Origin of the sequence: Amycolatopsis minnesotensis (genome assembly GCF_039529815.1) — a bacterium.
Classification (GTDB): domain Bacteria; phylum Actinomycetota; class Actinomycetes; order Mycobacteriales; family Pseudonocardiaceae; genus Amycolatopsis; species Amycolatopsis minnesotensis.
Genome location: NZ_BAAANN010000022.1, coordinates 1 through 114,192 on the forward strand (window position 1 = coordinate 1; position 114,192 = coordinate 114,192).

A 114,192-nucleotide genomic window follows, 5' to 3' on the forward strand; every position below is an offset into this window, starting at 1 on the left:
GCCCCCGCAAAACCCTCAACTGGCTCACCCCCAAAGAAAAACTCACCATGCTACTGTCCTAAATAGAGCATGTTGCGACCACCGCATGAATCCGCCGTGCCTTGGGGGAATCTGACGCCGCGAACTCGCCCTTTGCAGCGGGGAGCTGGCCGGGGCTGATGCCCTGAAGGTGCCCTTCGCGGCATCAGATTCCCCCAGGGGTGCCTTCGGGGTATGAGCGCGGGGGCGTAGCGGAGGTGCGGGAGTGGAAGCAGGTGCGCGGGAGCGGAGAAGGTTGGTGAGGGGCGCATTCGCGGCGTTGAGGTCCCTGAAAGGCGACCATTCAGGGACCTGTGCGCCTCGAACTTCGTCTTCGCGTGAATTCGCGCTGTCCCGGTGGGGTTCTGCCGTGCGTTGAAGGGCGTCTTGGGGGAATCTGACGCCGCGAACTCGCCCTTTGCAGCGGGGAGTTGGCCGGGGCTGATGCCCTGAAGGTGCCCTTCGCGGCGTCAGATTCCCCCAGGGGTGCCTTCGGGGTATGAGCGCGGGGGTGTAGCGGAGGTGCGGGAGTGGAAGCAGGTGCGCGGGAGCGGAGAAGGTTGGTGAGGGGCGCATTCGCGGCGTTGAGGTCCCTGAAAGGCGACCATTCAGGGACCTGTGCGCCGCGATCTCCGTCTTCGCGTGAATTCGCGCTGTCCCGGTGGGGTTCTGCCGTGCGTTGAAGGGCGTCTTGGGGGAATCTGACGCCGCGAACTCGCCCTTTGCAGCGGGGAGTTGGCCGGGGCTGATGCCCTGAAGGTGCCCTTCGCGGCATCAGATTCCTCCAAGGGCACCTTCAGGGCATGGCAGAACCCCGCGAGCCTTCAGGTGCCCGCCGCGAAAGCGCCGGGAACCTACTTCTTGAGTTCGCGGGCGATGACCATGCGCTGCACCTGGTTGGTGCCTTCGAAGATCTGCGGCACCTTCGCCTCTCGCATGTACCGCTCGACCGGGAAGTCCCGCGTGTAGCCGGCGCCGCCGAGCACCTGCACGGCGTCGGTGGTCACCTTCATCGCGGCATCCGTGGCCACGAGCTTCGCGATCGACGCCTGCCGCTGGAACGGCATGCCGCGGTCACGGCGGCGCGCCGCATCCAGGTAGGTGGCGCGCGACGATTCGACGGCGGCGGCCATGTCGGCGAGCAGGAACTCCAGGCCCTGGAACTCGATGATCGGTTTCCCGAACTGGCTGCGGGTCTTCGCGTAGGCCACCGCTTCGTCGAGCGCGGCCTGCGCGAGGCCGACGGCGCACGCGGCGATGCCGAGCCGCCCCGACGCGAGCGACGAGAGCGCGATCCGCATGCCCGCGCCGTCCTCGCCGATGAGCCGGTCCGCGTCGACCCGGGCGTCGTCGAAGATCATCTGCGCGGTGGTGGAGCCGGTCAGGCCCATTTTCCGCTCGGGTGCCGCGGCGGACAGGCCCGGCGTGGCACCGTCGACGAGCAGGCACGAAACGCGCTCCTCGCCGGTGCGGACCATGGTCGTGTAGAAATCGGCTTCGCCGCCGTGGGTGATCCACGCCTTCGTGCCGTTGACGACGTACTGGCCGCCGTCGAGGCGGGCGCGGGTGGACAGCGCCGCCGCGTCGGAACCGGCGTGCGTCTCCGAAAGCGCGTAGGCGCCGAGCAGGTTGCCTTCGAGCATTTCGGGGAGCCAGCGGTCGCGCTGCTCGTCGGTGCCGTAGTGGGCGAGCGCGTAGCAGGACATGGTGTGCACGGACAGGCCGACGCCGACCGACATCCACGCGCCCGCGATTTCTTCGAGCACTTGCAGATACACCTCGTACGGCACTTCGCCACCGCCCCAGCGTTCCGAATAGGGCAGCCCCAGCAGGCCCGTCTTGCCGAGCAGCCGGAACTTCTCGCGCGGGAACCGGCTCGCTTCTTCGAACTCGGCCGCGTGCGGCGCCAGTTCCTCGCGTGCCAGGTCGGTGGCGAGGCCGACGAGGTCCTTGGCTTCCGTGCTGGGCAACAAGCGTTCCGCTGGCATGGGGTCCCCTTCCCGATGCGGAGCAGTACCAAAAACAGTACTGTAGGTCCGCATAGAGTACCGTAATGGGCAGACTCGCAGAAGTGCGCCGCGTCACGCGCACCCGAGTGCGCATACGGTGGTCCGATGGCCGATCTCGCTCCCCGCGCCCCGCGCTCCCCCGAAGGGCGGCGGCAGACCGCGAGGCAGCGCGCCCTGTTGACGCAGCTCGAGGACCTTTTCCTGGCCGAAGGCTTCGCCGGGTTCACGCTCGAAGACCTCGCCACCCGCCTGCGCTGCTCGAAGTCGACGCTCTACGCGCTGGCGCCGAGCAAGGAGCAGCTCGCGGTGAAGGTGGTCGGGCACTTCTTCAAGGGCGCCGCCGACGAGATCGAGCAGCGGATCGCGGGGATCGACGACGCGCGCAAGCTGATCGGGGAGTACCTCGCCGGCGTTTCCGAGTACCTGAGCAGGGCCTCGGCCGTGTTCATGGCCGACATCGCCGAGTTCACCCCCGCCCGCGCGACCTACGAGCTGAACAGCAGGGCGGCCGCGGCGCGAATCAGGACTTTCATCGCCAAAGGGGTGCGCGACGGCGTGTTCCGCGAGGTGAAGGCCAAGCTGATCGCGGAAATGGCCGGAATGCTGATCGAAGGCATTCAAACCGGGGTGCTCGGCGCGCGGGCGGGCGTTTCCGACGCGGATGCCTTCACCGCGCTGTCGGACCTGTTGCTCGGCGGCCTCGCCGCGGAGGGCCCGCTCAGCTGAGCGGGCCGGGAACCGGTTTCTGACACCGCGGCGTTCTGCGGTTAGCATCACCGCCGTGATCGTGGTGGGTGGAGAGGCGCTCGTCGACCTCGTACCGGTGCAGGCCCCTTCGGGCGAGTCCACTGTGGACGGCGGGGTCGGCCCGCTGCTGCCGACGCTCGGCGGTGGTCCATACAACGTGGCGCTCGCCGCCGGACGGCTCGGCGCGGCCACCTCGTTCCTGTGCCGGATCTCCCGCGACCGGTTCGGCGAGGGACTGCTGGACCGGCTCCACGCGTCCGGAGTGGACACCGCGCTGGTCCAGCGCGGCGACGAGCCGACCACGCTCGCGGTGGTGGCGCTCGACGAGACCGGCTCCGCGCACTACACCTTCTACACCGAGGGCACGGCCGACCGGCTCGTCACCGATCCGGGGCCACTGCCGGACGAGGTCACCGCGCTGTCGCTCGGCACGCTCGGCATGGTCCTGGAACCCGGTGCGAGCGCGTACGAAGCGATGCTGCGCAGGGAATCCGCGCGTGGCGTGCTGACCGCGCTCGATCCCAACATCAGGGCGATGCTGATCGACGACCCGGCTGCCTACCGCGCGCGGTTCGCGTCGTGGCTGCCGGACGTCCGGCTGCTCAAGCTCTCCGACGACGACGCCGGATGGCTCGCCGACGGTGCCGACGCGGACACCGCGGCGCGTACCTGGCTCGAGTCCGGGGTGGACGCCGTGGTGCTCACTCGTGGCGCGGAGGGCGTCTCGGTGCGGACCTCCACGCTCTCGGTCAGCGTGCCGCCGGGGCGCGCCGAGGTCGCCGACACGATCGGAGCGGGCGACACCGTGCAGGGCGCGCTGCTCGCCTGGCTCGACAAGCGCGAGGTGCGGGAGCTCGGCTCGTTGGGCGAGTCCGACTGGCGCGAGGCGCTCGGGTACGCGGCGAAGGCCGCCGGGATCACCGTGTCGAGGGTCGGTGCCGAGCCGCCCACGGCAGCCGAGCTCGACACCTACTGGACGTGATCTGGCCCTCACTGGAGTCCCTTTCCGGAAATACCGGACGCCCTGGCGTGTGAACCTGGTCCCAAAGGGTCCGTTATGGGCAACCCAGCCGCTGCGCGAGGCACGGGTAATCGACTAGCGTGGGCGCCAGAATTCATACCCCAACGGGGCGGTGTGCCGCGCGAGAAGAATCCTGTAAGGGCCTTGCGTGAACTCCCAGGGCTGACCTGTGCGACCTGCAGGCGCCACCGGCCCCGTGCGATGAGTGAGAGGGACTTGCATGTCCGACGCGAATGCGGCGCCCGGTGGCGAGACCGTCGCGCTGCGCCTTCCCAACGGCGAGCACGAGCTGAAGGTCGTCCATGCGGTCGAGGGCGCACCGGGTATCGAACTGGGGAAGCTGCTGGCGTCGACGGGGTACATCACCCACGATCCGGGTTTCGTCAACACCGGTGCCGCCTCCTCGGCCATCACCTACATCGACGGTGACGCGGGCATCCTGCGCTACCGCGGTTATCCGATCGAGCAGCTCGCCCAGAAGTCCACCTTCATCGAGGTGTCCTACCTGCTGATCTACGGCGAGCTGCCGACGAAGACCCAGCTGGACGACTTCACCGAGAAGATCCAGCGGCACACGCTCCTGCACGAGGACCTGAAGGCGTTCTTCAGCGGGTTCCCGCGCGACGCGCACCCGATGCCGGTGCTCTCCAGCGCGGTTTCCGCGCTGTCCACCTTCTACCAGGACTCGCTCAACCCGTTCGACGAACCGAACGTCGAGCTGTCCACCATCCGGTTGCTGGCGAAGGTGCCGACGCTCGCCGCCTACGCCTACAAGAAGTCGGTCGGGCAGCCGCTGCTGTACCCGGACAACTCGCTCGGGCTGGTGGAGAACTTCCTGCGGATGACCTTCGGGTTCCCCGCCGAGCCGTACGAGGTCGACCCCGAGGTCGCGAAGGCGCTCGACCTGCTGTTCATCCTGCACGCCGATCACGAGCAGAACTGCTCGACCTCGACGGTGCGGCTGGTCGGCTCGTCCGAGGCGAACCTGTTCGCGAGCATTTCGGCCGGGATCAACGCGCTGTTCGGCCCGCTGCACGGCGGCGCGAACGCGGCGGTGCTCGACATGCTCGAGGGCATCAAGAACGACGGCGGTGACGTGGCGAACTTCGTCAGCCGCGTGAAGAACAAGGAAAAAGGCGTGAAGCTGATGGGCTTCGGGCACCGGGTCTACAAGAACTACGACCCGCGCGCGAAGATCATCAAGAACACCGCGGACGAGATCCTCGGCAAGATCGCCGGTGGCGACGAACTGCTCGACATCGCGAAGAAGCTCGAGGAAACCGCGCTTTCCGACGACTACTTCGTCGAGCGCAAGCTCTACCCGAACGTCGACTTCTACACCGGCCTGATCTACCGGGCGCTCGGGTTCCCGACGAAGTACTTCACCGTGCTGTTCGCGCTCGGCAGGCTGCCCGGCTGGATCGCGCACTGGCGCGAGATGATCCAGGACCCGGCCACCAAGATCGGCCGCCCGCGCCAGATCTACACCGGCGAGACGGAGCGGGACTACACCCCGCTCGAACAGCGCTGACACCTTTCGGTGTGCACGGCCCGTCGCTCACGCGGCGGGCCGTTTCTCTTGCGCATAGGCTGTTCCACCGTGGCAGACGAAACCGCGATTCTCTGGTTCCGGCGTGATCTCCGGCTCGGTGACCACGCGGCGCTGCTGGCCGCGTCGAAACGGGCGAAGGCGGTGCTCGCGCTGTACGTGCTCGACGACCGCCTGCTCCGGCCTTCCGGTGCGCCGAGGGTGGCATTCCTGCTGGGGTGCCTGCGCGCACTGGACGAGCAACTGGGCGGCCGGTTGAGGATCGTCACCGGCGATCCCGTCGAGCAGGTGCCGAAGGCGGCCGAGGAGATCGGCGCGCGCAGCGTGCACGTCAGCACCGATACCGGGCCCTACGGCAGGGAACGGGACGAGGCAGTGGCCGCCGCGCTGAAGGAGCGCGACATCGATTGGGTGGAAACCGGCTCGTCGTACGCGATCACGCCGGGCAGGGTGACGAAGCCCGACGGCGACCCGTATCGCGTGTTCACCCCGTTCTACCGGGCGTGGGCGCGGCACGGCTGGCCGAGTCCCGCCGACACCGGCGCGTCCATCGTGGACTGGATCGAACCGTCCACTTCGGAGCGCCTGCCGGAGGTGCCCGAGGTCGACATGCGACTCCCGGAGCCGGGAGAGGAAGCGGCGCTTCAGGTGTGGCAACGCTTTCTTTCCGATGGCCTCGACGACTACCACGAAGGCCGGGACCGGCCCGATCTTCCCGCCACCACCAAGATCTCGCCGTACCTGCGCTGGGGCTGCGTGCACCCGCGCACCCTGCTGGCCGATCTTCGCGGTGACGACGGTCCCGGCGCGAAGGCGCTGCGCGGTGAGCTGGCCTGGCGGGAGTTCCACGCGGACGTGCTCTTCCACCGGCCGGAGACCGCGCGCACCGAGTACGACGAACGGTTCTCGCGGATGGAAACCGAACGCGGTGCCGCCGCGCGAGTCGCGTTCGGACAGTGGTGCGAAGGCAAGACCGGGTACCCGATCGTCGACGCCGGGATGCGCCAGCTCGCCGCCGAGGGCTGGATGCACAACCGGGTGCGGATGATCGTGGCGAGCTTCCTGGTCAAGGACCTGCACCTGCCGTGGCAGTGGGGCGCGCGGCACTTCATGCGGCTGCTCGTCGACGGCGATCTCGCGTCGAACCAGCTCAACTGGCAGTGGGTCGCCGGGTCCGGCACGGACGCGGCGCCGTACTTCCGGATCTTCAACCCCACCACACAGGGGGAGAAGTTCGATCCGACCGGCGCCTATGTCCGCGAGTACGTGCCGGAACTCCGCGCGCTGCAAGGGAAATCGGTGCACCAGCCGTGGAAGTCCCCGCAACCGGACTACCCGGCGCCGGTGGTCGAGCACGCACACGAACGCCAGGTGGCCCTTCAGCGCTACGGCGACATCACCGGCCGGTGAGTGCCGCCCGCAAGCTCACGCGGCTGCCGGTGCGCAGCACGGCGTTCTGGTAGATCCTGCCCGCGAGCCAGGTGAGCAGGCCGATGCACAGCACGGTCAGCAGCAGCGCGGCCGTGATCTCCAGCCCCGACGCCGCGCCCGTCGCGATCCTGCCCGGCATCAGCATCGGTGAGAACACCGGAACCAGTGACAGCACGGTCGAAGTCGTGCTGCCGGGGTCCTTCGCCAGCGCGTTGAGGCCGATGAGGAACACCACCACCAGCGTGATCGACACCGGTGCGACCACGCTCTGCGCGTCTTCCTGACGTGACACGAGTGAGCCCGCGGCGGCGAACACGGTGGCGTACAACAGGAATCCGAGCAGGTACCAGACCACCGCCCATACCAGCGCGCCCGCCGCGACACCGGGGATCGTGAGCACCCCGGTGGCCTTCGCCAGCGCCAGCCCGACCGCGCCGATGATCACGAGCTGGGTCAGCCCGACGAGGGCGAGTCCCAGCACCTTGCCCAGCATGAGCTGCCACGGGCGCAACGTGGAGAGCAGGATTTCGACCACCCTGCTCGACTTCTCCTCGACCACGCCCTGCGTGACGAGCGCGCCGTATCCGACGATGCCCATGTAGAGCAGCACGACGACGGCGAACCCGAGCACCGACCGCTGTTCCTTGTCCGGATCGGGTGGTTCCACTGTGGACACGGTGAGGTTGGCGCCGCTGACCTTGCCCATCACCTGTGCCGGATTGAGCCCGGCCGCGGACAGCTCCCCGTCGAGCACCTGCTGCTGGGTGATCCTGGCCAGCGCGGAGCGCAACTTTCCGTTCAAATCGGACTTCACGAGCACGGTGAGGTCCGAGGGGGTGCCGGACACCGCGGCGTCCAGATCGCCCGAGGTCACCTGCCGCCGCGCCTCCTCCGCCGACGGCACCGTGGTCGGCTCGACCCGCAGCCCGTAGTCGGCCGCGATCGCGCGCAACGGGCCGCTGATCCCGATGGCCTGTCCGGACAACCCGATCCTGCTGGTGCCCGTGCCGCCCGTGGTCGAGGACTGCAACAGGATGAACCCGATCATCAGCACCAGCACCAGCCCGGTGCCGACGAGGAACGACCGGGTCCGCAGCCGGGTGTTCAGCTCCCGCTTGACCACGAGGCGCACCGCGCGCGCCGGTGAGATCGTGCTCATTTCCTTTCCCCCTTCTCGGAAACCGCGTCACGGAACAGTTCGGTGAGGCGGCGGCGCCGCCTGCTGAACTCGGTCACCGGCCCGGTGGCGAGCGCGGCGGCCAGCACCGCCTGGTCGTCGGCACCCGGTTCGAGATCGAGCACCAGCGTGCCGCCGCGCCGCTCGGCGACCCGGGTGCCCGCCACCGCGGGCGTCCAGTCCGTGGCCGCCCCCGGCGCGGTCACGACGAGCTGGGCGCCTGCCGACGTGGTCAGCTCGCCGACCGTGCCGTTCGCGACCATCCGTCCACTTCGGATGATCCCGACCCGGTCGCACAGACGTTCCACCAGATCGAGCTGGTGGCTGGAGAAGATGACCGGCACTCCCGCGGCCGCCTTCTCCCGCAGTACCTCGCTCATCACGTCGACCGCGATCGGGTCGAGGCCGGAGAACGGTTCGTCGAGCACCAGCACCGCGGGATCGTGCACGAGCGCGGCCGCGAGCTGGACGCGCTGCTGGTTGCCGAGGCTGAGCTTCTGCACCTCGTCCTTGCGCCGCGCGGACAGCCCGAGCCGGCCGATCCAGCTCTCCGCGGCCTGGTGCGCCTGGGTGTTCGTGAGCCCGTGCAGCTCGGCGAGGTAGACGAGCTGGTCGAGCACCTTCATCTTCGGGTAGAGGCCGCGCTCCTCCGGCATGTACCCGATGCGCGTCCTGGTCTCGTGCGTCACCGGTGCGCCGCCGAACCGCACCTCGCCGGAGTCCGCGGCCAGCACGCCGAGCGCGATCCGCATGGTGGTGGTCTTGCCCGCGCCGTTGCTGCCGACGAACCCGAACAGCTCGCCGGGCCGCACCTCGAACGACACGGCGTCGAGTGCGGCCAGCCTGCCGTAGCGCTTGCTGATCCGGTCGATTTCCAGGCTGTCAGGCATCGGGGTCCCCTTCGTCGGAACGGGCGAAGTCCTCGGGGTCGTCATCGGGTAGCTGCCAGCCGAGCACGAGCGTCGGCACCGAGCCGCCGAAGATGAGCAGTGCGGACATCATCATCGCGCCCCGGTACCCCGCGCCGGGCTGCCGCGCGATGAGCAGCAGGTAAATCATCGCGACGAGCATCAGCGCGGCGAGCGTCTGGAAGCCGGTGTAGTGGATCCGGTTCCGCCATTCGCGCTCGCGCTCGTCGAGCAGCGCGCCGAATCCGCTCGCCATCTTGCCGGTCAGCAGCCGCAGCGCGGTGACCGTTACCGCACCGATCGCCGCACCGCCGAGCCACCGGCCCGTCACGGCCCAGTCGCGGTCGGGGCGGAGGGACAGGCTGGCCGCGATCATCATGGCGGCGCCGAAGAGGTGGAGCGCGACGAGTGCGCGCCTGCGCCGCCGGGTGCGCCAGAGCGGGAACCGCCGTACGGTGATCCCGTTCCACCGGTCGAGCCGCGCCACGTGCGCCGCCTTCGCCGAGTCCCATTTGGACTGGTAGTCAGTTCCCGGCATCGAGGGCACCTTCCCCGACGCGGCCCGTGCTCGATTTCATCTCTCCCCCACGCGGTACACCTGTGTGGACAGTGGTGTGAACGGCTCCCGGTTGAACACGGCCTCGACCGGCAGCCCGAACACGGCGCACAGCCGCATCGCCAGATCGAGGCTCGGGTAGTGATCGCCTCGTTCGAGCGCGCCGATGGTCTGCGGATTGACCTCGACGGCCTCGGCGAGCGCGGCACGGCTCATGCCGCGCTCGGCCCTGAGCACCTGGAGCCGGTTGTAGATCGGCAGCTCTTTGCCGCGCCTGACCGGGCTCATGCGACGTACTGTTGCAAAAACCCAACAAGACGTCAAGTAGATGCCATCAAATTGCCGGTGAGGGGTTCCCTGGGGCTCGCTCGCGTGGTCCCGGGGACCACGCACGAGGGAGAAAGGGTCAGGCGATGCCGACCAGTGCGCGTTCCACGAGTTCGGCGACCCTGGGCCCGGCCGCGTCCGCGTCGGCCGGCACGAGCCCGAGCCGGGTGCGGCGGTGCAGGATGTCGGCGGCGTCGAGCGCGCCTTCGTGGCGCACGCCCCAGAGCACTTCGGCCGCGGTCACCTCGCCGCCGTCGTAGAGCGGTGCCGCCATCGCCGGGTCCACCTCGCCCGCGGCGGCGACCCGCGGCGCCTCCGTGCCGTACTTGGCGACCAGCCTCGGCGAGGCGTCCACAGTGGACAGTTGACTTCGGCGCGCGGCGCCGAGCAGCGGCAGCCGGTGCGTCCGCGACGGGCCGCAGTGCAGCCCGGCCTCGGTGATCGCGGTGTCCACCGCGTCCGCGGCCATCCGCCGGTAGGTGGTGAGCTTGCCGCCGACGATCGTGATCACGCCGTCGCCGGAGGTCAGCACGGCGTGCTTGCGCGAGAGGTCCGCGGTGCGCGCGCCGTCGGTCTCGATCAGCGGCCGCAGGCCCGCGTAGGCGCCGATCACATCGGATTCGGTCAGCCGCACCGAAAGCGCGGTCGAGGCCACCGACAGCAGGAAGTCCACATCGGACTGCGGGACCTCGGGGGTGTCGGGGATCTCGCCGTCGGTCGGCTCGTCGGTGATGCCGAGGTGGACCCGCCCGTCCGGCTGCGGCAGCAGCAGGATGAACCGGCTGTGCTCGCCCGGCACGCCGACCATCACCGACGACCTGCCGATCGGCGCGCTGCCGGGGGCGAGCACGAGATGCGAGCCGCGCGAGGGGCGCAGCCGCACCGACGGGGCGAGCTGCCCCGCCCAGACGCCGGTCGCGTTGACCACCTTGCGGGCGTGGATGTCCAGTTCGCCGCCGGTCAGCTCGTCGCGGGCGCGGACGCGATCGCCGGTGACCTCCAGCGCGGAGAGCCTGGTCAGGATCCGCGCGCCGAACGACGCCGCGGTCCTCGCCAGCGTGACGACGAGCCGGGCGTCGTCGACGAGCGCGCCGTCGAACGAGAGCAGCGCGCCGCGAAGACCGCTGCGCCGCAGCCCCGGCGCGAGTGCCATCGCCTCGGCCGCCGGAATGCTCCTCGGCCGCGGCAGCACCCTCGACGGCGTACCGGCCGCGCGCCGGAGCAGATCGCCGGCCTGCAGGCCCGCGGTGATCAGCGCCTGCTGCGGCCGGGAAGTCTCGGCGTGCAGCGGGAAGAGCTGGGGTGCGGTCCTGGTGAGGTGCGGGGCGGTCCTGGTCATCAGGATGTTCCGCTCGACCGCGCTCTCGTGCGCGAGCGCAACGTCTCCCTTGGCGAGGTAGCGGAGGCCGCCGTGCACGAGCTTGCTCGACCAGCGCGAGGTCCCGAACGCGAGGTCGTGCGCCTCGACGAGCGCGACCGAAAGCCCGCGTGACGCCGCGTCGAGCGCGATACCGGCACCGGTGACGCCGCCGCCGACGACCACCACGTCCACCCGCGCGCCCGCCGCCAGTTCTTCGAGTTCCCGCTCGCGGCGCCCCTTGTTGAGGGAGCCGCTGATCATGGGCGCAACGCCGCGCCGAGGAGGTGGGACAGCTCGTCGAGCAGCTTGTCCTCGGCGACGCCCGCGGCGGCGGGACGGAGGGAGAAGGCGAACGACTGGATGACGAGCAGCAGCGTGCGGGCCTGCGCGGCCTCGTCGGCGACCCGGATCGACCCGTCGTCGAGCCCTTCCTTCAGCAACGAGCTGATCACCCCCTCGGCGAACCGCTGGGTGGTGCCGAGCCGCTCGACGATGTAGGGCAGCACCATCTCGGCGTCCTTGTCGAGGACGGTGCGCATGAGCGCGTTCGAAGCGAGCGCGCGCACGGCCGCGACCGAGCTGAGGACGAGGCGCTCGCGCGCGGTCGCCGCGCTGCCGCCTTCCTCGCTCGCCTGCCACAGCAGCGTGCCGAACTCCCTCGTCATCAGGGCGGCGAGCACGCTGCGCACGTCGGGGAAGCGCCGGTACAGCGTCATCCTGCTGACCTTCGCGGTCCTCGCGATCTCGGCGAGCGTGGTTCGCCGCACCCCGCGGTCGAGCACGCACGAGCGAGCCGCGTCGAGCAGCACGTCGTCGGAGACCCTGGTGGACGCTTGGCGGCTGCGCGTGTCGGCGAGCGCGCTCGCGGCCCGTGACTCGCTGTGACGTTCATCGTCCATATGTCACACTGTAATCGTGAGCGACATCGTTGACCACTCCGTTCTTCCGGCTACCCAGTGTGCACTCCGCGACGTGGGGAGCCGGTCATGGTGATGGATCACCGAATCCGTCACGGGTGGACCCCGGACGGGGGAGCCGCCGCGTCCGTGCCCCCCAGCGCGGTGAACTGGCTTCGCGAGCGTATCGGCACCTTGACCCCCAGCGCGGCGGTACCACCCGGCTCCGCGATCGCGGTGCCCCCGAGCGCGCTCGGCGAAGCGGCCTCGGGCGATCTCGCCGGTGCCGTCGGCGCTGCTCACGTGCTCGAAGACCCGCGCGAGCGGCTGGGACGGGCTGGCGGCCTGTCCTATCTCGACCTCCTGCGGCGGCGGTCCGGCAAGGCCACCGTGCCCGACGCCGTGGTGCTGCCCGCGGACTCCGGCGAGGTGCAGCGCGTGCTGGAGGTGTGCGTCGCGCACGACATCGCGGTGGTGCCCTTCGGCGGCGGTACCTCCGTGGTCGGCGGCGTCGCCGCGCTCCGCGGGCCCAAGCACGCCGTGATCGCGCTCGACCTGGCCAGGCTCGACCGGCTCGTGTCGATCGACCCGGTGTCGCGGATCGCCGTGCTCGGTGCCGGTGTGCGCGGGCCGGACGCCGAGCGGCTCCTCGGCGAGCACGGCTTCACCCTCGGGCACGTGCCGCAGTCGTTCGAGCGCGCCACCATCGGCGGGTTCGCGGCGACCCGCTCGGCGGGGCAGGCGTCGTCGGGGTACGGGCGGTTCGAGGACATGGTCACCGGCGTCCGCCTCGCCACCCCGCGCGGGCAGTGGCGGCTCGGGGTGGCGCCCGCGTCCGCGGCGGGTCCGGACCTGCGCGCGCTCGCCGTCGGCAGCGAGGGCACTCTCGGCGTGCTCACCGAAGTCGCCCTGCGGGTGCGTCCGGTGCCCGAGTCGCGCCGTTACGAGGGGTTCTTCGTGGACGGGTGGGACCGGGGGACCGAACTGGTGCGCACGCTCGCGCAGTCGGGCCTGCTCGCCGATGTCACGCGGCTGTCCGACCCCGGCGAAACCGAGGTGTCACTCGCCCTGAACGGCGGGCTGAAGACCCGCCTGCTTCGCCGCTACCTGTCCGCGCGCCACCTTTCCGAGCCGTGCATGCTCATCCTCGGCTGGGAAGGACTTTCCCGGCACCGCAAGGAGACGCTCGCCGTGCTGCGGAAGTCCGGCGCGGTCCGGATCGGACGGTCACTCGGGGAATCGTGGCGGCACGGCCGGTTTGCCGGGCCGCGCCAGCGGGACACCCTGATGGACCTCGGTGTCTGCGTCGAGACCTTGGAGACGGCCGCGCGCTGGTCCGGCCTCACCCGGCTGCGGGAGGCGATCCGCGCGGCACTGACCGGCGCGCTGGGCACCCCGGTGATCATGTGCCACATTTCCCACGCCTACGAGACCGGCGCCTCGCTGTACTTCACCGTGCTCGCCGCGCGGGACGGCGCCGACCCGGTTCGGCAGTGGCAGCGGGCGAAACATGCCGCCAGTGCGGCGATCGCGGGCGCCGACCGTCCACTCGGGACGATCTCGCACCACCACGCCGTCGGTGTCGACCACGCGCCCTACCTGGAGGGCGAGATCGGCCGCGTCGGCGTCGAGGTGCTGCGCGCCGCCAAGGCGGCCGTCGATCCCACCGGCATCATGAACCCCGGCAAGCTCCTCGGCTGATCCCGCGCGATGCCCTGAAGGTGACCTTCGGGCATCCGCGTCCCCGAAGGTCACGGTGATGATGCGCGCGCGTCGATTCCGGTGAGATGGGTGGCGGAAACGCGGAGCCGCCGGGGGAGCAGTCCCGGGGCTGGATCCCTGAAGGTCACCCTCGGGGAATCTGACGCCGCGATCTCGCCCTTCGTGGCGGGTGGCGTGGTGATGCTGATGTCGTGAAGGTGCCTTTCGCGGCGTCAGATTCCCTCAAGGGCACCTTCGGGACGTTGAACCCGCCGCCGCCGTCATCCCCGGCCAGGGAAGTCCCGGCCGGGGATGACGGCTTCAGGGGCAACGGCACACCCGGGAGCGGGTCAGGAGTGCTTGCCCCGGCGCGTGTCGTCGTCGACCTCGATCTGCTCCTTGCGGATCTCGCCGGAGACGGTCTGCTCTTCGGTGACCTTCTCGGTGCCGAGGCGCACCCGCTCGACCGGCACGGCCTCCTTCTGCACCACCGGCTTTTCGGCGTGCAGCACGACATCCTGCTCTGCCTCGCCGATTTCGGCCTTGCGGCCCGCCTTCGCGTCGGTGATCGGTTCGCGCTCGATGCGCACTTCCTCGTGGCTGACCGGCACGGTCACCTGCTGCTCCTCGGTCACCACGTACTTGCGCAGCCGGACGTGCCCGGTTTCGACCTCTTCGGTGCCGACCTTCAGCCGCTCCTCGGAGCGGATCATGTCGTCCGAAGTGGACGCGTCGTGGCGCCCGCCCTTGGCCGCCGCGGCGTCCCTGCCGGACCTCTGCTTGTCAGTCATCTGCTTGTCGGTCATGTGCTTACCGCCCGCGGCGCCACCCGCCGCGCCCATCGCGGCGTCGCGCGTGCCGTCTCCGCGACCGGAGTGCTTGGCGTCCTCACGGTCCCCGGAGCGCGGGCCCGGCAGGCCGTAGTGCTTGTAGAGCTGGACGCTCTCCTCCTGGGAAAGGTGGCCTTCGGCGTCGATCCGCGGCGCGTCGGACACCTGGTCCTTGTCGACCGTCACGTGCAGGCCGTCATTTCCCATATCGGCCCCGGAAAGCGGCACGAAGCTTTCCTTCTGCCCGAACAATCCGGTCTTGACCGTCACCCACTCCGGCTGATGCGTGTCGTCGGCGAGGTAAACCGTGCCCACCTTGCCGATCTTGCTGCCCGAGTTGTCCATCACGGTGCTGTCGATGAGATCCTGCGGCTGGATCGTGCGTGCCATGGTTTCCCGCTCCTTTTCCGAGTTCGGATTCGCACTTCGGCTTCCCTCACCATCGGACCGTCCAAAGTGGGACGCAAGCGCTGGACCCTCGCCTGGGTGACCCCGTTTCGTGTCAGTTTGGGACCGAGGGTGACGGGGTAAGAAAGAAGGGGTGACCTGATCAGGTCGGGAAGAACATCGGTGTCATTCAAGAATGCGGGACGAATCGGCGAACAGGGCTATCCGGGCAGGTATCCGGGCAGGACTGTCCGATCGAGACCGTCCGATTCCGCCGGCTCGCCCACGAGCGCGACGGCGGCGTGCTGCTCGACGTCCGCGGTGCGGACGGGGCGGCCGTCGACGAGCAGCGGCATCCGCCGCGCGCTCGCGCCGACGTAGGCGAGCGCCTCGACGGCGGACCCGTCGTCGAGCCGGATTCGTCCACTGTGGAGCTTCGCGAGGTGGTACCGGTCGCCGCGGCCCTCGCAGACGTCGAGCACGGCGAGCTGCTCCGGCGTGGCGAGCCAGATCGCGTGGACCTCGGTGACGCCCGGCATCGCGGCGAGCGTCGCGGGGCGCTGCCCGTCCCGCTTGCGCAGGCCGGCGGCCCACACCGCGGCGAAGTCGTGGCAGGTCGCGCGCAGCACGGTCACCGCGCCGGTCAGCCCCAGCTCCTCGCGCAGCCAGGTGATCTTCGACGGGCACGCGTTCGACCCGTAGGCGAGCACGGGCGTCCGCCCGGCCAGGTCGGCCGCGCCGTCGATCTTCCGGAGCGCGCCCGCCTCGTGTACGAAGGAGAAGGCGGGACGCGCGCCGGGGTAGGGATCGGCGGGGTAGTCGGCGTCGGCGAAACTCAGAAGACCACCACGCTGCGGAGCACGTCGCCGTGGTGCATCCGCTCGAATGCCTGCTCGACCCCGTCCAGCGCGATCCGCTCGGTGACGAACTTGTCCAGCGGCAGCCTGCCCTGCAGGTACAGGTCCACCAGCATCGGGAAGTCCCGCGAGGGCAGGCAGTCGCCGTACCACGACGACTTCAGCGAGCCGCCGCGCGCGAAGAAGTCGATCAGCGGCATGTCCAGCCGCATGTCCGGGGTCGGCACGCCGACCAGCACCACGGTGCCGGCGAGATCGCGGCCGTAGAACGCCTGCCGCCAGGTCTCCGGCCTGCCGACCGCGTCGATCACCACGTCGGCGCCGAAGGAGTTCGTGAGGTCCTGAATGGCCTCGACGACCTCCTCTTCGGACTTGCCCTTGGTGTTCAGCGTCGCGGTCGCGCCGAACTCCTTTGCCCAGGTGAGCTTGCGGTCGTCGGTGTCCACCGCGATGATCGTGCCCGCACCGGCCAGTGCCGCGCCCGCGATCGCCGCGTCGCCGACACCGCCGCAGCCGATCACGGCCACCGAGTCGCCCCTGGTGACGGCACCGGTGTTGATCGCGGCGCCGAGCCCTGCCATCACCCCGCAGCCGAGCAGGCCCGCGACCGCGGGCTCGGCCTCCTTGTTCACCTTGGTGCACTGTCCACTGTGGACCAGTGTGCGCTCGAGGAACGCGCCGATGCCGAGCGCGGCGCTCAGCTCGGTGCCGTCGGTGAGCGTCATCGGCTTGGCCGCGTTGAACGTCGAGAAGCAGTACCACGGCTTCCCGCGCTTGCACGCCCGGCAGGTGCCGCACACCGCGCGCCAGTTGAGGATCACGTAGTCGCCCGGTTCGAGATCGGTGACGCCTTCGCCGACCTGCTCGACGTATCCGGCGGCCTCGTGCCCCAGCAGGAACGGGAACTCGTCGTTGATGCCGCCCTCGCGGTAGTGCAGGTCGGTGTGGCACACCCCGCACGCCCTGACCGAGACCACCGCCTCGCCGGGACCGGGGTCCGGCACGATCACCGTCTCGAGCGAGACCGGCTCGCCCTTCGCGCGCGCGATGACTCCCTGCACTTCCGCGGGCATGCCGTACCACCTTCCAGCAGCGTTGCTTCCGCTCGCAGCTTGCCACGGATCATGCCGGTATGGCGATAGCTACATTCGGGTGGTCGTCACGGCGTGATGACGTAGGCGATCCCGCCGGGCCCGCTCGCCACGCCGCCGCTGTCGGTGTGCCGCTTCGTGCGCTGCCAAATCGTCTCGAACTGGGCTCGCTTGTACACATTGCGCACGCGGTCGTTGCTGCTCGACGCCGGGTCGTTGACGATCACGTCGCCGTCCTCCGTGAACCCGGTGACGACCATGATGTGCCCCGCCGTGCCGTAGCCCGCCCCGTCCAGTTCGCTGGCGAGGAACGACTGCGACGTGATCACCGGGATGCCGCGCGCGATGTAGTCCTCGATGCCGGACAGCGAGTGCAGGCGCGTGATGTGCCCCTTGAGGCCGTAGTGCGCCGCGTAGGCGGTGTTGAACGGCCAGTTTCCCGTGCCGTCGTAGGCGTAGTCGAAGGTGTATCGCGCGGCGTAGGCGACGCTCGGATCGACGTAGCCGTCCGGGATCCAGCTCAGGTCCTTTTCGCCCGGACCGTGGCCCCAGTACTCCACCACCATCTCCGTCGACGCGGGGCTGCACCAGTTCTCACCGCCGCCGCCGTATTCGGGGAACTGTCCCTTGTGGAGGTTCTGGGCGTGCGCGGGCACCGGCAGCTCGATCCCGGATGCCTTGCCGGGCTTGGAGATCGGCACCTCGAACCGGTCGGGCACCGCCGAGGTCATCGCGCCGAGGCCGCTGACCGAAGGCGTTTCCTTCGACCCGGCTTCGCGGTACAGGGTGACCCGTAGCTGGTACGAGCGCAGTGCCACGCCCGGCTTCATCTCCAGGGTGTCCGTGCTGACGTCGGCGTTGGCATCGTCCTGGCCGTTCACGCTGGTGCGCTTGATGTCCCCGTCGCCGTGCGCCCACTGGCCCAGCACGTACCAGGCCGTCGTCGCGCCGCTCGCGGTCTTGCCCTGCGCCTCGACCTGCAGCCAGGTCTTCGCCGGGGTCGTCGCGTTCCAGGACGCGATGAGCTGGGTGGCGTCGAAGCCCTGCCCGTACTCCGGAGAGGTCCACTGGCCGAAGTCGTAGGACTTCCCGTCGTGCTGGGTGGTGCCCGCCGGCTTCGCGAGTTCGAGCCCCTTGGCGCCCGGCTTGGTGCCGTTCGCCGTGCCGTGCGCGAAATCCGTCCACTCGTGGTAGTCGATGGCCTCGTCCTGACGCGGCTGGGCCGCGACCGCCTGTCCCGTCATGGCCGCGATCATCGCGGCGGTCAGCAGGGTGATGATCTTTCGCGCGCGCACAGCGACTCCGTCCCTCGGCTGTCGAGGATTTTCACCCGTGGCCACCACAAAGTAAATGGTTCAGAGGACTGCTTGGCTCTGCGTGACCTTCGCGACGAGCTTGCCCGCGTCGTCGTGGATCTCGGTTTCGATCACGACGACCTTCCGCCCGGCGTGCAGCGGCGTCGACGTCGCGGTCACGTGCCCTCCGCGAACTCCGCGCAGGAAGTTCGTCTTCGACTCGATCGTGGTGGTCCCGGCGGCGCCTTCGGGAAGGTTGAGGAAGGCGCACACGGCACCGGCGCTGTCCGCGAGCGCCATCAGGACGCCGCCGTGCAGCGCGTCACCGAGCGTGCACAAGTCCTTGTCCCAGGCGAGCTTGGCGCTGACCCGCTCGGGCCCCGTCTCGACGGCTTCGATGCCGAGACGGGCCGCGAACGGCATGGTGGCGAACAGTGCGTCGGGGGTCATGCCGGGCAGCCTGCCCGATCATGCGCCGCCGGTCGACTACTTCGGGGTAATCAGCCGAGGGGATTGGCCAGGATCAGTTCGGTGTTCCGGTCGCCCGGCACGCCGACCTGGCCGAGATCGGCGTGGATGTCGTTGTACGAGAACTCCCGGTACAGCGACGCAAGCGCTTGCGGCGAGGAATCCGCGTAGTCGGCGGCGTACGGCGCCTGCGCCTCGACCAGCGTCGTGAAGACCGACAACGTGCCGTCGGCGTTGTCGGCGACCTCGATGACCCGCGCGTGCTGCGGGAAGTCGATGTGGGACGCGGTGTTGATCTCCCAGAAGCTCTGCTTCGGCGTCTTGCCCGCGTGCGGGATGATCTGGTCGCGGTGGGTGTGCCCGTTGACCCAGGCGAGCACGTTCGGGAAGCGCTGGAGCAGGCCGACGAACGCGTCCCCGTTCAGGCGCGGCTCCAGCAGGTGCCGCGCGTCCGGGAGGATGTTGCCCATCGTGCCGGACGTGTGGTGGCTGAACAGGATGAACAGCTCGTCGGTGACCTGGTGGGTGACCTTGTTGCCGAAGAAGTCGTAGTACGTGGAGCTGCCGCGCTGCAAGGTCTTCTCGACCCAGGTGAACTGCCCGAGCCCGATGGACCCGTCCGCGAACCCGGCCAGCGTCGTGGTGTCGAGGCTGATCCCGGTGATGCCGGGCGCGATCCGGAACGTGTAGTAGACGTTGATCCCGTCGGCGTTGTTACCGGTGAACCCGTGGCCTTCCGGGCCGGGGCCGGTGTGCGCGGTGTCGAGATGGGACTGCACGAACTCCGCGGTGGTGAACGGCCGCCGCCGCTCGTCCGGGGTCACCTTCCGGACCGTGCCGCCCCCGCCGAACAGTTCGGTGACCGGAACCGGCGCGCCCGGTTTCCTGATGGCCGAGGCGAGCCTGCGCATCGTCGACTCGTCCTTGCCGATGACCTTGAGATCGCCGGTGTACCAGTGCTCGATACCGGGGATGCCCTCGGGCAGGGTGCCGACCACGCTGTCGTCGTGGTTGCCGAACGTGCAGTACCACGGGATGTCGAGGCCGGGGGAGGTGAACTCGCCGATGGCCGCCGTCAGCAGGTCGGGCACCTGCGGGAAGCCCTTCTTCGTGTACGCGTCGTCGAGCTTCTTGGCCGGGTTCCAGAACGTCGGCGAGCCCGAGTCCTGCACACCTTCGTAGCGGGACGGGTCGCCGGAGTTCGGCACGACCTTGCCGCCGTTGAGGATGCCGAGGAACCAGTCCAGTTCGAGGTGCTCGTGGTTGTCGGTGTTGTCGCCGGTGGTCACCATGAAGTCGAACGGCCGCCCGGTGAACGGGCCGGCGCGCAGGCTGTTCACCCGCTCGACCAGCGCCGCCGTCGCCACCGGTCCCAGTGTCTCTTGTGGACGGTGGGCCGAGCCGATCAGCGGGTGCAGGTACTCGAACCGCGCCGGGCTCTCGGCGTCGGTGATGTGCAGGTCGGTGAACTGCACGAAGGACGCCTTCGCGGTGCGCCGGTCATCGCGGCCGTCCTTGCCTGCGGCCAGCTCCTGGCGCACCACGAGCGGCCAGCCGGGGCCGCCGGTCAACCGCGTGTAGGCCGGGCCTTCGGTGACCGGTGCGGCCGCGGTTTCCAGCGTCGTCCCCGCGGTGCTGACGCCGCGGCTCGCCGTCCGGCGGAGCGCGTGGTCCACGGCGCTCGCGGTCGGCGTGCACAGCAGCAGCCCCACTCCGGAAAGCCCCGCCGCGGTGACGAACCCCCGTCTGCTCAACTCCGCCATCAACCGCTCCCGTCCCTCGTCAGCTCAGCCGTCAGGTCAGCCCGGATGCACGATGCCGCATGACATTAGCCGGAGTGTGAACAGCGGCAAAGCAAAACGCGAAAATTAGTCACGTTAGCGGAGTCGACCCTGTGCTCCGGAGGATGCTCCGGACGGCCGAGAACGCGGCGTTGAATGCTCTGAAGGTGCCCTGGGGGTCAGCCCTTCAGGCCGGTTTCCGCGACGCCGCGGACCAGGTAGCGCTGGAGGAAGGCGAACACCAGCACGATCGGCAGGATCGAGACGACCCCGGCGAGGAAGAGCAGGTTGATCCTCGGGTTCTGGGAGGTCAGCAGCCCGGACAAGGCCACCTGCACGGTCCACGAGGACGGGTCCTGCGCGATCACCAGCGGCCAGAGGAACGCGTTCCAGCTTCCGATGAAGTTGATCACCGCGAGCGCCGAGACGAACGCCAGCGAGTTCGGCAGCACGATCCGCCGGAACACGCCCCAGTAACCGAGCCCGTCGAGCCGTCCCGCCTCTTCCAGTTCCTTCGGGAAGTCGATGAAGTACTGGCGGAACAGGAAGACGGTGAACGCGCTGAACAGCCCGGGGATGATGAGGCCGCGCAGGTCCGAGATCCAGCCGAGGCTGGACACCACGACGAAGCTCGGCACGAAGGTGACCGAGGTCGGGATCATCAGGGTGGCGATGATCGCGTAGAGCACCTTCTTCGAGTGCCGGTACGGGATCCGTGCCAGCCCGTAGCCAGCCATCGAGCACAGTACGAGCTGCCCCGCCGTCTGCAGCGTCGCCACCACGGTCGAATTCAGGATGCTGCGCAGGAACGGCACGTTCTCGTCGGAGAACAGCTCGGTGAAGTTCTCCCAGTGCAGCGCGCGCGGGAACAGCGTCCACCCCGGCGCGGTGATTTCCTCCCGTGTGGACAGTCCATTGCGGAGCAGCAGGTAGAACGGCAGCAGGAACAGCACGGCCGCGATCACGAGCGCGACCCACCTGAAGACGGCACCGATCCTCATCGCGCCGCCTCCCCGAACCGGAACACCTTGCCCTGCAGCAAGGTCACCAGCGCGATCAGCAACGCCAGAATCACCGCGCCCGCGCTGCCGCGGCCGAGGTCCTGCCCGCCCGAACCGAGCGAGGTGTAGTAGAGGTAGACCAGGGGCGGTCTGGCGAACGGTGGATATCCCCTCGAATCGCCCATGATGTTGTAGAACTCGTCGAAGGCCTGGTAGGCGTTGATCAGGTTCAGCAGCAGCACCGCGACCGAGGTCGCCCGAAGCTGCGGCAGCGTGATGTGGCGGAACGTCTGCCAGCCCGGTTTCGCGCCGTCCACCCAGGCCGCTTCGTAGAGGTGCTGCGGGATCCGTTGCAGCGCCGCGATGAACAGGATCATGTAGAACCCGAGCTGCAGCCACAGCCTCGCGGTAACGAGCACGACCCAGTACAGCGGCGGGTGCACGGTCCCGGTCCAGGCCACCGGGTCGACGCCGAAAAGTTCGAGCACGGTGTTCGCCAGTCCATATCGGACACCGGAGAACAACGACGTCTTCCACACCAGCGAAGCGACCACGTAGGAGCAGGCGAACGGCAGGAAGAACACCGAGCGGAAGAACGCGCGCGCGAACCGGAGCTGGTTGACCCCGATCGCGAGCGCCAGCGACAGCACGAACGTCAGCGGGACGATGAAGAGCGCGAACACGCTGAACGTGCCGAGGCTGGCGAGGAACGGCCCGTCGGTCAGCATCGCGACGTAGTTGGCCAGCCCGACGAACTCCGTCGGCGTGACGGTGTTGCGCGCGTCGAAGAGGCTCAGGTACGCGCTCCACCCGATCGGCAGGTAGGCGAAGACGGCCAGCCCGAGCACGAAGGGGCCGACGAAGAGCCAGAACGCGCGGGTGTCCCGGCGGTGCACGACGGACATCAGCCGAAGAGGCGCTTCAGCTCGTGCTGGGCCACGGACACCGCCTGCTTGGTCTGCTGCACCGGGTCGGCGCCCTCCTTGGCGATCTTCGCGAGCGCGTCACCGAGCGCGGTGTTCGACTGGGACGTCCACACCGGACCGCCGATGAGATGGCTGTGCTCCTTGACGAACCGCACCGCGTCGGCGGCAGGCCCTGCCTTCAGGCTGTCCGCCCTGTCGATCAGGGAGTTCCTGGCCGGGATGTGGAAGCCGAACTTCGTGGCGAACTTGAGCTGGTCGTCGGTCTGGTCGACCCACAGCCACTTGACGAATTCCCTTGCCGCGTCGACGTTCTTGCTCTTCGCGTTGACGCAGGCGCCGTACGCGCCGACCGGAACGGACGGTTTGCCGGCCCCGTCGAGGCGCGGGAAGGCGAGCACGCCGAAATCGTCCTTGAGCGCGGCGGCGATCTTCGGCACGTTCCACAGCCCGGTCCACTGCATCGCGGTGAGGCCGTCGATGAACGCGGCCGGATCGGACCAGTCGCTCGGCGCGCCGAGCAGCAGCGAGCCGTCCGCGTTCAGCGTGCGGAGCTTGCCGAACGCGACCGCCGCGCGCGGGTCGTCGAAGCCGACCTTGCGGTTGCCGTCGGTGAGGTAGTCGAGCCCCGCGGACCACAGCAGCGGCCCGCCGAGCACGGAGACCCCGCCGTCGTTGCCCACGAACAGGCCCTTGACCTTGTCCTTCGTCAGCCGCTTCGCCGCGTCGATCAGTTCGTCGACGGTCTGCGGCGGCTGCACGCCCGCGGCCTGCAGCATGCTCTTGCGGTAGAAGAGAACCTGCGTGTCGGCCGACTGCGGCACGCCGTAGATCCGGCCGTCGACGGTCTGCGCTTCGAGCACCCGCTGGCTGAAGTCGTCCCGCACGCCCGCGATCAGGTCGTCGAGCGCGACCACCTGGTTCTGCCGCACCCAGTCGATCTTCACCTGCGCTTCGAAGACGTCCGGCACCGGGCTGTTCTGCAGCGCGGTGACGATCTTCGAGTCGTAGTCGCCCGGGTTCCACTGAACGTCCACTTTGGCCTTCGAGTAGGCCGCGGCGTACTTGCGGACGGCTTCCTGCACGCCGTCTTCGCCGTAGGCGTGGTACCACTGCTGCAGGGTCGCGCCGCCGTTGCCGGGTCCATCACCTCGCCCGGTGTTGGAGCCGCACGCCGCGGCGAAGGCCACCACGGCCGCGGATCCGGTCAGCGAAATGAACGAACGCCTGCTGTGCGCCATGCCCTACCTCCCAGAAAGAGTGCCGTGGCGCGCTCACGCGGGAGCACGCCACGGCACAGTACGCTGGCGGTGATTTTCCGCTCTACAGCTGGCTGATGTCGAGTTTTCCCTCGGAGTGGAACGCGCGGAGCCGCTTCTTGTCGAACTTGCCGACACTGGTCTTCGGCACTTCCTGGACGAAGGTCCAGTTCTCCGGGAGCTGCCACTTGGCGACCTTGTCCGAGAGGAATTCGCGCAGTTCCCCGGCGGTGACGCTCTGGCCCTCCCGCAGCACCACGGCGACCAGCGGGCGCTCGTCCCACTTCTCGTCGGGGATGCCGACCACGGCCGCCTCCGCGACCGCCGGGTGCCCCATCACCTGGTTCTCCAGGTCCACCGACGAGATCCACTCGCCGCCGGACTTGATCACGTCCTTCGCCCGGTCGGTGAGCGTCAGGAACCCGTCGGGGGTGACCTTGCCGACGTCACCGGTGCGCAGCCAGCCGTCGTGGAACTTCTCCGGGTCGGGCTCGACGCCCTCTTCCCCGGAGTAGTAGGCGCCCGCGATCCACGGCCCCCGCACCTCGAGCTCGCCGACGCTTTCGCCGTCCCACGGCGCTTCCGACCCGTCGTCGGTGATCAGGCGCGCGTGCACCGACGCCGGGAACCTGCCCTGCGTGTACCGGTAGCTCCAGGCCTCGTCGCCGGTGGCCGACGCGGGCGGGCGGGCGACGCTGCCCAGCGGCGAGGTCTCGGTCATGCCCCACGCGTGCAGCACCGGTACGTCGTACTTCTCCTGGAAGGCGTGCATCATCGACGGCGGCGCGGCCGACCCGCCGACCACGACCTCGCGCAGGTGCGAGATGTCCTGCGGGTTCGCGTCGAGGTGCTGCAGCAGGCCCTGCCAGATCGTCGGCACGGCGGCGGCGAAGGTCGGCTTCTCGGCGGCGAGGATCTGCGCGATCGGGCCGGGCTGCAGGAACCGGTCCGGCATCACCAGCGAGGCGCCGACCATCAGCGCCGCGTACGGCAGGCCCCACGACATCGCGTGGAACATCGGCACGATCGCGAGCGCCGAGTCGTGCTGCGCGAGCTGCATGCTGTCGCTCATGCACACCTGCATCGAGTGCAGCCAGATCGAGCGGTGCGAGTACGCGACCCCCTTGGGGTCACCCGTGGTGCCCGAGGTGTAACACATCGCGGCCGCCGAGCGCTCGTCGACCTCGGGCCAGTCGAAGGTGCCGGGCTGGGCGTCCAGGAGTTCCCCGTAAGAGTGAACCTCAACTCCAGCTGGAGCCTCCAGCTTGCTGGCGTCACCGTTCGCGACAATGACGTGACGGACCGTCGTCATCTCGGGAAGTTGCTTCGCCAGGAGCGGGATCAAGGTTCCGTCCACGATGACGACGTGGTCCGCAGCGTGGTTCGCGACGAAGGTGAGCTGTTCCGGGAACAGCCGGATGTTGAGCGTGTGGAGCACCGCGCCCATCGCGGGGATGGCCGCGTAGGCGGCGAGGTGCTCGGCGTTGTTCCACATGAAGGTGCCGACGCGCTGATCACCGGTGACCCCGAGCCCGCGCAGCGCATTCGCCAGCTTGGCGGCGTGTTTTCCCAGGTCGCCGTACGTTTCCCGGCGCGCCCCATCGCCGGTCCAGGTCACGACCTCGCTCTTCGAGTGCACCGTGGTCCCGTGTTGGAGCAGCCTCGCGAGCGAAAGCTGTCCGTCCTGCATCGTGCTCAACATCGTGACTCCCGATCTACGTCGTTCGGTGGGGCCGGTACGCGATACGGCGACTCTAATGCCGCCTGCCGGAACCGGGCAGGTTCGGAACTGGCAACGTTCGAGCACGAAATCGTTTGGCCGGAAATCGTTATTCACCCCCCTTGTCCGGGTGATAAGTACGCTCGACCAGGTTGCCCGCACCGACGCTACCGGGTAGTAAGTGCGTGTCGGTTTCCCAGCCGAGTATGTCGTGGCGTTTACTGGGGCCCGTGGTAAGAGACGGCCTGACCAGCACTTGCGCCAAAGTCGGCGCCTGGGAACGGGCGGTCGCCGCGAAAGCGGTCAGTTGAGATGAAAGGACTAATACGTTGGCTCTGCCTACGTTGACTCCGGAGCAGCGCGCGGACGCCCTGGCCAAAGCGGCCGAGGCGCGGAAGGCCCGCTCGGAGCTGCTTGCGTCGATCAAGTCCGGCAAGGAGAGCATTGAAAAGGTGCTCAAGAAGGCCAAGGAAGACAAGACCATCGGTAAGACGAAGGTCACCCAGCTGCTCAAGGCCGTGCCCGGCCTCGGCGCGGTGAAGGTCGCCGCGCTGCTCGAGCAGGCGGGGATCGACCCGGACCGGCGCGCCGCCGGCCTCGGCGAGCGCCAGCGCGAAGCGCTCATCGACGCGCTCAAGTAGTCATCCGCGCTCGTGGGTGGTTGTGTTCGCCGCCGCCCACGAGCGTGGTGACCCGCGCTTCCGATGTGAGTGATCGAGGCCGCATCGTCGCTCAGCCCGGTCTCAGCCCCGATGGGCGGAGAATGGGCCGCGAGGGCGACGGCGGAGACCCCGCACGCCGGAAGTGAGGCGAGTGGTGACTGCGATCGGTGCGCGGGTGACCGCGGACGAACTGCTCGGCCAGTACGCGCCGGGCGACTTCTTCCTCGCCACCGCGCGCGAAACCCTGCTCGCGCGGGGCGTTGCCCGGTCCTTCACCGATGGTGACGCGGTCCGCCTCAGCGAGCGGGTCGCCGACGCGCTCGCCGAATCCTCCGCCGCGCTCGCGGTCGGCGCACTGCCGTTCGACACCGCGGGCGCACCGGGTCACGCGGTGCTGCCGTCCACTGTGGCCAGTGCACCGCCCGCACATCCCGCGGCGGCGGCTTTCGACCGCGGCGCGGTCGGCGTGCCCGTCGCGGTGCGCCCGGTGCCCACCCCCGAACTGCACGCCGAAGCCGTCGCGAAGGCGATCGCCGCGCTCAACGACCGCGACCTCCGCAAGGTCGTGCTCGCGCGGGCGCTCGACGTCGACTTCGACGAGGACGTGCGCGCCGCGGCGATCCTGCGCAACCTCGTCAAGGACAACGCGAGCGGCTACACGTTCGCCGCCGGCCTGCCGGGCGGGTACTCGCTGCTGGGCTCCAGCCCCGAACTGCTCCTTTCCCGCCGCGGCGATCGCGTCGTGTCGCACCCGCTCGCCGGTACCGCGCCGCGGTCCGCGGACCCCGTTGAGGACGCCGAAAACGCGGCCGCCCTGCTCGCGTCGCGCAAGAACCAGGTCGAGCACGCGGTGACCGTCGAGGCGGTGGTGGAAACCCTGCGCCCGTTCTGCCGCGGGCTGACCGTCCCGGATGGACCCCGGCTCGTCGCGACACCTGCCGTGTGGCACCTCGGCACCGGTATCTCGGGGGAGCTGGCAGACCGGGACGTGACCGCGTTCCGGCTCGCCGCCGCGCTGCACCCGACCCCCGCGATCTGCGGCTCCCCGACGGCCGCCGCGCGCGAACTCGTCGGCGACCTCGAACCGTTCGACCGCGGGTACTACGCGGGCACCGTCGGCTGGGTCGACGCGGCGGGCGACGGGGAATGGGCCGTGGCGATCCGGTGCGCGCAGGTGCGGGGGCGATCGATGCGGCTGTACGCCGGTGGCGGCATCGTCCCCGAGTCGGAGCCGGTGTCCGAACTGGACGAGACCTCCGTCAAGTTCCGGATCCTGTTGCGCGCCATGGGTTTGCCGCCGGAGCTGTGACCGCGCGCCGGGGTGCGGGGTTCCTTCGGGGTGGCTCCCGTAAGTCCGAAGTGGACGGTCAGGCCGGCCACGGGTGTTCGGTGACCTTGACCTCGTCCTCGGTGATCAGTGCGACGGCGGCGCGGTAGCCCTCGCCCGCGTCCAGGTCGACGAGCCGGAGGCGGGCGGGGTCGAGCGCGGCGTCCGTGGAGTGCACGAGCCGGGCGGGTTCGCCGGGGCCGGAGAGGGTGATGGCCGACGGCGGGATGCGCAGGCCCTTGCCGGTGGCCTTCATCAGCGCCTCCTTGCGCGTCCAGTACTGGAAGAAGACCGATTCCTTCGCCGAGGCGGGGACCTTCCGGATCGCTTCGACCTCCGCGGGGGTCAGGGTGTATTCGATCAGCGAGTCGTCGGCCTTGCGGCGGGCTTCCACGTCGAGGCCGACGGGTGTGGCCTCGGTGACGGCGAGGCCGACGCGGTCACCCGAGTGGGAGATGGACAGCTTCAGCTCGCTGCCGGGCACCGACGGCGGGCCGTGCTGCTTGCCGCAGTCCGTGCAGGTGGCGTCGAACGAGATCGACTTCGGGTCGCGGCCGAGGCGCTCACCCGCGACCGTCTTGCTCAGCACCCGCCCGGTCAGGAAGCGGCGCTTGTCCAGCTCCATCCGGTAGGCGGTGTGACGGCCGCGCTCGGCCTCGTCGAGGAACTCCAGGTACTCCGGGGCGTTCGGCAGCGGCTCGGCCCACCAGATGGCGCATTCGATCACGTCTGATCCCCCTTCGCGCCCTCCTCGGGCGCACCCTTGTCCGCCGGCTCTTCGAGCAGCGTCGCCTCGTCGAACGGCAGGCGGCCCGAGAGCACCTCCTCAACCCTGTCACGGTCGATTTCCTTGGTCCAGGTGCCGACGAGCACAGTCGCGACCGAGTTGCCCGCGAAGTTCGTCAGCGCGCGCGCCTCCGACATGAACCGGTCGATGCCCACGATGAACCCGACCCCGCTGACCAGCTCGGGCCGGTGCGAGGACAGCCCGCCTGCCAGCGTGGCCAGCCCGGCGCCGGTGACCCCCGCGGCGCCCTTCGAGGCGATGATCATGAACACCAGCAGCGCGATCTGCTCGCCGAGCGAGAGCGGCTTGTCGAGCGCCTCGGCGATGAAGATCGACGACATGGTTAGGTAGATCGCCGTGCCGTCCAGGTTGAACGAGTACCCGGTGGGGATCGTGATGCCGACCACCGGCTTGCTGACGCCGAGGTGCTCCATCTTCGCGATCACCCTCGGCAGCGCGGACTCCGACGACGAGGTCGACAGGATCAGCAGGAACTCGCGCCCGAGGTAGCGGAACAGCCGGAAGACGTTCACCTTCCCGACGAACCAGCACAGCGAGCCCAGCACCCCGAACACGAAGATCAGGCAGGTCAGGTAGAAGCCGACCATGATGATCGCGAGGCTCTTCAGCGCCGCGCCGCCGGTCGCGCCGACGACCGCCGCGATCGCGCCGAACGCGCCGACCGGGGCCGCCCACATGATCATCTGCAGGATCCGGAAGACCAGCCGCTGGATGTGCTCGATGCCGTTGCGGATCGGCACCCCGCGCGGGCCGAGCTTCTGCACCGCGAACCCGGCCAGCAGCGCCACCAGCAGCGTCTGGAGCACCTCGCCCTCGGTGAACGCCGACACGAGCGTCTTCGGGATGATGCCGAGCAGGAACTCGACGGTGCTCTCGGCGCCCTTGACCTGGTCCTGGCCCGCCTTCGCGATCTTGTCGGTCAGGTTCAGTCCCTCGCCGGGGTGCAGCAGGTTGCCGACGATCAGGCCGATCACCAGCGCCACCGTCGACATCACGAGGAAGTAGCCGACCGCGAGGCCGCCCACCTTGCCGACCTTCGCCGCCTTCGCGACCGAGCCGACGCCGATGACGATCGTGCAGAAGATGATCGGGGAGATCATCATCTTGATCAGGTTGACGAAACCGTCCCCGAGCGGTTTGAGGCCCTTCGCGAAGTCGGGGAACGCGAACCCGACCACGATCCCCAGCGCCACCGCGACGATCACCGCGATGTACAGGTAGTGCGTCCGGTCCCGGCGCTTCGGGGCCGCCTGCGTCGTCGTCATTTTCGTGAGGCTCCTCACCGTGTGATCTGGCTGGGGAAACCTACGACACCATCGCTGTCCGAGCCAACCAGGTGTTAGCCTCGAACTAAGCAAGCGCTTAATTACCGCGAGGAGCCGCCGACGATGGACTTCACCCTCAGCGTCGAAGAACGGGAAGTGCGCGACTGGGTCCGCACCTTCGTGCAGAAGGAGCTCGTGCCCCGTGAGCAGGAGGTGCTCACGCGCGAGCGCGCGGGCCGGCCTGGCGTCACCGCCGACGAGATGGCGGAGCTGCGCCAGAAGGCGAAGGACTCCGGGTTCTGGGGCGTGCAGACGCCGGAGTCCTACGGCGGCATGGGGCTGTCCGCGGTGATGACCGCGTTGCTCGAAGCCGAGCTCGGCCGCACGTTCGTGCCGTTCAGCTTCGGCGGGTCCGCCGACAACATCCTCTTCCACGCCAACGACGAGCAGAAGGAGCGCTACCTCCTGCCGACGATTTCCGGCGAGCGCAAGTCCTGCTTCGCGATCACCGAGCCCGGCGCGGGCTCCGACGCCAAGGCGATCAGGACCTCGGCGCGCAAGGACGGCTCGGACTGGATCATCAACGGCGAGAAGACCTTCATCACCGGGGGCAACGAAGCCGACTTCGCGATGGTGTTCGCCATCACCGACCCCGAGAAGGGCGCCGACGGCGGCGTCACCTGCTTCCTCGTCGACCGCGACATGGGCTGGCGCTCCGAGTACATCGACACGATGGGCGAATGGGGCCCGGCGTCGCTGATCTTCCAGGACGTGCGGGTGCCCGAATCGCAGATCCTCGGCGAGCCCGGCAACGGCTTCGGGCTCGCGATGCAGTGGATCGGCCGCGGCCGCTACCTGCTGCCCGCGAAGGCCATCGGATCGTGCGAGCGGTTGCTGTCGATGGCGATCGAGCACGCGAACACCCGGCAGACCTTCGGCGCGCCGATCGCGGAGCGGCAGGCGATCCAGTGGATGATCGCCGACTCCGGCGTCGAACTGGAGGCGTTGCGCTGGCTCGTGCTGCACGCCGCGTGGCAGGTGGACGCCGGCCTCGATTCACGGCACGCGCAGTCGATCGCGAAGCTCTACGGCGGGACGAAGGCGAACGAGATCGTCGACCGGGTCCTGCAGATCCACGGCGGTATGGGCTACACGCGGGAACTCCCGGTCGAGCGGTGGTACCGCGAGCTGCGGCTGCTGCGGATCTACGAAGGGACCGACGAGATCCAGCGGCGCACCATCGCGCGGAACCTGTTGAAGGGGCACGTGAAGGTCGGCGGAATCCTCGGCTGAGCGCCGTGCGATCTCGCTCCTGATGGCCAAATGAGCGCGATACGAGTACGGAGTGTGGGCGGCTCGCCCACACTCCGTACTCGAGAAATCCGGCGAGGGGTCAGTCGTGGGAGGCCTGCTTGCGCACCGCGATCGGCACGCCTGCCAGGTCCTCCTCGTTGCACAGGAGTTTCACGTCGTAGTACGGCGAACCCTCACGGTCGTCGTAGTCGAGGTGCAAGGCTAGAACGTCGACCGGCTCTCCGAGCCACTCTTGAGCCTGACGGAGCCATCCCGCGCACCGTTCCAGCGCGGTGGGCAGATCATCGTCGCGAAACTCCACCGGGCGGTAGGGCACATCCTGTACCTGATCCCGAGGGTGTGTCGGCACCGGCAAGCCCGGTGCGAGACCCGAGTCGTCCAGTTCTAGTTGGATCGTTTGCTCAGTCACCCTTCCAGGCTCCCCCAGCAACGCGAGTTGGGCAAGGTGTAGGGGGAGGTCAGGACGGTAAACCCCACACACGAGCGACGATTTCCCCCGCTGTTGCCAGATCCGCACCACTGGCCCGATCGACGCAGCCGAGCGCGCGCAAGGCCAGTGCGGCGTACTGCGCGGCCAGGTCGTCGAGCGAAAGCGCGCCGTGCGGCGAATACCACCGCGCCACCCCGCTGCACATTTCCAGCAGCGCGCGGCGGGTGACGCCGGGGTCACCCGCGACGAACCGCCCCGCCGCCATGCCATCGGAAATCGCCAGCGCCCACTGTTCTTCGTAGGCGTCGCGAAGGCGGACCACCTCGTGCCGCGCCGGCTCGGACAGCGACCTGACCTCGTTGTCCACCACCTGTGTTTCCGCCGGGCGCAACGCGTGCGTGCACACGTGCAGCGCGACCAGTTTCGCCAGCCGCGCCCGCGGATCGGCGGTGGAACCGGCGATTTCGCCCGCCGCGTCGAGCAGGCGCGTGAGCGCGTCGCGCATGATGCCGGCGAGCAGGTCCTCCTTGGTGCCCATGTAGTGGTACAGGCTCGCCGAGGAGAGGTTCGCCGCCTGCGCCAGTTCCCGGATGCCGGTACCGTGGAAACCCTTGTCCGCGAACAGGTTCACCGCCGCGCGGCGAACCCTCGGCTCGGTGCCGCCGGTCAGCGCCATGCTCTGGCCGTCCGGTCGTAGCTGCCTTCGAGCGGGTTCGCCGCCTTCCGCAGCTCGCCCTTCGCCACGCGTTCCGACGGGGTGAGCGGCAACGAATCGCGGTAGGCCCAGTAGCGGGGAACCTTGAAGTAGGCCAGTTTCGCGGCGCAGAACTCGGCCAGCTCATCCGGTGGCAGCCGTTCGCCGTCGCGAACCACCACGTAGGCCTGGATTTCTTCCCCGCGCAGCTCGTCGGGCACCGCGAGCACCGCGGCGAGCCGGACGTCCGGGTGCAGCAGCAGTGCGCGCTCCACCTCGTCCGCGGAGATGTTCTCGCCGCTGCGCCGGATCATGTCCTTCGTGCGGCCCACGTAGTAGACGCGGCCTTCGCCGTCCATGTGCGCCAGGTCGCCGGTGCGGAACCAGCCGCCGCGGAACGCGCGCGCGGTCGCCTCGGGATCGTCGTGGTAGCCGTGCATCAGGCCGATCCCGCGGATCAGCAGTTCCCCGGTTTCCCCGCGCGGGACGGGAGCGCCCGACCCGTCGGCGATCATCACCTCGCGGTCGCGCGTCGGCCGCCCGATGCAGCCGGTGCCGACCGCTTCGTCGTGGTCGCTGGGCCCGACGCGGAGGTCGCCGCCGGTTTCGGTCATGCCGAACGCCTCGTACCACGGGACGCCCCAGCGCCGCTCCAGTTCGGCGTGCAGGTCGCGCGGGATCGCCGACGCGCTGATCGCCCGCACCCGGTGCGCGCGGTCCTCCGGTGCTTCGTCCGCCCGCAGCAGGAGCGTCGGCATGAGGCCGAGGCAGTAGAACCAGGTGACACCGTGTTCGCGGACCTTTGCCCAGAACGTCGAGGGGTGGAACCGGTCGAGCACCACCAGCGTCGCGCCCGCGGCGAGTCCCAACGCGACATTCCACTGTGGATCGATGTAGTGGAAGGGCTGCGCGGTCAGCAGGACGTCCGAATCGGACACGCCGGGCTGGTCGGTGACGAGCCCGCGCGCGAGCGTCGTCCAGTACCGGTGCGGGAGCACGCAGCCCTTCGGCGCGCCGGTGGTGCCGGAGGTGTACTGGATGTTCGCCGGCTGCTCGCCGACCGCGGTGAACTCCTCGCCGGTGCTGCCGGGTTCCAGTTCGTCCGGGGTCAGCACGCGTTCCACGGCGGTGCCCGGCGCGATCTTTTCCAGCAGCCCGGTGAACTCCGGCGCGGCGATCGCGAACCGCGCACCGGAGTGCTTCAGCACGTGCGCGCCGTCCAGCTCCCGGTAGTTGGTGTTGACCGGGACCAGCATCGCGCCAGCCTTCGCGAGCGCGAGCCACAGCAACGGGAACGCGGGTTCGTTGCGCAGCATCACCGCGACCCGGTCGCCCGCGCGCACGCCGAGGCCGCGCAGCGCCGCGGCCAGCTCGCCGGTGCGCTCGTGCACCTGGCCGAAGGTGAGCCGTTCACCGGTCGCGTCGAAGATCCAGGCGATCTCGTCGTGCCAGCGGGCGGCGGCCCTGGCGACCAGCGTGACCAGGTCGTCGACGTCTTCGAGATCCGTCATCCCCGGCTCCGGAACGCTTCGGAGGAGGCGGCGACCTCGGGGGAGTGCTCGGTGATCAACGCGTGGCTGATCTCCAGTTCGAGCGCGGCGTCGAGCGCGCTTTCCGTGCCGGAGTCCAGCGCCCGCTTCGCCATCGCGACCGCGGCGGGCGGGTGCCCCGCGATCCGGCCGGCCCACCCCATCGCGTGCTCCAGCAGGCCGTCCTCGCTCGTCACGGCGTTGACCAAGCCCAGCTCGCGCGCCTTCGCCGCGTCGAACCGCTCGTTGAGCAACAGCAGCTCCTTCGCCTTGAGCGGGCCCATCAGCAGCGGCAGCAGGCGGGAAGCCGCGCCGGTGACGCTCAGGCCGAGCGAAACCTCCGGGAAGGCGAACACCGCGCTCTCGGCGGCCACCACGAGGTCGCAGCCCAGCGCGAACTCGGCACCGGCGCCGATGGCGTACCCGTGCACGGCCGCGATCACCGGCGCGGGCAATGCGCGGAGCTTTCGCGTGACGTCCTGCAAGCGCTCCAGCCTTGCCCTCGAATCGCCCTCGGCCGGCGGCTCCTTGAGGTCGTGGCCGGCGCAGAACGCCCTGCCCCGCCCGGCGAGCACCACCGCCCGCGCGTCCCTGACCGCGTCCAGCGCGGTGAGCAGGTCGTCCACCAGCGCGGGGACCACCGCGTTCAGCCGCTCGGGCCGGTTGAGCCAGATCAGGGCCACACCGTCGTCGACCGCGTATTCGACGGTCCGCAAGGTCGTCTGCATACCCGTGAGCCTAGACGAGCCGATCGATCGATCGATAGGCTCGAAGGTATGCGGGTCGACGTGGTCTACGAAAACGCCAAGGTGAACACCGGTATCTCGCGGACGAACGCGATCGCCGTGCTGCACGGCCGCATCGTCGCGACCGGGGAGGACGCGCTCTCGCTCGGCGCGAAACGGCGCGTCGACCTCGGCGGCGCCCCGGTGGTGCCCGGGTTCCACGACGCGCACAACCACATGGCGCACTTCGGCATCGGGCTCGACGAGGTCCAGCTCGGCTCGGAGCAATGCCGGAGCACTCAGGACGTGTACGACGCGATTGCCCGCCGGGCCGCGAGTACCCCGCCCGGCACCTGGATCGTCGGCCGCGGCTACGACCAGAACCGCCTCGACGGCGGCCACCCGACGAGGCACGGGCTCGACCGCGCCGCACCGGGCCACTTCGTGCGGGTGAAGCACACTTCGGAGCACATGACGGTGGTCAGCAGCAGCGTGCTCGACCGGCTCGACCTGGCGAACGTGCCCGAGGGCGGCGATGTCGTGCTGGACGAGCACGGCTCACCGACCGGTCTGCTGCGGGAGCAGGCGCAGCTCATGCTGCGGCCGATGATCTTCCCGGTGCCGATGGAATCGGTCATCCGCGGCTTGGCCAGGGCGGGCAGGCAGTACCTGTCCGAGGGCATCACGAGCGTGCAGGAGGCCGGGATCGGCGGCGGGCTCGTCGGCCAGACACCGCGTGAGCTCGCCGCGTACCAGACCGCTCGCGACCGCGGGCTGCTGCGCGTGCGGAGCACCGTGATGGTCGCCTCCAGCATGTTCCACGAGATCGGGGAGGACACCCTCGGCCTCGATCTCGGCCTGCGCACCGGGCTCGGGGACGACTGGCTGCGGATCGGCGCGATGAAGATCTTCGCCGACGGCTCGCTGATCGGCCGGACCTGCGCGATGCACGAGGACTTCGCTGGTGAACCGGGCAACCGCGGCTACTTCCAGGTGCCCGAGGACGAGCTGGCCCGCACGATCTCGCGCGCGCACGCCGCGGGCTGGCAGGTAGCGACGCACGCGATCGGCGACAGGGCCGTTTCGACGGTCCTCGACGCCTACGAAGCCGCGCTCGCGGAGAACCCGCGTGACGACCACCGGCACCGCATCGAACACTGCGCCGTGATCCCGCCTGCCGAGGTGCCGAGGCTCGCCGCGCTGGGACTCATCCCGTCACCGCAGGGCCGGTTCATCAACGAAATCGGCGACGGCATGCGTGCCGCGCTCGGGCCGGGCCGCGAAGACTGGTGCTACCGGCTCCGCAGCTTCCTCGACGCCGGATGCGTGCTCCCCGGCAGCTCGGACCGGCCCGTCGTGCAGGGCGCGCCGCTGCTCGGGATGGCGGACATGGTCCGCAGGAGGACGTCGAGCGGGTACCTGCTCGGTGCCGGCGAACGGCTCACCCCGGAGCAGGCGCTGCACGCGTACACGCAGGGCTCGGCGTTCGCGGCTTTCCGCGAACACGATCTCGGCACGCTGGAACCCGGAAAGCTCGCCGATTTCGCCGCCCTTTCCGGCGACCCGCTGACCGAGCTGGACGGCGTTTCGGTGGTGGCCACCGTGGTGGGCGGTGAACTCGCCTACGAGGCGTAGAAGCCGTTGCCGGGCAACGGATCCCGGTGCCGTGGCAGGTATGGGCTCATGCGTGAGGTCGCACTCCGCGATGGCGTGCCGTCATCGGCCCGCCCGCGTCTCGGTTGGGGCACGTGGCCATTTCCTGGGCCTCACCCTGGTCGGCCTTTCGGGGCGGGCTGTTCCGTTGGGCGCCATGGCCCCGGCACCGCCTGGGCCGGAGCCCGGCCACGTGCTGCAGGGGGCGGGCCCGCCTGCCGGTTCCGGCACCAGACCGGTCTCACGCCAAGGCCCGCGGCGACGCTGGTGCGCTTCACCCGTGCCGTCGGCTCGCGCGGCACGGGTTTCCGAGCCGCGCATCGGTGACGCAAGCGTGCCGTTCAGTGCGTGAGGAGGTCGCCGATCTCCCTGGCGCCTGCCGGGGTCACGGTGACGGCCTCGTCGCCGTGGTAGGGCTCGGTGCGGACGGCCCACCGGCCCGATTCCGTGTCGAAGACGCGCAGCGGGCGAGCGTCCTCAGCGGCGTAGAGTTCGGCAGCCGCAAGGGTTTCCTGCGCCGCGAGGCGCTGGAACTGGCGGACCTCCTTGCTGACCGCGACATCCAGCACGTCATCACCGTCGTCGCCGTTGATTTCGCTACGCAGCGCGGTGACCCCCGTGCCCGCCGCCCTGGGAACCCCGGCGGGCAGCATCTCCGCCAGCACGTCGCCGAGCCGCCGGTCCCGGAACGTGCGGACGTGGATCACGTCACCGGTCGCGGTCGCCGCGACGCCGAACCACGACCCGGCGGCGAGCATCCCCGTCCGGATCCCGGTCCGGTTGTCGGTGCACCAGCCGAACCGCGCCTTCGCCGGTTTGCTCAGCAGGTCCGCGATTTCGCGGAAGTCCGGCTCGCCGCCGTCGAACTGGGCCAGATCGGCGGCGGTGATCTTCGCCAGCCTCGCGCGTGCGCTTTCGCCGAGCCACACCGGGTCCGGGGCTAGCGCGACGTGCAGGCCGTGGCCGGTCGCCTCGGTGACCAAGGCCGCGAGCCGTCTCGCGGAGAACGTTTCCCCGCCTGCGAACCTCATTTCCGGTTGTCCCCCTACCGCTTTCCCCGGTTCCTACTGCCCGATCACCGGCTGGGTCGGCGCCCATCCGGTGCGCGGGTCGACTTCCTTCTCGTCCCCGTCGTCGAAGATGCTGTCTTCCTCGATGCCGTACTTGCGCTTGTGCTCTTCGTCCTCGGACTTGCCCTTGCCCCCACCGGCGCCCATCATCCCTTGCCCGCCACCGGCCGCGCCCTTCGCGCCGGGGGCCGCCGCACCGCCCGCCCGCGCGCCCTGCGCGCCACCGACGGCGCCGCCGGTCGCCTTGCCGCCCGCGAGCGCGCCCGCGTCGGGCCCGCCGGGTCCGCCGGGTTCGGCGGTGACGAACACGCTGCCGGTGCTCGCGCTGTCGCCGCCACCGCTGCCGGGGCCAAGGCCGCCCAGTGCGCCCACCGCGCCGGGACGCCAGCCGCCGACGGACGGATCGGAGGTGCCGGGTCTGAACGAGGCCGGGTCGTAGGAACCGGGCGTGGTGCTGTCGTCGGGGAGGTGGTTCCCGGTGTCCCCGCTGTCGCCGATGCCCTTGCCTGAAGGCCCGCGGTTCCCGCCTTCGGTGCCGGGTTGGCCCCAGCCAGGAGGCTCGGCGATCCCGCGACCGGGGCCACCGCCCGCGGTACCGCCACCGCCTTCCGCGCCCGGTCCGTGGCGGGGCGGCAGGACTGGCGAGCCGCCGCCCGGTTTCTTCGCGCCGCCACCACCACCCGGTTCGCCCGGCTTCTTTCCGCCGCCGCCACCCGTGGCGGGCCCGGTGCTGACGTCGAGCGCGTGCGGGTCGATGCTGCCGTAGGACCCCGGCATCATCCCGGCGTTGTGGTTGGACGACGTCGTCCAGTCGTCCATCGCTTTCACGTTTCCACCGAGTGCGCTGTGGTACGAGGTGATCTTGGCCAGCGCGGTGTCCTGGTCGCCGGAGAGCATGTCCCGGAACGTCTGGTCCTGGTCCGGGTAGGGCGGGATCTGCACCACTCTGCTCTTGGTGTCGTGGAAGGTGTCGCTCTGGTTCTGCAGCAGGTCCTTCGCCGTGGCCAGCGCCTGCGCGGCGTGCCCGTGCTCGACCGCCATCGGCCCCGCGCCCCGCTGCGCCGCACCCGAGGCCGCACCCGCCCAGCCCTCTTCCATCGAAGCCGCGAGCTTGGTGATGTCGTGCTCGCGGATCGTGTACTGCTCCTCGACCTTCTGCAGGGTGTTCCGGGCGTCCTGGAGCGAGCCGGTGCCACGGGCCTTGTCGAAGTTGTCGTAGATCTGCTGGGCCGTCATGAACTGGTCGGCCTCGGCCTTGATCTTGTCGAACTCCTCCTTGAAGAGCTCGTCGAAGGCGCCCACGTCACTGACCAGCCTTGATCGTCTCGACCACCGCGTTGGCAAGGTTCTTCGCCGCCTTGCAGGCATCCTGATTGTGTGCCTCGATGGCGAATACGGTGAACATCAGTTCATCGGTTACGCCGACGGAGATGCCGCAGTTTTTGGGCCGCTCATTCTTTGGTGAGTTGAACGCGGCCGGGTAGTCGGCTATTTCGGTTGGCTCGAAGTAGCCGTCCGGCCACATGTTCGCCTGGTGTTGATCGTATATTCTGCTGAGTCCATCATTTCTGATGGTCGCGTACGTAAGCCCCGCGTAGGTTTCACCGTTGGCTCCAAAGCTCCAGCTGCACGAGGCGCCATCGCCATCCGTGCGTGGCCCGTTGCGTTTTGTGACAGAAAATTTCTGGAGTTGCGACTCGCTCAGGCTGTCGCATGGTTTGTCTGTGAATTTGCCGGTGTTGAGCGGTGTCGTCACTCGTGGGGCCGAGGATCCCGGGGTGCGGCCACCGGCGGGCGCACTTCCCGTGCTCGTTGACGAAGGTGAGGATTTCGGCACGCCGCTGTCGAAAGGGTTTGTCGCGCTACCGTTCGAGCAACTGCACAGGACTGATACGGTCAGTGTGCCAAGCAGGCCGACAAGGGCCGCTTTTCTGGTCATCCGCTCTTTCCTATTCATGCAGGGCATCGCTGTTGCCGACGGTCTTGTGCAGATCGCTGATCGTGGTCTCTTCATGGGCGATGTATGTGCCGTTCGACTTGCGCAGCGCGTCTATGTACGCCTGCGCGTATTCGACCATCTTCCCGTTATGGTCGACTGCGGCAAGAATCGACTGTTTCGCCGCGCGAACTTGGTCGGCGGCAGGCTGGTCCGAGCTGGGTGGCAGGAGCGATTCCGCGTTGTTCTGGAGCTTCCAGCGATCTTCGTTGATGGCGTCGCGGATTTGTTCCCATTCGATGATCTTCTTCGCCGTGACCTCGGGGGCGAAGTGGTAGCCGCCGCCCTGGGCGCCGCTGGGGCCACCGGTGCCGAAGACGCTCTGGAGGCTCACCGTGCCGCCGTCGGCGACTCGGCTCATCTCTTCGTTCCGCGCTTCTTCGACGGCCTTTTCGACTTCCGTCTCCGCTTCGCTGTGACGTTGCTCGCCCGGCACTTGCGATGACCGTGCTCCGGGTGCTGCGGTGTTCGTGCCGACCGCGCGTTCCGCCGGGCCGAGTATGCCGCGCAGGAAGTCCTCCCCAGCGGTAGCCATCAGAGTGTCCCCTCACCCCTTGTAGTCAACCGGTTCGCCAGCGTACCCGAGCCCGGTGCGGAATGGCGAGGATTCGGGAACTTCTCCGTCGCGAAGGCCCCCGGTTAGGGTGATCGGGCAGTGAGGCACCGATAAACGTGGAGGGCGGCTATGCACGACGACGGCGGGCGTTCGACCGGGGCGGGGGCCCTCTGATGCCGGTGCGGGACGCCGAGGTCGGCGATATCGGGGAAATCTGCTCGCTGATCGAAGAACACGCGCGGTACGAGGGAAACGACGCGCTCGTCCTGGATCGCGTGGAGATGACGAAGCACCTGTTCGGGCCGGAGCCGAAAGCGTGGGTGCTGATAGTGGAGTCACCGGAGCATCCCGGCGAAGTCGCGGGGTTCGCGTTCTGCTCGTGGAACTTTTCGACCTGGGAGGCGCGGCCGGGCATCTGGCTCGACGACCTCTTCGTGCGCCCCGGCTACCGCCGGTTCGGGCTCGGCCGCGAACTGCTCGACGCCTTGCGCGCCCGCACCGAGGGCAGGGTCGAATGGGACATGCAGGAAGGCAACGAGAAAGCGACCGCGTTCTACGCCAAGCTCGGCGCCGAACCGGTACCGGGCTGGATCCGGTACCGGTGGCGACCGGGGGCCGTATCGTAGGCGCCATGTCAGACAGCTCCCAGCGCCGGTCCTCCTCCATCGAGGACTACATCCGGGCCATCTACGGCCTGGTGGAGCGGGGTGAGGCGGTCACGAACACCACGCTGGCCACCCGGCTCGAAGTCAGCCCGTCCTCGGCATCGGGCATGGTGACGAAGCTGGCCCAGCAGGGGCTCGTGGAGCACGTGCCGTACCGCGGGATCGAGCTGACCGCGGACGGCATGCTCCTCGCGCGCGGGGTCCTGCGGCGGCACCGGCTGATCGAGACCTACCTGGTCCGCGAGCTGGCCTACACCTGGGACGAGGTGCACGCCGAGGCGGACGCGCTGGAGCACGCGGTTTCGGATCGGCTGGTCGAGCGGATCGCGGCGAAACTGGGGAACCCGGTCCGAGACCCGCACGGCGACCCGATCCCGGCCGAGGACGGCAGCATCGAAGACGTGCCGACGTGCATCCTCGACGAGCTGCCACCGGGATCGGTCGGCGAGATCGTGCGCGTCTGGGACACCGATCCCGATCTGCTGCGCTACCTCACCGAGCACGCGATCGGGCTCGGCAAGCGGATCGAGGTGGTCGAGCGCCAGCCGTTCGGCGGCCCGATGGTGGTGAAGGTCGGCTCGCCGCCCGACGACGCGACGCACGCGCTCGGCAAGGAGATCGCGCAGGCGCTGAGCGTCGCGGTCCGCTGACCGGCACCGGCATGACTCCGGGTAATCGTTTTCAGGGGTTTCGGCTCCCCCGTTGAACACCGGAAACCCTGCCCTTGGACTCTGGCGATCAAGGTGGTGGCGGGCCTACTCTCGTCCGGCTGTCCTCCCACTGCTTTGGAGACGTCATGACGGGTCAGCGGACGCACGCCGGGCCTGCGACCGGAAAAGAGGTGGCGCAGCTCCTTTCCACCGGTCCTTTCGCCGATGCCCTGCGCGCCGCGATCGAAGCGCGCGGGCTCGGTCTCGAGCGAATCCGGTACCGGCTCCGGACCCAGGGGGTCTCGATCAGCTTAGCCACGCTCAGTCACTGGCAGTCGGGTCGGTGCCAGCCCGATCGGCGCACCGGATCGATGATCGCGCTGAGCCATCTCGAAGCCGTGCTCCGGGTGCCGCCGGGCTCGCTGGCACGGCTGCTGACGCCCGCGCGGGGTGCTTTCCCCCGCCCCGTGCTGCAGCGGTCCACGCCGCGCTGACGGGATAAGGGCCCGCTCGTGAGAGCGGTGGTCTTCGACGAATTCGGTGTCCTGCCCGAGGTCCGCGTGGTGCCGGACCCGGTGCCGTCCCCGGCCGGTGCCGTCATCGAGGTCGAGGCGACCGGGGTGTGCCGCAGCGACTGGCATTCGGGGCAAGGGCACGATTCCGCGGTGACGCTGCCGCACGTCGCGGGGCACGAGCCGGCGGGGCGGGTCGTCGAGGTCGGTGACCGGGTGTCCGCCAGGCGGGTCGGCGATCGGGTGACGGTCCCGTTCGTCTGCGCGTGCGGGACGTGAGCGCAGCAGATCTGCGATCGCGAGTTCCAGCCAGGCGCCTCCCCTTGGGGCTCCTTCGCCGAGCTGGTCGCGATCGGCCACGCCGAGGTCGACCTCGCTGGGAAGCGCCCGCCGCCGAGGTGCGCGCTGACCGGTGGCGGCGCGCACGTGTCCCTGGACCGCGCGGGCAGCCCGGCGACGTGTGCCGCCTCGGTCGCGAGCCTGCGCAAACGGGGACGCCACGGGCAAGTGGGCTGATGCCCCCGGCGCAGGGCGTGGCGCCGATCCCGATGCACCGGGTGATCGGCCACGAACTGGCGCTGCCCGGCAGCCACGAGTACCCGGAGATCCTCGAACCGGCGCGGAGGCTGGACCTCGGACGGCTGATCGGGCGACGGATCACCCTCGGCGAAGTACCGGGCGCGCTGGCGGCGATGAACGAGCCGGTGCCCGCCACCGCGGGCGTCACCGTGGTCGGGTCCTGGCGCAGTCAGTCCTTTTCGGACAGTCGGCGCGCGACCGCCGCCGTGGATTCCTCCTCCCGCCATGCGCAGTCCCGGCCGCGCGCCCGCGGATCAGCCGAAGAGGCCGTTCAGCGCGCCGAAATCGTCACCGGCGAGAGCGTCGTAGGTGCCGAGGCGGAGCATTTCCTCGGCACCGCGGCGAGCGGTCGTGTACGCGGCCTGCGCGAGGCCGGAGCCGGCGCTCACCCTCGCCACCCCGGCCGCCGCGAGCGCGGAAACCGAAGGCGCGCCTGGCCACACCATGATGTTCACCGGCGCGTCCAGCCGCGCGGTCAGCGTGGAGATCGCGTCGGTGTCGGCGAGACCCGGCACGAAGATCCCGTGCGCACCCGCCGCGAGGTACGCCTCGGCCCGCTTCACCGTCTCGTCGAACGGTGAAGCGAGCCCGCGCAGGTAGGTGTCGATGCGGGCGTTGACGAACAGGTCGGCGACCGAGGCGGCGGCCGCGATCCGATCGGCCTGCGCGCCGATTTCCAGCAGTGGCGCGCCGCCGTCGTGGTCGGCGTCCTCGATGTTCACGCCGACGGCTCCCGCCTCGGCCACCAGCGAGGCGGTTTCCCGCACCCCTTCGGGTTTCGTGGCGTAGCCGCCTTCGATGTCCGCCGTCACCGGAACCCGCACCGCGGCGGCGATCCTGGCCACGAGGTCGACCGCGCGGTCCCTCGACAGCCGGTCACCGTCGGGGGAGCCGAGGCTCCAGGCGACACCGGCGCTGGTGGTCGCGACCGCGCGGGCACCGGCCGCCTCGACGATCAGCGCGCTCGCCGCGTCCCACGCGTTGGGCAGCACGAGCGGCTCGCCCTTCCGGTGCAGTGCGGCGAATTCCCCGTGTTTTGCGTTCATACCGCCGATTCGAGCACGTTCGGGGTGTCCGCGCTGGCGGTTTTACGACATCACCGGTGCTCACCCTTCGCGGTGCACCTGGAACCCGGCGAAGCTCTGCGCCACCGGCATCAGTTCGATCGTGTTGATGTTGACGTGCGGTGGCTGCGCGCTCGCCCAGTGCACGCTTTCGGCGACGTCCTCCGGGGCGAGCGGGGTCATGCCCTGGTACACCGCGTCGGCCTTCTCCTGGTCACCGTCGAACCGGACGGTGGAGAACTCGGTCTCGCTCATGCCCGGCTCCACACAGGTCACGCGGACACCGGTGCCGTGCAGGTCGCTGCGCAGGTTGAGGCTGAACTGGTGCACGAACGCCTTGGTGGCGCCGTAGACGCTGGCGCCGGCGTACGGGTAGCTGCCCGCGATCGAGCCGAGGTTGATGACGTGCCCGCGCCGGCGCGCGACCATGCCGGGCAGCACCGCGCGCGTGCAGTAGGTGAGGCCCTTCACGTTGGTGTCGACCATCTGGTCCCAGTCGTCGACGCCGGCTTCTTGCGCGCCCGCGAGGCCCTTCGCCAGTCCGGCGTTGTTCACCAGCACGTCGATCTCGGCGAATTCGGCAGGCAACGCGGCGATCGCGCGCTCGACCGCGTCACGGTCGCGCACGTCGAGCGCGAGCGCGCGCACGGCTTCACCGAACTCGTTCGCGAGCGGCTCCAGCCTCTCGGTGCGGCGCGCGGCCGCGACCACGCGTGCGCCGCCCGCCGCGAAGCGCCGGGCGATGGCGGCGCCGAATCCGGCGCTGGCGCCGGTCACGAACACAGTCTGCTGCTTGTCGGCCATGATCGGAGTTCACCGTTCTCTCGGTACCGTGTGCGGTATCGACTCTAGGAAGTCGCTGAGCACGGCCGAAAACTCGGTCGGCCGTTCGAGGGTCGGCAGGTGCCCGGCGCCGTCGATCACCGCGAGCGTGGCCCCGGGGACGATCCGGTGCAGCAGCCGTGCCCCGGATACCGGGGTGAACTCGTCCTCACTGCCGACGACCACGAGGGCGGGCACGGCGGCACGGCTCAGCGAATCCTCGTACCCCGGCCGCTCCGCCCGGCCGCGCAGCGCGGCCGCGGCCCCTTCCGGCGCGGTGTTCCGCATCATGGTGAGCACGTGCGCGGCGACCTCGGGCTGTCCGGTGATCGTCGCGGGCGCCACCATCTTCGGCAGCACCTCCTCGGCGTACCCGCCGATTCCTTCGCCGAGCAGCCGGTCGGCCAGCCGGTTGCGGCCGATCCTGCCCTCCGGCGTCTCGGCGACCGGCGAGGTGTCCGCGAGGACGAGCCCCCGGATCCGCTCGGGGAAGAGCCGGTGGCACTCCATCACGATCTGGCCGCCCATGGACAGTCCCCCGAGCACTACTCGGTGCAATTCGAGGCAATCGAGAAGTGCTTCGACATCGCGTGCGAACACGTCGAGCGTCGTCTTGGCGGGCTGTTCGGCGGGCTGTTCGGCGGGCTGTTCGGCGGGCTGTTCGGCGGGCTGTTCGGCGGGCTGTTCGGCGGGCGCCGTCGTGCTGCGCCCGTACCCGCGCAGATCGGGAGCGATCACGCGGTACCCGGCCTGGCTGAAGTGGTCGATCTGCGGCTGCCACATCGTGCGGTCGAACGGGTGGCCGTGCACGAGGACGAGCGCGTCCCCGGCGCCGACGTCGTCGTAACCGAGCTCGATGCCGTTCACCTGTGCGGTGCTCATGGGTCTTACCTCCTTGAGCACGGACGCTATTCGGTGCACTATGAGAGTGCAATGAAAACAATGCTCTCGGTGCAATCGCTGCCCTAGGAGGCCGGTTCGTGGACGACGCCCGTGACTACCGGCTGGTCGCCGACCGGATCGCGGCGGACATCGCGTCCGGCCGCCTCCGGCCGGGTGACCGGCTGCCGCCGCAGCGCCGGTTCGCGCGCCAGCACGGCATCGCGAACTCGACGGCGGCGCGCGTGTACGCCGATCTCGTGCGCCGCGGCCTGGTGACGGGGGAGGTGGGCCGCGGCACCTTCGTCAGGGCGGGTTCGGCGGCGGAGCACGCGCTCGCCGAGCCGGCGGATGCCAGGGTCGATCTCGAACTCAACTTCGGGGTGCTGCCGGAACAACCGGCCCTGCTTTCGGCGAGCCTGGCCGAGCTCGTCCGCCCGGACCGGTTGCGGCACAGCCTGCGGCCGTCGGTGGTGCGGGCCGACGGCCGCACCCGCGAGGCGGTCGCGTCGGCAGTCTCGGTGCCGGAGTGGCGGGCGGACCCGGAACGGCTGGTGTTCGCGGGCAACGGCAGGCAGGCGATCGCGGCGGCGGTGGCCGCGCTGGTGCCCTCCGGCGGGCGGCTCGGCGTCGAGGCGATCACCTATCCGGTGGTCAAGGGCATCGCGGCACGGCTGGGTGTGCGGCTGGTGCCGATCGAGATGGACGAGGAGGGCGTCACGCCGGACGCGGTGCGGCGGGCGCAGGGGCTGCACGCGGTGTACCTGCAGCCCGCGTTGCACAACCCGCTGGGGGTGACGATGTCGGCGCATCGGCGCGAGGAGATCGCGCTGGTGCTGCGGCAACGGGATCTCGCGTGCGTGGAGGACCGCATCTACGCGTTCCTGCGGCCGGACCTGCCGCCGCTGGCCGCGCTCGCGCCGGAACGCGTGGTGGTGGTCGACGGTTTTTCCAAACGGGTGTCGCCCGGTCTGACGCTGGGGGTCGCGGTGGTGCCGGACGGGCTCGGCGGGAAGGTCTCGGGCGCGGTGCGGTCCGGTGTCTGGGCTCCCGCGTCGTTCGCGCTCGACGCGGTGACCCAGTGGATCTCCGACGGCACGGTCACCACCCTGGCACAGGGGAAGCGCCGTGATGCCGCCGCACGGCAGGAGCTGGTGCGCGCGCGGCTGGCCGGGTTCGCGGTGCGCGCCGATTCCGCCGCCTACCACGCCTGGTGGGAGTTGCCGGAGCCGTGGCGCGCGGAGACCTTCGTCGCCGCCGCGGCACGGGCCGGGATCGCCGTGACCCCGGCCGCCGCGTTCACCGTCGGCTCCGGTCTCGCACCGGCCGCGGTGCGGCTCGCGCTGTCCGCGCCAGCCGTGTCCACAGTGGACAAGGCGCTGGGCGTGCTCGCCGCTCTCGCCGCGGAGGGGTCCGACTTCGAGTGACCGGATCGGTCCGCTTCCGGACCCGATGATGCCTTATCCGGCACGGGGCCCGCGGCCAGACTGGGGGCATGAAGAGAGCACTCGTCGTGATCGACGCCCAGGAGTCCTTCCGCCGGCGCTCCGACTGGGAGGTCGCGTCCGATCCGGAGATCGCGGACAAGATCGCCGTGCTGGTGGCCGCGGCGCGGGCGCGGGACGAGCCGGTGATCTGGGTGCTGCACACCGAGCCGGGCTCGGGGACGGTGTTCGATCCGGAGTCGGGGCACGTGCGGCTGATGGCGGGGCTCGTACCGGCCGACGGCGAGCCGGTACTGCGCAAGACCGCGCACAACGCTTTCACCACAACGAACCTTCAGCAGCTCCTGACCGTCGCCGGGATCGGCTCGCTGGCGATCTGCGGTATCCGCACCGAGCAGTGCTGCGAAACGACCGCCCGGATCGCGTCCGATCTCGGGTACGCGGTCGAGTTCGTCATCGACGGCACCGCGACCACGCCGACCCCGCACCGCGATGCGCCCGCGGACCGTTCCGCGGCGGAACTGGTGGCCGATCCGCGCACGCTCCGCGTCGAGGACATCATCGCCCGCACCGAGTACGCGCTGGCAGGCCGGTTCGCCACGATCACCACCGTCGCCGAGTTCGCCGGTGCGGCGGTGGCTGGCGTACGCTGACCGGATCGTGACCAAGGTTGCCTTCCTCCTCGCCCCGGCCGTGCACCTGCTGGACCTCGCCGGTCCCGCGCAGGTGTTCTCGACGGCCGCCGACATCGGGCTCGGCTACGAGCTGGCCTATGTGGCCGAAACCGGGGAAGTGCCGACGGCGCAAGGCATTCCGCTGAAGGCGGGCACCGCCTGGCCCGGCCTGACCGCGGCGGACCTGATCCTGGTGCCGGGCTGGCGCGCACCGCGCCTGCCCGGCACCCCCTTCACCGAGGCGGTGTTGCGGAGGCTGCGGGAGCATCACGCGAACGGTGGCCTGGTCGCCAGCGTGTGCGCGGGCGCGGACGCGCTCGGCAGGGCGGGCCTGCTGGACGGCCGCCGGTGTACGACGCACCACGAGGTCCAGGACGAGCTGGCCGCCCGGTACCCGCTGGCGAGGGTGGTGCGCGACGTGTTGTACGTAGAGGACGGCGGCATCGTCACGTCGGCCGGTATCGCGAGCGGTATCGATCTCGCGCTGCACCTCGTCGCGACCAGGCACGGTCCCGGCGCGGCGGCCCGGATCGCGAGGTCGATGGTCGTCTACGCCCGCCGCAACGGCGATGCCCGGCAGACCAGCGCGATGCTGCGGCACCGCGCGCACCTCAGCGATATCGTGCACCGCGCGCAGGACCTGATCGACGCCCGGTTCACCGATCGCCTGCCGCTCGGCGATCTCGCGAAGGCGTCTGGCTGCAGCGAACGCACGCTCACCAGGCTGTTCGTCACCACGACCGGCCTGACCCCGTTGCGCTACCAGCAGACGCTCCGCCTGGAGCGCGCCGAACACCTGATCAACGGCGGCTCGGCCGTGGAGTCCGCGGCCCGCGCGGTCGGCTTCGAAGACGCCAGGATGCTCCGGCGGCTTCGCTCGCGGGCGGCCGCGGAACCGCCCACTAGCGCTTGAGAACATCAGGAAAGGAAAGCCGGAACCCGAGACGTCCAGCTTCCGCGGACGAGGACACGGGCAACACGGCCCCGGGAATCAACGACCGCAACCGCTCCGCTGTGGACACCGGATGCACCGGATCGGTCTCCCGGCAAGGGAAGCAGCTCATCGGCCACGGCCGGAGTGAACGAAAACGCCGGGTAATCCGCGAAGATCGGCAACGGGTCGGCAAAGCCAGTCGCCGAAAGCGGTGCGGAGCCATGATCGCCGCGCGCAAGGCCGTGTCGCAGCCGGGTGAGGAGCCCGCGAAGTCGATGGGCTGGTCGATCCCCGCCGCCGCATTGTCCGAAGTGGACCGGTGCCGGTGCTGGACAAACTGCGAACACGTCAACGCCGATCCCGTACCGGCGTTCGATCTGGTCGCCGCGCTGTCCTGGTGCGCATGGTGCCGCGGTCGAAGGTGTGGATCGGGCCACGCCTGCCGGGGACGAACTTCGCGCTGACGAAGGTGGCCGAGCAGATCAGCTCGACCGCGAACGCGATCGAGCTGCCCGACTACCGCGCGGTTACGCGAACAGCTTCTGCACGAAGGAAATGATGCTTTCCGCGGCGGAGCGCAACCAGTCGATGATGTTGTTGACGAGACCGGCCGACTGGCCGGGGTGGACGATGACGAAGAACAAGATCAAGACCACGGCCAGGATCCCGATGACCTTCCCCATGACCCCTCCCTTCCCAGTCGCCCCAACCTTACCGTGATTTGGGTGACTGAACACAGACCGCGAGCAATCTTGCCGGTATTGCCTGGTTCTGATCGCTGTGCGTGTTCTGGGGATTGCGCTGGGCTAACCGGCGTGCTGGAAACCGACCCGTTCGGCGAGGCAGGCCAGGTACACGGCCGATGCCCTCGCTGGATCGCGAATGTCCTGACCGGACAGCCTGGTCAGCTTGTCCAATCGGTACACCAGCGTGTTCCGGTGCACGTGCAGGGCCTTGGCCGCGCGCACCAGGTTGAAACCCGACTCGCACCACGCGATCACCGTCGCGACGAGCGCGGGGCGGTTCGGATCGTCGCCGAGGCCGCCGAGCTGCCCGGCGACGAACCGCGCCCGCGCTTCGTGCGCGGTGGTTTCGAGTAGCTGCGGCACGCGGAGGCCGTCGATCGGGAACACGGCCGCGTCGCCGCCGAGCTTCGAGCCGAGGCGCAGCGCGGCCGCGGCGTCGGTGTACGACCGGTGCAGCCCGGCGACGTCGGTGGCCGGTTCGCCGGTCCCGGCGAGCGCTTCCGTGCCGTGCCGTTCGCGCAGCAACGCGATCGTCAGCCCGGCGCGCCTGCCGAGCTCGGCTCGGCTCGCGGCGTGGTGCAGTACCGCGTACCGGCCGGCGCTGATCTCGCCGACGACGTCCTGCGGATCGCCGAACACCTCGCGGATCGTCCGCGGTGCCTCCGCCTCGCGCGCTTCGATGACGATCGCGGTCCTGGTCAGAGTCGGGTCCAGGCCGAGTTCTCGCGCGCGGGCCGCGAGCGCGCCCGGTTCGACCACGTCGGCGTCGTACAACGCGATGTCGCGGAGCAGGTCTTCCAGCGCCTGCTCCCGCAGCAGCCGTGATCTGACCAAAGTGGACTCGCGGAGCAGGATCTCGGTCTGCCGCTGCACCACGAGCCCGAACTGGCGGACTCGCCGCGGCGAGCCGGTGAGGCCGACCGTGCCGACCGCGACGCCGTCGATCACGATCGGCAGCGTGATCCCCGGCCGCACGCCGTGCAGGGCGCGCGCCTGCTCGGCCGAATGCGTCGCGGGTTCACCGGTGCGCAGCACCTCGACCGAGGCCTCGTGCACGGTGCCCACCCGCGCCGCGTCGCCGCTGCCGATGACCACCGCGTCCCGGCCGGTGATGAGCACGTTCAGGCCGATGATCGTGCTCGTCTCGCGCGCGATCTCCTGCGCCAGTTCGGAGGTCAGCAGCGGCGCGCTCATCGTACGAATCGTACAGCTCAAGCTGCTTCAAAGTGTGAATGTTCGTGCGGATCGTCCGCTGACTCCGCGGTCCGCTGTGGCTAGCGTCACTTGTCATCGCTGACGAAACACGGCATCCCCTGGCGTGCCGCGCCCGGGAAACGGTGGGAGTCCGGCATGGCGAACCAGTCCTTGGAACACGGCAAACCGTCGAAGACGCATTGGCTCATCACCATGTACGCCGGTGGTGGCGAGTTCTGCGACGGCTACATCCTCAGCATCATCGGCGTGGCGCTACCGCTGGTCACGGGTACCTTTTCGATGAGCGGCACGGCCGCGGGCGTGCTCGGCTCGGCTTCGCTCGTCGGCATGTTCTTCGGCGGGCTGATCTTCGGCTACGTCACCGACCGGATCGGCAGGCAGAAGGTCTACCTCGCCGATATCGCCGCGTTCATCCTCCTGTCGGCGCTGCAGTTCTTCGCCGCCGACCCGTGGCAGCTCACCGTGCTGCGGTTCCTGATGGGCATCGCGATCGGCGCCGATTTCGCGATCGCGGCCACGATCGCCTCGGAGTTCGCGCCGCGGAAGTCGCGCGGGCCGCTGCTCGTGGTGATGGTGACGATGTGGTCGCTCGGCGCCGCGACCGCCTACGTCGCGGGCTGGGCGATGCTCTCGATCGGTGACGACGCGTGGCGCTGGATGCTCGCGAGCAGCGCGGTACCGGCGGCGTTGATCCTGCTGCTGCGGATCGGCACGCCGGAATCGCCGCGATGGCTCCTGAGCAAGGGGCGCACCGAGGAAGCCCGCGAAGTGCTCCGCAAAATGCTCGGACCCGGCGCGGATTTGTCCGACGTGGCCGCCGACTGCGACTCGCGCACCCGGTACGGCGACATCTTCCGCGGCCCGTACCTCCGGCGGACCGTGTTCGTCTGCGTCTTCTGGGCCTGCCAGCTCCTGCCGATCTACGCGATCACGACGTACCAGCCGACGATCCTGCATTCGCTCGGCCTCGCCGAGGGCAATGCGTCCTATCTCGGCTCGGTGATCATCCAGGTCTTCTTCGTGCTCGGCTCGTTGTCCGGCGCGCTCGTGGTGAACAAGGGCCGCCGCAGGCTGCTGCTGTGGAGCTTCGGGATCGCGGCGGTGCCGTTGTTCCTGCTCGGCATCCTCGGGAATCCGGCGACCTGGCTGGTGGTCGTGCTGTTCGCGGTGTTCGGCATCGCGTCGTTTTCGAGCCAGTGCCTGCAGGCGATCTACCCGTCGGAGCTGTTCCCGACCGGGGTCCGCGCCACCGCGAACGGGTTCGCCACCGGGATCAGCAGGATCGGCGCCGCGATCGGCACCTACGGCGCTCCGCTGCTGCTCGCGCACAGCACGCGGGTGACCATGATCGTCGGCGGGGTGATCGCGGTGCTCGGCCTCGTCGCGTCGTTCGCGCTGGCACCGGAAACCACCGGCATGACGCTGGCGGAGTCGAGTTCGGCGACCGGGCAGGCGGCACGCCGCGCGCGCGTCGCGCAGGAGGTGAAATGACGGTCACCGTCGTCGGCGGCGGAATCGTCGGGCTGTGCTGCGCGCACTACCTGAGCGAAGCCGGGCACGAAGTCACCGTGCTGGAACGAGCGCGAGTCGGCAGCGGGGCGTCGCGGGGGAACGCGGGCGAGATCTGCCCCGACCTGGTTGTCCCGCTGCCCGCGCCCGGCACGATCGTCCCGGCGCTGCGCGGGTTGCCGAGGCCGGAAAGCGCGTTGTACATCCGCCCGCGCCCCGACCCGGCCCTTCTCCGGTTCCTGGTCCGGTTCGCGGTCAACACGACCGAACGCCGGTACGCGCGGGGCGTGCGCACGCTCGCCAAGCTGGCCGACGGCACCTTCGACCTGTTCGCCGGGCTGGCGAAGTCCGGTGTGGACGGTGACACGGTCAAACACGGCTTCGTCTTCGCGTTTTCGTCCCGTGCGGCCGCGATGACCGAGTGGGAAGCGCAACGGAAGATCGGCGCACCCCTCGCCACGGACGTACTCGGCGCGCGCGGCCTTCGCGGGCTGGAGCCCGCGTTGGGCGACGGTGCGCGCGCCGGTTTCCTCGTCGGCGACCAGTGGTCCGTCGACCCATCGAGGTTCGTCGACCGGCTCGTCTCGCACCTGCGCGCCAAGGGGGTGCGCATCGTCGAAGGCGCGCGTGCCACGTTCGTCGAAGAGACCGCCGGTGGTGCACGGGTACGGAGTTCGGCGGGCGACTTCGGCTCGGAGACCGTGGTGATCGCCGCGGGTGTCCGGTCGCGCGAGCTGTGCCGTCAGCTCGGGGCCGGTCTGAACCTGTTCCCCGGCAAGGGGTACAGCTTCTCGGTCGAGGCGGATCCGCTGCCGCGGCAGGTGGTGCACCTCGGGGACGCGCGCGTCGTGTTCACGCCGATGGGCGGGCGGCTGCGGGTGGCGGGCACGATGGAGTTCGACTCGGACCCCGACGCGTTCCACGCCCGCCGGATCGCCGCGATCGTCGCCGCGGCGCGACCTTACCTCGCCGCCGACTGGGACGGCCGCCGGGACGAATGGGTCGGTGCGCGCGTGCTGACGCCGGACGGGCTGCCCGCGATCGGCAGGGTGCCCGGCCGGGAGCGGATCCTGCTGGCGTCGGGGCACAACATGCTCGGCCTGATGCTCGGCCCGGCGACGGGACGCCTGATCACCGATTTCGTGGCGGGTGAACCGGACCCGGCGCTGGTGTCCGCTTTGGACCCGGACCGGCTGGCCCGCCGGGTGCGGCCGAGATAGGTCAGCTCGGATCGCGGCCGCAGTAGGCGATGAGCCGGTCACTCGCCGAGGCTTCCACCGGCATGGCGACCGGGAGCGCGAACCGATGTGAACGGTCCACATCGGACACCAGAAGTGGCGCGACTTCGAGCAGCTCTTCGGCGAGTGCTGCGGGCACTGGGTGGTGCGCGGTGCGGGTTCGCGCGACGTCCCAGCCGTGTACGGCGATTTCGAGCGCGCCGGCGCTCGTCACGACGCCCGCGGTCAGCGAATGGTCCTCAATGGACACCGCGTCGCGCACCGGCTCGGCCCAGTAGCCGATGAGCCGCGTCGCACGGTCGCGAACGGCGGCCACCGGGTCGTCGTCAGTGCGGTGTGGTGCGGCGATCGGGACGTGGCCGCTCTCGCTCGCTTCGCACAGGGCGGTGAGGGAGTCCGCGAGGTGTGCCAGCAGCGCCCGGAGGTCCCAGCCCCGGCACGGTGTCGGCTCGTGCAGTGCCACCGGACCGGCCAGTGCCAGCGCGCCGAGCGCGTAGGTGACCGCGCGTTCCAGCAGCGCGACACCGCCCAGCAGGGCGGGTTCGCGGCGCATCAGGTCGCGGGCTCGTGGTCGGCGGGCAGGCTCTCCGGTAGTTCGAACTTCGCGAACAGTGCGACGTCGAGGAACGTGCCGACGTGGCTGATCCCGGCCGAGGTGATGGTGAAAACCTGCAGGTTGAACGCGTGGAAGCGGCCGTCGGGGCCGCGGAGGTAGGTGGCGAGTCCCGGCTGGCCGTTGGCCTCGATCGGCAGCAGCCGGAGATCGCCCGCCTTTCCGGGGCAGCGCAGCGCGAGGTGCTGCCCGACGGCTTCCGGGCCGAGGTACCAGTTGCCGAACGGCGGCATCTCCCACACGACGTCGTCGGTGCACAGCTCGACGATCGTGGCGATGTCCTTGCGTTCCATCGCCGCCGCGTACCGGTCGAGCAGCGCGCGCTGCTCGGCGTCGGCAGGCTCGGTGACGGTGTCCTCGGCCGGGCGAACCCGCGCGAGCTGCGCGCGGGCGCGCTGCAGGATGCTGTTGGCCGCCGCGGTGGTGATCCCGACCGCGTCGGCGACCTCGGCCGCGCGCCACTGGATCACGTCGCGCAGGACGAGCACCGCGCGCTGGCGCGGCGGCAGGTGCTGCAGCGCGGCGACGAGCGCGAGCCGCAGGCTCTCGCGGGACCCGACGACCGAGGCGGGGTCGGTCATCCGGTCCGGGATCGGTTCGAGCCACGGGACTTCGCCCTGGTCGATCAGCTCGTCACCGGGGTCCGAGCTGCCGCCGAGCCCGGTCGGCATCGGGCGCCGCGACCGCCCTTCGAGCGCGGTCAGGCACGCGCTCGTCGCGATCCGGTACAGCCAGGTGCGCAGCGAAGACCGGCCCTCGAACCGGTCGTAACCGCGCCAGGCGCGGAGGTAGGTCTCCTGGACGAGATCTTCGGCGTCGTGCACCGAACCGAGCATCCGGTAGCAGTGCGCCATCAGCTCGCGGCGGTACGGGTCTGCCTGGTCGAGGAAGTCGCCGCTCACCGGGCTGAGCATAGATCGCATACCGGTACTGACCCGGCGGCGCGGCGGAAGTCATCGGTGCGCGCCGGAATCCGCCTCCCGGTAACGCGAACGGCCTAATTCCCTGGCCGGATGTCGAGTTGGGCCATCGCGCTACGACGTAGTTGTGACGGTGGCGCCCGCCGCCGGGACGGAGCGTGGTGGCGATGGAGGAACGTGACCGGGTGCGGACGCTCTTCGCGTGCTGCCACCCGTCGCTCGACCGTGACGCGCGCGTGGCGCTCACCCTGCAGCTCGCGTGCGGGCTGCCGATCGCCGACATCGCACGGGTGTTCCTGGTGCCGGAACGGGACATGGCGTCGCGGCTCGCGGACGCCGCGCGGGTGAAGAACCGCCTGCCGGACCGGATGCCGTCGGGCGCGGAGCTGCCGGGCAGGCTCGACGCGGTGCTCGACGTCATCCACCTGCTCTACACGACCGGGCACACCGCGACCTCGGGTGACGCGCTGGTGCACGGCGATGTCGTGACGCTCGCGATCGAGCTGGCCGGTGCGCTGCGCGACCTGATGCCGGACGAGGTCGAGGTCCGCGGCCTGCTGGCGTTGCTGCTGGTCACCGATGCCAGACGGGCGTCGCGGACGGACGCCGAGGGCAGGCTGGTGACGCTGGAGGACCAGGACCGCTCCGCTTGGGACCGCGCCGCGATCGACGAGGGGCAGCGGCTCGTCGCGGGCGCGTTGCGGGCGGGGCGGCCCGGCCGGTTCACCCTGCAGGCGGCGATCGCCACCGTGCACGCGACCGCGCCGAGCTTCGCGCACACCGACTGGTCGCAGATCGTGGTGCTCTATGACGAACTGCTCAAGGTGTGGCCGTCGCCGGTGGTGGCGCTCAACAGGGCGATCGCGCTCGGCATGGTCGACGGCCCGGCGATCGCGCTCGCCGAGCTGGACGCGCTGGACCGGGACGGCTCGCTGGCCGGATATCGTTATCTGCCCGCCGCGCGCGCCGACCTGCTGCGCAAGCTCGGCCGTACCGCCGAAGCCGCGGTGGCCTACCGCGCGGCGCTGGCGCTGGAAGGAAACGGGCCGGAGCGGGAGTTCCTGCTCGGCAGGCTCGCCGAGGTGGTGGCACGCACTTGACAGTTGTGCCAGAATTTCCGGTGTCGTGCCGGAGCATCCCGGCACGGGTCGGAGCCGAGAGGCGCTGCGACGGGCCCACGGTCCGCCACGCTCGGCTCGCCGCGGCCTCCCGTTCGAAGGGCGCCTCCTTTTCCGAAGGAGGCAGTTTTCGTGAAGCACCAAACCATCAACGGCGTCGAGTTCGCCGTGGCGGATCTCGCACTGGCCGAGGCGGGCCGCACCCAGATCCGCCTCGCCGAGCACGAGATGCCCGGCCTGATGGCCACACGCCGCGAGTACGCGGCGGCACAGCCGTTGAAGGGCGCGAGGATCGCCGGTTCGCTGCACATGACCGTGCAGACCGCGGTGCTCATCGAGACGCTGGTCGAACTCGGCGCGCAGGTGCGCTGGGTGTCCTGCAACATCTTCTCCACCCAGGACGAGGCCGCGGCCGCCGTGGTGGTCGGGCCGGACGGCACGCCGGATCGTCCACAAGGGACTTCCGTGTTCGCGTGGAAGGGCGAGACGCCCGAAGAGTACTGGTGGTGCACCGACAAGCTCTTCGCCTTCCCGGACGGCCCGCCGACCTCGATCCTCGACGACGGCGGCGACGCGACCCTGCTCGTCCACAAGGGAGTGGAGTTCGAGAAGGCGGGCGCGGTACCGAACCCCGGCGAGGAAGACCCCGAGGACTACCGGCTTCTCCTGCGCACGCTCGCGGAAAGCCTGCGCGCGGACGGCAAGCGGTTCACCCGGATCGCCGAGGAAATCCGTGGTGTCACCGAGGAGACCACGGCAGGCGTCAACCGCCTGTACCGCTTCGCGCGCGACGGCGAACTGCTCTTCCCCGCGATCAACGTGAACGACTCGGTGACGAAGTCCAAGTTCGACAACAAGTACGGCATCCGGCACTCCCTTGTGGACGGTCTCAACAGGGCGACGGACGTGATGCTCGGCGGCAAGATCGCCGTGGTGTGCGGTTACGGTGACGTCGGGAAGGGCGCCGCCGAGTCGCTGCGCGGCCAGGGCGCCCGCGTGGTGGTCACCGAGGTGGACCCGATCTGCGCGCTGCAGGCCGCGATGGACGGGCTCGAAGTGCTGCGCCTCGACGACGTCATCGAGCGCGGGGACATCTTCGTCACCACCACCGGCAACTGCGACATCATCATGGCCGCGGACATGCTGAAGATGAAGCACAACGCCGTCGTCGCGAACGTGGGCCACTTCGACAACGAGATCGACATGGCCGGGCTGGCGAAGGTGCCCGGCGTGCGGAAGAACGAGATCAAGCCGCAGGTCCACGAATGGACCTTTTCCGACGGGCACGCGATCCTCGTGCTGTCCGAGGGCAGGCTGATGAACCTCGGCAACGCGACCGGGCACCCGAGCTTCGTGATGTCGAACTCGTTCACCAACCAGACGATCGCGCAGATCGAGGTCTTCACCAAGCCGGGCAGCTACGCCAAGGACGTCTACACCCTGCCGAAGCACCTCGACGAGAAGGTCGCGCGCCTGCACCTCGACGCGCTCGGCGTGCGGCTCACCGAGCTGACCAAGAAACAGGCCGAGTACATCGGCGTCGACGTCGGCGGTCCGTACAAACTGGACCACTACCGCTACTGACCTGAAGGTGGCCTTGAGGACCGAGATGCCCTGAAGGGCGCCTTCGGGGAATCGGATTCCTCCAAGGCTCCCTTCAGGGACCGCGCGGCGGACCTCATCTCGGCCGCGACAGGGGCATCCTTCGGGGCGGCTGCATCGCCACCCGGTGTCAGGCCGCGTTCACGGCGGCGAGCGGATCGGCCGACGCGGCACGCTGCGCCGGCCACAGGGCGGCGGCCAGGGCGGCGGCGACCACACCGGCCAGTGCGATTCCGATGACGTCGAACGGGATCACCGCCGCGCTCAGCGGCTGCCCGAACATCGCGCGCTGCAGCACCGTGCCGACCGCGGCACCGGAGACCACCCCGAGCAGCGCGCCGAACACCGAGATCACCACGCTCTCCGCCAGTATCGTGGCGCGCACCAGCCGCCGCCTCGCCCCGATCGCCCGCAGCACCCCGATTTCCCTGGTGCGCTCCATCACCGACAGCGCCAGCGTGGTGGTGACGCCGAGCACCGCGATCACGATCGCCACGGCCACCATGGCGTACAGCATGCTGAACCCGATCGCCTGCGTTTCCACGTTCTGCGCGACCACGCCGTCCCGATCGGTGACGCCGACGTCCGGCCGTTGCCCGAACGCCCCTGCGAGAGCGCGTTTCACCGCCGCCGGGTCGTGGCCCGTCGCGTAGATCGCGGTGAGGTGATCGCGGACGGCGGGCGGTGCCAGCGCGACGTCGTAGTAGAGGCTGGCGGAGAACTCCGTCGCCGCGTACACGCCGGTGACCACCGTCGAGATCGGCGGCGCGGGCTCGATGGTCAGCGTCAGCGGATCGCCCAGCTTCACCCCGAGCAGGTCCGCCTCGTTCTGCGAAATCATCACGCCGCGCCGGACATCCGCCGAACCGGCGGTGATCTTCGGCGTGAGCACGGTGCCGAGCGCTTCCGGTTCGATAGCCGCACTCTTGCGCTGGGTTTCCCCGCCGGGGTAGCGGACGACGGCGAGGCTGTCCCTGCTGCCCGCGGCGAAATCCACGCCGGGGATCCTTTTCACACTGTCCAAATCAGACGGTGCGAGCGCGGAGCCGCCACCGGCCGCTGGCTGCAGGACGGTGGTCGAGACCGGTATGTTCGCCTTGGTCGTCGAGCCGATCAGTCCCGAGAGCGACGCGCTGATGGTGCCGAACGCGCCGATCAGCGCGAGGCCGACGGTGATCGCGGTGGCCGTGCTCGCGGTGCGGCGCGGGTCTCGGCCGGCACCGCGGACTCCGATCCGCGCGCTCGGCCCGCCGAACCTGGTCACCACCGCCCGCACCGGCGCGAGCACCGGGGCCACCAGCGCGGGCGCCACCAGCACCACGCCGATCACACCGACGACCGCGCCGCACAGCCCGATGATCCTGATCGTGTTGCCCGCGCCGGGGTCCCCGGTCACGATCACCGTGACGATCGACGCGACGATCAGCCCGGCACCGGTCAAGGATCGGTTGAGCAGCACCCTTCCCGGTACCACGGGATCGATCCGCAGCGCGGCCACCGGCGGGGCCGCCGCCGCCCGCCGCGCCGCCCCGCCCGCCGCGAGCACCGTCACCACGACCGCGGCCGCGTAGCCAGTGAGGATGGCCAGCGGGGTGACCGTGTACGACGTCTCTTCGTCCGGTCGCATCACCGACAGCACCAGCGGCCCCAGCCCGGCCCCGATGGCGGTGCCGAGCGTGCCGCCCGCGAGCCCCAGTACCGCCGCCTCGGCGAGGATGGACCGCCGCAACTGGCCGCGGCGCGCGCCGACCGCCCGGAGCAGGGCGAACTGGCGCACCCGTTGCGCGCCGAGCACGGTGAACGTGTTCGAGATGACGAACATGCCGACGAGCAGTGCGATCGCGGCGAACGGCAGGAGCATTTCGCGCAGGTCCGACGCGGTGCCCTCGACCTCGTCCTTCGCCGCCGCCGACAGTTCGGCACCGCTGACGGCAGCCGCGCCCGGCACCGCCCGGCGCGCCGCGTCCGCGATCGCGAGCGGATCGCCGTTCGTGGTCAGCTCCACGCGTTCGTAGCCGCCGAACAGGGTGGCCGCGGTCGCACCGTCGAACGCGACGGCGGGTACCGGATCGGTGATGGGTCCCGACGCGGGTCCCACCGGCCGGTAGTCGTAGACGCCGACCACCGGCAGCCTTGCCGTTTCCCCGTTCAGCAGCACGCGAGCGGTGGCCCCGGCGGAGAGCCCCGCCTTCTTCGCGGCCGTGCTTTCGAGCGCGATTTCCCCGTTGTGCGCGGGAATCCTGCCGTTGACGAGTGAGAACCGCCCGGTGCCGTCGAACCCGGTGCCCGCCTTGTCCGGCGCGGTCACCAGCTTGCCGTCGGTGCCGATCAGCCCGGCCCGTCCCGCCCGCACGCCGGTCGCCGCCGTCACGCCGGGCAGTGCCCCGAGCCCGGTGCGCGCCTGCTCGTCAACGGGTGCGCCCCGGCCCGCGACGACGACCCCGGCATCGGATCTGGTCGGCCGCTCGGAAAGCGTCGCCGCGACGGAATCGGAGACGACCATGCTCGCCACCGTCGCCGCGACGCCGAGCGCGATGGCCAGCAACGTCAGCACCGCACGTCCTTTGTGGACTGCGAGGTCCCGGAGAAGTGCCTTCAGCATCAGAGGGCCGCCTTCCCGGTGACGCGGCCGTCGGCGAGCCGCACGATCTCGTCGGTGTACTCGGCGACGCCGGGATCATGGGTGACCACAACGATGGTCTGGCCGAGTTCGGTGACGCTCTCGCGCAGGAAACCCAGTAGCTGTGCGGACATTTCGGAGTCGAGCGCCCCGGTCGGCTCGTCGGCGAAGACCACGTCGGGTCCGGTCACCAGCGCGCGGGCGCAGGCGACGCGCTGCTGCTGGCCGCCGGAAAGCTGGTTCGGCCGGTGCCCGAGCCTGCCTTCGATGCCGAGCGTGCCGACGAGCCGGTCCAGCAGTTCGCGATCGGGCCGTCGCCCCGCGAGGTCGAGGGGGAGCGTGATGTTCTCCAGCGCGGTGAGCGTCGGCAGCAGGTTGAACGACTGGAACACGAACCCGACGCGCTCGCGGCGGAGGTCGGTGAGGTCGTTGTCGCGCAGGCCGGACAGCGGCGTGCCGCCGAGCCGCACCTCGCCGGAGGTGGGGCGGTCGAGCCCGGCCGCGCAGTGCATGAACGTCGACTTGCCCGATCCGGACGGGCCCATGATCGCGGTGAACCTGCCGCGCGCCACGGCGAGGTCGACGTGGTCGAGCGCGATCACCTCGGCGTCTCCCGAGCCGTAGATCTTGGTCAGGCCGGTGGCCTCGATGGCGTACTTTTCGGTCATGGCGGTCAGCGTGGCCGTACGACCGTGGCCGCCACGTCCGGCGAACCGGAACCCGCGATGTCACTTTCGTAGGGGGCCGGACCCGCCGGGAGGGTGATGCTCCGCCGCCGGTCGGCGCCCTACGCTGGGGCGGTGTCGGACTCGGTGCGCAGGCTGGACAAGGTCCTGCTCGGTGCCGTGGTGCTCGCGGGCGGTTTCCTCCCGCGCGGCAACCGCGGGCCGTCGGGGTTCGTCGAGCGCGCGCTGGCCCCGGACTGGCTGCCGTGGTTCGCGCGCGCTTCGCTGTGCGTGGTGGCGTTGCTGGCGGTGATCGTGTTGCTGCCGCGACGCCAGTGGCTGTTCTACGGCGTGGCGCTGCTCGCCTTCTTCACCGTGCTTTCCTGGCCCGCGGTGTTCGTGGCGTCGTACTTCACCGCGCTCGTCTACCGGCCCGCCGCGCTGGCCGGGTACGTCACCGCCGCCGGGGCCGCGCTCGCGGTGGCGTTACCCGGCAACGGTCAGGATTTCGGGGCGGCGCTGGCGGGATGGGCGGGTGAAAGTGGCCTGTTCGTGGTGCTGCCGGTGGCGCTGGGCAGGTGGACCCGGTTCCGCCGCGAGGTGCTCGCCGGCCATGTCGAACGGGCCGAGCGGCTGCGGCGCGAGCAGGAGTCGAAGGCGGCGGAAGCGCGCGCGGCCGAGCGCGCCGGCATCGCCCGCGACATGCACGACGTGGTGGCGCACCGCGTTTCCCTGATGGTGCTGCACGCCGGTGCGATCGAGGTGAACGCCGCGGACGAACGCATCTCCGCCGAAGCCGCCCTCATCCGCACCACCGGACGGGACGCGCTGGCGCAGCTTCGGCACGTGCTCGGCATCCTCACCACCAGCACGGAGAGCACGGAGCAGGCCACCCTGTCCGCTGTGGACGGTCTGGTCGCGCGCTCGAAGGCCGCGGGCCTGCCGGTTCACCTGACGAAGGACGGTGCGGTGCGGGAGCTGCCGCCCGCGGTCGAGCACGCCGCGTACCGGCTGGTCCAAGAAGGACTGACGAACGTCCACAAGCACGCCGGGCTCGCCGAAACCGAAGTGCGGATTCGATTCCTGCCGTCGGCGCTGGAGGTGTCGGTCCGCAACGCGGCGCCGTCGTCACCGGTCGCCGGACTGCCCGGTAGCGGCCTGGGCCTGGTCGGGGTCGCGGAACGGATCGAGACGCTCGGCGGGGACCTGTCGTCCGGCCCGCGCCTGGACGGTGGTTTCGCGCTGTCGGCGCGAATCCCGGCACCGGAAGGGGAAGAACCGTGATCAGGGTCCTGATCGTCGACGACGAGGCGCTCGTCCGCGCCGGCCTCCGGATGATCCTGGAACCCGCCGACGGCATCGAAGTCGCTGGCGAGGCCACCGACGGCGACGAGGTGCCCGCCGCGGTCCGGGAGCTCCGGCCGGACGTGGTGCTCCTGGACGTGCGCATGCCGAGAACGGACGGCCTGACCGCCTTGGAGGAGGTCGCGCCGTGGCCGGAAGCACCGAGGTTCGTCATGCTCACCACCTTCGATCTGGACCAGTACGTGCACCGCGCGCTGCGCCTCGGCGCGGCCGGTTTCCTGCTCAAGGACACACCCCCGCGCGACCTGGCCGCCGCGATCCGCACCGTCGCCGACGGCGGCGCGATACTGGCCCCCACCGTCACGACCAGGCTGATCGCGGCCTACACCGGACGCGACCCCGCCAGGGAACGCACCGCCCGAGACCGCCTGAGCGCATTGACCGAGCGGGAGCGCGCCGTCGTCGCGGAGGTCGGAAATGGACTGTCCAATGCGGATATCGCGAACGAGCTGCAGGTGAGCGAAGCGACGGTGAAGGCGCACGTGAGCAGGTCGATGACCAAACTGGACCTCGCCAACCGGGTGCAGCTGGCCATCCTCGTGCACGAAGCGGCGTTCACGTCGGGGGACGGTTGAGCAGAGCGGTCCGGCGGGCTTTCGGTGCGGGTCCGGCGGCCCGTGTCGACCGGTAGCCCGGTGAGCGGTTCGGAGGCGATCCGGTTCCAGCAGATCTGCGCCTTCGGCTTACCCCCGCAGTCACCATCGAGGCATCGTTCGACCAGCGCGTCGAGCCTGAGCTGTGCCCACAACGAAACCGCGGACCAAACACATGCGGGCAAAAACATCAGCCCCCGAAAATCTGAACCTGAGTCTCGGCCCCAGCAAGCCCCCTCCGCCAATACCCCCCGCACCGCGTTGACACTCGAAACGCGTTCAGCAGGAGGAAGTTCCCGCTGTGGCAGCTGGCATTCTCCGGCGCACCCAGGCGCAGGCCAGCCGAATTCGCCTACACCGCGGCCGTCGCGCGGTTGACGCTCTCCACGTGCGGCGCCAGTGCCGGAAGCGCCGCGCACAGTGCCAGACCCCCGCCGACCATCAACGCCGTGGCACCGGTGCCGATGCAGAAGCTGCCGACCGCGAACACCGCCGCCGGCCAGACCGGGATCCGGCGGTGCACCGCGAGGAACGCGATCAGCAGCGTCGCCGCGACGAAGGACAAGGCCGGAACGAACCCGTAGAACAGGCCGAAGCCGGGGATGTCGTGAATGGACTTCGAGATCGCGGACATGCCCGCGCGGTCCGGTGCGCGGAACCCGACGACCAGGTCGATCACCATCTGCCCGAGCATCGCGACCAGCCCGGCCCCGCCGACCACCGAGACGATGCCGACGCCCGACCGGTCGAGCGGCCCGGAGGCCGCCTTGCGCGCCCGCGACCACAGTGAGCACAGCACCAGGCCGAAGGCGAGGTAGCCCACTGCGTAAAGCAGGTGCGCGACCGTCCACAGTGGAAGTGCGAGCCCCCAGCCCAGATCGTCGTTGCCCTTCCAGCCGAACTTCATCGCCAGCACGCCTGCCAGCAGAAGCGCGGGCGCGGCCAAGAAGCTTCTTCGCACCATGATCCCCGTCCTCCCAGCTCGGTGACGGGGGTCACCCTCGCAGGTGAGGGGCGGCCTCACATCGGGGAAGCCCCGTGATCCGCCCCTTAGGGGTGTCCGCACTCGGTGCCGATCCACCGGCAGATCACCTCGACGACGTAGGCCTGCTCGTCCCTCGTGAGCTCGTGGCCTTTCGGGATGTCGTGACAGCGTTGCAGGCACGAACGGCAGCAGGTGCCCGTGGCGTGCTGCGCGATGAAGACGGGATGCCCCCGATAGGGCGTCTGCTTGCCGTCCCGGTACGGCGACGCGGGCGCGAGCCGCTTGAAGACGAGATCACGTGCGTGCGTGCGCATGATGCCCATACCGCGTTCCTCGACCGAAACGCGTTCGTGCGCGCGCAGGTGGAATTTCGCGCGGAACGGGGTGCGGGCGATCCGCGCGAGCCGCTGATCCAGCTCGTCGGGCATGGCGCCGACGGTACCCGAACTCCGACGGGTGGCCGATCGGGCAATGATTCCCCGTTCGCGCTGCGCGATCACGATCAGCACTGGTAGCAAGATCAGGGTGGCCGAGGAAAGGACTTCAGTGATGCTTCGTCGTTTGGCTGTTCTGCTGCCCCTGCTGACGCTGGCCGCGGTCGTTCCGGCGACGTCGGCCTCCGCGGTGATCGGCGGCACCGTCAGCACCCACGGGCCGTGGGCCGTGCGGATGCTGGTCGACGGCAAGCCGGAGTGCACGGGAACCGCGATCACCCGCGAATGGATCATCAGCGCGTCGCACTGCTTCTTCGAGACGGCCGAGGAAATCGCGGACGAGCGAATCGAGTTCCACGTCGGCAGCCTCGACCAGCGGACCGGAAAGCCGGTGCACCCGGTCAAAGGAAGCCGCAAGGGGAGCGGGGTCGCCGACATGATGCTGATCAAGGTCCCGCCGATGGACATCACGCCGGCGAAGCTGCCTGCCGCCGAGCCGGTGCGCGTCGGGCAGGACGTCCGTCAGCTCGGTTGGGGAGCCACCTGCACCGGTGACGAGAACGCCTGCCAGTCCGATGTGCTGAAGCAGTCCGAACTGCGCGTCCTCCCCGGCGACGACCAGCGGTGCGAGGGCTTCACCGAACCCGATGGCACGGATTTCTGCGCGGTGAGCGTCTCCGGGGTTCCCGCCGGCGGCGATTCCGGCGGGCCGATCATGGCCACCGGTAGCGGTGACGAGGACACCCTGGTGGGCGTGTTCGCCAACTCCGACCGCGCCAGCATCGCGGGCGGTGGCGATGTTTTCCGGCAGCTCGCCTGGATCCGCCAGGTCACCGGTAGCTGAGCGGCCGTTCGGACAGAAGCGGCGGCCGAAAGTACCTTCGCCGCCGTTCCGGCAGGGAATTTCTGCCAATATCCACAGCGGTAGAAGCCCATCGGCCGACTGACCAAGGGGATTTTTCGGTGAATCGCAAGTTTGTGGCCACTCTCGGTATCGCGCTCCCGCTGGCCGGTGCCGCGCTGCTCGCACCCGCTTCGGCGGTCGCCAGCACCGGTGACGAGGTCACCGCACAGGGGACCTGGGTCTACGTCCAGTCGTTCGCGTACAACAACGACAACGACAAGCCGTTCGTGAAGCTGGGATGCGAATCGGTGGCACGGGCCAAGAACGACCAGGAGAACAGGGACCGCCCGTACGACTGCCGCGACGTTCCCGCGATCCACAGCTACGAACTGTGGCGCGAGTACTGATCAGTCTGATGTGGACGGTGGGCACCGGCTGGTACGAGCCGGTGCCCACCGCCGTGCTCACTCCTTGCCGATGGTCGCCGCGTCGATGACGAAGCGGTACCGGACGTCGCTGTTCTCGACGCGCTCGTAGGCGGTGTTGACCTGCTCCGCGTCGATCACCTCGATCTCGGCGCCGATGCCGTGCTCGGCGCAGAAGTCCAGCATCTCCTGCGTCTCCGGGATGCCGCCGATCATCGAACCCGCGAGCACCCTGTTCCCGCCGAGCAGCGAGAAGGCGTTGTAGGACAACGACTTGCTCGGCGCGCCGACGTTCACCATGGCGCCGCCGACCCGCAGCATCGAGAGGTAGGAGTCGATGGGCAGCTCGGCGGAGACGGTGTTCAGGATGATGTCGAACGAGCCCCGGAGCGCCTTGAAGGTCGACTCGTCACTCGTGGCGTAGTAGTGCTGCGCGCCGAGCTTGAGGCCGTCTTCCTGCTTCTTCAGGCTCTGGCTCAGCACGGTGACCTCCGCGCCCATCGCGGCCGCGATCTTGACCGCCACGTGCCCGAGCCCGCCGAGGCCGACCACGGCGACCTTCTTGCCGGGGCCCGCCTTCCACTGGTGCAGCGGCGAGTAGGTGGTGATACCGGCGCACAGCAGCGGCGCGGCGACGTCGAGCTCGATCCCTTCGGGGATGCGGCAGACGAACGAGTCCTTCACCACGATCTGGCGGCTGTACCCGCCGTAGGTGTTCTCGCCGTCGAAGCCGACACCGTTGTAGGTCTGGATGTTGCCCTTGACGCAGAACTGCTCGCTACCGGCGACGCAGTATTCGCACTCGCCACACGAGTCGACCATGCAGCCGACGCCGACGCGGTCGCCGACCTGGTACTTCGTCACCGCGGAGCCGACCGCGGACACCACGCCCGCGATCTCGTGACCGGGGACCATCGGGAAGATGGCCTTGCCCCACTCCTGCTTCGCCTGGTGGATGTCACTGTGGCAGATACCCGCGTACCTGATGTCGATCCGCACGTCCTCGGGGCGGAGCTCACGGCGTTCGATCGTGGTCGGTTCGAGCGGCTTGCCCGGTCCCGGTGCCGCGATCGCGTGAGTCGTTGACATGAAACCCTCCATCGAGTCCCGGAAGCCCGGGCGCATACATGGTCAGACGTGAATACGTAATCGACTGTAAGAGGGGTATAACATTGCGGCAAGCCGAAGGGATGTGATCCGGGAGATGCCACGTGGCTATCACCACGGCGACCTGCGCGCGACGCTCGTGGAGACCTCGCTCACGCTGATCGCCGAACAGGGCGTCGGGGCGTTTTCGGTCGCCGAAATCGCCCGGCGCGCCGGGGTGAGTCAAGCGGCGCCGTACCGCCACTTCGCCGACCGGGACGCGTTGCTCGCGGCCGTCGCGATGGCGGTCGCCGATCAGCTCGCGGAGCGGATCCGCACGGCGGCGGCCGAGCGGGACGACCCGGTCGGCAAGCTCGCCGCCGCCCTCGGCGCGTACACCCGGTACATGATCGAACGGCGCGCCGGGCTGCACGTGATCTACGCCGACGGCCTGCTCGGCCCGAAGTACGCCGAGCTGCACGGGCACACGCGAGCGCTGATGGACGAGCTACTCACGCTCTCGTTCGCCGCCGCATCGGACGCGCAGGCGGGGCTCGCGCTGATGGAGCAGCTCCTCGCGCAGGCGCACGGCTACGCCACGTTCTACCTCGACGGCGTCCTCGAGACGCACGGGTACAGCAAGGACCTCGTCGTCGAGAAGTCCGAGGAAGCGGCCAGGGTGGTGATCCGGGGCAGAAATTCGGAGTGACTCCCAACGGAGAGTCCACTGCCAGTTTCCGGCGTGGTCGTGCACGAGCGACGCCGGCTCGCCGATCCGGTCGCCTGCGCGAGGACGGCGATACCGGCTTCGCTGGTGGCCGAACCGACCGGCCGGGCCGAGGGCCCGCGCTGACCATCCTGGTCACCCTCAACGCCGCCGACGCCAGGGCGCGGCTGATCACGCTCACCGAGGACGGCCGGAAGATCGCGAACCGGTACGTCGCCGTCATCCGGGGCTGGTTCGCCGAGGCGCTGGCCGGCTGGCCCGCGCGCGACCGGGAGGACCTCGACCGCATGATCGACGGCCTCGGCTCGCACCTCTCCGGCCTGGCGGGTTCCTGAGCTGCGTTCAGCGGGCTAAACGCGCCCCGGCCCCGCCTCCGCCGGGTAGGCCCCTGAAGTGCGTTTAGCGGGCTAAACGTCGTCGGGGACCGCTTCGGCCGGGTAGGGCTCCGGAGTGCGTTTAGCGGGCTAAACGTCGTCCGGGTGGGAGCGGTGGGCGCCGCGGCGGGAGGTGGCGACGGCGAGGATCGCGAGGGCGGCGAAGCCCCAGAAGAGGTAGCGCGCGGAGCGGAGGGTGTCTTCGCCGCCCAGGTTGACCAGCAGGCCGGTGAGCGAGGCGCCGAACGCGTTGGCCACGAGCTGGACGGTGTTGATCGCCGCCGACGCCTTGTCCCCCTCCGAACCCGAAGCAGAACCCGAGTCCGAACCCGAAGCAGCGCCTGAACCCACGCTGCGCATCGCCGAGGTCGCCAGATGGGGCCACGCCATCCCGATGCCGCTGCCCGCGATGAGCAGCGCGACCGCCCACAGCCAGGCGCTGCCCTCCTGCAGTGCCGCGGTGAGCGCGAGCCCCGCGGTCAGCACCACGGGTCCGGCGACGAGGACCCGGCGGACCGTCGCCGGGCGCGTGGCGGCGGCGCTCGGGATTTCGCCGAGCGTCCAGCCCAGCGCCAGCGCGGCGCCGAGGAAGCCCGCGACGAGGGGGCCGAGTCCGGCGAGCCGTTGCCCGAAGAGCGGCACGAAGGTCTCCGTGGTGGAGCCGATGGCGAGCGGTGCGATCGTCGCGTAGAGCCAGGGCAGCGCCGACCCTCGTGCGTAGGTCGCGCCGGGCAAGATCCGGGCCGGGGTCCGCCGTTCGTGGACGGCGAATCCCGCGACCAGTCCCATGCCGGCGACGACGCCGAGCCCGCCGACGAGCGGACTGCTCGCGAGGCTCGCGACGCTGACGACCAGTGCCGCGCCGGAGAGCAGCGCGAGCGAGGCGAACGGGAACGCCTCGCGCCGGGTTTCCGGTCGGGTCGCGGCGAGCACCTTCGGGACGAGCGCGCCGAGGAGCAGGCTCGCGGCGGCGAGCGCGGCGAACGCCCAGCGCCACGCGCCGATGTTCGCGAACCAGCCGCCGAGCACCGGCCCGGCGAACGTGCCGACGCCCCACATCGCCGAGATGAGCGCGGTCCCGCGCGCCCAGAGCCGGGACGGCAGCGCGGAGCGGATCACCGCGTAGCCGAGCCCGGCGACCAGTCCGCCGCCCGCGCCCTGCACCGCGCGCCCCACCAGCAGCACCGCCATGTGCGGCGCCAGCGCGCAGACCACGGTGCCCGCGGTGAACGCGCCGAGCGCGACGAGATAGGCGCCGCGGCTGGTCGTGGCGCTCAGCAGGCGGCTGACCAGCACCGAGGACGCCACCGAGGTGAGCAGGAAGACCGTGGTGTTCCAGGCGTAGAACCGTTCGCCGCCGATCTCGGCGATGGCGGAGGGGAGCAGGCTCGTCGTCAGGTACACGTTCGTCGCGTACAGCGCCACGCCACCCGCGAGCACGACCATCGCGCCGAGGTAGCGCCGTCCGAGCAGCTCACGCCAGGTTCCGACAGAAGGTAAGATGTCTGACATCTTACCACCATGCGACACCTGCGCTAGGCTGCGCAAGGTGGAAAGGATCACGTGATGGCGCTGCGGGCCGTGACCCAGTCGAGCGCGCTGGACATGGTGACGAAACAGCTCGTCGACGAGCTGTGCACCGGGCGGTGGGCGGTGGGCGCGCGCATTCCCGGTGAGCTCGCGCTCGCCGAAGAGCTGGCGGTCTCGCGCCCGGTGGTGCGCGAGGCGATCCGCGGCCTGACCAGGATGGGCATGCTCGAACCCCGGCAGGGTGCCGGCACGTTCGTGCGGAGCAACGCGAACCCGGAGGCCGTGCTCGAAGGGTTCGACACCGCCGCGGTCCGGGAGATCTTCGAGGTCCAGATGGCCTACGACGTGCAGGCGGCCGGGCTGGCCGCGGCACGGCGGACCGACGAGGACCTGACCCGGCTCGGTGAACTGCTGCGGCTGCGCAACATCGCCGAAGACGACCGGGGCGACCCGAGCGCGTTCGCGGATGTCGACGCGGACTTCCACGTAGCGATCGTGGTGGCGGCGAAGAACCCGCTGCTGCTGGAGCTCTACCGCTACTTCGTGGTGCGGTTGCGCGAAAGCCTGCACCACGTGCACGCGGATCCCGCGATCCCGAGCTGCGGGCACACGTCGCACGACGCGATCTTCACCGCGATCCGCGCCGGGGACGCGGCGGGCGCCCGCGAGGCCGCGCGCCTGATGATCGAATGCTCACTGTCCGCTTTGGACAGTGCGGGTTAGTCGAGTTCGGTGTCCAGCCACTGCAGCACGTCCGCCGTCGCGGGATCGCTGTACTCGGCGAGCTCGGGGTGCTTGCGCAGGTAGGCGGCGACGAACGGGCAGACGCCGACGATCCGCTTCCCCGCGTCGCGGGTGTCGGCCAGCGCCCGCGCGACCAGTTCCGTGCTCAGCCCGCGCCCGCCGAACGCGTCGCCGATCTCGGTGTGGTGGAACACCCGCTGGGCACCGTGGTCGCGATAGGCGGTGAACCCGGCCAGCTCGCCGTCCACGGAGATCTCGTAGCGGTTTTCCCCGGCATTGTGGTCCACAGTGGACATCGTGCTCCTCAGTTCGGGTTGCGTCGGGGGACGAGCCTTGAGTTCGGCAGCGCCGGAGCGGGCAGTCGCCGCGGCGTGCCGTCGAAGCCTTCGACCCGGCCGAACTGGTCCGATTCGGCCTGCCACGCCTCGCGGTACGCGGCGATCTCGTCGTGGGAGCGACCGAGGAAGTTCCACCACATCACGATCTCCTCGCCGAACGGCGGCCCGCCGAGCAGCAGCACGCGGGCGGCCCGTTCGCCGTTCGCCAGTTCGAGCCTGTCGCGCCCCGGCCCCGCGTAGCCGAGTTCCGCGGCGGCGAGATCGGTGCCGTGCAAGGAAACCGCCCCGAAGTCGACGAGCACACCGTGTTCGAACGACGGGTCGACGGCGAGCGAGAGCCGGGCGCCGGGGTTCAAGGTCAGCTCGGCGCCGAGCAGCGGCGTGAAGGTCTCGACGGGCGAAGTTTCCTCCGCGAGGCTGCCGAGGAACACGCGCGCCGACGCGTCGCCGAGGTCGCGCTCCGGTGGGGCGTAGTGCCGGAACGCGCGCGGCGCGTGCCGGTGCTCGTCCGGCAGCGCGATCCAGAGCTGGACGCCGTGCAGGACCGTGGTCTCCGGGGTCGACACCTCGGAGTGGCAGATGCCGTGCCCGCCGGTCATCAGGTTCAGCTCGCCAGGCCGCACCATCGCGTGCGTGCCGAGGCTGTCGCGGTGTTCGATCTCGCCGCTGAACAGCCAGCTCGCGGTCTGCAGGCCGGTGTGCGGGTGCGGCGCGACGTGCATGCCGCCGGTCTCGGTCACGTCGGCGGGGCCGTAGTGGTCGGCGAAGCACCAGGCGCCGATGAGCGAGCGCCGCCGTTGCGGGAGGGTGCGCCGGACGGTCATCGCGCGCGGGCCGCCGAGCGGGACCTCGCGCGGTTCGAGCACCGAGACGGCCCGCCCCGGTGGCTCGCCGCAGAGCAGCTCGTCAGGAGCTGTTTCGGTGTTGCTCACGAACACGATCGTAGCCCGCGGCCCGCGCGGGCTTTCGTCCGAAGAGGGGGATTCACGCACGCGGGTGGTCAGATCTTTGTCAAAGCCTTGACCAGCGCTCGGCCCGTCGCGAATCGTCACCCTCCGGTGCGATCCGATCCGGGAGGCGTTCATGGGGGTTCGCAGGAAGACCGGCCTCGTGGCCCTGTTCGCGTCGGCGGTGCTGACGACAACCGGGGTGCTCCCCGTTTCGGCGGCGCCAGGAGAGGCGCCGCTGGTGGCGGACCCGGCCGCGTACGTGGACCCGTTCATCGGGACCGGTACCGGCGGCAGCTCGGTCGGCGAGATCAACAACTTCCCGGGTGCCGCGGTGCCGTTCGGGATGATGCAGTTCTCCCCGGACACCAAGGGTTCCTACGCGGGCTACCAGTACCACAGCGACCAGATCCGCGGGTTCAGCCTCGACCACGCCTCGGTCGGCTGCTCCGCGTTCGGCGACGTCCCGATCCTGCCGGTGACCGGTGACGTCGGTGCCGCGCCGTGGGACAGGGTGGAGCACTTCTCCCACGACGGCGAGCGGGCCGAACCCGGCTACTACGCGGTGACGCTCGCCGATTCGAAGGTGCGCGCCGAGCTGACCGCGACCACCCGCACCGGCCTCGCCACGTTCACCTTCCCCGCCGGTGGCGCGCGGCAGGTGCTGGTCAAGGGCGGCGCGAGCCTGGCGGGCAACTCGCACGCCGATCTCGCGATCAGCGGGGACCGCGCGGTCACCGGGTCCGCGACCACCGGGAACTTTTGCGGAAAGCCGAACAAGTACACCGTCTACTACGCGATCGCCTTCGACCAGCCGTTCACCGCGCACGGGACCTGGGACGGCGCCAAGGTCACCCCCGGATCCTCCACTGTGGACTCCAAGAGGGCCGGCGCGTACCTGACCTTCGGCGGCGACGTGGTGCGCGCCAAGGTCTCGATGTCCTATGTGGACGTAGCGGGTGCGAAGGCGAACATGGCGGCCGAGGTGCCGGGCTGGGACGCGAGCGCGGTGCGCGCGGACACCCGCGCCCGCTGGTCCGGCGCACTGGGCAAGGTCAAGGTCGCCGGGCGCGACACCGCGCGGCTCAAGACCTTCTACACCGCGCTGTACCACTCGCTGATGCACCCCAACACGTTCAACGACGCCGATGGCCGCTACCCCGGCTTCGACGACAGGATCCGCACCCTGCCGCCCGGCCGCACCCAGTACGCGAACTTCTCGGACTGGGACACCTACCGCTCGCTCGCGCCGCTGCACGCGATACTGTTCCCCGCGCAGGCGAGCGACATGGCGCAATCGCTGGTCAACGACGCCGTGCAGGGCGGGTGGTGGCCGAGGTGGCCGATGGCCAACGACTACACCGGCCAGATGACCGGCGACAACTCCGTGCCGCTCATCGCGAACCTCCACGCCTTCGGCGCGCGCCAGTTCGACCTCCCGACCGCGCTGAAGTACCTGGTCAAGGGCGCGACCACGGTCGACCACACACCCGGCGCGTACCAGGAGCGGCGCGGGATCGAAAACTACGTCGCGCGCGGCTACCTGCCGAACAACAGCGAATCGGCGGGCGATCACGCCCGCGTCGGCGCGTCCACCACGCTGGAATGGGCGATCGACGACTTCGCCATCGCCCAGCTCGCGAAGGCCGCGGGCGAGGGTGGCACCGCGCGGGAGTTCACCCGCCGCGGCCAGAACTGGCAGAACCTCCTCAACGCCTCGACCGGCTACCTCCAGCCGCGCGACGAGCACGGCCGCTTCCCCGACGGCCCCGCCTACCGGCCCCCGCCGCCGGGCAAGTTCGGCCAGGACGGGTTCGACGAGGGCAACGCCGCGCAGTACACCTGGCTCGTCCCGCAGAACCCGGCCGGCCTGATCACCGCGATGGGCGGGAGGGCGGCGGCCACCGAACGCCTCGACAAGTTCTTCACCAAGCTCAACGTCGGCCCGAACGAGCCGTACATGTGGGCCGGCAACGAACCCGACTTCGGCGTGCCGTGGCTGTACAACCACCTCGGCCAGCCGTGGAAGACGCAGTCGACGGTCCGCGAGATCGCGACGACGCTGTTCAACGCGACCCCGGACGGCGAGCCGGGCAACGACGACCTCGGCGCGCAGTCGTCGTGGTACGTGTGGGCCGCGCTCGGGATCTACCCGTCGACGCCGGGCACCGCCGATCTCGCCGTGCACAGCCCGTTGTTCGAGCGGGCGGTGCTGGACCTGCCGGGCAACGACCTCGACATCCGCGCGCCGCGGGCGTCGGCGGGAACCCCGTACGTGCACGGGCTCGCCCTGAACGGTCGCGGCTGGGAGCGCACGTTCCTCCCGCAGGACATCGTGCGCACCGGCGGGCGGCTCGACTTCTCCCTGGCCTCCACCCCGGACACGCACTGGGCGGTGCACGCTTCGCCACCGTCCTATCGGGACGGTGAGCGCCCGTTCCTCGCGTCGGCGACACCGAACCAGGTCACCGTCGAACCCGGCGGCTCGGGTGAGTTCACTGTGGACGGTCAGCGGCTCGGTGGCGCGGATCCGGCGCTGTTCGTCACCACGGCCCCGCCGCCGGGCCTCGGCGTGCGCGGGCTCCCGGTGGTGCCGCTGGACCGGCGCACCGGCGTGGGGAGCGCGAAGTTCGTGGTCACCGCGGCGCCGACGGCCGCACCCGGGTACCACGAGATCCCGATGACGGTGCGGGGCGGCGGGGACCCGGTGCGTGCTTCGGTCATCGTGCTGGTCGCGCCGAAGGGAAGTCTTCCCGCCGCGTACGGGAACGTGGGCGTCTCGGACGACACGGACGCGGCTCAGGCCGATTTCGACGGCGACGGCAACAGCTACTCCCGGCAGGCGCTCGCGGCCGCCGGGCTGACGGCCGGCGCCACGCTGTCCGTCTCGGGGACCGCGGTGACCTGGGCGGCCGTCCCGCCCGGCCGCAAGGACAACGTGGTCGCGAACGGGCAGGTCGTGACTGTCGGCGCGGGCAGGCGGCTCCTCTTCGTCGGCGCCGCGACCCGCGGAGACCACCGAGGGGCGGCGACCGTCGCGTTCACCGACGGGAGCACCGCGCGGGCCGATTTGTCCTTCGGCGACTGGGTTCTCCCCGGTGGTGGCGATTCGCCCGTGTTCGGCAACACCGTCGTCGCGCGCACGGACCACCGCAACCAGTTCCGCGGGCCGGGCGGCCCCGCGTACGTCTACGCGACGGCACCGTTCGACGTCCCCGCCGGAAAGCGGGTCGCGGCGGTGACGCTGCCGGTCGACAAGGATCTGCACGTCTTCGCCATCGGCACGGCATAACGCCCTTACTCGCTGGCTGTCTCCCCGCGGTACCCGTGAACTTGGCTGGTGAGCGGGGGCAGGGCCGGCGTTGGTGCGGGGTCCGGCCGGTGCGCGGGCGCCTCGTGCACCGTGATCGTCGCGGTGCACCGGCTGGTGAGCACGCGGCCGTCCGATTCGCGCCGCAGTTCGAACTCGACGGCGGGGAAGCCCTGCTTCGCTCGCGTGGCGTCGACGGGGAAGTAGACGGCCGCGGCCTCGCCGACCTCGAGCGGCGGCACCGAGACGGCACCGTCGAGGATCTCCTGCCCCGTGGACCGGAGCACGGCAGGCGGCCACTCGTCGTGCACCAGCACCCCGTACTCGGCCAGCCGCGCCCGGCCCGCGGAGGAGATGTCGACGACGGCGTCGTACCCGAACGCCTCGAAACCGGTGTTCCGGATCCGGACCCCGAGCAGGTCTTCGCTGGGCACGGGCAGACCCTCGGCCGCGAACGGTTCGGTGGCGATCTCGTCGAGGCAGAGGACCAGGTCGTTGGGGTCGGTGTCGAAGTCGAACGTGTCCTTGCCGAAGATGACGTGCCTCGGCCGGTTCCCGTCGCCGGTCGTGTGCTGCCGCGACACCCGGACGCTGCGTTTCCAGCGGCTGCCGTCGTGGTGCTCCATCCGCAGCGTCCACTCGCTTCCGCCGAGCACCTCGTCCTGCCCGATCTCACCGGGGATGACGCGCGCGACGGAACCGCCGAGCACCACCCGCTGCGGGTACGCCGCGTCGTTGCCGATGACGCGCAGACGCCAGCGGCCGTGGTAGGTGAACATGGCTTCTCCCGTTTCCGGTGGTCGCGGAGTGCTCCCGCAACGGTTCACGTGCCCGGCCGCGCCCGAGGTTCATTGACGGTTCTAAGGCCCTTCTGCGCGGATTCTCAGGTTCAGGCCCGATCTTGGGGAGCATGACCGAGAACTTGCCACCGCAGGACGAGCCGCAGCCGCCGCAGTCGCAGCCCGGACAGGCACAGCCCGAGCAGGCGCACCAGCCGCAGGCCCAGCCGCCCGTCGAGCCCCAGCAACCGCAGCCGCAGCCGTCCCCCACGCAGACGTGGTGGCACCAGCAGGGCGCGGCGACACCGCCCTACGGCGCGCCGGAGCAGCAGCCCTACGGCGCGGCCGGGCCGGTGGCGACGCGGGCACGGCCGAAGCGGAAGGTGTCCACCCCGATCGTGGTGACGGCGATCATCGCGGGCCTGATCGGCGGCGGTGTCGGGATCGGGGGCAGCGCGCTGCTCGCGAGCGGCGACAACCCGCCGGTGCTCTCTTCACAGCCGCCGTCGGCGAGCCAGGTCTCCTCCCAGGCGGGCTCGGTGGCGTACGCGGCCGAGGTCGCGACGAAGTTCACGGTCGACATCAAGATCCCGTCGCAGCAGGGCACGGTCACCGGCACCGGGATCATCCTGACCCAGGACGGGTACGTGCTGACCAACAACCACGTCGTCTCCGGCGCCGCGAACGGCGGGAAGATCCAGGTCACCACGGCCGACGGCAAGAAGCTGAGCGCCACGGTCAAGGGCACCGCGCCGTCCTACGACCTCGCGGTCATCAAGCTCGACAACGCCAGCGGTCTCACCCCGGCCGTGCTCGGCCAGTCCAACTCGCTGAAGGTGGGCCAGCCGGTCGCCGCGGTCGGCAGCCCCGAACAGCTTTCCAACACGGTGACCGCGGGCATCATCAGCGCGCTGAGCAGGACGGTGAAGGCAGGCGGCGAGGACGGCGGCGGCACGGTCGTCTACAACGGACTGCAGACCGACGCCCCGATCAACCCCGGCAACTCGGGCGGACCGCTGGTCAACATGGACGGCCAGGTCGTCGCGGTGAACTCCGCGGTCGAGCCGGGGCAGAGCGGCAACGGCGGGCTGCAGGCGTACGGCCTCGGGTTCTCCATCCCGATCGACAAGGCGAAGCAGATCGCGAACGAGCTGATGCAGAACGGCAAGGCGGCCAAGCCGGTGCTGGGGGTGAGCGGCAGCGTGCAGTCGCAGCCGGGTTCGGCCAACGGCGGCACCCAGCTCGCCGGGGTGCAGGACGGCGGGCCCGCCGCGCAGGCGGGGATCAAGCAGGGCGACACGATCACCGCGATCGACAAGACGCCGATCAACTCCTACGCGGACCTGATGGCCGAGGTGCTCAAGCACACGCCGGGGCAGCAGGTGCCGGTCGCGGTGCAGCACGCCGACGGCTCGCAGCAGGACGTCACGGTGACGCTGGGCAGCGCGACCGACACCGAGCAGACCACGGTGCCGCAGCAGCCGCAGGACCAGCAGGGCAACCCGTTCGGCGGAATACCCGGGTTCGGGGGCCGCTGACCGGTTTCGGGGAGCGGGGGCGGATCGGCGCCGGGCGCGTGACTGCGCCCGGCGCCGATCCGTGTGTCGCGTTACCCGAAGTCAGCTGCCTTCCATGGCCTTGATCAGGCTCTTGGGCCGCATGTCGGTCCAGTTCTGCTCGACGTACTCCAGGCAGGCGTCGCGGCTGTCCTCGCCGTGCGCGATCGTCCAGCCCGCTGGCACGTCGACGAAGGTCGGCCACAGCGAGTGCTGGCCCTCGTCGTTGACGAGCACGTAGTAGCGGCCGTCGGGGTCCTCGAACGGGTTCGTCATGAGTCCTGATTACCACAACGGCAGCGCCGCACGCAGCAGGTTGTTGCCCATCCCGCGCTGCTCAGGCGCCCGGTCACCGCTCGTTCCCGGCCCCGAGCACGGTGGCGATCTCCGCGGCGGGGCGCGGGGTTCCGACGTGCTCGCCGGTCGCGGTGCCCGCGCCGGTGGCGTGCCACCAGGCCGCCTGCTCCGGGGTGCCGACCCCGTCGATGTGCACGGACGCGGACGATTCGCGGATCAGCGGGACGAGTGCGGCCGCCGCGAGCCGTGCCCGCCCGTCGACATGGCGGCGGGTGATGCGGACCGCGTGCACCGGCAGCTCCGCGAGCAGGGCCAGATCCTCCGCGCCGGGCCCGATGTCGTCGAGCATCATGGTGATTCCGCGGTCGGCGAGCACGGTGAGGTTGTCCTGCGCTTCGGCCGCGGTCAGCGCCGCGGCCGGGATCCCGATCGTCAGCCAGCCCGGTTCGGCGCCGGTTTCGGCCAGTGCGCCGAGCACCCGGCGCACCAGGTCCGCGTCACCGGCCTGGTTCACCGAAAGCCCGATCATGAGCGACCCGGAGAAGCCGAGCTGCTGGCGCCACCACCGGAGCTGCCCGCACGCGGTCCGCAGCACCCATTCGCCGAGCGGCAGCATCAGCCCGGTCTGGTCGGCCAGCTCGACGCACCGGTGGTGCGGCACCGTGCCGTGGCCGGGGCGGTCCCAGTGCAGCACCGCCTCGACGCCAGCGACTTCGCCGTCGGCCAGGCGCTTCACCGGCCGGTACCGCACGGTGATTTCGCCGTGCTCCCACGCGCCCGGCATCCCGACCGCGAGTAGCTGCGCCCGCCGGTCCACCGCGTCCTGGTCGGGGTGGAACAGCTCCCACTGCCCGCGACGGCCCGTCTTCGCCCGCCGCAGCGCCGAATCCGCCGCGCGCAGCAGCTCCGCGGGATCGCTGTCGTGCGGCGGCCGGTGCACCACGCCGATGCTCGCGGGCAGCGCCAGCCCTTCTCCCTCCACATAGGACGGTTCGAACAGCTCGGCGTTGATGTTCGCGACCAGTGCCGAGACGTCCGGTGTGCGGGCGGAGTTCTCCACCACGATCCCGAACTCGTCGCCGTCGAAGCGCGCGATCATCGCCTTTTCCTGCGCGAACACGGCTTTCAGCCGCCGGGAGGTCTGCACGAGCAGCTGTTCGCCCGCACGGCGGCCGAGGCTGTCGCACACCTTCGCGAACGCGTCCAGGTCGAGGTGCAGCACCGTGATCCCGAGCGCGGGGTCGGCGCGCCGCAGCACGCTTTCCAGGTGCGTGCCGAAGTACTGCCGGTTCGGCAGGCCGGTCAGCACGTCGTGCAGCGACTGCCGGTGCAACTCGCCCTGCAGCAGCATCAGCTCCGTGCCGTCCTCGACGACGCCGACGAAGTGCCTCGGCTGATCTTCGGCGTCGCGCAGCAGGGACACGGTCAGCGAGATCCGCGCCGTGTCACCGTCGGCGCGGCGAAGCTGCTGCGACTGGCGGAACCGCTCCCGCTCGCCGGTCAGCAGCGCGGCCATGCCCTCGCGCAGGGCCTCCACCGATTCCGGGCGGACCAGGTCGTACACCGTCGTCCCGGTCAGCTTCGCGGGGGAGACGCCGAGTATCTCGCCGAGCGCGGCGTTGGCCTTCGACAGCTTCCCGTCCAGCTCGATGACCATGATGCCGCTCGTCGACGACGTGGCCACCTCTTCGAACCGGGCCTCGCTTTCCTTGAGGTGCCACTTCGCGTCCCGGACGGCTTTGAGCAGGGAGAGCTGCATGATTTCCTGCTGCTCCAGCACGACCGAGCGGGTCGCCGCCACGAAGCCGCTCGCGAGCGCGCCCAGCACCGCCGTGATCCGCTCGGCGAACCGCGACAGGGGCTGGCACGCGCTCAGGCCCAGCATTCCCTTGCCCAGCACGTCCATCGTGCAGCGCAGGCCGGGGTCGCCGACGTAGCCGAGTGCCACCAGCCGTTCCCCGACCCCGCGTGCCGCGTCCGCGTCGACCGGCTCCGCGACCACGGCCGAGCAGAGCGTTGCGAGCTGGTACCGGAGTTCCCGGTCCAGTTCGTCCTTGCCCATGGACACGACGACGACCCCGCTGAGCAGATATGCCCACTTCCTCGCGAGCAACTCCTGCTCACGGACGCCGTCCGGAGACGGTGCGGGGGATTTCCGTTGGGGATTCGGCATTCAGGTCACGCCCTGAGGTGGTTTTCGAGTGCGCGGAAGTTTATCTACTCCACTGCGTACCACCGTTCGGCCATAAGTGTGAAAAGGCACCACACGATAGTGAATTGACGTTCTCCGTTACTCCTGGTCATTTCGAGGTTGCTTAACGCCGACACCGGCATAGACGAGCATGTTCATCTCCGGCTCGTCGGAGATGTCCGCGGGCCCGCGCGGACGCCATTCCCCGCAGCCGACAAGACCGGGCTCGACCAGGTCGAAACCGGTGAACAGGCCGGTGATCTGCGCGTGCGTCCGCAGCGTCACCTGGTCCGGGCTCCTGCTGCGCTTGATCGCCTCGGTCGCCTCGGTGAGGTTGTCGCCCTGGTGGTCCCCGGTGACGTGGGTGATCGCCAGGTAGCTGCCATCGGGCAGCGCGTCGCGGTAGCGCGCCATCAGCGCGAGCGGGTCCGAGTCGTCCGGGATCCAGTGCAGCATCAGCAGCATCAGCAGGCCGACCGGCTGGCCGAAGTCCAGCAGCCGCCGCGTGTCCGGGTGCGCGAGGATGGCTTCCGGATCGCGCATGTCGGCCTGGATGATCGCGGCGCGGCTGTTGCCGGTGAGCATCAGTTCGCTGTGCGCGACCGCGACCGGGTCGCGATCGACGTAGACCACCCGGCAGGCGGGATCGATTTCCTGCGCGACCTCGTGCACGTTGGAAACCGTCGGAATGCCGGAGCCGATGTCGAGGAACTGGCGGATTCCCTGGTCGGTCATGAACCGCACGACGCGGCCGAGGAAGGTCCGGTTCACCCGCGCGGCCTGGGGGAGACCGGGCATGGCGCGGCTGATCTGGTCGCCGACGGCGCGGTCGACGGCGAAGTTGTGCCCGCCGCCCAGCATGAAGTCGTACGTGCGGGCCATGCTCGGCACCGACGTGTCGACGGTCGGCGGGACCCAGTCCTCACTTGCCACGGTCAACCCCTTCGCTTCGCGACGGCCGATACTAGCGAGCGGGGCGTGCGAACACTGCGTCCATCGGCATGACGCCGATGTCCACCCGATCGAGGCGCGCCCGCACCCGAACGGGCTCTGCCGATCTCGTTCGGGTCGCCTCTACTGTGGGCCCTCCCCATTCGGCGTAGGCGAGGAGCGACGCATGTCTGTTCCCGTGGCCCGAGGCCGCTGGCCCGTCCTCGGGCACACGCCCGTCCTGCTGCGGCGCCGTTTCGAATTCACCGCGTCGCTGCGGGACAGCGGTGAAATCGTGAAGGTCTTTCTCGGCCCGATGCCGGCGTATTTCGTCACCAGCCCGGAGCTGACCTATCGCGTGCTCGTGACGAACGGGTCCAGTTTTCGCAAGGGCGCGATGTTCGACAAGTTCCAACCGTATCTGGGAAACGGGCTCCTCCTCTCGAACGGCGCGTTTCACCACCGGCAGCGCAGGCTCATCCAGCCCGCGTTCCACCGCGAGCGGATCGCGCGGTACGCGGAGACGATGGTGCGGGCGGCGCGCGAGCTGACCGGGACCTGGCGGCGGGGAGAGGTCCGCGATCTCACCGCGGACATGCAGGGGCTCGCGGTCACGATCGTCGGCGAGGCCCTGTTCTCCGCCGAACTGGGCCAGCGCGCGATCGCCGAGGTGCGCCGGTCCATCTTCCTGGTGATCAAGCAGGGCATGATCCGCGCGTTGTCCCCGTCCTTCCTGGAAAAGCTGCCCGTGCCGGGAAACCGGCAGTTCGACGAAGCCATCGAACGCATGCGCGCCATCGTGCTCGAGGTGATCGCGAGCTGGCGCGCCGACGGCTCCGACCACGGCGATCTCCTTTCCATGCTCCTGCTGGCGCGGGACGAGGAAACCGGCGAGCGGATGACCGACCAGCAGACCTACGACGAGGTGCTCACGCTCCTCACCGCCGGTATCGAGACCACCGCGCTCGCGCTGGCGTGGATCTTCCACGAGATCGCGCGCGATCCCGAGGTGGAGCGTCGGCTGCGCGACGAGATCGACGAGGTGCTCGCGGGCGGGCCGCTCACCTTCGAAGACGTCCCGAAGCTGACCTACACCCACCAGGTGGTCAACGAGGTCCTGCGGATGTACCCGATCTGGATCCTGATGCGGCGGGCCACCGAGGAGGTCGAGCTCGGCGGCGTCCGGATCCCGGCGGCCGCCGAGGTGATCATCAGCCCGCACGCGCTGCACTTCGACCAGGGGTCCTATCCGGACCCGCACCGCTTCGACCCGGACCGCTGGGCGCCGGACCGCGTGGGTGAAGTGCCGAAGGGCGCCTTCATCCCGTTCGGCGCGGGCACCCGCCAGTGCATGGGAAATGTGTTCGCCCAGACCGAAATCGTCATCACCGTGGCCACCGTGCTCGCGGACTGGCGGCTCGTTCCCGTGCCGGAACGGCCCGTGCGGGTGAAGTTCACCTCGGCCGCCTACCCGTCCGAAATGCCGATGACCGTAACCGAAAGGTAGTATCCGTGCGCTCGTTCCGCCGCTTCTCCGCGGTCGTCCTGCTCTTCCTCGGCGGGTTTTTCGTGCCCGCGCCCGCATCGGCGGCCGTCGCCTGCGAAGACCTCCGGGTCCCGGTGTCGCTGCTCGGCCTGCCGCAGACGATGTACGGGAAGCTGTGCGCGCCGCCCGGTGCGAAAACGGTGCAGGTGCTGATCCCCGGCGGCACGTACAACAGCTCGTACTGGGACATCGCCTACGCGCCCGAAACCCGTTCGTACCGCAAGGCGATGAACGACGCCGGGATCGCCACCCTCGCCGTCGACCGGCTCGGCACCGGGCGCAGTTCCAAGCCGCTGTCCGCGCTGGTCACCGCCACCGCGCAGGCCGACGCCGTGCACCAGGTGATCAAGACGGTGCGCCCGCGGTTCGACAGGGTGATCGTCGGCGGGCATTCGATCGGCTCCGCGATGGCCATGATCGAAGCGGGCCTGTACCACGACGTCGACGGCGTGCTCGTCACCGACATGACGCACCGGATGAACTTCATCACCGTGCTTCCCGTGCTGGCCAACATGATCCCGGCCCCGCTCGACCCGAAGCTCGGCTCGCGCGGCCTCGACGTCGGCTATCTCACCACCCGGCCGGGCACCCGGTACGAGGCATTCCACAAACCCGGCCCGCTGGTGCCCGGCGCGATCGAGGCCGATGAGTCCACAAAGGACGTTTTCGCGGCGACCGAGGCCGTCGACACGCTCGCGCTGACCAACGTGGTGATCCCGTTCACCCAGCGCATCGACGTCCCGGTGCTGACCGTCGTCGGCGCGGGCGACACCCATTTCTGCGGGCAGCCCCTTGGCAGCGACTGCACGTCGTCGGCGGCGTTGCGGGCTTCGGAAGCGCCGTTCTTCTCGGACGCCGCGCGGCTGGAGGCCTACGTGCTGCGGGATTACGGCCACTCGATCAACTACGCCCCGAACGCCCACGACTACGAGCAGGTCGTCACCCAGTGGACGCGCGCACTGGGCTGAACCGCGCGACCGTCACGGTGTCCTGCCCGGCTGGATGCCGAGCACGTCCGGTCCGGCGTAGCCGCACACCCGGTTTCGGTTCGCGCACGATCCGTCGTGCGTGAACCGTCAGCGCGGCCGTCTACTCTCGAAGACGATCGAGAGGGGAGGTGGCGCCACGTGCTGGTCCTGCACGCGTTCTGGGTGGTCGACGGCGGTTTGTGCCTGTGGGCCGAGGATTCCGGGTACCCGGTGACGAGCCGGAGCCGGGCCACGCGCTCGGCGCGGCCGCATCCGTTCGCCGTTCCCGCGGGCGAACTCGCCGGGCTGGTCTCGGGAAAGGCGGACGAGGTCACCCTCCTGCTGCCGTCGTCGCGGACCTCCCCGCTCGATTCGCCGGAACTGATCCGGATCACGCCCCGTCCGCCCGCGCGGTCGGAGCCCGCGTTGTCGCCGTGGATCGTGCCCGTCGTCACGCTGGACGCCGCGGCGGCGCTGGCCGCGCTGACCGAGCGCACCGTCATGCGCCACAGCGCGTCCTGGGGCTATTTCGCGGAACTCGCGGCTTTCGCGCGTGGGCTCGCCGGCCGTGGGCGAGTGCTGCCCGCGCTCGAACACGACGATCTCGGTGCGGTCGCGCAGTGGCGGCCGGTGCTGCGGGGGCGTGATGTCCTCGCCGCGCAGGAGTTCGCCGCCGCGATGCCCCCGGTGTGCCGCGCGGCCTCCAGCGCCGAGCCGCACGAGCTGGTCGGCGCGGTGCTGCACGCGTTGGCCGACGCCGCGGTCCGCGAAGGTCCCGTACCGGATCTGGTCCCGTCGCGCCGCGGCCGCCGGCCGGCCCGGCCGCCCGCGGCCGAGGCGTGGCTGGCCGCGTTGTCCGCCCCGGACGGCCGGTTCGACGCCGACGACCTCGGCCCGCTCGCCGAGGCACTGCGGCCGTGGGACGAGATCGGCGCGGAGCGGACCGGTCCGGCGCGCGCCACGTTCCGGCTCACCGAAGTCCCCGCCGAGGAGGAAACCCCGCCAGGGTGGCGGCTGGAATTCCTGTTGCAGTCCGCCGAGGACCCGAGCCTGGTGGTCCCGGCCGAGCGCGCCTGGGCCGACGAGGGCGCACTCGGCCGGTGGCTCGCTCGCCCGCAGGAACTGCTGCTCGCCGAGCTGGGCCGGGCGAGCCGGGTGTACCCGCAGCTCGCACCGGGTCTCCGCCGTGCGCGCCCGTGCGCCCTCGACCTGGACGCCGACGGCGCCTACCACTTCCTTTCGGTCGCCGCGCCCCGGCTGGACGAGGCGGGTTTCGGTGTCCTGCTGCCGACCTGGTGGAACCGCCGCCGCGAACTGGCGCTCACCGCGTCCGCGCACACTCCCGTGGACGGTGTGGTGCGGAAGGCCGGCAAGTTCGGCGAGAAGCAGCTCGTGGAGTTCCGCTGGCAGCTCGCCGTCGGCGATGACGAGGCCCTCACCGACGAGGAGATCGCCTCGCTCGCGGACACCAAGGCCCCGCTGATCCGGCTGCGCGGCCAGTGGGTGACCGTCGACCCCGAGCAGCTCCGGCGCGGTCTGGAGTTCCTGAAGCGAAAGCCGGAACCGAAGATGACCGCGGCCGAGGTACTCGCACTGGCCGCGAGCCATCCCGAGGACCTCGACATCCCGCTGCCGGTGGCGGGCGTGCACGCGGACGGCTGGCTCGGCGACCTCCTCGACGGCACCGCGGAAAAGTCGCTCAGCCCGGTGCCGGCACCGGCCGGGTTCACGGCCACGTTGCGGCCGTACCAGGAGCGCGGGCTGTCCTGGCTGGCCTTCCTGTCGTCGCTCGGGCTGGGCGCCTGCCTCGCGGACGACATGGGGCTCGGCAAGACCGTCCAGCTTCTGGCGCTGGAGGCGGCGCACCGCGCGGAGGAGCCCGACGCCGGGCCCACGCTGCTGATCTGCCCGATGTCGCTGGTGGGGAACTGGCAGCGGGAAGCCGCGAAGTTCGCCCCGGATCTGCGGGTCTACGCCCACCACGGAGGTTCGCGCCCGCACGGCACCGAACTGGCGGACCGGCTGGACGCCACGGACCTCGTGGTCACCACCTACGCGACGGCCACCCGCGACATCGACGAGCTGGCCGAACGCGAATGGCGGCGCGTGGTGCTCGACGAGGCGCAGGCGATCAAGAACAGCGCCTCGCGCTCGTCGAAGGCGGTGCGGCGGCTGCGAGCGCGGCACCGCGTCGCGCTGACCGGCACGCCGATGGAGAACCGGCTGGCCGAGCTGTGGTCGGTGATGGACTTCGCCAACCCCGGGATGCTCGGCTCACCCGAGCTGTTCCGCACGCGCTACGCCATCCCGGTCGAGCGGCACGGCCGTACCGAGCCGGTCGAACGCCTGCGGAAGATCATCAAGCCGTACCTGCTGCGGCGGCTGAAGACCGATCCCGCGATCATCGACGACCTGCCGGAGAAGATCGAGGTGAAGCAGTACTGCCGCCTCACCACCGAGCAGGCGTCGCTCTACCAGTCCGTCGTGGACGACATGATGGACAAGATCGAGAACTCCGAAGGGATCGAGCGCAGGGGCAACGTGCTCGCCGCGATGACCAAGCTGAAACAGGTCTGCAACCACCCCGCCCAGTTGCTGCACGACCGCTCGTCCATCGGCACGCGCTCGGGGAAGGTGATCCGGCTGGAAGAGATCCTCGACGAGATCATCGCCGAGGGCGGCAAGGTGCTCTGCTTCACCCAGTTCACCGAGTTCGCCGAACTGCTGCTGCCGCACCTGTCCGCGCGCTTCGGCACCGATATCGCCTACCTGCACGGCGGCACCACCAAGAAGCGCCGCGACGACCTGGTCACCGCCTTCTCCGCCGACGACGGCCCGCCGATCTTCCTGCTGTCCCTGAAGGCGGGCGGCACCGGCCTGAACCTCACCGCCGCGAACCACGTCATCCACCTCGACCGCTGGTGGAACCCCGCCGTGGAAAACCAGGCCACCGACCGGGCCTTCCGCATCGGCCAGCAACGCACCGTCGGCGTCCACAAGTTCGTCTGCACCGGCACCCTCGAAGAAAAGATCGACGACCTGATCGAGGAGAAGAAGGCCCTCGCGGACCTGGTCGTCTCCGATGGCGAAAGCTGGCTGACCGAACTGTCCACAACAGACCTGCGCGCCGTCTTCGCCCTCACCGAAGGAGCTGTCGATGACTGACAGGTGGTTCCCGAAGGCGCGTCCGCGTGCGGTGGCCGGTGGCCTGCAAGCCCGGAGCAAGCGGGGTGCGATCGCGCGAACCTGGTGGTCAGGACGCTTCGTCGGGGTGCTCGAAGAAATGGGCATGGGCGGCAGGCTCGAACGAGGCCGCAACTACGCCCGCCGGGGCCAGGTGATCTCCCTGGAGGTGACCGCGGGTTCCGCGACCGCCAGGGTCCAGGGCAGCAGCGCGACCCCGTACCGGGTCCGCATCGGCATCACCGCCTTCGACAAACGAGACTGGTCCAAAGTAGAACGAACGCTCGCCGAAAACGCCTGGTACGCAGCCAAACTCCTCGCAGGCGAAATGCCGGAAGACATCGAAGCCGTCTTCGCCGACCTCGGCCTCCCGCTCTTCCCGACCGGCGCGCGGGACCTGTCCATGGACTGCTCCTGCCCGGATTTCCAGGTCCCGTGCAAACACCTGGCCGCCGCCTTCTACCTGCTGGCCGAAGCCTTCGACGAGGACCCCTTCACCATCCTCACCTGGCGCGGCCGCACCCGGGACGAACTACTCGCCAACCTGCGAACCGCCCGAGCCGGCACCTCCCCGGTGGGCCCCGCGCTGCCGACCACCCCAGCCGCTTTCTATGCCCTGCAAGCCGATCTCCCCAGTGCCACCGCACCGGCCAGCGACCCCGCATCCCTGCTGGACCAACTCCCCGCGACCACCTTCACCCTGCGCGGCCACACCCTCCCCGACCTGCTGCGCCCGGCCTACCAAGCACTCGACGACCTCGCGTACGACCACTGAGCTTGTCGTTCACGTGGTGCGGCTGTGCGGAGGCGGTCCGGGCAAGTCGTCAGCTCGAACACCCCATCCGACCGCGCGACCAGGCCGAGAACTCCTTCCGCGGCAAGAGGAATCATCGACCACGGGTGGTCCCACGCCTCGACCGGCAAGCTGAGCGAACGAATGCGGCGGCCGGGAGAAGTTCCCGGCCGCCGCATTCGGTCCACCCTGTTTTCAAACCCCCTGGGGGTCACCCGTCACGGGTGGTAGATCTCCTTGACCGTGGCGATGCGGTCGTCGTTGTCGACGTGGATCTGGGCGAGCGGCGGGGTGCCACCGTTCAGCGCTTCCAGCAGCTCCAGCGGGGTGCACGGCTTGCTGCCGAAGCCCTTGTCGTCGATGGTGACGTCGCCGCCCGAGCAGATGGTGGCCGCGCTGTACACCTGGCCGTGCTCGTGCAGCGGCAGCCGGTAGGTCTTGGTGTCGCCGGGGACCTCCACGTACTGGCCATCGTCAGGGCCGCCCGACTTCCACTTCATCAGCTTGAACTGGGCCATGTTCGTGGCGTTGTCGAAACCGGTGAACTGCACGGTCTGGGTGGTGTTCGGGAACCGGAGCTTGGGCGGGCTCGCCGGCGTGGAGTTCTCGCTCGGCTTGGTCTCGACGCGGAGACCGGTGGCGCCCTTGCCGCAGTACACGGCACCCTGGCTGCCCGCGGGCTCCTCCGCCTTGGCGCAGTCCCAGCCACCCGTGATGTCGATGACCTTCTGGCCGGGACCTTCGCCCTCCGTCGGCACCTTCTCGTAGTACTCGCTGATGACGTTGAACGCCTCGGTGCACCCCGTCGTGCCGTCGGGGGACGCGATCGCGACCAGGTCCACCTGCGGGCCTCCGGGAAGGCCGACCTTGCCGCCGAGTTCGCTGCAGTTGACGTCGCCGGTCGGCACTCCGGAAACCCCGCCGGAAGAACCGCCCTTGGCCGCGGAGTTGTTCCCCTTCGCGGTGCCGTGGAATGCCGCCGTGTCCGCGATGTTCTTGATCGGAGCGGGAGCGGCGGAACCATTTCCGGCCGCACCATTTCCACTGCACGCGGAAAGCAATGCTGCCGCCGCGACCGCCCCGCCGACCAGCGCGACCCTCATCGACTTCATCGTGGTGGAACCCATTTTCTTAACCCCAATCGAGTCTGTGGTGAATCTCTGCTGGGAAAGACGCCCCGACCCGTTCGGAGTTGCTGCAAATCGCCGCCAAAGCCCAAAGTTGCACGAACTTCTGCCCGCCCCTGACTGCGCGGGCAAACTTCGCCACCCGACGCAACCTGACCACCGACCGCGCGTCCGAGGAGATACGGCCACCCTCTGCGATCGCGCAAAAGCCGGTGGTCGGAGCGCTTCACCAGCACGTAGCCGGGGCCTGGTGACGGGGGAGCTACCGAGTCCCGGGCTCGCCCGCCGTCGCATCGAGCAGGTCGAGGTACCCCTCGACCGCATCCCACAGGTAGTTCTCCGGATACCGCCCGAGCCCGCGGTGCTCCCGCCGCCACCCGCGATCCCAGTACCCGTCGCGCACCTCTCGCAGCTGCGCGAGCGAAGCCTGAAGATCCTCAGCCGCCAGCCGCAGCAACTCGACCAGCCAAGCCGTCGCGTGCGGCGTCGAGGCCCAGGGCACCTCCTCGGCCGGCAGATTCAGCACGAACGCAATCTCTACGTGCTCCACCGGCTCGGCACCTTCGACCACCTCGCCGAACACACGCGAGCCCCGCCAACGGCCCGTCGTCGAGCCAGGTGCACGACCCTCGTACCGTGTGGCCGTGACCACCGCTGTGACGAAGCTTGCCCGGGATTGCGTGGCCTTCGACCAGATCCTCCGGATCCGGGCGTGGGTGGGAGACGGCAAGCCGGTGACCGGCAAAGGCGTGCTGCGCCCGGCCGACCTCCGGATCGCGAGCGCGGCCACCGGGGTGCCGATCCCGGCGAAGTTCCGCTCAGCCGCGGACGTCCCTCGCTGGCGTCGACTGTGGTCGGCCGCCGTCGCGACGGACCTGATCTCGCTCGAAGCGAGTGTCGCGAAGGCCGGTCCGCCGACCGAGATCACCCTGGATCTGTGGCTCACCGCGTTCGCCGCCGCGCTCGCTGCGAACTTCGAAGACGAAGAGGGCTTCGCGGCGCTCCGTCTGGGCCGCGCCTTGCTCAACGCACTTGCCTCTGGCAGGGCGAAGACGTTCGACGAAGTCCATCACCACGCCGGGCACGAGTTGCTCTCGAGGTACGACCCGGCCATTTCCCGGCTGCGATCCGCCGCGAACTACGAGGATTCGGTCTCAACCCTGCGCGACCTGTTCGTGGAGTTCGGCGTGGCCACCGGCCCCCGGCAGCTCACCGAACCCGGCCGTTGGGCACTGTCGGAAGTGACCCGCCGCGGTGACGACATCGTGCAGACGCGGCCCTATGTTGATTCCGACCGGATCTGCCAGCTCAAGATCACCTTGGTGAAGTGGAGTCCGGCCTGCTGGCGGCGGGTCCTCGTCCCCTCGACGGCCACCCTCGGCGAGCTGGACAGGGTGATCCAGGCCGCCCTGCGCTGGGACAACGACCACCTGCACGGCTTCACGGTGGGAACCCGGCACTACGGAGACCCTGGCTACGACAAGAACGACGAGTACGAGATCACCGTCGGCGAAGCGTTCACCCGCGCGCGCAAACGCATCCACTACACCTACGACTTCGGCGACAGCTGGCGCCACGACATCGAACTGGAACGAACGCTCGACATCGACGAGTCGCTCACCTACCCCACCTGCGTAGCGGGCAAGGGACCCGTTCCCGTCGAGGACTCCGACCACCGCACGATCCAGTTCGACCAGGACGACATCAACCGCCGTCTCAGCTCGGCCCTGATCGCGGACGACTCGCCCTTCGACGCGGTGATCGAGCAGATCCTCGCCGATGCCCACGACGAGGAGGAACAACTCGGTTCGTTCGTCACCGTGCTGGACGAGGAACTCGCGTTGCCCGCGGAAGCCAGCGTGCTCGGGCACCCGGTCACCGTGCTGGAACTCCACTACGAGGAACTGCTGCGCGGCCCGTTCGCCGTATGCCAGGGCACCCACGGCAAAGGTGAAATAGCACTGACCGACGTCTGCTTCCCACCCGACACGACCGCGGCATGGGTACACGCGGCCTACCGCCACTTCCTGGGCATCGAACCTTTCCCCGCGACAACACGCCCCCCTTTCCCCGCGACAACACGCCCCGACTGGCGCTGGCCACCGGACGACCCGCGGTGAACCGCCGCCGACCTGGTGACGAGCTTCTGAGACGATAACGGCATGTCAGAGGAGGCCGAGGTATTCGGAATCGACGTCTTCACCGTCGACGACCGGCTGCGCCTCTTCAGCTTCGCCACCGCGCCGCAACGCGCCGAGTACCTGGCAGTCCTCCGGGCTTTCGAACGGGCCCGCGCCAATTACGTCGTGTTGCTCCACGCCAGCGACGTCGCGGCCAACCTCGCGGAACTCGGCGTGGAGATCGAGGACGTCACGCCGCTACTGGAACAGCTGTATTCCTGGCAGATCCTGGATCGCAGCTACGACGGCGCCCGAGCCGCGACGCTGGCCGAATACCGGAACCGGCACTACGTCTACCAGTTCACCCAGGCGGGTTACCGCGCATACCGGGCTGTGGAGGACGTTCTCGGCGCCAGCCTCGACGACGCGACCCTGTCCCGGCTGGTCTTTCCCGAGCTGCTGGAGGATCTGAAGGCACTGGCCTCCGCGAACGTCGAAGGCGATGCCGAAGGGGTCTACCGCAAGTTCACCCGGCTGGACGCCGCGTTGAACGACATGGCCGAGCGAGCGGCGCGCTTCTACCTGCTGCTCGGTGACCTCGCCAGGACGAGCGAAACGAGCGCCGAAGCCTTCCTCGCGCACAAGGACAGCCTGCTCGCCCACATGCGCGAATTCAGCTCCGAGCTGGCCAGGTACACCCCGAAACTCACCGCCGCGATCGCCGAGGTCGAAGCGGGCGGGGTCGAGCGGCTGGTGGAACTCGCGGCGAGCGCGGACGAACGGCTCTTTCAGGCACCGGCCGAGCGGCTCGCCGATTGGCGGCATCGCTGGGCCGGCCTCGTGCACTGGTTCCGATCCGAAGATGCGGTTAGCGAGGCGGAACGACTCCAGGCTGGCACAACTAGCGCGATCTCCGCAGTGCTCGCGTTGCTGCGGCGCGTCACCGAAGCCCGCCGCGGCGGCGTCAGCAGGGAGAGCCAGCTCCGGCACCTCGCGACCTGGTTCACCGGCGTGCCGAGCGACGAAGCCGCGCACGCTCTGTTCGCCGCCACGTTCAACCTGGGACGCCCCCGCCATGTCGGCGTCGCCCATCCCGACCCGGAACTCGTGCCGCCACGGCGTTCCTGGTGGGAGGCGCCCCCGGTCGAAATCTCGCGGACACTGGTGGAGACCGGGAAGACCGCCGCACCAGGCGCGCCGGCACGGGTCGAGCGCAACGACGCGGGCCGGCGCCGCCTGCGCGAACGCCAGCTCGCCGAGCAGGAAGCCAACCGGGCCGCGGCACGGGACCTGACCGAAGGCGGCGTCTACGGCCGGACACTCAGCGAAGCGGAAACCGAGCTCTTGCTGAGCCTGCTCGACCTGGCGTTGAGCGCGCGCGTCCCGGTTTCCGGGGTCACCGGCGCGAGCGGAGCGGCCCACGGCGTCAAGCTGACCCTGCGGCCGAACCCGGAATCCACCACGGTCACCACCGTGCGCGGCCGCCTGCACCTGGACCGGCTCACGCTGACGGTGACGTCGTGATTCCCCAATTCGAACAGGCGTCGTACCAGCGCGCCGCGCGGACGCTGCTGGTCAACCCGCTGATCACCGAAACCTATCCCGATGAGCGCGCCCTTCCGCTGATCCGCCGCTGGGCCGACGACCTCACCCCCGACCTGAACGAGAACTTCGGCTACCGGCTCGAACTGTCCGCGACCACCGCCCGGCTCGTCCGGGTCGTCGATCACCTGGACGCCGTGCAGGCGGCACGCACCTCGACCGACCGCCCGTTCGATCGCCGCCGCTACGCCTACCTGGCGCTGACCATGGCCGCGCTCGGGCGTGCCGGAACCCAACTTTCCCTGTCCGAGCTGGCCGATACCGTGGCCGCGGACGCCGGTCGCATCGACGGACTCGGCCTGTCCACGGAGAAACCGAATGACCGCAACGCTTTCGTCGACGCGGTCGCCTGGCTGGAGACCCGCGGCGCGCTGCGGCTCGCGGACGGCAGCGCGCGCCGCTGGGCCGACGATCCGCACGCGGGCGAAGCGCTCTACGACATCGACCGTGACATCGTGTTCGCGATCTACCGCCCGGCGCGGGTGCTGCAGCACATCCCGAGCGTCACCGCGCTGCTCACGCAATCAACGGCGGGCAGTCGCGACACCCGCCGCCGCGAAGTGGGTCAACGTGCCCGGCGCGCGCTGCTCGAACAGCCGGTCGTCTACTTCGCCGAGTCGAGCGTCGAGGTCGCCAACGTGCTGCGCAACGGCAACGCGGTCGCCGACGTCGAGCGGATCACCGGGCTCGCCGTCGAGCGCCGGGCCGAAGGGGTGGCGCTGCTCGACAACGCCGGAGGCTTCACCGACCGGCGGTTTCCCGGGTCGGGCACCGTCGCCCAGACGGCGTTGCTGCTCATCGGCGAGATCGCCGACCGCCTCGAATCACCCGACCTGCCCGAACCGGCGCGGATGGCGCCGCCGTCCCGGCAGAAGCTGACCGCCGAGGTCGACGCCGGGTTACCCCGGGCGGGGGTGTTCCGCGAACTCGTGGACGACGAGGTAACCCGCACTACCGATGAGGAAGGAATGAGCTGCCCGCTGCTGGAATCGGGCTGGCTGGCCACCACGATGTCCAGGCTGGTCGAGCGGTACGGCACCACGTTCGCCGCCCAGTGGCGCGCGGATCCGCCGCGCCTGCTGGAAGCGGCCGTCGGCCTGCTCACGGAATTGCGGATACTGGCACCGGTCGAAGGGGGAGTGTTGGCGTTGCCGCTGCTCGCGCGCTATCGAAACGTCGTGGTCGAGGTGCGGAAGCGGAAGGCGGAGCCGTCGCTCTTCGACATGTTGGGTGAAGCCCCGTGACCCGGTTTTCCCCGACCAGGGCGGGCGTCATCAACCTGTGGGACTACCGCGACGAGGAGTTCGTCTTCGCTGGCGGGCGGCTGGTGCTGCGCGGCCCGAACGGCTCCGGCAAGACGAAGGCGCTGGAGGTGCTGTTCCCGTTCGTCCTGGACGGCCGCATCGACCCGCGACGGCTGAACCCGTTCGCCGGCGAGGAACGCACCATGAAGTCCAACCTCCTCTACCGAGGGCAGGACACCGCGCATTCCTACGTCTGGCTCGAATTCGGCCGCGATGATGAGGCCGTGACGGTCGGCGTCGGCCTGCGCGCCCAGAAGCACAACGAGCGGGTGACCCGGTGGTACTTCGTCGTCGACGGTCGCGTCGGCGTCGACTTTTCCTTGCTGGGCAACGATGATCGCCCGTTGACGAAGAAGCAGCTCGTCGCCGAGATCGGCGCGGACCAGGTGACCGACAGCCCGCCGCTGCACCGGGCGGCGATCGACGCGCGGTTGTTCGGTCTCGGCGCCGAACGCTACGAGCAGCTCCTCACCCTCGTGCTGACGCTACGGCGCCCGCAGCTTGCCAAGAACCTCGACCCCAAGGGCCTTTCCCGCACGTTGTCCGACGGGCTGCGGCCGGTGGACGAGGAGATGATCGCCGAGGCCGCCCGGTCGTTCGACGACATGGAAAGCGTGCAGCGCACCCTGGATGGTCTCGTCAAGGCCGACGAAGCGGCGTCGGCGTTCGTCAGCAACTACACGACTTACCTGCGTACGCATGCCCGCGCGGCGGCCGACATCGTCACCACACGGCTCGACGCGGTCGAAAAGGCGCGAGAAGAACTGGCCGCCGCTGAGATGCGGCGAGAGGCCGAAGCGCAGCGACGTCACGACGCCCAGACCGTGCTCGACGGGATCGAGCGCGACCTGCGGACACAGCAGGCGCACCTGGAATCGTTGCAGCGCAGCAAGGCTTACACCGACGACCGCGCGAAACTGGAGCAGCTCGGCGAACTGGTCGAGGGGTTGGCCGCGTCGGCGCGCACCGCTCGTACCCAGGCCACGCGCGCGGCCGAAGCCGAGCAGGCGCGGACGGAGGACCTGAGTAGGGCTCGTCGCGGACTCGCCGACGCCAAGGCCGCGGTCGCCCGAAGCGCCGCGGACCTGGCCGAAGCCGCCGGAGACGCCGCGATCGCCTGGACACCGGAGGACGCGGTCGCGGACCCCGAATTCGGGACGCGCGTAGCCGGGCGAGTCGAGCAGCGGCAGAACGATGTCCAGGCCGTCCGGGACGCACTCGGCAAACTTCGCGAAGTCCAGAGCCGGCGCACCGCGGCTCAGAACATCTACGGGGCAGCCGAAGTCAAGGTCGACGAAGCCACCGCGGCCGAGAACCAGGCCGCCGAGAATGTCACCCGAGCCCGTGCGACGGCCGTGGAGCGGCTGGCGGTCTGGTGGTCGCGCCACGAAACCGAACTCCCGGACGTCCACGACGAACTCGCCGCCGCGGTGGACCAGGTGGGCGAGCCCGACGCGCCCGCGTTGCCGACACGGTTCGACGAACTGGTTCGCGACCGTGTCGAGGAACGTCGTGAAAACCTGCACCGGCTGACGACGGACCGCGAACAGATCGTCGCGGAACTCGCCGTGCTGAGGGAAAAGCACAAGAACATCGCGTCCGAAAAGGACGAAGCGCCGGAGCCGTTCGCCGCGCGCACTGCGTCCCGTGTGGACAGACCGGGCGCACCGCTGTGGCGACTCGTCCGGTTCACCGACGAGGTCACGCACGAGCGCGCGGCCGCGATCGAAGCGGCCCTCGAAGCCGCGAACCTCCTGGACGCCTGGCTCGACGAGGAATCCGCGACGCTGGAGTCCGACGCCAGGCTGGTCCCGTTACCGGTCGAGCGACGTCCGTCCGGGCCGACGCTGGCCGACGTCCTCAAGCCGGAAGAAAACGTCGCAGTCGGCGCGGAATTGATCACCGCCGTGCTGAGTTCGGTCGCACTCGGCACCATCGATCCGGTCCCGTCCGCGCCGACGATTTCCGCGGAAGGTGGCTTCGCCCAAGGCATCCAGGTCGGTGCGCACCACAAGCCGGACGCCGAGTACATCGGCGTCACCGCCCGGCAACGTCGCCGGGAGACGCGCCTCGCGGAGATCGGCGCGCAGATCGAAACAACCGAAGAAACCCTTGCCGGACTGGAAAACGCGCTGGCCGAGGTGCGGTCTTGGCTGGAGCTGGTCGACACCGCACGCGCGGAACTGCCGTCCGTGGGCGACATCCTCCGCGCGCTCGAACGGCAGACGGCCGCCGCCGCCGAGCTGCGGGTCCGGCGCGGCACCCTGGACGACGCCAGGCTGGAGCTGGACCAGGCGGTCGCCGCCGTCGCCGACTGCGACCGCAGGCTGGCCAAGGTCGCTTCGGAACGTTCGCTGCCCGCTGAGACCGTCGACCAGGTGGCCGCCGCCGTCGACCGGTTCCGCGAATCCGCCGCGGAACTGACCGCCGCACGTCGTGACGAGCGCACCGTTTCCGGGCAGGTCGATGTGGCCGGGCGGCTGCTCGCCGAGGCCGAAGTGAGCGCGAAGACCACCGCCGACGATGCGGAAGAAGCCGAGAGCAGGCACGCCGAGCAGGCCGAAGTGCTGCGGACCCTCCACGAGTCCGTCGGCGCCGACGTGCAGGCCGTGCTGGACGAGGTGACGAAGACCCGCCGCCTCGTCGGTGAGCTGAACGGGAAACAGGGCATCGCCAGAAAAGCCCATACCAAAGCGGTCGAGGTGGCCGCGCTCGCCGAGGGCGAGGTCAAGACGGCGTCGGCCGCGGCCCAGAGCGCGATCGCCGAAACCAGAACCGATGCCCGACGACTCGAACCGTACGCCCGGCGCGAGCTGCTGGACCTGCTGAAGGTGCCGCCGGGCCCGGCCTGGCCCGCCAGTGACGAGGCATGGCTCGACGAGTCCGTGCTGCCCGAAGGCGTGCTCGCCCTCCTCGAAGGGATCCACGCCGTCGGTGCCGACCTGCGGCCGAGCGAGTCGTCGCTGAAGTCAAGCAAGACAAGGGTTTCCTCGGCGCTGGACGAACTGCAAACCGAACTCGCCCGCGCCGGCCACGACTACCACCCGGAATGGGAGAGCGACGGTGACGTGATCGTCGTCCGCGTCGCCGACGAACAAGGGTTCGCGTCGATCGGCGACTTCGCGCGCCGCATCAACGCCGCCCGCCGTGACCAGGAACTGCTGCTGACCGACTCGGAACGGCGGATCCTGGAGGACGCGCTGCTCGGCCGCCTCGCCCAGCAGATCCACGACCGCACCGTCGACGCGCGCGACCTGATCGGCCAGATGAACACCGAAATGCGCGCCCGCCGGATGTCGTCCGGAACGGGCATCGGCGTCCGCTGGGAGCTGGCGGATTCACTGGACGAGGCCCAGCGCGAAATCTGCCGTCTGCTCGAACGCGACGCGTCGCGCCTAGGCCCGGACGACCTCGCCCGCATGCGCGAGCACTTCGCCGCCCGCATCAAGATGGCCCGCGCGCTACCCGGAAACCGCTCCTACGTCGAGCTGCTCGCCGACGTCCTCGACTACCGGAAGTGGCGGGTCTTCGCGTTCGCCCTGGTGGCCCCCGATGGCACCGAAGAACGTCTCACACAAGCAAGGCACAGCACGCTTTCCGGCGGCGAACAGTCGGTGTCCCTGCACCTGCCTTTGTTCGCCGCAGCCCATGTGCTGCTGAGTTCCGCGTCGCCCGACTGCCCAAGGCTGCTGGCGCTGGATGAAGCCTTCGCCGGGGTGGACGACAACGGCCGCAGCGAACTCCTCGCGCTGACCGCGCAGTTCGACCTGGACCTGTTCATGACCGGCTACGACCTCTGGGCCACCTACGCGACCGTCCCGGCGTGCGCGCACTACGATCTCTCGCACTCCGCGGCGGAACACACGGTGAGCGCACTGCTGGTGGTCTGGGACGGCACTGGAATACTGGCCGATTCGCCGTCCGGTGACCTGGCCACCGAGCTGGGCTCGCCCGGCACCCGCCGCCGACCCACGAGTTCATCAGGGACGCTGTTGTGACTGCTGTAGGAGATGACCCCGGCTGGCAGCGCATCCTGGCCGCGGCACGCCGCAAGATCGAACGTTCCGGCGGTGAGGTCTCCGGCACCATCGGCCTGGCGAAGCCGACCGACGAGGAACGCCGTGTGGTCATCGGTATCACCGGCCACCACCGCCCGTCGAGCGTCGCATCCCTGCGCCTGGATCTGTCCGAAGTGGACGCCGCATTGAGGGACGCGCACGGCCGGGGACTGCTGGCAGTACTGGCCGAACGTGACGGCCCGGTCCGCAACCGCCCCGCCGAACAGGCGTCAGAAGAAGAAGCGAAAACCCTTGCCCTAGCTGATCTCCACGCCCGTTGCCCCGCGCACGCCGGTTCCGACTGGTTCGAACGATGGTGGGCGGCGCTGTCCACCGACGGCACCGCGACCCGCCTCGTCCGCCGCGGCGACGCGGACGTGCTTGGCTGGGCAGGCGAGGTCCTGAACCGCCTCCCCGCCGAGAACCTGCCGCTACCCGTCCTAGCCGAATGGGCCACCGGCAACACCAAAGCACTCGCGGGCACCCCGCTGGCCTCGCTGGTCCTGCGCGCCCTCGCCGAACGCGACGGCGTCCCGGCCCCGGTGACCCGCGCTTCCCAGCGCGAACGCTGGGAAGCGGCCGGGGTGATCGTCGACGACCTGGCCAGCCAGGTCCTGGTCCTGAACGTGCGCACCGAAGATGATCACGTGGTGGCAGGCTGGCTGAACGATGCCGCGGACTTCGGCATCCCGTTCCGCCTCACCCTGCACCAGCTAGCCACCGACCCCGTGGCCCCGTCCGGCGGGGCCGTCTACGTCTGCGAAAACCCCGCCGTCCTCCGTGCCGCAGCAAGCGAACTGGCCCGGGACTCCGCCACCCTGATCTGCACCGAAGGCCAACCGTCAGCCGCGTTTCATCGACTCCTATCGGCCTACCGCGGACAGATTCATTGGCGCGGCGACTTCGACTGGACCGGCCTGCGCACCACCACCTCCGCAATCGCGCGTTACCGGGCCCTCCCGTGGCGAATGACCACTGTGGACTACGAAACCGCCCTGGAAACCGGCGACTCGGAACCGTTGAAAGGCCCTCCAACCGACAGCCCCTGGGACCCCGCGCTGGCGTCGTCCATGTTGGCCGCGGGCCGAGCCATCATGGAAGAACGCCTGATCCCCACCCTCCTGGAAGATCTGCGACCGTGAGCGAATACCAGTACTACGAATTCCTCGCCGTGGACGAACCCCTCGACGATCAGCAGCAAGCGGAGCTTCGCGAGCTGTCCACGCGTGCGGACATCACCGCGACGAAGTTCGTCAACGAATACCACTTCGGCAGTTTCCGCGGTAACCCGGCGACCATGGTCGAGCGCTACTTCGACGCGTTCCTCTACACCGCGAACTGGAGAACCCACCAGCTCATGCTCAGGATCCCCGAGCGGCTTCTGGACCTCGCCGTCGCCGAACGCTACTGCTGCGGCGATGACGTCTCCGTACGACGACACGGCGACAACCTGATCCTCGACCTCCGCTCCGAAATCGAAGAGGGAGAGTGGACCGAAAGCGACGAAACCCGCCTCGGTGAACTGATCCCGATCCGCGCCGACCTCGCCGGCGGCGACCACCGCGCGCTGTACCTCGTCTGGCTGCTGGCCGCGGAAACCGACCTCGATCTGGACGAGCTGGAGCCACCGGTCCCACCCGGCCTCGCCACCCTGAACGGCCCGTTGCGCACCCTGGCCGAGTTCCTCCGAATCGACGAAAACCTGCTCGCCGTCGCCGCGCAAGCCAGCGGCCAAGCGGATGAGGTGGACGCCGACCTCGCCGCGTTCGTGAAAGCCTTGCCGCAGAAGGACAAAGACGCCCTCCTGGTCCGGACGGTAACCGGCGATCCGCACGTCGCCGCCGAAGTGAAGCAACTCTTCCGCCGCCAACACACGGACGCTCCGGAAACCGGCACCCGTACCGTCGGCGACCTCCTCGACGCCGCCGAGACGCGGCAAGCCGAACGACAACGCCAAGCCGCCCGCCTCGCCGCCGAAGAACGCGAGCGACGCAAACGCGCCCAAGCGGCAGCACGCGAGCGCCGCCTCGACGAGGTCGCCGCTGCTGGTGACGACGCGTGGCGCCAGGTGGATAGCCTCATCGAAACCAAGCGCCCCGACAACTACGACGCCGCGGTCGCCCTGCTCTCCGACCTCAAGTCCGTCAGCGCGCGAACCGGGGAGCAGCAGAAGTTCGCCAAGCGCTACGAGCAACTACGCGACGCACACCGCCGCAAACCAAGCCTGCAGGAGCGCTTTACCCGAGCCGGACTGTGACACCTCAGCGCCAGGGACATTCCGGATGCTGCGCGTAAGCCTCAGTGAGCTGCCGCAACGTCGCGTCCCGGATCCACCGCGCGTTGCCGACCGCGGCGCGCCGGTCATCGTCGTCCTGGTAGGCGTGCCGCTCGCTGATCGTGACCAGGTCGTCGAGGTCAGCGAGCAGATTGTCGAGCGCCTCACCCAACGAATGCCGCTCGTTAGCGAACATCCTGAGCAAAAACCCCGTCCGCTCAAGCACTTCCTCGTCCGAGAGCCGATTCACTTGTCGTCGATTTCGTCGACACGGGCGAGCAAGCACTTGCCAAGATCAACGAACTCATGCCCAAGATCGCGGAGGTTCTCGGCAAACTGATCAGGATTGCGCTCGTGCGAAAGCCTGATCGGCGCCGTGCGGTCGACACCCCGCGCCAGCGCCTCGACCCGGTCCACGAGCGCGCGATCGACCGGATCCATCAGCGCCTCCCGCACGCGGCACACTCGCGCATCCTCGCGAGGTACCTGCCGTCCGCCGCGATGCACGCAGCGCCGCACCCCGCGACGTACCCCATCAGATGCCCCTCGGCGTCAAACCACGCTCGCGCACCCCGCGGCACGAAATGCCGCCGCCGATCCGACACACCCAACTCCTCAGCCATCCACTTCCCGGCGGTCTTCATACGGCGCCTCCCACGCTTGGTCAGACCCGGCCCTCGGACCTGGGCAGACCTGAGGACCGGGCCGCATCAACGTACGACACGTATATACGCTGTTGCCAGTCATCAAGAGTGATTCACTCTTTCGATGCAGGTGAACCCGTCTATGCTCTCGACGACGAAGGGAGCCACTGTGCCCGCTACGCCCGGACCAGGCGTGCGACGCCGCTACGTCGGCAAAACACTGCGTCGCCTGCGCGAGGCGTGCGACATGCGAGTGTCCGCAGTCGCGAAGAAGCTCGGCATCTCGCAACCGTCACTGACCCGGATCGAAAACGGCCGCAACGCCATCATGGCGCGGCACGTCTACAAGCTCTGCGAGATCTACAGCGTCAGCAAACGCGACACCGACCGCCTGATCCGCCTCGCCGAAGAGTCCCGAGAACGCGGCTGGTGGGAGTCGTATTCCGATGTCATCAGCGACTGGTTCGAGATCTACGCCAGCCTGGAAGCCGATGCCGACCAGATCCTGATCTACGAATCCGAGTTCGTCCCCGGCCTGTTCCAGACCTCCGGCTACATCCGCGCAGGCTTCCAAGCTGGCAACCCCGAGGCGTCCGAAGCCGCTGGTCATCGCGTTGTCGATCTCCGTCAGGCGCGCCAACTACGGCTGCAGGACCACGACATCACCGCGTTGGTGAACGAAGGCGCTGTCCGCCGCGTCGTCGGCGGTCCAGACGTGATGCGGAACCAGTTGGAGTACCTGATCACGGTCATCGAGAAGCAGCACGCCAACATCCAGATCGTGCCGTTCAGCGCAGGCGCACACGCAGCGATGGGTGGCCCCTTCTACATGCTGAAGTTCCCCGATGTCGACGAGATCGACCTGGTGCACGTGGAGAACGAGCGCGGCGGCATGTACTTCGAGCGGTCGTCAGACCTCCTCCGCTACGCCGATGTCTTCGCGCGGACACAGCAGGTCGCGCTCTCACCAACCGACAGTGTTGCCCTGTTGCGTAAAATCGCCCAAGAGATGTAGGACCTGGGCGAAGAGGAAGGGGCGGTCATGACGGACCTCCCTGCGCTGAACTGGCGCAAGAGCAGCTACAGCAGCAACAACGGCGGCGCCTGCGTCGAGGTAGCCACCACCCCCGACGGCGGCCGCTACGTCCGCGACACGAAGGACCGCACCCTCCCCCCGCACTACTTCACCCCCACCGCCTGGCGCGCCTTCCTCGCCACCACCAAAGCCGCCAAACTCGACTAGTCCCTCTCGCGAGTCGGGGAGCCGCCGGTCGCGTGCTTTGTCCCTGCGCTTGACCGCGACAGACCATTCATTCAGCGCCTGCCATGCCCCGAATCGGTCAGGCACGTCCCGCCACGACACACCTGCCTGGTAGTTGTAGGCGATGACGTCGATCACCTGCCGGTGGTCACGCCACAGCCCGCCCTGGTGCGACGACCGATCTGGTAGCAATGGCTCCAACGCCGGTCATGCCGTATCCGACACCAACTCCCTACCCAAGAAGCGGGCTCCAGTGGACCTGAAGATCAAGGTCCATCAGACATGCCCTAGCATGAACCGGGACACGCCGCCGACTGCCGTAGTCGCAGGTGACTGCCCACTGCTCAGTAGGCTGCGGAGTTTCCATGCCGTTGCCGCCACAGCAAGGAAGGGTGGAATCTCGTGTCGACCCGGCCAATCTCTGAAACGGAAACCGTTGTTAAGAGGATTTTGCCCTACCTCGTGCGCCGTGGTTACGACATCGATAAGGACATCTCGTTCGAGGTCCCGACCGAGGGCACGCCCACCAAGAGGTTTGTCGACATTAGTGTCACTGCTGGCGGTCGAACTCCGAAGTTCCTGATTGAGGCAAAGCGTCGGTCGCACAAGCTGACTGAGGCTGACCGGACTCAGGCGATCAACTATGGCCTGTCTCTGAAGGTGCCGTTCGTGGCGCTGACGAATGGCCAAGACCTAGAACTCATCAACACGTCGACCCGGGCTGCCCTCAGCATTAACGGCCGTCGAAGCGGACGCGCAATGCTTCCGCACAAGTCGCAGCTGCCGAAGCTCATCAAATGGCTGCGGGCGCACCCGACCGCAGTGTCGCTTGATGAGGAAGACGAGACGCTTCCGTATCGACCAGGACTGCCGCTGAAGCAGTTGAACGCGCTATTCGCGCGGTGTCACAACAAGATCCGAAACCTTGAAAAGAACGAGGACAACGCCTTCGCCGACTTCTCGAAGTTCCTCTTCCTGCGCCTGTTAGAAGAGAAGGCGGACGACTCGACGAGTCAGATTGAGTTGCCCTACTCCGCTCGGTTCCATGAACTCGCCGATCGGCCGGAAGTAAAGGCTGACGAGGTGAAGACGCTCGTCGACAGCATGATCGCTCAGAATCGGAAGATCTACGGCGACGTCATCACCGAGGGTCTGAAGCTGAAGCAGGCAAAGACGTACCACTACCTCGTGACCGAGTTGTCCAAGGTGTCGTTTACCGACAGTGGTTTGGATACGAAGGGTGCTGCTTTCGAGTACTTCGTGAGGGCTACCCTCAAGGGTAAGAAGCTGGGGCAATACTTCACTCCGCGCCCCCTCGTCGAACTTATGCTAGAACTCGTCGGCAGGCAGCTTATCGTCAACTCCGTCGCCGCCGGACAGAGTATGAAAGTTCTAGACCCAGCGTGCGGTACGGGTGGATTCCTAGTTTTCCTCCTAAAGGATGCGCTCGACGAGATCGCTCGTCGACGGGCAGTTCGGACGTTGACGCCGGCAGCGGCAACGATGATTCGACGGAAGCTGATGGCGGAAACCTTCTTCGGGATTGACGCCAATCCTGGTGTTGCCTCGTCCGCGAAGATGAACATGATCATATCCGGGGATGGTCACACAAACATTGAGGCTGCGAACAGTCTCGAAGTTCGCACCAAACTGTGGTCTCTCGAAGAAGGCGCATACGACCTCATCATCAGCAACCCCCCGTTTGGCACCAGTGAGTCGGACCTGTCTGCTGACGATCTGGCGGCGTACCCTGTGCCTACGAAGAAGGGGCAACTTCTCTTCCTGCAGCGGATGCTGAAAGCCGTCAGGCCGCAGGGCACCGTCTGTACGGTAATTGACGACGGTGCTTTGAATACCGACACCGCGAGGGGTACGCGCGAGTTCATCTTGGATAACGCTCGGGTTCGTGCAGTGGTGAGTCTTCCGGCGAGCACGTTTAAGCCAAACAAGATCACGGTTAAGTCGAGCGTTCTCGTTCTCGAAAGATTTGACGAGGCCGAAGAGGATCCACTCGACGATTACGATGTCCTCTTCATTGCTCTGAGTAATTTGGGTTTTCACCCTTCCGGTGAGACCATCCGCGGTTTCGCCTTTGCTCAGCTCCGCTCTGACATGGCTGAAATCTGGGATAAGGTGGATCGCGGAGACTTTAACGGCGATCACTGGCGCGCCTTCAAGGTGTCCAGCGCGGATATCCGGGCGAACGGGGTGAAGCGTCTGGACTTCAAGTATTGGGACGTGCGTGTGAGGGAGCAGATCGACGAGATTCGCTCTCGCGGCGGAAAGACACTTCTTGAGCTGAACCAGATTGATACAGATCGTGGCAAGAGCCCTACTGCGGCACTTTATGTTGATCGAGAAGACGGTTATGCGCAGGTCGTCAAGGCCGGATCGTCGATCACGAGCTACGGAGAGGTTGTTGACTCTGGAGACTGGATTGAGAAGGCTGTATACGACGACCTGCCTGGCAAGTGCAAGCTTGAGGTTGGCGATGTCTTGCTGTCCTCGACGGGTGACGGCACTCTAGGAAAGAGCGCCGTTTATGACTCGACTGATCCCGCCGTTGCGGATGGTCACGTGACGATTTTGCGTATAGATCCGAATGTTATTGACCCGCATTATCTGGCCGACTACCTGCGGGTGGGTTTTGGGCGTGTACAATCTAATCGCCTGTTCTCCGGTTCGACCGGCCTCATTGAGCTGACTGTCGATCACGCCAATTCCATTATCGTGCCGATGGATCTGACGGTCGAAATGCAGCGGCGGGTTTCGACGGAGCTCCGCGCTGCGGAGAAGCATGCGCGGGAGGAGCAGGAGTTGTCACTGAGTCGACTTTCTGAGGCCCGGTCCGCATTTAGCGGATTCGCGAGTTTCGATGCTGATGACAGTGCCACCGACGGCGACATCAGTGAAATGCCCGTGACGTGAGTGCTGAGCCCCGACGTCGACCGCTGACCGCCGCGGAGATGGAGGCCCTAGCCGCGAACGTCGCCGGGTTGCTGCGCGACCTGGGCGCGGACCTGACGAGGGAGTCTCGAGCGCTGCGGGGGCGCGCTCTCGCAGCGCTGTAGATCGTATTCGGACGGCGACCATCGCCACCGGGCGGCGACGTGACCGAGGTCGTCACACGTCTGCGTGACGGTCGAGGGCCCAGGTGGGCCGAGGCTGCTGTGTAGCCTCCTGGGACGCGGCTCGACTTCGGCGGTAAGCGGTCCCAGTGCTCAGATTTGAGGTCGACAGGGATTCCTCGTGACCACGAGAAACCTACGACGGGATGGGGCAGCCGCAGTTTGGCGCCCGAGTCGGCGACCGCAGCCCACAAGCTGCTACGAGGCCGCGGTGAGGTTGACTGTGTGGCTGCCAATGGGGTGGCGAAGAGCCTCAGGCCCGATTCGGCCAGCATTCGACGGGTTCGGACCGGCTCGTGGGACGGGGTCGCTGCTGCTGCGAGCGTCAGCGAGGTTATGTTCTGGTACACCCAGTACAGCTGCGTTTGGCGCAGTCGTCGATGCTCGCTGCGCGCCGTCAGCATCTCTGGGACTTGTGACAGATTCGGTGTATTCAGTTCACATATCGCCTCAATCCATAGCGCGGGAGGATAGCAGCCGTCGACGACCGTTCACGAGTACGGTGACGGCGACCGGTGCCGAGAAGCGCCCGTTCTCCCCGGGGCGACCGGGAGTTGATGTCTGCGCTGCTCATAGGCCTCCAGACCCTGGAGTGAAGACAGACGGAGCGGATTACGGTTGGATGTCCGCGTGGCGATGCGACTTGATGCTGAGACGTTGTTGGCGTCCGTGGGGCAGGACCTGTCCGAGTTAGGGCGGGAGTGTCTTGCGCGGGGGCGGATTCGGGACCTTGACGTCGAGGACGGCGGTGCGGGCGCGGTCATCGACGATCCTGATGGCGGGCTCTTCGAGGTGTGGGTCGGGGTGGTCAACGGCGTACTGACCGGCGAGTGTGATTGCGTCGATGAGGTGCCGGATGACGTGTGTGAGCACGCGGTCGCGGTCGCGCTGAAGGCGTTGGAGAGCGAGTTCACCTTCTCGTCGATCTCGGCCTGCGTGCAGGATGTCGATCCTGAGGAGCAGCGCTTCGCTGACATCGCCGCGGAGCTTGCGCCCGGCGCGTCGATCGGGCTGGTTGCTCGGCACGCTGTGGCGGATCGGCACTTCGCGGCCTTGTTGCTGGCTCGTGCTGGTCGGCTGGCGGCGCCGGGACAGGTTGAGATCGGTACCGCCCGACGGGTGATCGTGGCGGCGGCCGAGGTGCTGAACACCCGCCAGTGGCAACTGAACGATCTCGTCGAGGCTGGCGAAACGATGGTGACCGAGTTGCGGTTGCTCGCCGTGCGACCGCCCACCGACGAGTCGCTGGTCGTGGTGGAGGAGGCGATCGCCGTGTGGGCCACGTTGTCGGGCTACCTGAGCGACGCGTGGGAGATTTACGAGACCGAACCGCAGGAGATCGGGGCCGCGCTGGTCGAGGTTCATCTGGGGCTGTGCCAGGTACACGACCCGGAGCCGTTCGAGTTGGCCGCGCGCTTGGCGCGGTTGGTTGGGAATGCTGATGTGGAGCTATTTCTGGACGTGCCCGACGAATATGCCGATGTTCTGGGCGCCGAGGGAGTAGCCGAGTTCGAGGCCCTGCTGGGCACGGCGTCGCGATGAATCCCCAGAACGAAGCGAAGTTGTGGCATAAGATCGCCACCGCTGGCAGTGCGGCAGTCGACAAGAACGGCTACGCAACGGCGATCGACGCGTTGCTCGCCACCGGATGGCTTCAACCCGACAAGGCCGAGGATTGGCGGCGCGGCCGGGTGCCGTACTTGGAGCAGGTGACGGTCGCCAGCCTGGGGAAGATCAGTACGGCGATGCGGGTCTTCCGGAAGTGGGCTGTGAGCGCGGGCCTTCGACCTAGCGAAACGGTTTATGTCAGCTGGACCAAAGATCGTCGGAAACTCCGGTTTTCCAAGTCGGGTAAGCCGGAAATAGAACGTGCGTACAGCACCCACTGGCTGCCGCCCAAACCCAGCCAGACCACGAAGTGAGCAAGCTACGTGAGCTGTCGGTTGACCTCGCCGAGGTCGAAGTGCGCCGGGTCGAACTGGTCGCGGCTGTCGAGGCCTAGCCAGTCGAGCATGTCCTGGTGTTCTTCGTGGCCGGGATCGGTGAGGATCTGGACCAGTTGCTCATAACCTGGCAAACCACCGGAATCTTCCGGTGGGCAGGCGCCCTTGCCCTCGACGCATCGGGGGTAATGCACGTCGGACTCGGCGACGGTCGCTTCCTCGATGCGGATTTCGTGGTCCCAGCTGTCACCGAAGTCGTAGGTGTAAAGGAGGCGGCCGCCCGGTTTCACCAGGTCGTTCAAATTCGTCGCGCGTTCGTCGTGGTGCTGCAGTTCGGGATCGGGAACGCCGTAGTGGGTTTGGCCGTCGCTGAAGGCATGCAGGTGGGCGTTCTCCCAGCCCATCGTGTTCTGGATGACCCTGTGCAGGCGGTCGAGCCGAATGTTCGCCGGAACGAGCACTCGCCGCCACACTTCCAGCCCTATCAGGGTGATCTTCACCTGGTAGACGGGATCGCCGGGTTCCGGCTCGCCAAGGATGCGGCGTATACCGAATTGGCCGAGTTCGGTCAATTTTACCGCGTCGTTCTCGATTGTCACGGCGCCCAACTGGCGCAGAGCCTCAAACGCTCGCTTGGTGTCGCGATCATTGACGCCGCGCAGGTGCTGGAGCTGGAATTCGGTGGCTTGGTCCAAGTCGTATGGTGCGGCCGTGACAGTCCAGACCGTCGTGCACAAGCTCGCCGTGGTGACAGCGCTGTCAGCGCGGTACAACGAGATCAGTACCGCGCGGATACCGGTTGCGAACTCCTGACGCAGCAGCGATTCGCCGAAGCCGGAGTGCAAAAGCGCGTCGCCCGCCTGCTCGAAAACCGTGAACAGCGCGAGCCACAGTTTCGGCATGTCATTGAGTAGTGCGGCGTTCTTCTTCACCGGCACCAGCCGTTGACCCGTCTTGCGGACGAGGCTTGCCGCTTTGGCCCACTCCACGATAAGCGTCAGGTGGAGCAGATCCTGGCTCGAACCGGTCCGGTACACGCGATCGCCGATCGCCGGGTCGATCACGTCGCCGGTGCCCAGCAACGGCACCAGCACCCGGGCGTCAGTCATAGTGATGCGCCCGGTCTGGGTGAGCTTGCGGCCCGCGCCCACCCAGTCGACGAACGCACGCACCTGCTCGACCAGTTCCGACTTCGCGGCAAGATCCATACCACACCTTCCGATCGTGCAGGGCAGTCTAGATGTAGGCCCCGAACACCAAGCGGGTCGTCAGTCGAACAGGCTGCTTTGGGTGGGGGCCTCCGTGCGGAGATTCTCGCCCCACACACGGATGGAGGCATCGCGATCGCTCGCGGCCAATGCCTGTGCGCGATCGATCTCGCCCCAGGCGATCAGCTGCTCCAACGCCGCCTTGCGTGGCCCGTTCTGGTTGTGCTGCAGCGCGAAGTCGACCACCAAGCGTGCATTCTCCGCATCCAGTTCGTCCGCGGCGTGTACCGCTCCGGCAACTATCGCCGCGCCATCCCGGGCCGGCAGGCCGCGTGCACGCGTCAGCACGTCCTTGGGTGTGGCCCGGTTCCGGACGAGGACGCGCTCGGCTGCCCAAGACCGTAGTGGCGGCCACACCTCGCGTTCACTGGTCACCTGTTCGCTCGGATCGGTCCGCTGCGGCTCTTGTGGTGCGCCGAGATCGAGCTCGATGACGACGCCGTTGAACCACTCGGCCGGATGCGTGTACCGCGCCTTGTACGACAGCAGTTCCTCGGCGAGCTCATCCTGCTCGGCGTCGTCGAGGATCCCCGTGGCCACGATGTCGGCCAGCACGCGGCCGCTGGTGCGTTTCCACCGGTGGTCCGTGCACAGCAACAGCGCCGAGTCGACTCGTCCCGGCTGCCCCACGTCGTGCAGGCGCCGGAAGGTGTCGACCGCGACGGACGGTGTCAGCTGGCGCGCGCTGATCGACGTCACCAGCAGCCGACACAGCGCTTCCGCATCCGGCACATCGGCCAGTGACTCCTCACCAGGTGACCACATGCTCGTCATTCTCACATCGGTGCCGCACTTGCTCATCGCTTCCTGCGGCTCATCAACCAAGGGTGCTGATCAGCCGTTCTCTGTCACTGGCCAGAACGGGTTGTCGTGGCGGCTATCAGGGCGTTCGCACGACGATCCGACTCGATCATTTGTCGGGCGTGTTTCGGGAGCGGAGCGTCGATTTCGAGGGCGAACGCCTGGAACTCGCGGTGGCCGGGGAGCTTGGCGAGGCACTCGCTGACGAGTTCGCGGGCGCGACCGAGATCGCCCCGTTGCTGCGCCAGTTGCGCTCGGAAGAACTTCAGCTCTGGGCCGCCGAGTGCATGGTGCTCGGCGATCCTGTCCAGCCGGTCATCGGCGTCGTAGTCGGGCAGTCGGTCCAGCAACAGCTCGTGCCATTCCGCGAGGTTTCGTGTTCGCCGATCGCGTTCGAAATCCTGCGTTCCGGTGGACTGATCGAGCGCGTCGAGATAGTGGTCGGTGACGGTGATCCACATGTCGGGGGCTTCGAGTTTGCGGGCGAGGATGCTGGCGAGGCTGGTTTCCTTCTGCGCGATCGAGCTCCAGCCGCCACGTGTCCAGCCGTATTGGGACTCCCAGCGGACCAGGTGGGCCGCGGCCGATTCGGCGAACCGGTCGAAGCCATGGGCCTGGCGCAGGCGGTCCCACAGGCGCTCCAGCGCGTCCGACACGACGAAGCGGGCTGCCTCCAGCGGCTCCTCCGACCTGAAGTGGTCGTAGTCGCGGGTTTCGCAGGCGAGGTCGATGAGCAGTTCCATCGCGGCGATCCCGGGGTCTGGATCCTCGGCGGCCAGCGCTGTCTGCGCGCCGCTCACCAGGCGCTGGAAGGTGAACCGCCACCGGGTTCGTTCCTTCGGGCTGACCCGCCGGTCGCCGCCGAGGTACGCGCCCGACTTGGCCAGCGGCACGAACTCGCGCACCTCTGCCAGCACGGCGTCCGGGGTCACGGTTGGCTTAGCGGTCCGTTTGGGTGTGTCGGGTTCGAGTTCGGTCTCGATTCGCTCGCGCACGGTGGCGTTGCCCCGCCAGTACAGGTTCCACAGTGCTTTCTTCAGACGTTCCTCGTCGAGGCCGGTCAGCTTGGCGAAGAACTCCTCGCGGTTCATCCGGTTCATCGGCGGCGACGTTTGCGGGCCGGGCGGCTGGGCCGGGACACGCCGGCCAGAGGATGTGCGCTGGCGCGACCGGGGCGACGCGCTTGGACCAGGTCGCGTAGTTCATCCAGGCCGGTTTGGTCGGGATGCTCGGAGAGCAGCAGTGCCGACACCATGTCGCGCGCCTCACCCAGCTGGCAATTCGGCGAGCGCACCGGTCACAGCATCGGCGCCGCCTAGTTCCAGTAGGTGGATGAACTGCTCGGTCATCGCGCGCAGCCCTTCCTCTGGGCCGAGCTCATCCGGGGTGATCTCGCCTTCCTGGACGAGCATCTGCGTGGCGATCGGGCCCAGCGGCTCGTCCGCGCGTAGCCCCTGCAAGAACGTCGACTGGTCAGGTACGTTCTGCGCCAACACATCGAGCATCGCTGCGGCGCGTGTGCGGAACGGGCAGCTCCGCACCCCGTCCAGCAATTGGCGCAGTCCACGTTCCCGGCCGCCGTGAGCGGCCAGCCACCCGGCGATCTCCGCCTCAGCCGTCTCCGGGCTGTAGTGCTCGGTGATCATGCCCAGCAGCGGGGCGGCCTCGGCTTCGGACAACTCGCCGACCATCGGTGCGTAGCGTCCCTCACGGAGCAGGCGGGCGCGCACCGCCCGGGTGGTCAAGGGCGTGAGCGAGACCAGATCCACCGGGCCGACGCCGGGGTCCAGCGCCGCCCGTAACCGCTCCATGGCCTCCGGCGGCAACGACGCGGGTTCGCCGGGCTCCAGCTCCCAGGTGGGGTCTAGATCGACCAGGTACATCGGATCGGGCTGGCCGACCGTCAGCTCGACTGCGCCGAATTCGGCCAGCACGCTCAGCAGCCGCCACAGGTCCGCGCCGACGCCCTTGCGCCAGCGCGTCGCGTCCGCGGGATCGAGGTCGTCGAGACCGAACGCTTCGGTGCAGGCCATCCAGACGCTTTCGGTCAGCCGGATCACCGGTATCGGCTCGGGCAGCCCATAGACGGTGTTGAGGATGTCGGGCAGCACGTCGTCGAGAATGCTGTCGAGCATCCGGGTGTGCTCGGCCACCCACAAGGCCGGTCCTATCAGGATGTCCAGAGCGGGCAGGGCATCGAACCCGGTCGTCCACAGTGCCAGGCCGTCGCGCAGCAGCGGTGCGGCCTTCGCTACTCGCACCAGCCTGTTCTTGACCACCCGGATGAGGCGGATCTCCTTGGCCAGCTCGACAAGGTGGCTGAGGCCAGGCAGTTCGGTACTGCTCTTGGTGCGGAACACGCGGTCGCCGATTAGCGGGTCGATTATGTCGCTGGTGCCCAGCAGCGTCACCAGCTCGCGGGCGTCGGCGAGCTTGAGGTTCCCGGTCGCGGTCAACGCCCTGCCGTCACCGACCCAGTCGACCAGCGCCCTCAGCTGGACAACGGCCGGGGCGTGCTCGGCCACCGTCGCGAGTTCCGTCTCCGCTGGAAGCGACACTGGCAACTGGACGACCGCGCGTTCGGACAGGCCGCTGTCCCCGTGGGCGTCCCGCGCGGCGATGTGGTCTAGAACCGCGTCGTCGTACTCGATCCGACCGGCTCGGGCTTCGTCGAGGAACCTGCCCATCGCGGAACCGTCGTGGGGATCGACACCGTGACGGATCGCGGTCATCACCCAGAACTTGGTTATGCCGAAGTTGCGTTCGTCGGACATCGCCGCGGGGAACTCGGCGGCGGCGTTTGTGACGGCCGCGCCGAGGTCGGCGAGCGGAGGGATCGGCCAATCCGGCCGCGTGCAGGTAACGGAGGAGCAGCCGCAGGGTTTCCGGCACGTCGGCCGCGTCCTGCGCGGTGGCCGACAGCGTCCGTGGCGCGTGCGAGAGCAGGAATTCCTCGACCAGGCCGGCCGTCCAGTAGCTCAGCCGCCCGTCGACACTCTGGTGCCGGAAATCCAGCGCCGCGTCCAGCGCGAACCGATCGACCGCGTGGTCGTCGGCCCAGACGGCACAGCGCCGGATCAGCAGGTCTTTGGCCGCTTCGAACGCCTCGGCGTCTTCGAGCTCGAAGTAGGTGCGCATCGGTCCTTCGCGGTCCTTACGGTTCGGGAGCGCGCCCAGGTCACTGCAGACGTTCACCACGATTGGGGAATGGGCTTCCGCACCCCGCAGCATGCGCGAGGGGCGGCGGGCTTGCCATCCCATCGGCGGGTGTTCACAACTTGATAACAGTTGGTTACGCTGAGTTGGCTAGTGGCGATGCGCTATGTGACCGGCGCCAGCGTGAGATGGTGGACGGCGCGAAGGCACGAGGAGGGGTCACGTGGGTCCGTCCCAGTTCACCCATTCGGCTGAGGGCCTGAACCAATGGTGGGGCGAATGACCGAGTCGCTGGTGGAGCGTGCGCGAAACTTGTTCGAGTTCCTCAAGCGTGCTCAGGAACTGAAAACCACGCCACCGAGCACCGTCGACTCGTACCAGAACGATGGCATTGTGCTGTGGCTCGCGGACTGCCCCGACCACGACGCGGTGCAGACCGCGCACGACAAGTCGGCACCACAGCCGGACGAGCCGTTGTTGGTCGTCAATCGGGTCCCGCGGGGCGACCCGCCGGAGCTGGATGATGAGCTCGCGGCGTGGTTACACGACGAGGTGGACAACCCGGAGCAGGCCCCGCGACTGCGTTCGGAGATCCTTGTTGCTGTCGAAGAGAACGGAGACGCGCAGCCACGGCGGGGCGAGGAAGTCGGTGACAAGGGACAGCCACTTCGCAAGATCACCATCGAAGAGCGACCAGAAATTCGCCACCGCTACGAACGCTGGCTCGCGCTTTGGCGGACATGGGCGGAACAGGAACTGAAGAATCGACCGGCGCGCGAGTACTATCAAACGCTTTTCGAGACTTACGTCCAGGCTACGAGTAACCCGGAAGCCTTCGAACTCGTCGTGGCCATGGGGTGTCTTTCCTGGGCTCCCGCTGACCATCGTGTGGTGAAACGGCATCTGCTGACCTGCCCGGTCGCGGTAACGTTCGACGACAGCACCGCCCAGCTGTCTGTACACCGAACCGAATCTCCCGTTGCCTTCAGAGTGGAGCGGGACATGCTCGAGCCGCGGTTGGTGAACAACCCGGAGAACGTAGCCAACGTCGAAGCGGACGCCCGGTATCTCGACACACACCCTTTGAATCGTGCGGAAATCGGTGGGCTGGCGCGCAGGCTCGTGCACAGCTTGGACGCTGAGGGCGAATACCGCGACCAGGACGACGCGCCGGCCCCGGCGACGAACGCCGTGGGTGCGTTCGCCCCGGCGATCATCCTGCGCAAGCGAACCGAGCGCGGCCTTGTCGAGATCTTCCGGACCATCGTCGAGCAGCTCACCGAAACAGGGGAAGTCCCGGACGGGATATTGCCGCTGATCGACCCGGACGAGGTCCGGGAGACGCAGCCCGCCACCGATGCGGGCGCCGTGGTCGCCGTCGATGACGACCTGTTCCTGCCGATGCCGGTCAACGACAAGCAGTTGGAAGTCATCAAGCGGGTCGACGCGCAGGCGCAAGTCTTGGTGCAGGGCCCACCCGGCACTGGGAAGACTCACACGGCCGCCGCGCTGATCTCGCACCTCTTGGCGCAGGGCAAGCGAGTGCTGGTCACCGCGCAGACCGACCGAGCCTTGAGAGAAGTTCGTGACAAGCTGCCTGAGGCCATCAAGCCGCTCTCGGTTGCCGTTGTCGGAACGTCTCGAGAAGACATGGCCGATCTCAAGATCGCAGTGCAGCAGATCGCGGCCGCCACGGCGGAACACGATGGCGCGCGAAACGACCGCGATATCCAGAACTGCCTGGATGCCATTGATCGGCTACGCCGGGAACGCGCCGGGTTGTACAACCACCTTATCGCCGCACGCGAGCACGAAATCGTGGAACATGAGCATGCTGGCTACTCCGGAACCCTTGCCGGGATCGCGCGGAGGCTCGGTACTGAGACGTCGCTTTACGAATGGTTGCTCGACTACGCCACCGTAGGCCCGGGCGAACAGCCCCCACTGGCGAACGCTGAGATCGGTGACTGGCGCGGTCTCCTTCTCGACGATGAGTTGATCGCGGATGAACCCGAGTCACGGATGCGGCTGTTGGAACGGGATGCCGTACCGCCGCCGGAAACCTTTGCGCGGCTGGGCGACGCCGAATACCAGGCGGCAGAGCGAAACAAGGAATACGAGCAACTGAAAACGCACGCCGCCTTCGGTGCTGTGGCGCGATTGAATCCGGACATGCGCGATCAGCTGCGTCACCGCCTTGGCGACATCGCCGATGAGGCGAACGCGCTTGCGGGGCGTCCTGAACAATGGATGAAAGATGCGCTCGCCGACGTGCGCTCTGGGCGAGCAGGGGTCTGGCAGAACCGTGCCGGCAAAATCGACGAGATCATCGCGCACTGTCAGCCGGCGGTCGAGAAGTTCGGCGCGTTGACCGAGGTGACCATGCCGGAGAACGAGACCGGTCGTCTGCTCGCGCTCGCCGGTGAGGTGCGCAGGTACATCGGTGCTGGCGGACAGATCAAGACCACCTCGGACGGGACTCCCAAGTTAGGCGCCTTCGCGCCCAAGGTGCTCAAGCAGGCGCAGCCACTCTTCGAGCAGGTACGAGTCGATGGGTTGCCGCCGGTTACGGCGGACAAGCTGGAGATCGTTCTCGCCTGGGGCGATGCGACACGGACATTGGCCGCTTTGGACCGAGCGTGGCCGGACAACGTGGCGGTACCGGCGGAGGACACGCTGCACGAACGGTTGCAGTGGCACCTGACCGAGCTGGGACAGCTGCGCAGGGTCTTGAATCTCGGTGGCAGGCTGGACTCCGAAGAACGCGCTATGGCTCGGGCCGGGCTGCCAGCACCGGCTTGGCACGACCCGCACGCCGTGCGTGCCTACGCCAAGCTGGTTGACGCGGCTGCGGCGCAGGACGCTTGGACGGCCGCGGTCCAACCGCTGCTTCAGCTCACCGACATCGTCGATGCGGCCGCACGGTGGGCGCAGGCCGCGTCCACCGTGCGGCAGCTGCACGCCGCTGTGCACGGCCGCGACTACGACAGCTATGCCGTCGCATACCAGCGACTGACCCGGCTAGCGGACGTACGCGGCATGGCAGCACGTCGTGAGCTGCTCGCCACACGGCTCGCGGAACAGGCACCCGCCCTCGCTCGAGCGATCTCCGAAGCTCCCGGCGATGTGGTGTGGACGCAGCGGCTCAGTCGGTTCGAGCAGGCTTGGACCTGGGCTTCGACGATGACCTGGGTTCGAGAGCAGGAAGCCGGCGATGTCAACGCCATGCAAGACGGGGTCGCTCGCGCTGAGGACAAGATCAGGGCGCAGATCGAGAAGATCGCGGCGCTGCGAGCCTGGGATCATGCGGCGTCCCCCGCGCGGATCACCAACACAGCTCGCGCAGACCTCACCCACTACGCTCAACTGGTCAAGCGGGCAGGCAAGCTCACCGGTAAGTACGCCACGGACCGCAAGGCCGAAGTTCGCAACGCCATGGATCGCTGCAGGCCGTCGGTGCCAGCTTGGATCATGCCGATCTACCGGATCGCCGATCAGTTGCGGATCGAGCCCGACATGTTCGATGTCGTCGTTGTCGATGAGGCATCTCAAGCGGGCACCGAAGCCAGCTTCCTGCAGTACCTGGCAAAGAAGATCGTGGTCATCGGAGACGACAAACAGGTCTCGCCAGCCGCGGTCGGCCTCGAACTGCAGCCGCTGCGCGATCTGGCAAGGCAGTACCTCGCCCACGACCCTTACCGAAGCACTTGGCAGGAGCCCACACAAAGCCTCTTCGACGAAGCCAAGAA

General features: G+C 69.1%; 100 protein-coding genes and 2 pseudogenes (1 of these 102 only partly in view). 47 read left to right on the forward strand and 55 right to left on the reverse strand.

The annotated features are described in order from the left end of the window. Window positions 1-872: 872 nt before the first annotated feature. Window positions 873-2,006 carry an acyl-CoA dehydrogenase family protein gene (locus ABD256_RS25800; protein ID WP_344424036.1) on the reverse strand — a complete coding sequence of 378 codons (1,134 nt, stop codon included), beginning with the start codon at window positions 2,004-2,006 and terminating at the stop codon, window positions 873-875. Window positions 2,007-2,132: 126 nt separating this feature from the next. Between ABD256_RS25800 and ABD256_RS25805 the strand changes: the two genes are divergently transcribed. From ABD256_RS25805 to ABD256_RS25820, 4 genes are all read left to right on the forward strand, one after another. Beyond that, the gene (locus tag ABD256_RS25805; RefSeq protein WP_344424039.1) at window positions 2,133-2,753 is read left to right on the forward strand and encodes a TetR/AcrR family transcriptional regulator; all 621 of its coding nucleotides are present in this window, start codon (window positions 2,133-2,135) and stop codon (window positions 2,751-2,753) included. A gap of 55 nt (window positions 2,754-2,808) precedes the next feature. Continuing rightward, window positions 2,809-3,756: a carbohydrate kinase family protein gene (locus ABD256_RS25810; RefSeq protein WP_344424042.1), complete on the forward strand. Its 948-nt coding sequence runs from the start codon at window positions 2,809-2,811 to the stop codon at window positions 3,754-3,756. Between the two features lie 259 nt (window positions 3,757-4,015). Further along, the gene (locus ABD256_RS25815) at window positions 4,016-5,326 is read left to right on the forward strand and encodes a citrate synthase (protein WP_344424045.1); all 1,311 of its coding nucleotides are present in this window, start codon (window positions 4,016-4,018) and stop codon (window positions 5,324-5,326) included. 69 nt (window positions 5,327-5,395) lie between these two features. Continuing rightward, entirely contained in the window at window positions 5,396-6,754 is a 1,359-nt protein-coding gene (locus ABD256_RS25820) for a cryptochrome/photolyase family protein (protein ID WP_344424048.1), read from the forward strand. Here the strand turns inward: ABD256_RS25820 and ABD256_RS25825 are convergent. The 6 genes from ABD256_RS25825 to ABD256_RS25850 all read right to left on the reverse strand — a co-directional run bounded on the left by ABD256_RS25825 (window position 6,741) and on the right by ABD256_RS25850 (window position 12,002). Continuing rightward, the gene (locus ABD256_RS25825) at window positions 6,741-7,934 is read right to left on the reverse strand and encodes an ABC transporter permease (RefSeq protein WP_344424051.1); all 1,194 of its coding nucleotides are present in this window, start codon (window positions 7,932-7,934) and stop codon (window positions 6,741-6,743) included. The two genes, ABD256_RS25820 and ABD256_RS25825, sit on opposite strands and share 14 nt — an antisense overlap. Continuing rightward, window positions 7,931-8,842, reverse strand: coding sequence for an ABC transporter ATP-binding protein (locus tag ABD256_RS25830; RefSeq protein WP_344424054.1), 912 nt, complete (start codon window positions 8,840-8,842; stop codon window positions 7,931-7,933). The genes ABD256_RS25825 and ABD256_RS25830 overlap by 4 nt, the downstream gene beginning before the upstream one ends. Next, the gene (locus ABD256_RS25835) at window positions 8,835-9,398 is read right to left on the reverse strand and encodes a hypothetical protein (protein WP_344424058.1); all 564 of its coding nucleotides are present in this window, start codon (window positions 9,396-9,398) and stop codon (window positions 8,835-8,837) included. The genes ABD256_RS25830 and ABD256_RS25835 overlap by 8 nt, the downstream gene beginning before the upstream one ends. A gap of 36 nt (window positions 9,399-9,434) precedes the next feature. Then, window positions 9,435-9,704 carry a helix-turn-helix transcriptional regulator gene (locus tag ABD256_RS25840; protein ID WP_344424061.1) on the reverse strand — a complete coding sequence of 90 codons (270 nt, stop codon included), beginning with the start codon at window positions 9,702-9,704 and terminating at the stop codon, window positions 9,435-9,437. 118 nt (window positions 9,705-9,822) lie between these two features. Then, window positions 9,823-11,364 (reverse strand): glycerol-3-phosphate dehydrogenase/oxidase, encoded by a 1,542-nt coding sequence (locus ABD256_RS25845; RefSeq protein ID WP_344424064.1) that lies wholly within the window; start codon window positions 11,362-11,364, stop codon window positions 9,823-9,825. After that, window positions 11,361-12,002 (reverse strand): TetR/AcrR family transcriptional regulator, encoded by a 642-nt coding sequence (locus tag ABD256_RS25850; protein ID WP_344424067.1) that lies wholly within the window; start codon window positions 12,000-12,002, stop codon window positions 11,361-11,363. Before ABD256_RS25850 ends, ABD256_RS25845 begins: the two co-directional genes overlap by 4 nt. An 87-nt stretch (window positions 12,003-12,089) precedes the next feature. On the opposite strand from ABD256_RS25850, the gene ABD256_RS25855 reads away from it, so the two are divergent. Beyond that, the gene (locus tag ABD256_RS25855) at window positions 12,090-13,700 is read left to right on the forward strand and encodes an FAD-binding oxidoreductase (RefSeq protein WP_344424071.1); all 1,611 of its coding nucleotides are present in this window, start codon (window positions 12,090-12,092) and stop codon (window positions 13,698-13,700) included. A gap of 350 nt (window positions 13,701-14,050) precedes the next feature. Here the strand turns inward: ABD256_RS25855 and ABD256_RS25860 are convergent, their stop codons facing one another. The 10 genes from ABD256_RS25860 to ABD256_RS25905 all read right to left on the reverse strand — a co-directional run bounded on the left by ABD256_RS25860 (window position 14,051) and on the right by ABD256_RS25905 (window position 25,294). Continuing rightward, complete coding sequence (locus ABD256_RS25860) at window positions 14,051-14,920, reverse strand: PRC and DUF2382 domain-containing protein (RefSeq protein ID WP_344424074.1); 870 nt, start codon at window positions 14,918-14,920, stop codon at window positions 14,051-14,053. Window positions 14,921-15,138: 218 nt separating this feature from the next. Further along, on the reverse strand, window positions 15,139-15,627 hold the full coding sequence (locus ABD256_RS25865) for a gamma-glutamylcyclotransferase family protein (protein WP_344424077.1): 489 nt from the start codon (window positions 15,625-15,627) through the stop codon (window positions 15,139-15,141). 125 nt (window positions 15,628-15,752) lie between these two features. Then, a complete protein-coding gene (locus ABD256_RS25870; RefSeq protein WP_344424081.1) occupies window positions 15,753-16,847 on the reverse strand; it encodes an S-(hydroxymethyl)mycothiol dehydrogenase in 1,095 nt (364 codons plus the stop codon). Window positions 16,848-16,933: 86 nt separating this feature from the next. Further along, window positions 16,934-18,121, reverse strand: coding sequence for a peptidase C39 family protein (locus ABD256_RS25875; RefSeq protein ID WP_425546524.1), 1,188 nt, complete (start codon window positions 18,119-18,121; stop codon window positions 16,934-16,936). Between the two features lie 99 nt (window positions 18,122-18,220). Beyond that, window positions 18,221-18,610, reverse strand: coding sequence for a PaaI family thioesterase (locus ABD256_RS25880; protein WP_344424087.1), 390 nt, complete (start codon window positions 18,608-18,610; stop codon window positions 18,221-18,223). Between the two features lie 50 nt (window positions 18,611-18,660). Next, on the reverse strand, window positions 18,661-20,391 hold the full coding sequence (locus ABD256_RS25885; protein WP_344424090.1) for a TIGR03767 family metallophosphoesterase: 1,731 nt from the start codon (window positions 20,389-20,391) through the stop codon (window positions 18,661-18,663). A 197-nt stretch (window positions 20,392-20,588) separates the two neighbouring features. Further along, window positions 20,589-21,410 carry a carbohydrate ABC transporter permease gene (locus tag ABD256_RS25890; protein ID WP_344424093.1) on the reverse strand — a complete coding sequence of 274 codons (822 nt, stop codon included), beginning with the start codon at window positions 21,408-21,410 and terminating at the stop codon, window positions 20,589-20,591. After that, the gene (locus ABD256_RS25895) at window positions 21,407-22,306 is read right to left on the reverse strand and encodes a carbohydrate ABC transporter permease (RefSeq protein ID WP_425546525.1); all 900 of its coding nucleotides are present in this window, start codon (window positions 22,304-22,306) and stop codon (window positions 21,407-21,409) included. Before ABD256_RS25895 ends, ABD256_RS25890 begins: the two co-directional genes overlap by 4 nt. Window positions 22,307-22,314: 8 nt before the next feature. After that, window positions 22,315-23,574, reverse strand: a complete 1,260-nt coding sequence (locus tag ABD256_RS25900) for an ABC transporter substrate-binding protein (protein ID WP_344424100.1) — start codon at window positions 23,572-23,574, stop codon at window positions 22,315-22,317. A gap of 82 nt (window positions 23,575-23,656) precedes the next feature. After that, window positions 23,657-25,294 (reverse strand): long-chain fatty acid--CoA ligase, encoded by a 1,638-nt coding sequence (locus ABD256_RS25905; RefSeq protein WP_344424102.1) that lies wholly within the window; start codon window positions 25,292-25,294, stop codon window positions 23,657-23,659. A 347-nt stretch (window positions 25,295-25,641) separates the two neighbouring features. On the opposite strand from ABD256_RS25905, the gene mihF reads away from it, so the two are divergent. Beyond that, the gene (gene mihF / locus ABD256_RS25910; protein WP_215541483.1) at window positions 25,642-25,953 is read left to right on the forward strand and encodes an integration host factor, actinobacterial type; all 312 of its coding nucleotides are present in this window, start codon (window positions 25,642-25,644) and stop codon (window positions 25,951-25,953) included. A gap of 175 nt (window positions 25,954-26,128) precedes the next feature. Then, window positions 26,129-27,283 (forward strand): isochorismate synthase, encoded by a 1,155-nt coding sequence (locus ABD256_RS25915; protein WP_344424106.1) that lies wholly within the window; start codon window positions 26,129-26,131, stop codon window positions 27,281-27,283. A gap of 58 nt (window positions 27,284-27,341) precedes the next feature. Here the strand turns inward: ABD256_RS25915 and ABD256_RS25920 are convergent, their stop codons facing one another. Next, on the reverse strand, window positions 27,342-28,028 hold the full coding sequence (locus ABD256_RS25920) for a 4'-phosphopantetheinyl transferase family protein (RefSeq protein ID WP_344424109.1): 687 nt from the start codon (window positions 28,026-28,028) through the stop codon (window positions 27,342-27,344). After that, on the reverse strand, window positions 28,025-29,374 hold the full coding sequence (locus tag ABD256_RS25925) for a cation:dicarboxylate symporter family transporter (RefSeq protein ID WP_344424112.1): 1,350 nt from the start codon (window positions 29,372-29,374) through the stop codon (window positions 28,025-28,027). The genes ABD256_RS25920 and ABD256_RS25925 overlap by 4 nt, the downstream gene beginning before the upstream one ends. A gap of 123 nt (window positions 29,375-29,497) precedes the next feature. On the opposite strand from ABD256_RS25925, the gene ABD256_RS25930 reads away from it, so the two are divergent. Next, complete coding sequence (locus ABD256_RS25930) at window positions 29,498-30,667, forward strand: acyl-CoA dehydrogenase family protein (protein WP_344424115.1); 1,170 nt, start codon at window positions 29,498-29,500, stop codon at window positions 30,665-30,667. A 100-nt stretch (window positions 30,668-30,767) separates the two neighbouring features. Here ABD256_RS25930 and ABD256_RS25935 read toward each other — a convergent pair whose 3' ends face one another. Genes ABD256_RS25935 through ABD256_RS25950 form a run of 4 tightly spaced genes read right to left on the reverse strand, consistent with a single transcriptional unit; the run spans window position 30,768 to window position 34,057 of the window. Further along, the gene (locus ABD256_RS25935) at window positions 30,768-31,097 is read right to left on the reverse strand and encodes a hypothetical protein (protein ID WP_344424118.1); all 330 of its coding nucleotides are present in this window, start codon (window positions 31,095-31,097) and stop codon (window positions 30,768-30,770) included. Between the two features lie 49 nt (window positions 31,098-31,146). Beyond that, complete coding sequence (locus tag ABD256_RS25940; RefSeq protein WP_344424120.1) at window positions 31,147-31,794, reverse strand: TetR/AcrR family transcriptional regulator; 648 nt, start codon at window positions 31,792-31,794, stop codon at window positions 31,147-31,149. Next, the gene (locus tag ABD256_RS25945; RefSeq protein ID WP_344424122.1) at window positions 31,785-33,323 is read right to left on the reverse strand and encodes an ATP-dependent acyl-CoA ligase; all 1,539 of its coding nucleotides are present in this window, start codon (window positions 33,321-33,323) and stop codon (window positions 31,785-31,787) included. Before ABD256_RS25945 ends, ABD256_RS25940 begins: the two co-directional genes overlap by 10 nt. Beyond that, on the reverse strand, window positions 33,320-34,057 hold the full coding sequence (locus ABD256_RS25950; RefSeq protein WP_344424424.1) for an enoyl-CoA hydratase/isomerase family protein: 738 nt from the start codon (window positions 34,055-34,057) through the stop codon (window positions 33,320-33,322). The genes ABD256_RS25945 and ABD256_RS25950 overlap by 4 nt, the downstream gene beginning before the upstream one ends. Window positions 34,058-34,117: 60 nt before the next feature. Here ABD256_RS25950 and ABD256_RS25955 point away from each other — a divergent pair, with 60 nt between their 5' ends. Further along, window positions 34,118-35,701, forward strand: a complete 1,584-nt coding sequence (locus ABD256_RS25955) for an amidohydrolase (RefSeq protein ID WP_344424125.1) — start codon at window positions 34,118-34,120, stop codon at window positions 35,699-35,701. Between the two features lie 359 nt (window positions 35,702-36,060). On the opposite strand, the gene ABD256_RS25960 is transcribed toward ABD256_RS25955, so the two are convergent. Genes ABD256_RS25960 through ABD256_RS25975 form a run of 4 tightly spaced genes read right to left on the reverse strand, consistent with a single transcriptional unit; the run spans window position 36,061 to window position 39,320 of the window. Continuing rightward, window positions 36,061-36,750, reverse strand: a complete 690-nt coding sequence (locus ABD256_RS25960) for an ESX secretion-associated protein EspG (protein ID WP_344424128.1) — start codon at window positions 36,748-36,750, stop codon at window positions 36,061-36,063. Between the two features lie 33 nt (window positions 36,751-36,783). Next, entirely contained in the window at window positions 36,784-38,091 is a 1,308-nt protein-coding gene (locus ABD256_RS25965) for a hypothetical protein (RefSeq protein ID WP_344424131.1), read from the reverse strand. Between the two features lies 1 nt (window position 38,092). Beyond that, window positions 38,093-38,728: a DUF3558 domain-containing protein gene (locus ABD256_RS25970; protein ID WP_344424134.1), complete on the reverse strand. Its 636-nt coding sequence runs from the start codon at window positions 38,726-38,728 to the stop codon at window positions 38,093-38,095. Window positions 38,729-38,738: 10 nt separating this feature from the next. Next, on the reverse strand, window positions 38,739-39,320 hold the full coding sequence (locus ABD256_RS25975; protein ID WP_344424137.1) for a hypothetical protein: 582 nt from the start codon (window positions 39,318-39,320) through the stop codon (window positions 38,739-38,741). A 194-nt stretch (window positions 39,321-39,514) separates the two neighbouring features. On the opposite strand from ABD256_RS25975, the gene ABD256_RS25980 reads away from it, so the two are divergent. The 4 genes and pseudogenes from ABD256_RS25980 to ABD256_RS25995 all read left to right on the forward strand — a co-directional run. Next, window positions 39,515-39,967: a GNAT family N-acetyltransferase gene (locus tag ABD256_RS25980; protein ID WP_344424140.1), complete on the forward strand. Its 453-nt coding sequence runs from the start codon at window positions 39,515-39,517 to the stop codon at window positions 39,965-39,967. Window positions 39,968-39,972: 5 nt separating this feature from the next. Further along, window positions 39,973-40,656, forward strand: coding sequence for a metal-dependent transcriptional regulator (locus tag ABD256_RS25985; RefSeq protein ID WP_344424143.1), 684 nt, complete (start codon window positions 39,973-39,975; stop codon window positions 40,654-40,656). 146 nt (window positions 40,657-40,802) lie between these two features. Further along, window positions 40,803-41,150 carry a transcriptional regulator gene (locus tag ABD256_RS25990; protein WP_344424146.1) on the forward strand — a complete coding sequence of 116 codons (348 nt, stop codon included), beginning with the start codon at window positions 40,803-40,805 and terminating at the stop codon, window positions 41,148-41,150. 18 nt (window positions 41,151-41,168) lie between these two features. After that, window positions 41,169-41,902 (forward strand): annotated as a pseudogene (locus ABD256_RS25995) (alcohol dehydrogenase catalytic domain-containing protein); the annotation flags it as partial. 99 nt (window positions 41,903-42,001) lie between these two features. Here ABD256_RS25995 and ABD256_RS26000 read toward each other — a convergent pair. The 3 genes from ABD256_RS26000 to ABD256_RS26010 are packed head-to-tail and all read right to left on the reverse strand — an operon-like array spanning window position 42,002 to window position 44,515. Next, window positions 42,002-42,793 carry an isocitrate lyase/PEP mutase family protein gene (locus ABD256_RS26000; RefSeq protein WP_344424149.1) on the reverse strand — a complete coding sequence of 264 codons (792 nt, stop codon included), beginning with the start codon at window positions 42,791-42,793 and terminating at the stop codon, window positions 42,002-42,004. Window positions 42,794-42,853: 60 nt separating this feature from the next. Next, on the reverse strand, window positions 42,854-43,615 hold the full coding sequence (locus tag ABD256_RS26005) for an SDR family NAD(P)-dependent oxidoreductase (protein ID WP_344424152.1): 762 nt from the start codon (window positions 43,613-43,615) through the stop codon (window positions 42,854-42,856). Window positions 43,616-43,624: 9 nt separating this feature from the next. Then, window positions 43,625-44,515, reverse strand: a complete 891-nt coding sequence (locus ABD256_RS26010; RefSeq protein WP_344424155.1) for an alpha/beta fold hydrolase — start codon at window positions 44,513-44,515, stop codon at window positions 43,625-43,627. 98 nt (window positions 44,516-44,613) lie between these two features. Between ABD256_RS26010 and ABD256_RS26015 the strand changes: the two genes are divergently transcribed. The 4 genes from ABD256_RS26015 to ABD256_RS26030 all read left to right on the forward strand — a co-directional run bounded on the left by ABD256_RS26015 (window position 44,614) and on the right by ABD256_RS26030 (window position 48,029). After that, window positions 44,614-45,939, forward strand: coding sequence for an aminotransferase-like domain-containing protein (locus tag ABD256_RS26015; RefSeq protein ID WP_344424158.1), 1,326 nt, complete (start codon window positions 44,614-44,616; stop codon window positions 45,937-45,939). Between the two features lie 68 nt (window positions 45,940-46,007). After that, window positions 46,008-46,610 carry an isochorismatase family protein gene (locus tag ABD256_RS26020; RefSeq protein WP_344424161.1) on the forward strand — a complete coding sequence of 201 codons (603 nt, stop codon included), beginning with the start codon at window positions 46,008-46,010 and terminating at the stop codon, window positions 46,608-46,610. A 7-nt stretch (window positions 46,611-46,617) separates the two neighbouring features. Then, the gene (locus ABD256_RS26025; protein ID WP_344424164.1) at window positions 46,618-47,544 is read left to right on the forward strand and encodes a GlxA family transcriptional regulator; all 927 of its coding nucleotides are present in this window, start codon (window positions 46,618-46,620) and stop codon (window positions 47,542-47,544) included. Window positions 47,545-47,786: 242 nt separating this feature from the next. Then, window positions 47,787-48,029, forward strand: a complete 243-nt coding sequence (locus tag ABD256_RS26030; protein WP_344424167.1) for a hypothetical protein — start codon at window positions 47,787-47,789, stop codon at window positions 48,027-48,029. Window positions 48,030-48,092: 63 nt separating this feature from the next. Here ABD256_RS26030 and ABD256_RS26035 read toward each other — a convergent pair whose 3' ends face one another. Continuing rightward, entirely contained in the window at window positions 48,093-48,248 is a 156-nt protein-coding gene (locus tag ABD256_RS26035) for a hypothetical protein (RefSeq protein ID WP_344424170.1), read from the reverse strand. Window positions 48,249-48,371: 123 nt separating this feature from the next. Continuing rightward, window positions 48,372-49,505, reverse strand: a complete 1,134-nt coding sequence (locus ABD256_RS26040; RefSeq protein WP_344424173.1) for a CdaR family transcriptional regulator — start codon at window positions 49,503-49,505, stop codon at window positions 48,372-48,374. A 156-nt stretch (window positions 49,506-49,661) separates the two neighbouring features. On the opposite strand from ABD256_RS26040, the gene ABD256_RS26045 reads away from it, so the two are divergent. Together ABD256_RS26045 and ABD256_RS26050 are read left to right on the forward strand one after the other, a co-directional pair. Further along, complete coding sequence (locus ABD256_RS26045; RefSeq protein ID WP_344424176.1) at window positions 49,662-51,017, forward strand: MFS transporter; 1,356 nt, start codon at window positions 49,662-49,664, stop codon at window positions 51,015-51,017. Beyond that, window positions 51,014-52,255 (forward strand): NAD(P)/FAD-dependent oxidoreductase, encoded by a 1,242-nt coding sequence (locus tag ABD256_RS26050; RefSeq protein ID WP_344424179.1) that lies wholly within the window; start codon window positions 51,014-51,016, stop codon window positions 52,253-52,255. The genes ABD256_RS26045 and ABD256_RS26050 overlap by 4 nt, the downstream gene beginning before the upstream one ends. Window position 52,256: 1 nt before the next feature. Here the strand turns inward: ABD256_RS26050 and ABD256_RS26055 are convergent, their stop codons facing one another. Further along, window positions 52,257-52,826, reverse strand: coding sequence for a TIGR03086 family metal-binding protein (locus tag ABD256_RS26055; protein ID WP_344424182.1), 570 nt, complete (start codon window positions 52,824-52,826; stop codon window positions 52,257-52,259). Further along, window positions 52,826-53,809, reverse strand: a complete 984-nt coding sequence (locus ABD256_RS26060) for a sigma-70 family RNA polymerase sigma factor (protein WP_425546522.1) — start codon at window positions 53,807-53,809, stop codon at window positions 52,826-52,828. Before ABD256_RS26060 ends, ABD256_RS26055 begins: the two co-directional genes overlap by 1 nt. A gap of 164 nt (window positions 53,810-53,973) precedes the next feature. Between ABD256_RS26060 and ABD256_RS26065 the strand changes: the two genes are divergently transcribed. Together ABD256_RS26065 and ahcY are read left to right on the forward strand one after the other, a co-directional pair. Continuing rightward, a complete protein-coding gene (locus ABD256_RS26065; protein ID WP_344424185.1) occupies window positions 53,974-54,906 on the forward strand; it encodes an RNA polymerase sigma factor in 933 nt (310 codons plus the stop codon). A gap of 150 nt (window positions 54,907-55,056) precedes the next feature. Further along, entirely contained in the window at window positions 55,057-56,508 is a 1,452-nt protein-coding gene (ahcY, locus tag ABD256_RS26070) for an adenosylhomocysteinase (RefSeq protein ID WP_344424188.1), read from the forward strand. Window positions 56,509-56,656: 148 nt separating this feature from the next. Here ahcY and ABD256_RS26075 read toward each other — a convergent pair whose 3' ends face one another. Further along, window positions 56,657-59,080: an ABC transporter permease gene (locus ABD256_RS26075; protein ID WP_344424191.1), complete on the reverse strand. Its 2,424-nt coding sequence runs from the start codon at window positions 59,078-59,080 to the stop codon at window positions 56,657-56,659. Window positions 59,081-59,127: 47 nt separating this feature from the next. Then, window positions 59,128-59,814 carry an ABC transporter ATP-binding protein gene (locus ABD256_RS26080; protein ID WP_344424193.1) on the reverse strand — a complete coding sequence of 229 codons (687 nt, stop codon included), beginning with the start codon at window positions 59,812-59,814 and terminating at the stop codon, window positions 59,128-59,130. A gap of 132 nt (window positions 59,815-59,946) precedes the next feature. Here ABD256_RS26080 and ABD256_RS26085 point away from each other — a divergent pair, with 132 nt between their 5' ends. Both ABD256_RS26085 and ABD256_RS26090 read left to right on the forward strand, forming a co-directional pair. Beyond that, window positions 59,947-61,095, forward strand: coding sequence for a sensor histidine kinase (locus tag ABD256_RS26085; RefSeq protein WP_344424195.1), 1,149 nt, complete (start codon window positions 59,947-59,949; stop codon window positions 61,093-61,095). Continuing rightward, window positions 61,092-61,751, forward strand: a complete 660-nt coding sequence (locus ABD256_RS26090; RefSeq protein ID WP_344424198.1) for a response regulator — start codon at window positions 61,092-61,094, stop codon at window positions 61,749-61,751. The genes ABD256_RS26085 and ABD256_RS26090 overlap by 4 nt, the downstream gene beginning before the upstream one ends. 370 nt (window positions 61,752-62,121) lie before the next feature. Here ABD256_RS26090 and ABD256_RS26095 read toward each other — a convergent pair whose 3' ends face one another. Both ABD256_RS26095 and ABD256_RS26100 read right to left on the reverse strand, forming a co-directional pair. Further along, entirely contained in the window at window positions 62,122-62,733 is a 612-nt protein-coding gene (locus ABD256_RS26095) for a hypothetical protein (protein ID WP_344424201.1), read from the reverse strand. 86 nt (window positions 62,734-62,819) lie between these two features. Further along, window positions 62,820-63,182: a DUF4186 domain-containing protein gene (locus ABD256_RS26100; protein WP_344424204.1), complete on the reverse strand. Its 363-nt coding sequence runs from the start codon at window positions 63,180-63,182 to the stop codon at window positions 62,820-62,822. A 133-nt stretch (window positions 63,183-63,315) separates the two neighbouring features. On the opposite strand from ABD256_RS26100, the gene ABD256_RS26105 reads away from it, so the two are divergent. Then, a complete protein-coding gene (locus tag ABD256_RS26105; RefSeq protein ID WP_344424206.1) occupies window positions 63,316-64,032 on the forward strand; it encodes a S1 family peptidase in 717 nt (238 codons plus the stop codon). Between the two features lie 119 nt (window positions 64,033-64,151). After that, on the forward strand, window positions 64,152-64,439 hold the full coding sequence (locus tag ABD256_RS26110; protein WP_344424209.1) for a hypothetical protein: 288 nt from the start codon (window positions 64,152-64,154) through the stop codon (window positions 64,437-64,439). Between the two features lie 57 nt (window positions 64,440-64,496). Here ABD256_RS26110 and ABD256_RS26115 read toward each other — a convergent pair whose 3' ends face one another. Then, the gene (locus ABD256_RS26115) at window positions 64,497-65,546 is read right to left on the reverse strand and encodes an NAD(P)-dependent alcohol dehydrogenase (RefSeq protein WP_344424212.1); all 1,050 of its coding nucleotides are present in this window, start codon (window positions 65,544-65,546) and stop codon (window positions 64,497-64,499) included. Window positions 65,547-65,661: 115 nt separating this feature from the next. Between ABD256_RS26115 and ABD256_RS26120 the strand changes: the two genes are divergently transcribed. Together ABD256_RS26120 and ABD256_RS26125 are read left to right on the forward strand one after the other, a co-directional pair. Further along, window positions 65,662-66,252 (forward strand): TetR/AcrR family transcriptional regulator, encoded by a 591-nt coding sequence (locus ABD256_RS26120; protein WP_344424215.1) that lies wholly within the window; start codon window positions 65,662-65,664, stop codon window positions 66,250-66,252. Then, the gene (locus ABD256_RS26125) at window positions 66,249-66,605 is read left to right on the forward strand and encodes a hypothetical protein (RefSeq protein WP_344424218.1); all 357 of its coding nucleotides are present in this window, start codon (window positions 66,249-66,251) and stop codon (window positions 66,603-66,605) included. Before ABD256_RS26120 ends, ABD256_RS26125 begins: the two co-directional genes overlap by 4 nt. A gap of 129 nt (window positions 66,606-66,734) precedes the next feature. Here the strand turns inward: ABD256_RS26125 and ABD256_RS26130 are convergent, their stop codons facing one another. Continuing rightward, window positions 66,735-68,156 carry an MFS transporter gene (locus ABD256_RS26130; protein WP_344424221.1) on the reverse strand — a complete coding sequence of 474 codons (1,422 nt, stop codon included), beginning with the start codon at window positions 68,154-68,156 and terminating at the stop codon, window positions 66,735-66,737. Window positions 68,157-68,210: 54 nt separating this feature from the next. Between ABD256_RS26130 and ABD256_RS26135 the strand changes: the two genes are divergently transcribed. Next, window positions 68,211-68,897, forward strand: a complete 687-nt coding sequence (locus ABD256_RS26135) for a FadR/GntR family transcriptional regulator (protein ID WP_344424224.1) — start codon at window positions 68,211-68,213, stop codon at window positions 68,895-68,897. On the opposite strand, the gene ABD256_RS26140 is transcribed toward ABD256_RS26135, so the two are convergent. Continuing rightward, the gene (locus tag ABD256_RS26140; RefSeq protein ID WP_344424227.1) at window positions 68,894-69,214 is read right to left on the reverse strand and encodes a GNAT family N-acetyltransferase; all 321 of its coding nucleotides are present in this window, start codon (window positions 69,212-69,214) and stop codon (window positions 68,894-68,896) included. The genes ABD256_RS26135 and ABD256_RS26140 overlap by 4 nt on opposite strands. A gap of 8 nt (window positions 69,215-69,222) precedes the next feature. Further along, window positions 69,223-70,188, reverse strand: coding sequence for a pirin family protein (locus ABD256_RS26145; protein ID WP_344424230.1), 966 nt, complete (start codon window positions 70,186-70,188; stop codon window positions 69,223-69,225). A 151-nt stretch (window positions 70,189-70,339) separates the two neighbouring features. On the opposite strand from ABD256_RS26145, the gene ABD256_RS26150 reads away from it, so the two are divergent. Then, window positions 70,340-73,495 (forward strand): GH92 family glycosyl hydrolase, encoded by a 3,156-nt coding sequence (locus ABD256_RS26150; RefSeq protein WP_344424233.1) that lies wholly within the window; start codon window positions 70,340-70,342, stop codon window positions 73,493-73,495. 5 nt (window positions 73,496-73,500) lie between these two features. Here the strand turns inward: ABD256_RS26150 and ABD256_RS26155 are convergent, their stop codons facing one another. Continuing rightward, complete coding sequence (locus ABD256_RS26155; protein ID WP_344424235.1) at window positions 73,501-74,292, reverse strand: hypothetical protein; 792 nt, start codon at window positions 74,290-74,292, stop codon at window positions 73,501-73,503. Between the two features lie 131 nt (window positions 74,293-74,423). Between ABD256_RS26155 and ABD256_RS26160 the strand changes: the two genes are divergently transcribed. Further along, a complete protein-coding gene (locus tag ABD256_RS26160; protein ID WP_344424238.1) occupies window positions 74,424-75,830 on the forward strand; it encodes a S1C family serine protease in 1,407 nt (468 codons plus the stop codon). Between the two features lie 81 nt (window positions 75,831-75,911). Here the strand turns inward: ABD256_RS26160 and ABD256_RS26165 are convergent, their stop codons facing one another. The 3 genes from ABD256_RS26165 to ABD256_RS26175 all read right to left on the reverse strand — a co-directional run bounded on the left by ABD256_RS26165 (window position 75,912) and on the right by ABD256_RS26175 (window position 79,269). Then, complete coding sequence (locus ABD256_RS26165; protein WP_344424240.1) at window positions 75,912-76,124, reverse strand: MbtH family protein; 213 nt, start codon at window positions 76,122-76,124, stop codon at window positions 75,912-75,914. 73 nt (window positions 76,125-76,197) lie between these two features. Continuing rightward, a complete protein-coding gene (locus tag ABD256_RS26170; RefSeq protein ID WP_344424242.1) occupies window positions 76,198-78,318 on the reverse strand; it encodes a putative bifunctional diguanylate cyclase/phosphodiesterase in 2,121 nt (706 codons plus the stop codon). Between the two features lie 117 nt (window positions 78,319-78,435). Beyond that, window positions 78,436-79,269 carry an SAM-dependent methyltransferase gene (locus ABD256_RS26175; protein WP_344424244.1) on the reverse strand — a complete coding sequence of 278 codons (834 nt, stop codon included), beginning with the start codon at window positions 79,267-79,269 and terminating at the stop codon, window positions 78,436-78,438. Window positions 79,270-79,453: 184 nt separating this feature from the next. Here ABD256_RS26175 and ABD256_RS26180 point away from each other — a divergent pair, with 184 nt between their 5' ends. The 4 genes from ABD256_RS26180 (at window position 79,454) to ABD256_RS26195 (ending at window position 85,738) form a co-directional block, all read left to right on the forward strand. Next, window positions 79,454-80,773: a cytochrome P450 gene (locus tag ABD256_RS26180; protein WP_344424247.1), complete on the forward strand. Its 1,320-nt coding sequence runs from the start codon at window positions 79,454-79,456 to the stop codon at window positions 80,771-80,773. Window positions 80,774-80,778: 5 nt separating this feature from the next. Next, complete coding sequence (locus ABD256_RS26185) at window positions 80,779-81,780, forward strand: alpha/beta hydrolase (protein ID WP_344424250.1); 1,002 nt, start codon at window positions 80,779-80,781, stop codon at window positions 81,778-81,780. A 159-nt stretch (window positions 81,781-81,939) separates the two neighbouring features. After that, window positions 81,940-84,945, forward strand: a complete 3,006-nt coding sequence (locus ABD256_RS26190; RefSeq protein WP_344424253.1) for a DEAD/DEAH box helicase — start codon at window positions 81,940-81,942, stop codon at window positions 84,943-84,945. After that, entirely contained in the window at window positions 84,938-85,738 is an 801-nt protein-coding gene (locus ABD256_RS26195; RefSeq protein ID WP_344424257.1) for an SWIM zinc finger family protein, read from the forward strand. Before ABD256_RS26190 ends, ABD256_RS26195 begins: the two co-directional genes overlap by 8 nt. Window positions 85,739-85,974: 236 nt before the next feature. On the opposite strand, the gene ABD256_RS26200 is transcribed toward ABD256_RS26195, so the two are convergent. Both ABD256_RS26200 and ABD256_RS26205 read right to left on the reverse strand, forming a co-directional pair. Next, window positions 85,975-86,859 carry a hypothetical protein gene (locus ABD256_RS26200; protein ID WP_344424260.1) on the reverse strand — a complete coding sequence of 295 codons (885 nt, stop codon included), beginning with the start codon at window positions 86,857-86,859 and terminating at the stop codon, window positions 85,975-85,977. A gap of 286 nt (window positions 86,860-87,145) precedes the next feature. After that, window positions 87,146-87,535: a DUF7711 family protein gene (locus tag ABD256_RS26205; protein ID WP_425546523.1), complete on the reverse strand. Its 390-nt coding sequence runs from the start codon at window positions 87,533-87,535 to the stop codon at window positions 87,146-87,148. On the opposite strand from ABD256_RS26205, the gene ABD256_RS26210 reads away from it, so the two are divergent. Genes ABD256_RS26210 through ABD256_RS26235 form a run of 6 tightly spaced genes read left to right on the forward strand, consistent with a single transcriptional unit; the run spans window position 87,528 to window position 98,224 of the window. Then, complete coding sequence (locus ABD256_RS26210) at window positions 87,528-89,003, forward strand: plasmid pRiA4b ORF-3 family protein (protein ID WP_344424266.1); 1,476 nt, start codon at window positions 87,528-87,530, stop codon at window positions 89,001-89,003. The two genes, ABD256_RS26205 and ABD256_RS26210, sit on opposite strands and share 8 nt — an antisense overlap. Window positions 89,004-89,045: 42 nt before the next feature. Then, window positions 89,046-90,527: a TIGR02677 family protein gene (locus tag ABD256_RS26215; protein ID WP_344424269.1), complete on the forward strand. Its 1,482-nt coding sequence runs from the start codon at window positions 89,046-89,048 to the stop codon at window positions 90,525-90,527. Further along, a complete protein-coding gene (locus tag ABD256_RS26220; RefSeq protein WP_344424272.1) occupies window positions 90,524-91,849 on the forward strand; it encodes a DUF2398 family protein in 1,326 nt (441 codons plus the stop codon). The genes ABD256_RS26215 and ABD256_RS26220 overlap by 4 nt, the downstream gene beginning before the upstream one ends. Continuing rightward, window positions 91,846-95,907 carry a TIGR02680 family protein gene (locus ABD256_RS26225; protein WP_344424275.1) on the forward strand — a complete coding sequence of 1,354 codons (4,062 nt, stop codon included), beginning with the start codon at window positions 91,846-91,848 and terminating at the stop codon, window positions 95,905-95,907. Before ABD256_RS26220 ends, ABD256_RS26225 begins: the two co-directional genes overlap by 4 nt. Continuing rightward, window positions 95,904-97,109 (forward strand): TIGR02679 family protein, encoded by a 1,206-nt coding sequence (locus ABD256_RS26230; protein WP_344424277.1) that lies wholly within the window; start codon window positions 95,904-95,906, stop codon window positions 97,107-97,109. Before ABD256_RS26225 ends, ABD256_RS26230 begins: the two co-directional genes overlap by 4 nt. Next, on the forward strand, window positions 97,106-98,224 hold the full coding sequence (locus ABD256_RS26235; protein ID WP_344424280.1) for a hypothetical protein: 1,119 nt from the start codon (window positions 97,106-97,108) through the stop codon (window positions 98,222-98,224). Before ABD256_RS26230 ends, ABD256_RS26235 begins: the two co-directional genes overlap by 4 nt. A gap of 4 nt (window positions 98,225-98,228) precedes the next feature. On the opposite strand, the gene ABD256_RS26240 is transcribed toward ABD256_RS26235, so the two are convergent. Together ABD256_RS26240 and ABD256_RS26245 are read right to left on the reverse strand one after the other, a co-directional pair. Beyond that, window positions 98,229-98,438, reverse strand: coding sequence for a hypothetical protein (locus tag ABD256_RS26240; RefSeq protein ID WP_344424283.1), 210 nt, complete (start codon window positions 98,436-98,438; stop codon window positions 98,229-98,231). 50 nt (window positions 98,439-98,488) lie between these two features. After that, window positions 98,489-98,683 carry a hypothetical protein gene (locus ABD256_RS26245; RefSeq protein WP_344424286.1) on the reverse strand — a complete coding sequence of 65 codons (195 nt, stop codon included), beginning with the start codon at window positions 98,681-98,683 and terminating at the stop codon, window positions 98,489-98,491. Between the two features lie 396 nt (window positions 98,684-99,079). Between ABD256_RS26245 and ABD256_RS26250 the strand changes: the two genes are divergently transcribed. Together ABD256_RS26250 and ABD256_RS26255 are read left to right on the forward strand one after the other, a co-directional pair. Next, window positions 99,080-99,901, forward strand: coding sequence for a helix-turn-helix domain-containing protein (locus ABD256_RS26250; protein WP_344424289.1), 822 nt, complete (start codon window positions 99,080-99,082; stop codon window positions 99,899-99,901). Window positions 99,902-99,928: 27 nt separating this feature from the next. Then, window positions 99,929-100,129, forward strand: a complete 201-nt coding sequence (locus tag ABD256_RS26255) for a DUF397 domain-containing protein (protein ID WP_344424294.1) — start codon at window positions 99,929-99,931, stop codon at window positions 100,127-100,129. Window positions 100,130-100,204: 75 nt separating this feature from the next. Here the strand turns inward: ABD256_RS26255 and ABD256_RS44485 are convergent. Next, window positions 100,205-100,348 (reverse strand): annotated as a pseudogene (locus ABD256_RS44485) (transposase); the annotation flags it as partial. Window positions 100,349-100,549: 201 nt separating this feature from the next. Here ABD256_RS44485 and ABD256_RS26260 point away from each other — a divergent pair. The 3 genes from ABD256_RS26260 (at window position 100,550) to ABD256_RS26270 (ending at window position 105,197) form a co-directional block, all read left to right on the forward strand. Next, window positions 100,550-103,075 carry an N-6 DNA methylase gene (locus ABD256_RS26260; RefSeq protein ID WP_344424297.1) on the forward strand — a complete coding sequence of 842 codons (2,526 nt, stop codon included), beginning with the start codon at window positions 100,550-100,552 and terminating at the stop codon, window positions 103,073-103,075. 830 nt (window positions 103,076-103,905) lie between these two features. Beyond that, complete coding sequence (locus ABD256_RS26265) at window positions 103,906-104,817, forward strand: hypothetical protein (protein ID WP_344424300.1); 912 nt, start codon at window positions 103,906-103,908, stop codon at window positions 104,815-104,817. Beyond that, on the forward strand, window positions 104,814-105,197 hold the full coding sequence (locus ABD256_RS26270; RefSeq protein WP_344424303.1) for a hypothetical protein: 384 nt from the start codon (window positions 104,814-104,816) through the stop codon (window positions 105,195-105,197). The genes ABD256_RS26265 and ABD256_RS26270 overlap by 4 nt, the downstream gene beginning before the upstream one ends. Window positions 105,198-105,202: 5 nt before the next feature. On the opposite strand, the gene ABD256_RS26275 is transcribed toward ABD256_RS26270, so the two are convergent. The 4 genes from ABD256_RS26275 to ABD256_RS26290 all read right to left on the reverse strand — a co-directional run bounded on the left by ABD256_RS26275 (window position 105,203) and on the right by ABD256_RS26290 (window position 110,019). After that, window positions 105,203-106,426: a plasmid pRiA4b ORF-3 family protein gene (locus ABD256_RS26275; protein WP_344424306.1), complete on the reverse strand. Its 1,224-nt coding sequence runs from the start codon at window positions 106,424-106,426 to the stop codon at window positions 105,203-105,205. A gap of 60 nt (window positions 106,427-106,486) precedes the next feature. Beyond that, window positions 106,487-107,260 carry a hypothetical protein gene (locus ABD256_RS26280; protein WP_344424309.1) on the reverse strand — a complete coding sequence of 258 codons (774 nt, stop codon included), beginning with the start codon at window positions 107,258-107,260 and terminating at the stop codon, window positions 106,487-106,489. Window positions 107,261-107,334: 74 nt separating this feature from the next. Further along, window positions 107,335-108,387, reverse strand: a complete 1,053-nt coding sequence (locus tag ABD256_RS26285; RefSeq protein WP_344424312.1) for a hypothetical protein — start codon at window positions 108,385-108,387, stop codon at window positions 107,335-107,337. A gap of 165 nt (window positions 108,388-108,552) precedes the next feature. Continuing rightward, window positions 108,553-110,019 (reverse strand): hypothetical protein, encoded by a 1,467-nt coding sequence (locus tag ABD256_RS26290; protein ID WP_344424314.1) that lies wholly within the window; start codon window positions 110,017-110,019, stop codon window positions 108,553-108,555. Between the two features lie 16 nt (window positions 110,020-110,035). Between ABD256_RS26290 and ABD256_RS26295 the strand changes: the two genes are divergently transcribed. Together ABD256_RS26295 and ABD256_RS26300 are read left to right on the forward strand one after the other, a co-directional pair. Then, complete coding sequence (locus ABD256_RS26295; protein WP_344424317.1) at window positions 110,036-110,569, forward strand: hypothetical protein; 534 nt, start codon at window positions 110,036-110,038, stop codon at window positions 110,567-110,569. Window positions 110,570-110,722: 153 nt separating this feature from the next. Continuing rightward, a protein-coding gene (locus ABD256_RS26300; RefSeq protein ID WP_344424320.1) for an AAA domain-containing protein crosses the window boundary here: on the forward strand, window positions 110,723-114,192 show its 5' portion. Its footprint extends 1,756 nt past the window's final position; 3,470 of the gene's 5,226 nt are visible here — the first part of the coding sequence; it begins with the start codon at window positions 110,723-110,725; its stop codon lies beyond the right edge, outside the window.

Excerpts from the sequence above, each read along its gene's own strand:
- ABD256_RS26140 (WP_344424227.1), bottom strand. The coding sequence starts at position 69,214 with ATGTCCACTGTGGACCACAATGCCGGGGAAAACCGCTACGAGATCTCC.
- ABD256_RS26280 (WP_344424309.1), bottom strand. The coding sequence starts at position 107,260 with ATGACGAGCATGTGGTCACCTGGTGAGGAGTCACTGGCCGATGTGCCG.
- ABD256_RS26270 (WP_344424303.1), top strand. The coding sequence starts at position 104,814 with ATGAATCCCCAGAACGAAGCGAAGTTGTGGCATAAGATCGCCACCGCT.
- ABD256_RS25840 (WP_344424061.1), bottom strand. The coding sequence starts at position 9,704 with ATGAGCCCGGTCAGGCGCGGCAAAGAGCTGCCGATCTACAACCGGCTC.
- ABD256_RS26170 (WP_344424242.1), bottom strand. The coding sequence starts at position 78,318 with ATGCCGAATCCCCAACGGAAATCCCCCGCACCGTCTCCGGACGGCGTC.
- ABD256_RS26130 (WP_344424221.1), bottom strand. The coding sequence starts at position 68,156 with ATGTCAGACATCTTACCTTCTGTCGGAACCTGGCGTGAGCTGCTCGGA.
- ABD256_RS26240 (WP_344424283.1), bottom strand. The coding sequence starts at position 98,438 with ATGTTCGCTAACGAGCGGCATTCGTTGGGTGAGGCGCTCGACAATCTG.
- ABD256_RS26060 (WP_425546522.1), bottom strand. The coding sequence starts at position 53,809 with ATGCGATCTATGCTCAGCCCGGTGAGCGGCGACTTCCTCGACCAGGCA.
- ABD256_RS26120 (WP_344424215.1), top strand. The coding sequence starts at position 65,662 with ATGCCACGTGGCTATCACCACGGCGACCTGCGCGCGACGCTCGTGGAG.
- ABD256_RS26215 (WP_344424269.1), top strand. The coding sequence starts at position 89,046 with ATGTCAGAGGAGGCCGAGGTATTCGGAATCGACGTCTTCACCGTCGAC.
- ABD256_RS25860 (WP_344424074.1), bottom strand. The coding sequence starts at position 14,920 with ATGGCACGCACGATCCAGCCGCAGGATCTCATCGACAGCACCGTGATG.
- ABD256_RS26050 (WP_344424179.1), top strand. The coding sequence starts at position 51,014 with ATGACGGTCACCGTCGTCGGCGGCGGAATCGTCGGGCTGTGCTGCGCG.
- ABD256_RS26055 (WP_344424182.1), bottom strand. The coding sequence starts at position 52,826 with ATGCGCCGCGAACCCGCCCTGCTGGGCGGTGTCGCGCTGCTGGAACGC.
- ABD256_RS26010 (WP_344424155.1), bottom strand. The coding sequence starts at position 44,515 with ATGAGCACCGCACAGGTGAACGGCATCGAGCTCGGTTACGACGACGTC.
- ABD256_RS26135 (WP_344424224.1), top strand. The coding sequence starts at position 68,211 with ATGGCGCTGCGGGCCGTGACCCAGTCGAGCGCGCTGGACATGGTGACG.
- ABD256_RS25925 (WP_344424112.1), bottom strand. The coding sequence starts at position 29,374 with ATGACGACGACGCAGGCGGCCCCGAAGCGCCGGGACCGGACGCACTAC.
- ABD256_RS26005 (WP_344424152.1), bottom strand. The coding sequence starts at position 43,615 with ATGGCCGACAAGCAGCAGACTGTGTTCGTGACCGGCGCCAGCGCCGGA.
- ABD256_RS26030 (WP_344424167.1), top strand. The coding sequence starts at position 47,787 with ATGATCGCCGCGCGCAAGGCCGTGTCGCAGCCGGGTGAGGAGCCCGCG.
- ABD256_RS25805 (WP_344424039.1), top strand. The coding sequence starts at position 2,133 with ATGGCCGATCTCGCTCCCCGCGCCCCGCGCTCCCCCGAAGGGCGGCGG.
- ABD256_RS26065 (WP_344424185.1), top strand. The coding sequence starts at position 53,974 with ATGGAGGAACGTGACCGGGTGCGGACGCTCTTCGCGTGCTGCCACCCG.
- ABD256_RS26155 (WP_344424235.1), bottom strand. The coding sequence starts at position 74,292 with ATGTTCACCTACCACGGCCGCTGGCGTCTGCGCGTCATCGGCAACGAC.
- ABD256_RS25845 (WP_344424064.1), bottom strand. The coding sequence starts at position 11,364 with ATGATCAGCGGCTCCCTCAACAAGGGGCGCCGCGAGCGGGAACTCGAA.
- ABD256_RS26080 (WP_344424193.1), bottom strand. The coding sequence starts at position 59,814 with ATGACCGAAAAGTACGCCATCGAGGCCACCGGCCTGACCAAGATCTAC.
- ABD256_RS25855 (WP_344424071.1), top strand. The coding sequence starts at position 12,090 with ATGGTGATGGATCACCGAATCCGTCACGGGTGGACCCCGGACGGGGGA.
- ABD256_RS25960 (WP_344424128.1), bottom strand. The coding sequence starts at position 36,750 with ATGAGGTTCGCAGGCGGGGAAACGTTCTCCGCGAGACGGCTCGCGGCC.
- ABD256_RS26285 (WP_344424312.1), bottom strand. The coding sequence starts at position 108,387 with ATGAACCGGATGAACCGCGAGGAGTTCTTCGCCAAGCTGACCGGCCTC.
- ABD256_RS26035 (WP_344424170.1), bottom strand. The coding sequence starts at position 48,248 with ATGGGGAAGGTCATCGGGATCCTGGCCGTGGTCTTGATCTTGTTCTTC.
- ABD256_RS25905 (WP_344424102.1), bottom strand. The coding sequence starts at position 25,294 with ATGTTGAGCACGATGCAGGACGGACAGCTTTCGCTCGCGAGGCTGCTC.
- ABD256_RS25945 (WP_344424122.1), bottom strand. The coding sequence starts at position 33,323 with ATGACGGATCTCGAAGACGTCGACGACCTGGTCACGCTGGTCGCCAGG.
- ABD256_RS25990 (WP_344424146.1), top strand. The coding sequence starts at position 40,803 with ATGACGGGTCAGCGGACGCACGCCGGGCCTGCGACCGGAAAAGAGGTG.
- ABD256_RS26000 (WP_344424149.1), bottom strand. The coding sequence starts at position 42,793 with ATGAACGCAAAACACGGGGAATTCGCCGCACTGCACCGGAAGGGCGAG.
- ABD256_RS26245 (WP_344424286.1), bottom strand. The coding sequence starts at position 98,683 with ATGGATCCGGTCGATCGCGCGCTCGTGGACCGGGTCGAGGCGCTGGCG.
- ABD256_RS25885 (WP_344424090.1), bottom strand. The coding sequence starts at position 20,391 with ATGGCGGAGTTGAGCAGACGGGGGTTCGTCACCGCGGCGGGGCTTTCC.
- ABD256_RS26255 (WP_344424294.1), top strand. The coding sequence starts at position 99,929 with ATGACGGACCTCCCTGCGCTGAACTGGCGCAAGAGCAGCTACAGCAGC.
- ABD256_RS25835 (WP_344424058.1), bottom strand. The coding sequence starts at position 9,398 with ATGCCGGGAACTGACTACCAGTCCAAATGGGACTCGGCGAAGGCGGCG.
- ABD256_RS25825 (WP_344424051.1), bottom strand. The coding sequence starts at position 7,934 with ATGAGCACGATCTCACCGGCGCGCGCGGTGCGCCTCGTGGTCAAGCGG.
- ABD256_RS25800 (WP_344424036.1), bottom strand. The coding sequence starts at position 2,006 with ATGCCAGCGGAACGCTTGTTGCCCAGCACGGAAGCCAAGGACCTCGTC.
- ABD256_RS25970 (WP_344424134.1), bottom strand. The coding sequence starts at position 38,728 with ATGACCAGAAAAGCGGCCCTTGTCGGCCTGCTTGGCACACTGACCGTA.
- ABD256_RS26295 (WP_344424317.1), top strand. The coding sequence starts at position 110,036 with ATGCCGAAGTTGCGTTCGTCGGACATCGCCGCGGGGAACTCGGCGGCG.
- ABD256_RS26045 (WP_344424176.1), top strand. The coding sequence starts at position 49,662 with ATGGCGAACCAGTCCTTGGAACACGGCAAACCGTCGAAGACGCATTGG.
- ABD256_RS25815 (WP_344424045.1), top strand. The coding sequence starts at position 4,016 with ATGTCCGACGCGAATGCGGCGCCCGGTGGCGAGACCGTCGCGCTGCGC.
- ABD256_RS25940 (WP_344424120.1), bottom strand. The coding sequence starts at position 31,794 with ATGGCGCTGACCGGCGGCACCGAGCCGAGGGTTCGCCGCGCGGCGGTG.
- ABD256_RS25870 (WP_344424081.1), bottom strand. The coding sequence starts at position 16,847 with ATGCCCGCGGAAGTGCAGGGAGTCATCGCGCGCGCGAAGGGCGAGCCG.
- ABD256_RS26115 (WP_344424212.1), bottom strand. The coding sequence starts at position 65,546 with ATGTCAACGACTCACGCGATCGCGGCACCGGGACCGGGCAAGCCGCTC.
- ABD256_RS26020 (WP_344424161.1), top strand. The coding sequence starts at position 46,008 with ATGAAGAGAGCACTCGTCGTGATCGACGCCCAGGAGTCCTTCCGCCGG.
- ABD256_RS26165 (WP_344424240.1), bottom strand. The coding sequence starts at position 76,124 with ATGACGAACCCGTTCGAGGACCCCGACGGCCGCTACTACGTGCTCGTC.
- ABD256_RS26275 (WP_344424306.1), bottom strand. The coding sequence starts at position 106,426 with ATGGATCTTGCCGCGAAGTCGGAACTGGTCGAGCAGGTGCGTGCGTTC.
- ABD256_RS26200 (WP_344424260.1), bottom strand. The coding sequence starts at position 86,859 with ATGAGGGTCGCGCTGGTCGGCGGGGCGGTCGCGGCGGCAGCATTGCTT.
- ABD256_RS26095 (WP_344424201.1), bottom strand. The coding sequence starts at position 62,733 with ATGGTGCGAAGAAGCTTCTTGGCCGCGCCCGCGCTTCTGCTGGCAGGC.
- ABD256_RS25850 (WP_344424067.1), bottom strand. The coding sequence starts at position 12,002 with ATGGACGATGAACGTCACAGCGAGTCACGGGCCGCGAGCGCGCTCGCC.
- ABD256_RS26290 (WP_344424314.1), bottom strand. The coding sequence starts at position 110,019 with ATGACCGCGATCCGTCACGGTGTCGATCCCCACGACGGTTCCGCGATG.
- ABD256_RS26195 (WP_344424257.1), top strand. The coding sequence starts at position 84,938 with ATGACTGACAGGTGGTTCCCGAAGGCGCGTCCGCGTGCGGTGGCCGGT.
- ABD256_RS26180 (WP_344424247.1), top strand. The coding sequence starts at position 79,454 with ATGTCTGTTCCCGTGGCCCGAGGCCGCTGGCCCGTCCTCGGGCACACG.
- ABD256_RS26040 (WP_344424173.1), bottom strand. The coding sequence starts at position 49,505 with ATGAGCGCGCCGCTGCTGACCTCCGAACTGGCGCAGGAGATCGCGCGC.
- ABD256_RS25930 (WP_344424115.1), top strand. The coding sequence starts at position 29,498 with ATGGACTTCACCCTCAGCGTCGAAGAACGGGAAGTGCGCGACTGGGTC.
- ABD256_RS25900 (WP_344424100.1), bottom strand. The coding sequence starts at position 23,574 with ATGGCGCACAGCAGGCGTTCGTTCATTTCGCTGACCGGATCCGCGGCC.
- ABD256_RS25880 (WP_344424087.1), bottom strand. The coding sequence starts at position 18,610 with ATGACCCCCGACGCACTGTTCGCCACCATGCCGTTCGCGGCCCGTCTC.
- ABD256_RS25830 (WP_344424054.1), bottom strand. The coding sequence starts at position 8,842 with ATGCCTGACAGCCTGGAAATCGACCGGATCAGCAAGCGCTACGGCAGG.
- ABD256_RS25985 (WP_344424143.1), top strand. The coding sequence starts at position 39,973 with ATGTCAGACAGCTCCCAGCGCCGGTCCTCCTCCATCGAGGACTACATC.
- ABD256_RS26160 (WP_344424238.1), top strand. The coding sequence starts at position 74,424 with ATGACCGAGAACTTGCCACCGCAGGACGAGCCGCAGCCGCCGCAGTCG.
- ABD256_RS26100 (WP_344424204.1), bottom strand. The coding sequence starts at position 63,182 with ATGCCCGACGAGCTGGATCAGCGGCTCGCGCGGATCGCCCGCACCCCG.
- ABD256_RS26150 (WP_344424233.1), top strand. The coding sequence starts at position 70,340 with ATGGGGGTTCGCAGGAAGACCGGCCTCGTGGCCCTGTTCGCGTCGGCG.
- ABD256_RS25875 (WP_425546524.1), bottom strand. The coding sequence starts at position 18,121 with ATGATCGCGGCCATGACGGGACAGGCGGTCGCGGCCCAGCCGCGTCAG.
- ABD256_RS25955 (WP_344424125.1), top strand. The coding sequence starts at position 34,118 with ATGCGGGTCGACGTGGTCTACGAAAACGCCAAGGTGAACACCGGTATC.
- ABD256_RS25890 (WP_344424093.1), bottom strand. The coding sequence starts at position 21,410 with ATGAGGATCGGTGCCGTCTTCAGGTGGGTCGCGCTCGTGATCGCGGCC.
- ABD256_RS25980 (WP_344424140.1), top strand. The coding sequence starts at position 39,515 with ATGCCGGTGCGGGACGCCGAGGTCGGCGATATCGGGGAAATCTGCTCG.
- ABD256_RS25975 (WP_344424137.1), bottom strand. The coding sequence starts at position 39,320 with ATGGCTACCGCTGGGGAGGACTTCCTGCGCGGCATACTCGGCCCGGCG.